The sequence below is a fragment of the Gordonia sp. NB41Y genome, assembly GCF_030718915.1.
GTDB lineage: Bacteria > Actinomycetota > Actinomycetes > Mycobacteriales > Mycobacteriaceae > Gordonia > Gordonia desulfuricans.
This window is the reverse complement of sequence record NZ_CP132196.1, coordinates 115,343-230,685: the sequence shown is the minus strand read 5'-3', so window position 1 is coordinate 230,685 and position 115,343 is coordinate 115,343. Positions and strand designations below refer to the sequence as shown.

Annotated in this window: 96 protein-coding genes and 1 tRNA gene (1 of these 97 cut by a window edge); 58 read left to right on the top strand and 39 right to left on the bottom strand. The window is 68.9% G+C overall.

The window, feature by feature from the left end; genetic code table 11:
- Nucleotides 1-1,227: the 5' portion of a non-ribosomal peptide synthetase gene (locus Q9K23_RS01005; RefSeq protein WP_305950346.1), read on the bottom strand. 6,390 nt of this gene lie to the left of the window's left edge; the window shows 1,227 of its 7,617 coding nt (coding positions 1-1,227); it begins with the start codon at nt 1,225-1,227; its stop codon lies beyond the left edge, outside the window.
- The gene (locus Q9K23_RS01000; RefSeq protein WP_305950345.1) at nt 1,224-4,319 is read right to left on the bottom strand and encodes an amino acid adenylation domain-containing protein; all 3,096 of its coding nucleotides are present in this window, start codon (nt 4,317-4,319) and stop codon (nt 1,224-1,226) included. The genes Q9K23_RS01005 and Q9K23_RS01000 overlap by 4 nt, the downstream gene beginning before the upstream one ends.
- 200 nt (nt 4,320-4,519) lie before the next feature.
- Here Q9K23_RS01000 and Q9K23_RS00995 point away from each other — a divergent pair, with 200 nt between their 5' ends.
- The 3 genes from Q9K23_RS00995 to Q9K23_RS00985 are packed head-to-tail and all read left to right on the top strand — an operon-like array spanning nt 4,520 to nt 7,666.
- Complete coding sequence (locus Q9K23_RS00995) at nt 4,520-4,777, top strand: phosphopantetheine-binding protein (protein ID WP_053776752.1); 258 nt, start codon at nt 4,520-4,522, stop codon at nt 4,775-4,777.
- Entirely contained in the window at nt 4,774-6,321 is a 1,548-nt protein-coding gene (locus Q9K23_RS00990) for a tryptophan 7-halogenase (protein ID WP_053776753.1), read from the top strand. Before Q9K23_RS00995 ends, Q9K23_RS00990 begins: the two co-directional genes overlap by 4 nt.
- Nucleotides 6,322-6,367: 46 nt before the next feature.
- Complete coding sequence (locus Q9K23_RS00985; RefSeq protein WP_082365786.1) at nt 6,368-7,666, top strand: cation:proton antiporter; 1,299 nt, start codon at nt 6,368-6,370, stop codon at nt 7,664-7,666.
- On the opposite strand, the gene Q9K23_RS00980 is transcribed toward Q9K23_RS00985, so the two are convergent.
- Nucleotides 7,653-8,828 carry a chorismate-binding protein gene (locus Q9K23_RS00980; protein WP_053776754.1) on the bottom strand — a complete coding sequence of 392 codons (1,176 nt, stop codon included), beginning with the start codon at nt 8,826-8,828 and terminating at the stop codon, nt 7,653-7,655. The genes Q9K23_RS00985 and Q9K23_RS00980 overlap by 14 nt on opposite strands.
- 268 nt (nt 8,829-9,096) lie before the next feature.
- Here Q9K23_RS00980 and Q9K23_RS00975 point away from each other — a divergent pair, with 268 nt between their 5' ends.
- Nucleotides 9,097-10,407, top strand: coding sequence for a SidA/IucD/PvdA family monooxygenase (locus Q9K23_RS00975; RefSeq protein WP_020791644.1), 1,311 nt, complete (start codon nt 9,097-9,099; stop codon nt 10,405-10,407).
- Nucleotides 10,408-10,437: 30 nt separating this feature from the next.
- On the opposite strand, the gene Q9K23_RS00970 is transcribed toward Q9K23_RS00975, so the two are convergent.
- The 3 genes from Q9K23_RS00970 to Q9K23_RS00960 all read right to left on the bottom strand — a co-directional run bounded on the left by Q9K23_RS00970 (nt 10,438) and on the right by Q9K23_RS00960 (nt 12,734).
- Nucleotides 10,438-11,391 carry an LLM class F420-dependent oxidoreductase gene (locus tag Q9K23_RS00970; protein WP_020791645.1) on the bottom strand — a complete coding sequence of 318 codons (954 nt, stop codon included), beginning with the start codon at nt 11,389-11,391 and terminating at the stop codon, nt 10,438-10,440.
- A 10-nt stretch (nt 11,392-11,401) separates the two neighbouring features.
- Nucleotides 11,402-12,433 (bottom strand): nucleoside hydrolase, encoded by a 1,032-nt coding sequence (locus Q9K23_RS00965; RefSeq protein ID WP_053776823.1) that lies wholly within the window; start codon nt 12,431-12,433, stop codon nt 11,402-11,404.
- Between the two features lie 215 nt (nt 12,434-12,648).
- Nucleotides 12,649-12,734: transfer RNA gene (locus Q9K23_RS00960), tRNA-Leu, on the bottom strand.
- A gap of 108 nt (nt 12,735-12,842) precedes the next feature.
- Between Q9K23_RS00960 and Q9K23_RS00955 the strand changes: the two genes are divergently transcribed.
- Together Q9K23_RS00955 and Q9K23_RS00950 are read left to right on the top strand one after the other, a co-directional pair.
- Nucleotides 12,843-14,189, top strand: a complete 1,347-nt coding sequence (locus tag Q9K23_RS00955; protein ID WP_020792303.1) for a M20/M25/M40 family metallo-hydrolase — start codon at nt 12,843-12,845, stop codon at nt 14,187-14,189.
- Between the two features lie 114 nt (nt 14,190-14,303).
- The gene (locus Q9K23_RS00950) at nt 14,304-14,849 is read left to right on the top strand and encodes a YbhB/YbcL family Raf kinase inhibitor-like protein (protein ID WP_053776755.1); all 546 of its coding nucleotides are present in this window, start codon (nt 14,304-14,306) and stop codon (nt 14,847-14,849) included.
- 143 nt (nt 14,850-14,992) lie between these two features.
- Here the strand turns inward: Q9K23_RS00950 and Q9K23_RS00945 are convergent, their stop codons facing one another.
- The 3 genes from Q9K23_RS00945 to Q9K23_RS00935 are packed head-to-tail and all read right to left on the bottom strand — an operon-like array spanning nt 14,993 to nt 17,522.
- Complete coding sequence (locus Q9K23_RS00945; RefSeq protein ID WP_053776756.1) at nt 14,993-16,096, bottom strand: quinone-dependent dihydroorotate dehydrogenase; 1,104 nt, start codon at nt 16,094-16,096, stop codon at nt 14,993-14,995.
- Nucleotides 16,090-16,401: a DUF5703 family protein gene (locus Q9K23_RS00940; protein ID WP_053776757.1), complete on the bottom strand. Its 312-nt coding sequence runs from the start codon at nt 16,399-16,401 to the stop codon at nt 16,090-16,092. Before Q9K23_RS00940 ends, Q9K23_RS00945 begins: the two co-directional genes overlap by 7 nt.
- A complete protein-coding gene (locus Q9K23_RS00935; RefSeq protein ID WP_261977787.1) occupies nt 16,401-17,522 on the bottom strand; it encodes a hypothetical protein in 1,122 nt (373 codons plus the stop codon). Before Q9K23_RS00935 ends, Q9K23_RS00940 begins: the two co-directional genes overlap by 1 nt.
- Nucleotides 17,523-17,625: 103 nt before the next feature.
- On the opposite strand from Q9K23_RS00935, the gene Q9K23_RS00930 reads away from it, so the two are divergent.
- The 4 genes from Q9K23_RS00930 to Q9K23_RS00915 all read left to right on the top strand — a co-directional run bounded on the left by Q9K23_RS00930 (nt 17,626) and on the right by Q9K23_RS00915 (nt 20,887).
- A complete protein-coding gene (locus tag Q9K23_RS00930) occupies nt 17,626-18,468 on the top strand; it encodes an undecaprenyl-diphosphate phosphatase (RefSeq protein ID WP_020793013.1) in 843 nt (280 codons plus the stop codon).
- Nucleotides 18,469-18,545: 77 nt separating this feature from the next.
- A complete protein-coding gene (locus tag Q9K23_RS00925; protein ID WP_053776759.1) occupies nt 18,546-19,319 on the top strand; it encodes an MSMEG_4193 family putative phosphomutase in 774 nt (257 codons plus the stop codon).
- A 28-nt stretch (nt 19,320-19,347) separates the two neighbouring features.
- Nucleotides 19,348-20,025 (top strand): DUF3090 domain-containing protein, encoded by a 678-nt coding sequence (locus Q9K23_RS00920; RefSeq protein ID WP_053776760.1) that lies wholly within the window; start codon nt 19,348-19,350, stop codon nt 20,023-20,025.
- Between the two features lies 1 nt (nt 20,026).
- The gene (locus Q9K23_RS00915) at nt 20,027-20,887 is read left to right on the top strand and encodes an SCO1664 family protein (RefSeq protein ID WP_020791345.1); all 861 of its coding nucleotides are present in this window, start codon (nt 20,027-20,029) and stop codon (nt 20,885-20,887) included.
- On the opposite strand, the gene Q9K23_RS00910 is transcribed toward Q9K23_RS00915, so the two are convergent.
- Nucleotides 20,857-21,279: a hypothetical protein gene (locus Q9K23_RS00910; RefSeq protein WP_053776761.1), complete on the bottom strand. Its 423-nt coding sequence runs from the start codon at nt 21,277-21,279 to the stop codon at nt 20,857-20,859. The genes Q9K23_RS00915 and Q9K23_RS00910 overlap by 31 nt on opposite strands.
- 163 nt (nt 21,280-21,442) lie before the next feature.
- On the opposite strand from Q9K23_RS00910, the gene mshC reads away from it, so the two are divergent.
- Together mshC and Q9K23_RS00900 are read left to right on the top strand one after the other, a co-directional pair.
- Nucleotides 21,443-22,702, top strand: coding sequence for a cysteine--1-D-myo-inosityl 2-amino-2-deoxy-alpha-D-glucopyranoside ligase (gene mshC, locus Q9K23_RS00905; protein ID WP_305950344.1), 1,260 nt, complete (start codon nt 21,443-21,445; stop codon nt 22,700-22,702).
- 57 nt (nt 22,703-22,759) lie between these two features.
- Nucleotides 22,760-23,068, top strand: a complete 309-nt coding sequence (locus Q9K23_RS00900; protein ID WP_053776762.1) for a hypothetical protein — start codon at nt 22,760-22,762, stop codon at nt 23,066-23,068.
- Between the two features lie 96 nt (nt 23,069-23,164).
- On the opposite strand, the gene Q9K23_RS00895 is transcribed toward Q9K23_RS00900, so the two are convergent.
- On the bottom strand, nt 23,165-24,043 hold the full coding sequence (locus Q9K23_RS00895) for a PAC2 family protein (RefSeq protein WP_020790530.1): 879 nt from the start codon (nt 24,041-24,043) through the stop codon (nt 23,165-23,167).
- Nucleotides 24,044-24,093: 50 nt separating this feature from the next.
- Between Q9K23_RS00895 and metH the strand changes: the two genes are divergently transcribed.
- From metH to hisG, 5 genes are all read left to right on the top strand, one after another.
- A complete protein-coding gene (gene metH / locus Q9K23_RS00890) occupies nt 24,094-27,705 on the top strand; it encodes a methionine synthase (protein WP_053776763.1) in 3,612 nt (1,203 codons plus the stop codon).
- A 597-nt stretch (nt 27,706-28,302) separates the two neighbouring features.
- Nucleotides 28,303-29,763 carry a hypothetical protein gene (locus Q9K23_RS00885; protein ID WP_261977788.1) on the top strand — a complete coding sequence of 487 codons (1,461 nt, stop codon included), beginning with the start codon at nt 28,303-28,305 and terminating at the stop codon, nt 29,761-29,763.
- A gap of 167 nt (nt 29,764-29,930) precedes the next feature.
- The gene (locus tag Q9K23_RS00880) at nt 29,931-30,566 is read left to right on the top strand and encodes an HAD family phosphatase (protein ID WP_238403610.1); all 636 of its coding nucleotides are present in this window, start codon (nt 29,931-29,933) and stop codon (nt 30,564-30,566) included.
- Nucleotides 30,567-30,836 (top strand): phosphoribosyl-ATP diphosphatase, encoded by a 270-nt coding sequence (locus tag Q9K23_RS00875; RefSeq protein WP_244882472.1) that lies wholly within the window; start codon nt 30,567-30,569, stop codon nt 30,834-30,836.
- Nucleotides 30,837-30,915: 79 nt separating this feature from the next.
- Complete coding sequence (gene hisG, locus Q9K23_RS00870) at nt 30,916-31,761, top strand: ATP phosphoribosyltransferase (protein ID WP_053776765.1); 846 nt, start codon at nt 30,916-30,918, stop codon at nt 31,759-31,761.
- Between the two features lie 42 nt (nt 31,762-31,803).
- Here the strand turns inward: hisG and Q9K23_RS00865 are convergent, their stop codons facing one another.
- Nucleotides 31,804-32,640 (bottom strand): thioesterase family protein, encoded by an 837-nt coding sequence (locus tag Q9K23_RS00865; protein ID WP_053776825.1) that lies wholly within the window; start codon nt 32,638-32,640, stop codon nt 31,804-31,806.
- 251 nt (nt 32,641-32,891) lie between these two features.
- Between Q9K23_RS00865 and Q9K23_RS00860 the strand changes: the two genes are divergently transcribed.
- Nucleotides 32,892-34,556 carry a PE-PPE domain-containing protein gene (locus tag Q9K23_RS00860; RefSeq protein WP_305950343.1) on the top strand — a complete coding sequence of 555 codons (1,665 nt, stop codon included), beginning with the start codon at nt 32,892-32,894 and terminating at the stop codon, nt 34,554-34,556.
- Nucleotides 34,557-34,703: 147 nt separating this feature from the next.
- Here Q9K23_RS00860 and Q9K23_RS00855 read toward each other — a convergent pair whose 3' ends face one another.
- Nucleotides 34,704-35,606, bottom strand: coding sequence for a RecB family exonuclease (locus Q9K23_RS00855; protein WP_020789410.1), 903 nt, complete (start codon nt 35,604-35,606; stop codon nt 34,704-34,706).
- Nucleotides 35,607-35,719: 113 nt separating this feature from the next.
- On the opposite strand from Q9K23_RS00855, the gene Q9K23_RS00850 reads away from it, so the two are divergent.
- From Q9K23_RS00850 to Q9K23_RS00840, 3 genes are all read left to right on the top strand, one after another.
- On the top strand, nt 35,720-36,550 hold the full coding sequence (locus tag Q9K23_RS00850; RefSeq protein ID WP_020789412.1) for a tRNA (adenine-N1)-methyltransferase: 831 nt from the start codon (nt 35,720-35,722) through the stop codon (nt 36,548-36,550).
- Between the two features lie 184 nt (nt 36,551-36,734).
- Nucleotides 36,735-38,513, top strand: a complete 1,779-nt coding sequence (gene arc / locus Q9K23_RS00845) for a proteasome ATPase (protein WP_020789411.1) — start codon at nt 36,735-36,737, stop codon at nt 38,511-38,513.
- An 80-nt stretch (nt 38,514-38,593) separates the two neighbouring features.
- Nucleotides 38,594-41,146, top strand: coding sequence for an FHA domain-containing protein (locus Q9K23_RS00840; protein ID WP_053776826.1), 2,553 nt, complete (start codon nt 38,594-38,596; stop codon nt 41,144-41,146).
- A gap of 91 nt (nt 41,147-41,237) precedes the next feature.
- Here Q9K23_RS00840 and glgP read toward each other — a convergent pair whose 3' ends face one another.
- On the bottom strand, nt 41,238-43,790 hold the full coding sequence (gene glgP, locus Q9K23_RS00835) for an alpha-glucan family phosphorylase (RefSeq protein ID WP_053776766.1): 2,553 nt from the start codon (nt 43,788-43,790) through the stop codon (nt 41,238-41,240).
- Between the two features lie 93 nt (nt 43,791-43,883).
- Here glgP and dop point away from each other — a divergent pair, with 93 nt between their 5' ends.
- From dop to Q9K23_RS00780, 11 genes are all read left to right on the top strand, one after another.
- On the top strand, nt 43,884-45,383 hold the full coding sequence (gene dop, locus Q9K23_RS00830; protein WP_053776767.1) for a depupylase/deamidase Dop: 1,500 nt from the start codon (nt 43,884-43,886) through the stop codon (nt 45,381-45,383).
- Between the two features lie 164 nt (nt 45,384-45,547).
- Nucleotides 45,548-45,739, top strand: coding sequence for a ubiquitin-like protein Pup (locus Q9K23_RS00825; RefSeq protein ID WP_020793229.1), 192 nt, complete (start codon nt 45,548-45,550; stop codon nt 45,737-45,739).
- Complete coding sequence (prcB, locus tag Q9K23_RS00820) at nt 45,736-46,611, top strand: proteasome subunit beta (RefSeq protein ID WP_020793228.1); 876 nt, start codon at nt 45,736-45,738, stop codon at nt 46,609-46,611. The genes Q9K23_RS00825 and prcB overlap by 4 nt, the downstream gene beginning before the upstream one ends.
- On the top strand, nt 46,608-47,414 hold the full coding sequence (prcA, locus tag Q9K23_RS00815) for a proteasome subunit alpha (RefSeq protein WP_053776768.1): 807 nt from the start codon (nt 46,608-46,610) through the stop codon (nt 47,412-47,414). Before prcB ends, prcA begins: the two co-directional genes overlap by 4 nt.
- Before the next feature lie 88 nt (nt 47,415-47,502).
- Nucleotides 47,503-48,861, top strand: coding sequence for a Pup--protein ligase (gene pafA / locus Q9K23_RS00810; protein ID WP_020792386.1), 1,359 nt, complete (start codon nt 47,503-47,505; stop codon nt 48,859-48,861).
- Between the two features lie 17 nt (nt 48,862-48,878).
- On the top strand, nt 48,879-49,892 hold the full coding sequence (locus Q9K23_RS00805) for a WYL domain-containing protein (RefSeq protein ID WP_244882461.1): 1,014 nt from the start codon (nt 48,879-48,881) through the stop codon (nt 49,890-49,892).
- Entirely contained in the window at nt 49,892-50,875 is a 984-nt protein-coding gene (locus Q9K23_RS00800) for a WYL domain-containing protein (protein ID WP_053776770.1), read from the top strand. Before Q9K23_RS00805 ends, Q9K23_RS00800 begins: the two co-directional genes overlap by 1 nt.
- A gap of 25 nt (nt 50,876-50,900) precedes the next feature.
- The gene (gene tatA, locus Q9K23_RS00795) at nt 50,901-51,158 is read left to right on the top strand and encodes a Sec-independent protein translocase subunit TatA (RefSeq protein WP_020791825.1); all 258 of its coding nucleotides are present in this window, start codon (nt 50,901-50,903) and stop codon (nt 51,156-51,158) included.
- Nucleotides 51,159-51,168: 10 nt separating this feature from the next.
- Nucleotides 51,169-52,140 carry a twin-arginine translocase subunit TatC gene (gene tatC, locus Q9K23_RS00790; protein ID WP_053776771.1) on the top strand — a complete coding sequence of 324 codons (972 nt, stop codon included), beginning with the start codon at nt 51,169-51,171 and terminating at the stop codon, nt 52,138-52,140.
- A 99-nt stretch (nt 52,141-52,239) separates the two neighbouring features.
- Nucleotides 52,240-55,095 (top strand): DEAD/DEAH box helicase, encoded by a 2,856-nt coding sequence (locus tag Q9K23_RS00785; RefSeq protein WP_305950342.1) that lies wholly within the window; start codon nt 52,240-52,242, stop codon nt 55,093-55,095.
- A 156-nt stretch (nt 55,096-55,251) separates the two neighbouring features.
- Nucleotides 55,252-56,196, top strand: coding sequence for a DUF4333 domain-containing protein (locus tag Q9K23_RS00780; RefSeq protein WP_053776772.1), 945 nt, complete (start codon nt 55,252-55,254; stop codon nt 56,194-56,196).
- Between the two features lie 42 nt (nt 56,197-56,238).
- Here the strand turns inward: Q9K23_RS00780 and Q9K23_RS00775 are convergent, their stop codons facing one another.
- Nucleotides 56,239-57,204, bottom strand: coding sequence for a 5'-3' exonuclease (locus Q9K23_RS00775; protein ID WP_053776828.1), 966 nt, complete (start codon nt 57,202-57,204; stop codon nt 56,239-56,241).
- A gap of 154 nt (nt 57,205-57,358) precedes the next feature.
- Here Q9K23_RS00775 and Q9K23_RS00770 point away from each other — a divergent pair, with 154 nt between their 5' ends.
- The gene (locus Q9K23_RS00770) at nt 57,359-58,477 is read left to right on the top strand and encodes a Xaa-Pro peptidase family protein (protein WP_053776773.1); all 1,119 of its coding nucleotides are present in this window, start codon (nt 57,359-57,361) and stop codon (nt 58,475-58,477) included.
- Nucleotides 58,478-58,513: 36 nt separating this feature from the next.
- Here the strand turns inward: Q9K23_RS00770 and Q9K23_RS00765 are convergent, their stop codons facing one another.
- A complete protein-coding gene (locus Q9K23_RS00765; RefSeq protein ID WP_020794421.1) occupies nt 58,514-58,915 on the bottom strand; it encodes a TIGR03618 family F420-dependent PPOX class oxidoreductase in 402 nt (133 codons plus the stop codon).
- Nucleotides 58,916-58,961: 46 nt separating this feature from the next.
- On the opposite strand from Q9K23_RS00765, the gene Q9K23_RS00760 reads away from it, so the two are divergent.
- Genes Q9K23_RS00760 through Q9K23_RS00745 form a run of 4 tightly spaced genes read left to right on the top strand, consistent with a single transcriptional unit; the run spans nt 58,962 to nt 62,561 of the window.
- Nucleotides 58,962-59,732, top strand: a complete 771-nt coding sequence (locus tag Q9K23_RS00760; RefSeq protein ID WP_053776774.1) for an SDR family NAD(P)-dependent oxidoreductase — start codon at nt 58,962-58,964, stop codon at nt 59,730-59,732.
- Nucleotides 59,729-61,060 carry a bifunctional cobalt-precorrin-7 (C(5))-methyltransferase/cobalt-precorrin-6B (C(15))-methyltransferase gene (locus Q9K23_RS00755; RefSeq protein ID WP_059035392.1) on the top strand — a complete coding sequence of 444 codons (1,332 nt, stop codon included), beginning with the start codon at nt 59,729-59,731 and terminating at the stop codon, nt 61,058-61,060. The genes Q9K23_RS00760 and Q9K23_RS00755 overlap by 4 nt, the downstream gene beginning before the upstream one ends.
- Nucleotides 61,045-61,824, top strand: coding sequence for a cobalt-precorrin-4/precorrin-4 C(11)-methyltransferase (locus tag Q9K23_RS00750; RefSeq protein WP_053776775.1), 780 nt, complete (start codon nt 61,045-61,047; stop codon nt 61,822-61,824). Before Q9K23_RS00755 ends, Q9K23_RS00750 begins: the two co-directional genes overlap by 16 nt.
- On the top strand, nt 61,821-62,561 hold the full coding sequence (locus Q9K23_RS00745) for a cobalt-precorrin-6A reductase (RefSeq protein WP_261977791.1): 741 nt from the start codon (nt 61,821-61,823) through the stop codon (nt 62,559-62,561). Before Q9K23_RS00750 ends, Q9K23_RS00745 begins: the two co-directional genes overlap by 4 nt.
- A gap of 491 nt (nt 62,562-63,052) precedes the next feature.
- On the opposite strand, the gene cobJ is transcribed toward Q9K23_RS00745, so the two are convergent.
- The 3 genes from cobJ to cobG are packed head-to-tail and all read right to left on the bottom strand — an operon-like array spanning nt 63,053 to nt 66,435.
- Nucleotides 63,053-64,588 (bottom strand): precorrin-3B C(17)-methyltransferase, encoded by a 1,536-nt coding sequence (gene cobJ / locus Q9K23_RS00740; protein WP_261977792.1) that lies wholly within the window; start codon nt 64,586-64,588, stop codon nt 63,053-63,055.
- A gap of 2 nt (nt 64,589-64,590) precedes the next feature.
- Nucleotides 64,591-65,214 carry a precorrin-8X methylmutase gene (locus tag Q9K23_RS00735; protein WP_053776777.1) on the bottom strand — a complete coding sequence of 208 codons (624 nt, stop codon included), beginning with the start codon at nt 65,212-65,214 and terminating at the stop codon, nt 64,591-64,593.
- A 54-nt stretch (nt 65,215-65,268) separates the two neighbouring features.
- Nucleotides 65,269-66,435 (bottom strand): precorrin-3B synthase, encoded by a 1,167-nt coding sequence (gene cobG, locus Q9K23_RS00730; protein ID WP_053776778.1) that lies wholly within the window; start codon nt 66,433-66,435, stop codon nt 65,269-65,271.
- Nucleotides 66,436-66,688: 253 nt separating this feature from the next.
- Between cobG and cobN the strand changes: the two genes are divergently transcribed.
- The 5 genes from cobN to Q9K23_RS00705 all read left to right on the top strand — a co-directional run bounded on the left by cobN (nt 66,689) and on the right by Q9K23_RS00705 (nt 75,082).
- Nucleotides 66,689-70,318, top strand: coding sequence for a cobaltochelatase subunit CobN (gene cobN, locus Q9K23_RS00725; RefSeq protein ID WP_305950341.1), 3,630 nt, complete (start codon nt 66,689-66,691; stop codon nt 70,316-70,318).
- A gap of 84 nt (nt 70,319-70,402) precedes the next feature.
- Nucleotides 70,403-70,936, top strand: coding sequence for an FxsA family protein (locus Q9K23_RS00720; protein ID WP_053776779.1), 534 nt, complete (start codon nt 70,403-70,405; stop codon nt 70,934-70,936).
- Between the two features lie 36 nt (nt 70,937-70,972).
- Entirely contained in the window at nt 70,973-72,598 is a 1,626-nt protein-coding gene (locus tag Q9K23_RS00715; RefSeq protein ID WP_053776780.1) for an amidohydrolase family protein, read from the top strand.
- A gap of 104 nt (nt 72,599-72,702) precedes the next feature.
- Entirely contained in the window at nt 72,703-74,292 is a 1,590-nt protein-coding gene (gene lnt, locus Q9K23_RS00710; protein ID WP_082365801.1) for an apolipoprotein N-acyltransferase, read from the top strand.
- Nucleotides 74,279-75,082 (top strand): polyprenol monophosphomannose synthase, encoded by an 804-nt coding sequence (locus Q9K23_RS00705; protein ID WP_020791144.1) that lies wholly within the window; start codon nt 74,279-74,281, stop codon nt 75,080-75,082. Before lnt ends, Q9K23_RS00705 begins: the two co-directional genes overlap by 14 nt.
- A gap of 103 nt (nt 75,083-75,185) precedes the next feature.
- On the opposite strand, the gene Q9K23_RS00700 is transcribed toward Q9K23_RS00705, so the two are convergent.
- Nucleotides 75,186-75,530 carry an RNA polymerase-binding protein RbpA gene (locus tag Q9K23_RS00700; RefSeq protein WP_020791141.1) on the bottom strand — a complete coding sequence of 115 codons (345 nt, stop codon included), beginning with the start codon at nt 75,528-75,530 and terminating at the stop codon, nt 75,186-75,188.
- Between the two features lie 200 nt (nt 75,531-75,730).
- Here Q9K23_RS00700 and Q9K23_RS00695 point away from each other — a divergent pair, with 200 nt between their 5' ends.
- From Q9K23_RS00695 to Q9K23_RS00675, 5 genes are all read left to right on the top strand, one after another.
- Nucleotides 75,731-76,042, top strand: coding sequence for a hypothetical protein (locus tag Q9K23_RS00695; RefSeq protein WP_053776781.1), 312 nt, complete (start codon nt 75,731-75,733; stop codon nt 76,040-76,042).
- A gap of 302 nt (nt 76,043-76,344) precedes the next feature.
- Nucleotides 76,345-76,566 (top strand): DUF3263 domain-containing protein, encoded by a 222-nt coding sequence (locus Q9K23_RS00690; protein ID WP_152972677.1) that lies wholly within the window; start codon nt 76,345-76,347, stop codon nt 76,564-76,566.
- A gap of 73 nt (nt 76,567-76,639) precedes the next feature.
- Nucleotides 76,640-76,948, top strand: coding sequence for a hypothetical protein (locus Q9K23_RS00685; RefSeq protein ID WP_020791145.1), 309 nt, complete (start codon nt 76,640-76,642; stop codon nt 76,946-76,948).
- The gene (locus tag Q9K23_RS00680) at nt 76,945-77,697 is read left to right on the top strand and encodes a glyoxalase/Bleomycin resistance /Dioxygenase superfamily protein (protein ID WP_020791148.1); all 753 of its coding nucleotides are present in this window, start codon (nt 76,945-76,947) and stop codon (nt 77,695-77,697) included. The genes Q9K23_RS00685 and Q9K23_RS00680 overlap by 4 nt, the downstream gene beginning before the upstream one ends.
- 121 nt (nt 77,698-77,818) lie before the next feature.
- The gene (locus Q9K23_RS00675) at nt 77,819-78,205 is read left to right on the top strand and encodes a hypothetical protein (protein WP_053776783.1); all 387 of its coding nucleotides are present in this window, start codon (nt 77,819-77,821) and stop codon (nt 78,203-78,205) included.
- A 6-nt stretch (nt 78,206-78,211) separates the two neighbouring features.
- Here the strand turns inward: Q9K23_RS00675 and Q9K23_RS00670 are convergent, their stop codons facing one another.
- From Q9K23_RS00670 to Q9K23_RS00650, 5 genes are all read right to left on the bottom strand, one after another.
- Nucleotides 78,212-79,552, bottom strand: a complete 1,341-nt coding sequence (locus Q9K23_RS00670; RefSeq protein WP_053776784.1) for a helix-turn-helix domain-containing protein — start codon at nt 79,550-79,552, stop codon at nt 78,212-78,214.
- A gap of 2 nt (nt 79,553-79,554) precedes the next feature.
- Nucleotides 79,555-80,976, bottom strand: coding sequence for an NAD(P)/FAD-dependent oxidoreductase (locus tag Q9K23_RS00665; RefSeq protein WP_053776785.1), 1,422 nt, complete (start codon nt 80,974-80,976; stop codon nt 79,555-79,557).
- Complete coding sequence (locus tag Q9K23_RS00660; protein ID WP_053776786.1) at nt 80,973-82,802, bottom strand: DUF3556 domain-containing protein; 1,830 nt, start codon at nt 82,800-82,802, stop codon at nt 80,973-80,975. The genes Q9K23_RS00665 and Q9K23_RS00660 overlap by 4 nt, the downstream gene beginning before the upstream one ends.
- Before the next feature lie 156 nt (nt 82,803-82,958).
- A complete protein-coding gene (locus Q9K23_RS00655; protein ID WP_020790422.1) occupies nt 82,959-84,434 on the bottom strand; it encodes an AMP-binding protein in 1,476 nt (491 codons plus the stop codon).
- A 176-nt stretch (nt 84,435-84,610) separates the two neighbouring features.
- On the bottom strand, nt 84,611-85,318 hold the full coding sequence (locus tag Q9K23_RS00650) for an acetoacetate decarboxylase family protein (RefSeq protein WP_020790425.1): 708 nt from the start codon (nt 85,316-85,318) through the stop codon (nt 84,611-84,613).
- A 161-nt stretch (nt 85,319-85,479) separates the two neighbouring features.
- On the opposite strand from Q9K23_RS00650, the gene Q9K23_RS00645 reads away from it, so the two are divergent.
- The 4 genes from Q9K23_RS00645 (at nt 85,480) to Q9K23_RS00630 (ending at nt 89,353) form a co-directional block, all read left to right on the top strand.
- Nucleotides 85,480-85,938 (top strand): MaoC/PaaZ C-terminal domain-containing protein, encoded by a 459-nt coding sequence (locus tag Q9K23_RS00645; protein WP_020790423.1) that lies wholly within the window; start codon nt 85,480-85,482, stop codon nt 85,936-85,938.
- Between the two features lie 81 nt (nt 85,939-86,019).
- On the top strand, nt 86,020-86,463 hold the full coding sequence (locus tag Q9K23_RS00640; RefSeq protein WP_053776831.1) for a helix-turn-helix transcriptional regulator: 444 nt from the start codon (nt 86,020-86,022) through the stop codon (nt 86,461-86,463).
- Between the two features lie 10 nt (nt 86,464-86,473).
- Complete coding sequence (locus Q9K23_RS00635; protein WP_053776832.1) at nt 86,474-86,884, top strand: VOC family protein; 411 nt, start codon at nt 86,474-86,476, stop codon at nt 86,882-86,884.
- A 75-nt stretch (nt 86,885-86,959) separates the two neighbouring features.
- A complete protein-coding gene (locus Q9K23_RS00630; protein ID WP_020792077.1) occupies nt 86,960-89,353 on the top strand; it encodes an excinuclease ABC subunit UvrA in 2,394 nt (797 codons plus the stop codon).
- Nucleotides 89,354-89,377: 24 nt separating this feature from the next.
- Here the strand turns inward: Q9K23_RS00630 and Q9K23_RS00625 are convergent, their stop codons facing one another.
- Nucleotides 89,378-89,893 (bottom strand): FKBP-type peptidyl-prolyl cis-trans isomerase, encoded by a 516-nt coding sequence (locus Q9K23_RS00625; RefSeq protein WP_082365791.1) that lies wholly within the window; start codon nt 89,891-89,893, stop codon nt 89,378-89,380.
- A 73-nt stretch (nt 89,894-89,966) separates the two neighbouring features.
- The gene (locus Q9K23_RS00620; protein ID WP_053776787.1) at nt 89,967-91,001 is read right to left on the bottom strand and encodes an LLM class F420-dependent oxidoreductase; all 1,035 of its coding nucleotides are present in this window, start codon (nt 90,999-91,001) and stop codon (nt 89,967-89,969) included.
- A 181-nt stretch (nt 91,002-91,182) separates the two neighbouring features.
- On the opposite strand from Q9K23_RS00620, the gene Q9K23_RS00615 reads away from it, so the two are divergent.
- On the top strand, nt 91,183-91,746 hold the full coding sequence (locus tag Q9K23_RS00615; protein ID WP_020792078.1) for a PadR family transcriptional regulator: 564 nt from the start codon (nt 91,183-91,185) through the stop codon (nt 91,744-91,746).
- Nucleotides 91,747-91,810: 64 nt separating this feature from the next.
- On the opposite strand, the gene Q9K23_RS00610 is transcribed toward Q9K23_RS00615, so the two are convergent.
- Nucleotides 91,811-92,215 (bottom strand): nuclear transport factor 2 family protein, encoded by a 405-nt coding sequence (locus tag Q9K23_RS00610; protein ID WP_053776833.1) that lies wholly within the window; start codon nt 92,213-92,215, stop codon nt 91,811-91,813.
- 41 nt (nt 92,216-92,256) lie between these two features.
- On the bottom strand, nt 92,257-93,183 hold the full coding sequence (locus Q9K23_RS00605; RefSeq protein WP_020792075.1) for a LysR family transcriptional regulator: 927 nt from the start codon (nt 93,181-93,183) through the stop codon (nt 92,257-92,259).
- Between the two features lie 1,154 nt (nt 93,184-94,337).
- Here Q9K23_RS00605 and Q9K23_RS00600 point away from each other — a divergent pair.
- Nucleotides 94,338-96,287, top strand: coding sequence for an acyclic terpene utilization AtuA family protein (locus Q9K23_RS00600; protein WP_261977795.1), 1,950 nt, complete (start codon nt 94,338-94,340; stop codon nt 96,285-96,287).
- Nucleotides 96,284-97,780, top strand: a complete 1,497-nt coding sequence (locus Q9K23_RS00595; protein ID WP_020791479.1) for a CoA transferase — start codon at nt 96,284-96,286, stop codon at nt 97,778-97,780. The genes Q9K23_RS00600 and Q9K23_RS00595 overlap by 4 nt, the downstream gene beginning before the upstream one ends.
- A 99-nt stretch (nt 97,781-97,879) precedes the next feature.
- Here Q9K23_RS00595 and Q9K23_RS00590 read toward each other — a convergent pair whose 3' ends face one another.
- From Q9K23_RS00590 to Q9K23_RS00575, 4 genes are all read right to left on the bottom strand, one after another.
- The gene (locus tag Q9K23_RS00590; RefSeq protein ID WP_020791473.1) at nt 97,880-98,926 is read right to left on the bottom strand and encodes a hypothetical protein; all 1,047 of its coding nucleotides are present in this window, start codon (nt 98,924-98,926) and stop codon (nt 97,880-97,882) included.
- Between the two features lie 70 nt (nt 98,927-98,996).
- A complete protein-coding gene (locus tag Q9K23_RS00585) occupies nt 98,997-100,223 on the bottom strand; it encodes an acyl-CoA dehydrogenase family protein (RefSeq protein WP_261977804.1) in 1,227 nt (408 codons plus the stop codon).
- Between the two features lie 69 nt (nt 100,224-100,292).
- Complete coding sequence (locus tag Q9K23_RS00580; RefSeq protein ID WP_020791474.1) at nt 100,293-101,285, bottom strand: LysR family transcriptional regulator; 993 nt, start codon at nt 101,283-101,285, stop codon at nt 100,293-100,295.
- An 84-nt stretch (nt 101,286-101,369) separates the two neighbouring features.
- Nucleotides 101,370-102,362, bottom strand: coding sequence for a 2-oxoglutarate and iron-dependent oxygenase domain-containing protein (locus tag Q9K23_RS00575; protein WP_053776834.1), 993 nt, complete (start codon nt 102,360-102,362; stop codon nt 101,370-101,372).
- Nucleotides 102,363-102,576: 214 nt separating this feature from the next.
- Here Q9K23_RS00575 and Q9K23_RS00570 point away from each other — a divergent pair, with 214 nt between their 5' ends.
- From Q9K23_RS00570 to Q9K23_RS00560, 3 genes are all read left to right on the top strand, one after another.
- Nucleotides 102,577-104,034 carry a DUF3375 domain-containing protein gene (locus tag Q9K23_RS00570; RefSeq protein ID WP_305950340.1) on the top strand — a complete coding sequence of 486 codons (1,458 nt, stop codon included), beginning with the start codon at nt 102,577-102,579 and terminating at the stop codon, nt 104,032-104,034.
- A gap of 101 nt (nt 104,035-104,135) precedes the next feature.
- A complete protein-coding gene (locus Q9K23_RS00565) occupies nt 104,136-104,981 on the top strand; it encodes a DUF4194 domain-containing protein (RefSeq protein ID WP_053776835.1) in 846 nt (281 codons plus the stop codon).
- Nucleotides 104,978-108,322 carry an ATP-binding protein gene (locus Q9K23_RS00560; protein WP_053776836.1) on the top strand — a complete coding sequence of 1,115 codons (3,345 nt, stop codon included), beginning with the start codon at nt 104,978-104,980 and terminating at the stop codon, nt 108,320-108,322. Before Q9K23_RS00565 ends, Q9K23_RS00560 begins: the two co-directional genes overlap by 4 nt.
- 108 nt (nt 108,323-108,430) lie before the next feature.
- Here Q9K23_RS00560 and Q9K23_RS00555 read toward each other — a convergent pair whose 3' ends face one another.
- From Q9K23_RS00555 to Q9K23_RS00535, 5 genes are all read right to left on the bottom strand, one after another.
- Nucleotides 108,431-108,850 (bottom strand): DUF5313 domain-containing protein, encoded by a 420-nt coding sequence (locus Q9K23_RS00555; protein WP_053776790.1) that lies wholly within the window; start codon nt 108,848-108,850, stop codon nt 108,431-108,433.
- Nucleotides 108,851-109,018: 168 nt separating this feature from the next.
- Complete coding sequence (locus Q9K23_RS00550; protein WP_053776791.1) at nt 109,019-109,372, bottom strand: VOC family protein; 354 nt, start codon at nt 109,370-109,372, stop codon at nt 109,019-109,021.
- A 118-nt stretch (nt 109,373-109,490) separates the two neighbouring features.
- Nucleotides 109,491-110,549 carry an ABC transporter permease gene (locus Q9K23_RS00545; protein WP_053776792.1) on the bottom strand — a complete coding sequence of 353 codons (1,059 nt, stop codon included), beginning with the start codon at nt 110,547-110,549 and terminating at the stop codon, nt 109,491-109,493.
- Between the two features lie 37 nt (nt 110,550-110,586).
- Entirely contained in the window at nt 110,587-111,186 is a 600-nt protein-coding gene (locus Q9K23_RS00540; protein WP_053776793.1) for a TetR/AcrR family transcriptional regulator, read from the bottom strand.
- 295 nt (nt 111,187-111,481) lie between these two features.
- Complete coding sequence (locus Q9K23_RS00535) at nt 111,482-113,719, bottom strand: NADP-dependent isocitrate dehydrogenase (RefSeq protein ID WP_020790353.1); 2,238 nt, start codon at nt 113,717-113,719, stop codon at nt 111,482-111,484.
- Nucleotides 113,720-113,915: 196 nt separating this feature from the next.
- On the opposite strand from Q9K23_RS00535, the gene Q9K23_RS00530 reads away from it, so the two are divergent.
- Nucleotides 113,916-114,305 carry a hypothetical protein gene (locus Q9K23_RS00530; RefSeq protein ID WP_053776794.1) on the top strand — a complete coding sequence of 130 codons (390 nt, stop codon included), beginning with the start codon at nt 113,916-113,918 and terminating at the stop codon, nt 114,303-114,305.
- A 165-nt stretch (nt 114,306-114,470) separates the two neighbouring features.
- Here Q9K23_RS00530 and Q9K23_RS00525 read toward each other — a convergent pair whose 3' ends face one another.
- Entirely contained in the window at nt 114,471-115,322 is an 852-nt protein-coding gene (locus tag Q9K23_RS00525) for a 3-hydroxybutyryl-CoA dehydrogenase (RefSeq protein ID WP_020792571.1), read from the bottom strand.
- Nucleotides 115,323-115,343 lie beyond the last annotated feature (21 nt).

The window sequence follows — 115,343 nt, the reverse complement described above, 5'->3', positions numbered from 1 at the left end:
CAGCAGCTCGGCACAGGCGCGCTCGGCGACACCGTCGGCGGTGGTGGCCTGCGGGCGTTCCAGCAGGATGCGGATCTGCGGATCATCCTCGACGAGAATGGTTGCCGCATAGCTGTTCTCGTCCTCGATATGCGGCCGGACCGGGCCACGCGGGAAGCTCTCGAAGACGACGACGGTGTCGAACAGCTCGCCCATCCCGAGGGCGCTCTGGATGTCGCCGAGTGGGGTCTGGTGGTGACCGATCAGCGACAGCTGCTCGCGCTGTACGCGGGAGACCAGCGCCGGCAACGACTCTCGTGGATCGAGCACGATCCGCACCGGGATGGTGTTGATCAGCATCCCGACCATCTCGTCGACACGGTCGACCGACGGGTCGCGGCCGGAGACCACCGCACCGAAGACCACGTCGTCGGTGTCGGTGAGATCGGCCAGGACCAGCGCCCACGCCACCTGGATGACGGTGTTCAGCGATGCGCCGTGCGCACGTGCCCACTCGCGCAGCCGCTCGGACTCGTCGGCGCCCAGCCGGTGGGAGATCACCCGGCCACCGGAGGTGTCTGCGCGCCGGGACCGGGCGACGAGGGTGGGGGAGTCCAGACCCGAGAGCACCTCACGCCAGATGCCGTGGTCGTCGGGGCGCCCCTCGCGCCACCGCAGGAACTCGCTCACCGGTGCCGGTGCCGGCAGCGTCTCGCCACGCAGGAGCCGGACGACCTCGTCGAACAGCCGGTGGATCGACCAGCCGTCGAGCGCGATGTGATGGGCGACGACGAGCAGGTGGCGCCGCGGCTGCCCATCGGTGTCGTCGGCGGCCAGGACCGCCCGGAACGGCGGGGGTGAGGTCAGTGCGATCCCGCGGATGCGTTCGCGGCGTCGCAGGGAATCCAGGTCCTCGGCCGTACCGAGGTCGCAGGTCTCCAGGGGCACCTCGACATCGGCGTGCACGCGGGCGACCGGTGCGCCGGTGCGCCGACGGGTGTAGGAGGTGCGCAGGGTGGCGTGCCGGGCCATCACCGTGCCGAGCGCGGCCGTGACACGGGTGGTGAGGTCGGTGTCGACCGGCACGTGCAGCGCGAGGTCGACGTCGGCCAGGATCAGGTACGGATCCGGGGTGCCTGCCGGGCGCGGCCGGGTGGAGTGATAGACGATCGCCTCCTGCAGCCCGGTGAGCGGCAGGACGTCGTCGAGGGCGGGGGCCGCCGGGGCGGAGGTGTCGGTGGTCGTCACAGGAGATCTCCATCGGCCAGGTCGTCGAGCTCGTCGGCACCGATACCCGCGGTGGTGAGCGCGAACTCACCGTCGGCGGGGCGGGCGGCGTCCGGATCGGGTCGTGCCGTCGCGACCGTGGTCGCGACGGTCGCCAATCCGGCGACGGTGGGGTTGTCGAACAATTCGATGGGGGTGATGCGCAGGCCGTCGCGGGCCAGGCGGGTGACCACCCGGACCGCGGTCAGGCTGTCACCGCCGAGGAGGAAGAAGTCGTCGTCGGCACCCACGGCAGGCACCCCGAGAACTTCCGAGAATGCCTGGGCGAGCGCACGTTCGGTGTCGGTGGCCGGTGGCCGTGAGTCGCCGGCCGGGGAACCGAAGACCGGTCGCGGCAGTGCACGGCGGTCGACCTTGCCGTTGGGTGTCAGCGGGAACTCGTCGACGGCCATGACCGCGGCCGGGATCATGTAGTCGGGGAGCCGGTCGGTCAGGTGCGCCCGTAGCTCGCGCACGTCGACCTCGTGGCCCGCGGCCGGCTTGATGAAGGCGACCAGACGTCCGTCGAATGCGGTGGTGACCGCTCGATCGACCGAATCATGCTGTGCCAGTGCGGTGTCGACGTCACCCAGCTCGATCCGAAATCCGCGGATCTTGACCTGGTGGTCGGTGCGGCCAAGGCAGTAGAGGACGCCGTCGGCGCCCCGGCGGGCCAGGTCGCCGGTGCGGTACATCCGTGCACCGGGCGGCCCGAAGGGATCGGCAACGAAGCGCGCGAAGGTGAGATCCGGTTTGCCGTGGTAGCCCCGGGCCAGGCCGTCGCCACTGAGATACAGCTCGCCGACGCGGCCGTCGCCGACCGGACGAAGTGCTGAATCGAGAAGTCGCACACCGGTGTTGGCGATGGGCTCACCGATCGGGACATCGTGACCGGTCAGCGGTGCGGTGGTCGACCAGATGGTGGTCTCGGTGGGGCCGTACATGTTGCGGACGGATGCGGCGTGACCGGCGAGTTCGGCGGCGAGCTCGGCCGGCACCGACTCACCGCCGACGAGGACGTCGACGCCGGCGAGTGCGGATCCGTGACCGGACTCGAGCAGTGCCGACCACAGCGACGGCGTCGCCTGCATGACGTCGACACCGTGCGTGGTGACGATCCGGGCCAGCCGGTCGGGATCGTGGACGTCGTCTGCGGTCGCGAGGACCACCGTGGCGCCGGCGGCCAGCGGTACGAGGGTCTCCAGGATCGCGATGTCGAAGGAGATGGTGGTGACGGCGAGGACGGATCGGCCCGGGCGGTAGCCCAGCAGGTCGATCATGTCCTCGGTGAAGTTCAGCAGGGCCCGGTGGTCGAGGACGACACCCTTCGGGGTCCCGGTCGAGCCGGATGTGTAGATCACATATGCCGGCGAGCGCAGATCGTGCGACGGCACGACGTCACGATCGGCGCGCGACGGGTCGGCGCCGTCGGGCCGGCCGATCGCGATGCCGTCCGGGCCGGGTTCGAGCACCGCGACCGGTCCGGCGTCGGCGAGGGTGGCGGCCAGCCGGTCGGCCGGGAACCCCGGGTCGAGCGGCAGGAACGCCGCACCGCTGCGGTGGACGGCGAGTAGCGCGACGATCAGATCGATCCCGCGTGGCAGCGCCACGGCCACGATGTCCTCCGGGCCCAGCACACCGAGTCGCCCGGCGAGGGCGTCGACGCGGCGGCGCAGGTCGGCGACCCGCACCTGCTCGGCACCGAAGACCAGCGCGACCGTGTCGTCGGGGTGGGCGAGGGCACGGTCGACCAGCCGCGTCGTACCGATCGGCCGGCGGGTGCGCTCGTCGTCGGCGGTGATGGCGGTGGCTCGCGCGCGGTCGGCGGCGAGATGCCATGCGCCGATGGGTTTTCCGGTCAGCTCCGGTGTGGTGGCGACCGCGGTGACCGCCTCGGTGAGTTCGGCGCAGATCTCCTCGACGGCCGCCTCGTCGTACAGCTCGGTGTCGGCGTCGACCATGATCTCGAGATCGCCGTCGATGTCGGCACACGTGATGGCCATGTCGACCACCGGTCCCCGGGCCAGCGACCGGATCGTCGCGGCATGACCGCCGATGGTGACGGTCGAGGAGAACGGTTTGATGTTGAGGGTCGGTCCGTTGGCGCCGTCGACCCCGCGATGTCGCAGGTCGCGGACGATCTGCTCGCCGCGGTAGCGGGCGTGCGGACCCACCGCGCGGATCTGCTCGGTCACGTGCGCGCCGATCTCCTCGAGGGTCGACGATCCGGCGGCGGCGATCCGCAACGGGATGACGTTGACCGTGCTGCATGCGCTGGCCGCGGCGGGTGAGCCCAGCCGGTTCATCATCGGGAAACCGAGGACCACGTCGTCGGTGTCGGCGCGACGGGCGCAGAACGCCGCGACCACCGCCGTGAGCGATGCCGGTGTGCGGGCGAGCGCTCCGGCCCCGGCGATCACCGAGCGGCGGGTGTGGACACGTGCGGCGATCCGGTGTCCGCGGGGGGTGCCGGAGAGGGTGAGCGGCCCTGCGACACCGGTCAGTTCGCGCGCCCAGAACTCCTGGTCGTCGGCCCGGGGTGCATCGATGCCGGCGGGCAGCCCGGTGACCGGACGCAGCGCATGGGTGTCGGTGGGGTCGTCGTAGAGCCGCCCGATGCGGCGGACGAGCAGGCCCAGTCCGTAGGCGTCGAGGACGAGGTGATGGGCGACGACGAGCAGCCCGGTCGAGGCTCCGGCGGTGAGGATCGAGATCTCCGCACACGGACCGGCGACCGGATCGATGGGGCGACCGACGGCATCGGCACAGTGCTGTGCGAGTGCGCGGGGGTCGGCGCCGAGATCGATGTGGCGCACCGGGATCGGGTCGCCGAGCCGATAGTGCGGTCCACTGTCGTCGTCGATGAACCGCGCGCTCAACAGGTCGGCCTCGGCGGCGGCAGCCGTCGCCGCCCCTACCAGTCGGGTGGTGTCGGGGGCGGTCGTGAACTCGAGGACCTGACCGATGGTGAAGACCGGCGACGGTCCGATCACCGACTGCGCAACCCACAGGCCCTGGGCCGCCGCGGACGCTGCGAACAGGGGTTCACACGAGGAGACACCGACAACAGACATGGTAAGCGAGCCTACCCTTTGTTTGGCAAGACTCACCAAAGCGGGGGCTACGCAGAACCGGTGGTCCGGGAGCTATATTAGGCAAGGCTAACTTTTGCGTCTAGTCCAGTGAGGCCAATGATACGCCTGGGGCGATCTGCCGAGGCGGTCGAGGGTATGAAGTGCCATCGAGAAGATGGCCGACAAGTGAGGAATACGAGATGGCTGCCGGCAACGCAGTGCTGACCCGCGAACGGATCATCGGCGACATCGCCGAGATCCTGGATCTGCACGACACCGAGATCACCGACGAGACCAATGTTCTCGACATCGGACTGGATTCGGTCCGACTCATGTCCCTCATCGAACGGTGGCGTGCGGCCGGGGCGGTACATGCCGATCTGGTGGTGCTCGCCTCCGACCCGGTGGTCGGATCGTGGATCCGAGAACTCACCGAAGCCGCAGGAAACGCCCGATGAGCGGGGTCGACGGCGGGACCGCCGCGACCGGTACCGGGCCTGCGACCGCCGAAGAGGCCGACGTCGTGGTGATCGGCGGAGGACCCGGTGGATCGACCACCGCGACCCTGCTGGCCAAGAGTGGCCGCCGCGTGATCCAGCTGGAGAAGGAGAGCTTCCCCCGCTACCAGATCGGTGAGTCCCTGCTGCCGTCGACGATCCACGGCGTCTGCAAACTCCTCGGGTGTTACGAGAAGGTTCGCGACGCCGGATTCATGCACAAGCGCGGCGGCAGCTTCCGCTGGGGCACCAATCCGGTGCCGTGGAATTTCCTGTTCGCGATCTCACCGGAATTCGCCGGAGAGGGTAGCTATGCCTACCAAGTCGAGCGTATGAAGTTCGACAAGATCCTCCTCGACAACGCGGCCGAGAACGGTGTCGACGTCCGGCAGGAGTGTCGCGTCAACGGTGTCGACACCGACGACTCGGGCCGGGTGGTCGGCGTCCGCTACGTCGATGCCGACCGCACCGAGCACGACATCCGGGCGTCATATGTCGTGGACGCATCGGGCAACTCGACCCGGCTCACCCGCCATGCGGGTGCCGAGCGGGTCTACTCGGACTTCTTCCAGAACGTGGCGGTGTTCGGGTACTTCGAAGGGGGCAGACGACTTCCGGCCCCCGACAGCGGCAACATCCTGTGCGCGGCCTTCGACGAGGGCTGGATCTGGTACATCCCGCTGTCGGACACCCTGACCAGCGTCGGCGTGGTGATCGCCAAGGACAAGGCCAAGGACGTGATCAACGCGCAGGAGGAGACGCTCCTGCAGTACATCGACCGGTGCACGATCGTCCGCGACATGCTGGTCGACGCCACCCGGGTGACCGAGGGAACCTGCGGCGAGATCCGTCTGCGCAAGGACTACTCGTATGCCAACACCCGGTTCTGGGGCAACGGGATGGTCCTCGTCGGCGACGCCGCCTGCTTCATCGACCCGGTGTTCTCCACCGGCGTCCACCTCGCCACCTACTCCGGTGTCCTGGCCGCCCGGTCGATCAACAGCGTGCTCGACGGCACGATGACCGAGGAGCGGGCGTTCACCGAGTTCGAGGGTCGCTACCGCCGCGAGTACGCGGTGTTCTACGAGTTCCTGTCGGCGTTCTACGACATGGAGCAGTCGGAGGACTCGTCCTTCTGGAAGGCGCGCAAGGTCACCAACTTCGACCGCACCGACATGGCGGCCTTCGTCTCGCTGGTGGCCGGCGGATACTCGGGTGAGGATGTGCTCACCGACGCCGCGCAGGTCATCGAACGGTTCCGGTCGTCCTCGGACGCGCTGACCGCAGCCGCGGCGAAGACCGGTGGGATGGACACCGATTCGGGCCAGCGCATGGGTCACATGTTCTCCGCCCCGGTGGTGCGTGAGGTGATGGAGGAGATGAACGCGCTGCAGGCGCGGGGAGCGGTGACCGAGGGCGCCACCGAACCGCCGCTGCTCGACGGCGGACTCGTGCCGTCCGCCGACGGACTGGCCTGGGCCGAGCCGGCCGATGTGCACGTCTGAGGTCGCGGCGGACGCCGGACCCCACCGGCTGCCGCGGCGGTAGTCGATGCTCGGACATCTCGCCCTGGTCCTGCTGGCGGCGCTCGTCTGCGGCATGATCGCGCGGCGGCTGGGAATGCCGGCGATGACCGGGCAGCTGGCGGCCGGGGTCCTGCTCGGGCCGTCGCTGCTCGGCACCGTGCTCCCGGAGTCGCTCGACTTCGGTGACGGTGACGATCTCCCGCTGGTCTCGGCGGTCGGCACCCTCGGGGTGGTGTTGCTGGTCGGCCTCGCCGCGGTCGACCTCGACGGCCCCTTCCTGCGCCGACGGGTCAAGGTGGTGGCGTCGGTCGGCCTGGGATCCTTCGCGGTCCCGCTGGCCACCGGCGTCGGCGCAGGCCTGCTCATCCCGCAGGCGATGCACGGCGAGTCCACCGGCACCACGGAATTCGCGCTGCTCCTGGGCACCGCGCTGTCGGTGAGCGCGATCCCGGTGATCGCGCGCATCCTGACCGAGCTCGATCTGCTCCGCAAGGAGATCGGACAGCTCACGCTGGCCACCGGAACGCTCACCGACATCGCCGCGTGGGTCATCCTCGCCGTGGTGTCGGCCATGACGACGTCGGGCCTCGGCGGCGGCCGCCTGCCCTTGACCCTCGGCGCCCTGGTCGGGGTGCTGGTGGCCACCGCCGTCCTGCGGCGACCGGTCAGCCGCGCACTCGATCGGCTGGAGTCCTCACGACACGAGGGTCAGACCGGCGGGATCGTCGTGCTGATCCTGATCGCGTGCGCGGCGATCACCGGCGCGCTGAACCTGGAGCCGGTGCTGGGTGCATTCCTCGGTGGCGTGATGATCGGCCGCCGTGGCGACGCGGTACTGGCGCCGCTGCGCGCGGTCACCACCTGGGTGCTCGCCCCGGTCTTCCTCGCGGGTGCCGGTCTGCACCTGGACCTGCATCTGATCGCCGACCCGGTGGTGGCCGGAGTGGCGGCGGCGGTGGTGCTCGCGGCGGTGGTGAGCAAGTTCGTCGGGACCTTTGTCGGTGCCCGCGTCGCCGGGGTTCCCCGATGGGACTCGGCGGCGCTCGGTGCCGGGCTCAACGCGCGCGGGGTCGTCGAGATCGTCATCGCGACCGCCGGTCTGCACATGGGTGTCTTCAGTGCGGAGATCTATATGATCGTCGTGCTGCTCGCCGTGATCACGTCCATCATGGCGGGCCCCTGGGTGGCCTTCTGTGTCGCACGCGGGGCGCACGCCGGACCGAGGACCGACATCGACGATCCCGACGGTGCCGATCTCGACCGTGTCGATCTCGACCGTGCCGACGAGGCCCCGGTTCCGGTGGTGCGGACTACCGAAGGCTGAACGCGGAGAGGATCGCCGCGAACTTGGCCTCGGTCTCGGCGACCTCGGCGGCAGGATCGGACTGCGCGACGATCCCGCCGCCGGCCCAGGTGGTGATCTCACCGTCGGCGGCGACCTCCGCACAGCGGATCGACACCATCCACTCGCCGTCGCCGCCCGCGGACGCGGACTCCGACCAGCCGACCGCGCCGGCATAGAAGCCCCGCGACCCCTCGGTGGCGAGGATGTGGTCACGCGCGGGCACGGTGGGCGTGCCGCAGATCGCCGGTGTCGGGTGCACCGCGATCGCGAGGTCGAGAGCGGTGACCGAGGCGTCGGCCACCGTCGCACGGATGGGGGTGCCGAGATGCCACATCGACGGTGTGGACATGATCACAGGCTCGTCCGGGATGTCGAGTTCGGCACACAGCGGTGCCAGTGAACTCCGCAGCGCATCCACGACATACCGGTGCTCGTCCAGATCCTTCTTCGACACCGCAAGTGCCCGACCGCGTTCGGCGTCGACCACCGGATCCGGATGCCGTGCCGCCGAGCCCGCCAGCGGATGTGCGGTGACCAGTGAGCCGCTCTTGCGGATCAGTACCTCCGGGCTGGCCCCCACCAGATGGGCACCCCCGTGGCCGGGGGCCGGGGACAGGTCGGTGACGAACACCGAGCCCCGGGGATCGAGGGTGCGCAACCGGGCGGCGAGCTCCCACGGCGTCATCGCCGACTCGGTACGTAGCCGCAGGGCGCGGGCGAGGACCACCTTCTGCAGCTCACCGGCCGGGTCGGCCAGCCGTTCGACGGCGGCGGCGACCCGACGTCGGTGATCCTCCGGTTCGGGGTCCCGGCGCTCGATCCGCGCCGCGGGGGAGCCGCCGTCGGTGGTCGGAAGCCACGGTCCCGTGTTCTTGACCCACCGCTGCGGTGCGGTCAGTGCGACGGGGTCGCGGGGATCGAAGGGAAGGGCGCCGACGACGGCGTCGACGGAGCCGTCGCGGAGGGCGGCACAGGCATCGGCGGGGTCGTCGAAGACGGTGTGACGACCAGTGCATAGGACATGATAATCGTTGCGGCAGAAGAGGAATCCGTCCAAGTCATCTGGGGTTGTGTGGCCGGGACGTGCGGCGGGTGAGGCCGTCGCATGGGTATCGGCCGGCGCGACGATCGGAGATTTCATCTCGTGGCAGCTCCTGACGAGGACACCGGGCGCAGACGGGATCGGCGGGCGGTGTCGGGAATCCTGGTGTGGATGCCGGGTTCACTCCCAGCAACTCCTTAGGTTAGACTTACCTAGACGATGACCGGCCATCGGGCCGGGAGTTCCCACGGTGGTGAGTTCATCCCGCGAGGGCGAGCATCGCCGATCGACCCGTCGGACACAGCAGATGAATCCGGCTCCACCAGGCCGACGAACAAGCGCCGGTGTCAACGCAGAGGAGTAGCGCGTGCGCAGTGACAGTTCCACGTTGGACGTGGTGGGAATCGGATTCGGCCCATCGAATCTGGCGTTGGCCATCGCCATCGAGGAACACAACGCCACCACCACCGGTCAGCCCTTGTCGGCCCGTTTCCTGGAGCGCCGCGACCGCTTCGAGTGGCATCCGGGAATGCTGCTGCCGGGGGCGACGATGCAGGTGTCGTTCCTCAAAGACCTCGTCACCCAGCGCAACACCTCGAGCGGTTTCTCGTTCCTGAGCTACCTCGCCGACCGCGGCCGGCTCGCGGACTTCATCAACCTCGCCACCTTCTTCCCGCTGCGCTCGGAGTTCCACGACTACCTGCAGTGGGCCGCCGCCCGCGTGCAGACGCCGGTTCGGTACTCGACCGAGGTCCGTTCGGTCCGATGGAATGACGGCGCCTTCGAGATCGAGACCGGCCAGGGTGTCGAGCGAGCACGAAATGTGGTGCTCGGCGGCGGCATTCGCGGCAAACTGCCGGCCGGGGTGGTGGCCGGTCCGCGTGTCTTCCACAACCACGACCTGCTGCCCCGACTCGCAGCGCTGCCGCCCGCGACCCACCGTCGGTACGCCGTGATCGGGGCCGGACAGAGCTCCGCGGAGGTCGCCGGATACCTGCACGATCAGACCGGCGCCGAGGTCCACGCGATCTTCTCCAAGTACGGATACACCCCCGCCGACGACAGCCCCTACGCCAACCGGGTCTTCGATGCGTCGACGGTCGACGAGTACTTCGCGGCCGCACCCGAATGGCGTGAGCGGTTCCTGACCTACCACCGTAGTACCAACTACTCCGCGGTCGATCCCGATCTGATCGCCGAGCTCTACCGCCGCGAGTACACCGAACGTGTCAGCGGGGAGCGGCGACTGTTCGTCCACGGTGCCACCGAGGTGGTCGACATCGTCGAATCCGACGACACCGTCCACATCCGCGCGGTGAACCGGATGACCGGGGAGGAACTCGAATTCGATTGCGACGCCGTCGTTTTCGGAACAGGTTTCGAGCCGACGCCGGTGGCAAACCTGCTCGGCGACCTCGCCTCGCAGTGTCACGTCGATGTTCACGGCCGTCCGGTTCTCGATCGCAACTACCGGCTCGGCACCGATCCGGAGATCACCGGATCGATCTTCGTGCAGGGCAATTCCGAACACACCCACGGCCTCACCTCGACGCTGCTGTCGAATGTGGCGGTGCGCTCGGGAGAGATCGTCGACACCCTCGTCGCGGCCGGCGACCCGAACAGCGCCCTCCGATCGGTCGGAGCCGAGTTCGAGGCGTCCAAGGTGACCACGCGATAGACGTGGCCACCCCGGACGCCCCGGGGCCGGTCAACGACCGACGACCGCCGACAACGTCTCACCCAGCAGGGTGACCCGCCCGGGCACATGCCCGTTGGCGGGGGCGTTGACGGTCACGCCGTCCACCCCGGCGGCGAGCAGATCCGCGTACCGGGCGGCCACCTCGTCGGGCGATCCGACGATGGTGGACGCGCTACGCACCTGCGCGCGCGGGTTCCGTTGCAGGTACGCCTCGAACTCGCGGACGGCCTCCTCGTGCGTCGGCGCCACACATGCCGTGGTCTGCAGGCTGACGGTGATCTCCGAGCGATCACGTCCGAGTGCCTCACAGTGTCCGGCCAGGGCATCGAGCTTGCGGCCGATCTCGTCGCGGCCACAGATCAGGTTCGACTCGTCGGCATACTGCGCCACCATGCGCAGGGTCTTGCGTTCACCGCCGCCGCCGATCATCACCGGGATCCGGCCCAGCGGCGCAGGCGAATTGATCGCATCGGCGACCCGATAGCGCCTGCCGTCGACGGTGGGTCGCTCACCCCGCAGCATCGGCAGGATGATCTGCAGGGCCTCCTCCAGCTTCTCGAACCGGTCGGTGAACGTCCCGAACTCGAAGCCGAGGGCGTCGTGCTCGAGTTCGAACCACCCGGCCCCGATCCCGAGCTGGGCACGTCCGCCGGAGACCACGTCGAGTGCGGTGACCGTCTTGGCCAGCAGCGTCGGATTGCGATAGGTGTTCCCGGTCACCAACGCCGACAGCCGCACCCGCGAGGTGTGCTGGGCCAGTGCCGACAACAGCGTGTAGCACTCGATCATCGGCTCGTCGGGCTCACCGAGGATGGGCAGCTGATAGAAGTGGTCCATCACCAGGACCGTGTCGAAGCCGGCGTCCTCGGCCTCGACCGCCTGCGCGGTGACGGTGGGGAAGAGGTCGTCGGGTGCGATGTCGGGGTAGGTGAAGTTCGGGATCTGATATCCGAGGAGTGTCACCTCCTCGACGCTAGCGCGCGCCGAGGCGGCGGGCCAGCGAACCGACCGTCTCGATCAGCGCATCGAAGACCGCATCCACGTCGGTCGACGTCGCGATCGCGACATTCGGGGCACCATCCCACATCCCGCGTTCGTCGGCGACCGTCGTACCGCGGGTGAGCGTGCCGCCCAACTCCACCGCCACATGTGCCCCGACGGTCTCCACGAGCGTCGGATCGAGCGCCACCATCGCCGCGAACGGATCGTGCAGGTGCGCGATGTAGCCCTCGTCGTGGGCTTCGTGGAACTCCAGATAGAAGCGCAGCGCGTCGACGAGATGCCGGATGATCTCGTTGCTCGCCACCGATCTCAGCCCCCGCCGGTCGGACGGGTCCGGACACTCCAGCGGTGTGCTGCCGGCCGCCGCGGCCAGCCGCACGATGTGGTCGGGTGTGGTGACGATCTGCTCGGTCAGGTCGAGTGCGCACACGATCGGATTCGGGGTGCCGTCGGCGGCGAACGCGGCGAACACCTCCGCCGCGGCCTCCGGGTCCACCGCCACATTCCATTCCGAGGTCGGCGTGGTGTTGCCGTGGACGTGAAAAGCGCCGCCCATGATCACCAGGCGACGCAGACGGTAGGGCAGGGACCGATCGCGGCGTAGCGCGGTCGCCAGGGACGTCGACGGGCCCGTCACGAGTCCGACGAGTTCCCCTGGATGGGCCAGGCTCGCCTCGATCCACGCGTCGGCCGCATCGGTCTCGGCCGCCGCCATGGTGGGCGTGGGCAGCTCGGCGTAACCCACCCCGAGCGGACCGTGGGTGTCCTCGGTGGTCATCAGGTCGGCGACCAGCGGGGCATCGGCGCCGCGGTACACCGGGATGTCGGTGCGCCCGCACAGCGACAGCCACGACAGGTTGTTGGCGGTCACCACGTCCACCGGCACGTTGCCTGCCGTGGACGCCACGCCCACCAGATCCACGTCGTCGCGGCCGAGGAGATAGAGCAGGGCCACCGAGTCGTCGATACCGGTGTCGCAGTCGTAGAACAGGCGCTGTGTCACCGCACCATTGTTTCCCGGGGCCGGATCGGCCCGCACGCCGGACCGCCGCGGCGGGTGATCTCGCCGACACCGGCGCTCTCGGTGCGTCCGGCAGGGCGATCCGGGCGGAGACGGCGACCGCGGGGCGGGGGCGGTGTTCCCGGGGAGGGGTGGCGCCAACCGCATCACGAGCGAAAAGTGAAGGCCCCCAGCATTTCTGCTGGGGGCCTTCGCTGTGTCCGAGGGGGGACTTGAACCCCCACGCCCGTTAATAGGGCACTAGCACCTCAAGCTAGCGCGTCTGCCATTCCGCCACTCGGACCTGTTCAGTTCTCTTGCTCTTGCCGGCGTCTGCGTCGCTCTCTCATCGGCTGGCTCGGTAACACTAACCGAGGTTGCCCCCGTATCCCAAATCCCGTAGGAGTGAGGGGTGTCTTCTGAGCTCACGACCCCCCGCGCGGTCGACGAAGTCGTCGATCTCGTCAGCACCCTGATCCGCTTCGACACGAGCAACACCGGCGAGTTGGAGACCACCCGCGGCGAGGAGGAGTGCGCCAAATGGGTGGCCGGCCGACTCGAGGAAGTGGGTTACGTCACACAGTATGTCGAGTCCGGTCAACCCGGGCGCGGCAATGTCTTCGCGACCTTGCCCGGCGACCCGGACTCCGGCCGCGGCGCCCTGATGATCCACGGACACCTCGATGTGGTGCCCGCCGAACCCGCCGACTGGAGCGTCCACCCGTTCGCCGGGACGGTCAAGGACGGCTACATCTGGGGGCGCGGCGCCGTCGACATGAAGGACATGGTCGGAATGGCGCTGGCCCTGGCCCGTCAGTTCAGGCGCGAGGGCACCGTCCCACCCCGCGACATCGTGTTCGCCTTCCTGGCCGACGAGGAGGCCGGTGGCACGTGGGGATCGCAGTGGCTCGTGGAGAACCGACCCGATCTGTTCGAGGGCGTCACCGAGGCGGTCGGGGAGGTCGGCGGGTACTCGCTGACCGTCGACCGTCCGGACGGCACGCAACGGCGTCTGTATCTCGTCGAGACGGCCGAGAAGGGCCTCGGGTGGATGCGGCTGACCGCCGACGCCACTGCGGGCCACGGCTCGTTCCTGCACGAGGACAACGCGGTCACCGCGGTCGCCGAGGCGGTCGCCCGGATCGGCCGGCACACCTTCCCGCTCGTGATGACCGAGTCGGTGTCGGAGTTCCTGGCCGCGGTGTCGGCGGAGACCGGTCTCGACTTCGCCCCGGACGCACCGGATCTCGAGACCCGGCTGTTCAAGCTCGGCAGTCTCGCCCGGATCATCGGCGCCACCCTGCGTGACACCGCCAACCCCACCATGCTGCGCGCCGGTTACAAGGCGAATGTGATCCCGCAGAAGGCCGAGGCGGTCATCGACTGCCGCGTGCTGCCCGGCCGCCAGGCCGCGTTCGAGGCCGAGATCGACGAACTGATCGGGCCCAACGTGACCCGGGAGTGGATCACCCACCTCGACTCGTACGAGACCACCTTCGACGGCGACCTCGTCGACGCGATGAACGCGGCGATCCTCGCCAACGACCCCGACGGCAAGACCGTGCCCTACATGCTCTCGGCGGGTACCGATGCGAAGGCCTTCGCCAAGTTGGGGATTCGCTGCTTCGGGTTCGCCCCGCTGCAACTGCCGGCCGACCTCGACTTCGCCGCGCTGTTCCACGGCGTCGACGAGCGGGTGCCGGTGGACTCGGTGATCTTCGGCACCAAGGTCCTCGAGCACTTCCTGCTGCACAGCTGATCCGGCCGATCAGATGTGCGCCTCGCCTAGAGTGGGTGAGGCCGGCATGTGATGTGCGACCCATGACGTGTGCGGTGTGCGAGAAGGACCGGTCTCCGCGAAGAAAGGTGTTCGATGTCGACGTTCGACCCGTATGAGCCACTCCCGACCCTGCCGGGGTTCACGCTGACCTCCGAGAGTGTCACCGACGGCAAGCCCCTGCCGAACAATCAGGTCAGCGGTCTGATGGGGGCCGGTGGCGCCGACCTCTCACCACAGCTGTCGTGGTCCGGATTCCCTTCGGGCACCAAGAGTTTCGCGGTCACCGTCTATGACCCCGACGCCCCGACCGCCGCCGGTTTCTGGCACTGGGCGGTCGCCGACATCCCCGCGTCGGTGACCAGCCTGCCCGAAGGCGCCGGCGACGACACCGGTGGCGGACTGCCCGCCGGTGCGGTGACCCTCGCCAACGACGCGTCGCTGAAGCGGTTCGTCGGCGCCGCCCCGCCGCCCGGACACGGACCCCACCGCTACTTCGTGGTGGTGCACGCCGTCGACGTGGAGAGCCTCGGTCTGCCCGACGGCGCCACCCCGGCCTACCTCGGGTTCAACCTGTTCTCGCATGCGATCGCCCGCGCGACGATCGTCGGCACCTACGAACAGCCGTCGGAAGACATCTGACCCGCACGACACGGACAGTGATACACAGACAGGGCGGTCACCTCCTGGGGTGACCGCCCTGTCTGTGTATCTACCTGCCTGTGTCCCTGCTGGTCTGTGTCCGTCTCGGGTCGGCGGTGGTGTGCGCGGTGGTGTGCGCGGTGTCAGTCCTGTGCGCCGCTGCCGACGGCGTCGGACAGTGATGCGAACCCGGCGGCCCGGGCACGCGCGGCGACACCGGCGTTGATCTCCCGGGTCCAGACCGGGCCACCGTAGATGAACGGGGTGTAGACCTGTAGCAGGTTCGCACCGGCCCGGATGCGTTCCCATGCCTCGTCGACGGTCTCGATGCCGCCGACACTGATCAGCGTGATCTGCCCGCCCACACGGCGATACAGCCGCCGCAGTACCGCGAGGGACCGTTCGGTCAGCGGTGCGCCGGACAGTCCGCCCGCGCCCATGCCGGCGACCTCGGCGGCCGGGGTCGCCAGGCCGGCGCGCTCGATGGTGGTGTTGGTCGCGACGATTCCGGCCAGGCCGATCTCGACCGCGAGGTCGGCCACGGCGTCGACGTCCTCGTCGGCCAGATCGGGTGCGATCTTCACCAGCACCGGAACCGAGACCTCGGCGAGGACCGCGGTCAGCACCGGGCGCAGCGAGTCGACCGCCTGCAGATCACGCAGTCCGGGTGTGTTGGGGGAACTCACGTTGACCACCACGAAGTCGGCGAGCGGGCCCAGCTGCCGGGCCGAGTAGCGATAGTCGTCGACCGCCTCGTCGAGCGGCACCACCTTGGTCTTGCCGATGTTCGCGCCGATCGGGACGCGCACCGGACCCGGGCGGGTGTACCGCAGGTGCTCGGCGGCGACGTCGGCACCGGGGTTGTTGAAGCCCATCCGGTTGATCAGCGCACGGTCGGCGGGCAGCCGGAACAGTCGCGGCTGCGGGTTGCCGGGCTGTGCGCGCCCGGTGATGGTGCCGATCTCGGCGAAGCCGAAACCCAGTTGGCCCCATGCGTTCACCGCCGCCGCGGACTTGTCGAAGCCGGCGGCCAGGCCGAGGGGTGCGGGGAACTCGACACCGAAGACCTGCTGGCGCAGGATCGGGTCGTGGCGGGCGAAGAGCCTCGCCGCGAGACCACGCAGCGGCGGCACCCGCATCGCGGTACGGATCGTCGTCATCACGATCGTGTGGATGCGTTCCGGTGGGACCAGGAACATCAGGCGCAACAGCACCGGGTAGAGCAGACGGTTGAGTGTGGTCAGCACGCGCGGGCATCCTCGTCGGGGTCGTCGGGGCGGGCCGTCTGCCCGCGGGGTGGTTTACGTCGTTTCAGCAGCACCTTGCGGGTGCCGTCGGAGTACAGCCGCACCCGGGACAGTTCCCAGCCGCCGAACTCGGCCTCGAGGGCCAGACGCATCGACGCGGTCACCCGGGTGACATCCGGTGGCAGCCGGATCAGCAGGCATTCCATGTCCTCGGAGGTGACCTCCCAGCCACGCGGATAGTGGGCACCGATCCGGGCGGCGGTCCGTCCGGAACCGGCCGGGAGGCCGCCTGGGCGACGCAGCATCACGAGGTGGGTTCCGCCGCGGTCGTCGGGGTGCCGGTCGGGGTGCTCACCGCACCACCGCCGTAGGGCGGCGCGACCACCTGCAGTCCGCCGTCGCGGTGGGACAGGACATAGACCGTGCCGGAGGCGTCGTCGACGGTGATCGCGTCGGGCTGTGCGACGGCCGCGAAGCGGTGCTTCTCGACGGGTTCTCCACTGGCCAGGTCATAGGCCACCACCTCGTTGTCGCCGGTCGTCGAGACCCACAGCAGCTCGTGGGTGTCGTCGTAGTCTACGGCGTAGGGGCCGTCGGCCACCGGGTAGCGAAACCGCATCACCAGCGGCGAACCGAAGAATCCGATGATCTCGTCGTCGCGGGTGTTGGCCACCAGGATCCGGCCGTACCGGTCGACCGTGGCCGTGGTGGCGCCGTTGCCGGCGCGCAAGGCGGCACCGAATTCGCCGGTGTCGATGTTCACCGGGGTCACCGACGACTGCGCGCGGTCGAGGACGACGACCTGTTCGCCGTCGAGGTCGGCACCGGCGGGAGAGACGGTGATGGCGTCGACGCGGACGAAGCCGCCGATGTCGCGCTGCCGGTTCAGGCCGGTGTCGAAGACGATCACGTGGCCGTCGCCCGTGCCCACGAGGACGCGACCGTCTGCGGTACGGGCCAGTGCGGTGGGGTCGGCGACGTCGGTGGGAGTGGTCTGCACCGTGCCGTCGGCGGCGATGCGGACCAGGGTGTCCGGGCCCACGCCGAGGAACTCGCCGTTCCCGGTGCCGATCAGGGTGGTCAGTGCCGGGGTGGTGACGGTGGTCGGCGGGCTGGTGATAGCCGCGGTGTCGAAGCGGGTGATCTCGGTTCCCGCGGCACCGAGGACGGCCAGCGAACCGCCCGAACGGGCCATCACCGAACTGCCCGGGGATGTGGGGATGATCACACCGGCTGGGTTCGCTGCCGGTCCGGCCGGCGCGGGGACGGCCGACGCGGGGGAGACCGTCGCCACGTTCGGCGTCGACCCCGAATCCGAGCTGGATCCGCACGCGGCCGACAACGCGGCCGTGAGCAGCAGCGCGAGCGCGACACAGGCGCGGCGGGCACGCGGATTTCGGGGGAATCGGGAGCGGCCGGAATGCATAGCACCATCTTGCTTCACCCACGCTGTGGACCATCGCCGGGGTCGAGGGCGTCGCGTCGGCTCGCGCGGGGATCGCGGCCGACCCCGCGTAGCATCGGGCGCCGTGACCGACACCATGACGTGGACCCAGTCGATCGTTCTCGGTGCGATCCAGGGCCTCACCGAGTTCCTCCCGATCTCGTCGTCGGGGCACCTGCGGATCGCCTCGGAACTGATGTTCGGGCAGGACGCCGGGGCCTCGTTCACCGCGGTGACCCAGCTGGGCACCGAGGCGGCGGTGCTGGTCTTCTTCGCCCGCGACATCGTGCGGATCGTGATCGCCTGGTTCCGTGGACTCTTCGACCGGACCGAACGCGGCCTCGACTACCGGATCGGCTGGTACGTCATCCTCGCGACCATCCCGATCGGCCTGCTCGGATATCTGCTCAAGGACGAGATCCGCACCGCGGCCCGCAATCTCTGGCTGGTCGCCACCGTGCTGATCCTGTTCTCCGGGGTGTTCTGGCTGGCCGAGAAGTACGGGACCCGCCGTCGGTCGATGGATCAGCTCACCCTCCGTGACGGACTGGTGATGGGTCTGGCCCAGTGCCTGGCGCTGGTTCCCGGCGTGTCCCGCTCCGGCGCGACCGCCAGTGCGGGTCTGTTCCTCGGGCTCGAGCGTGAGGCCGCGTTCCGGTTCTCCTTCCTGCTCGCCATCCCGGCGGTCACCGCCTCGGGACTGTTCAGCATCCCGGACGCGATCAACCCGACCGGGGACGGCATGGAGTCGACCGGGGCGCAGCTGATCGTGGCGACGGTCGTCGCCTTCATCCTGGGCTATGCGTCGATCGCCTGGCTGCTGAAGTTCGTCGGCAACCACTCGATGAACTGGTTCGGCGCCTACCGCGTGATCCTCGGCCTCACCGTGATGGGACTGCTGGCCGGGGGCGTGATCAGCGCGACGTGATCGGTGTGACCCGCGCCGACACGGCCGGCCCCGTGTGCCGGATGCCGGAGAGCGGCGACGTTGCCTAGAGTTGACCCATGACCGTGATCCTGGTGCGCCACGGCCGCTCCACGGCCAACACGTCGGGGGTGCTCGCCGGGCGCAGCCCGGGCATCGCCCTCGACGACAAGGGACGTGGGCAGGCCGTCGAACTGGTCGAGCGACTCACCGGCTGTCTCCCCGACATCACCGCGGTCGCCCGCTCGCCGCTGCAACGATGCGCCGAGACCGTCGCGCCGCTGCTCGCGGCCCTGGGGGCCGACGGTCGCGAGGTGCCGGAGGTGGTCGTCGACGATCTCGCCGAGGTCGACTACGGCACCTGGACCAACCGCTCCATCCGGGAGCTGCTCGCCGAACCGCTGTGGAAGACCGTCCAGCAGCATCCGTCGGCGGCGGTGTTCCCCGAGGGTGAGGGGCTGGCCGCGGTGCAGGCACGGGCGGTGGCCGCGATCCGTGAGCTCGACGCGGTCCACGGCGGACCCGACGGTGCCGGGGTGTGGGTGGCCTGCTCCCACGGCGACGTGATCAAGTCGGTGATCGCGGATGCGATGGGGATGCATCTGGACGCGTTCCAGCGGATCGTCGTCGAGCCGGCCTCGGTGAGCATCATCCGCTACGGTGCGACCCGGCCGCACGTGCACACAGTCAACTCGACGGCCACGCTGTCGGTGCCGATCCGTCCGCCGAAGACCGACGACGCGGTGGTCGGGGGCGATCCGGGGACCGGTGACGGGCACCGGCCCGATGCGGGAGCCGGCCGATCGGGCGGGGATGCCCCGGTGCAGGCGCGCACGCCGGTCGAGGCCGGATAATGGGATACGACAGACAAGGAGGTGTGTGATGTCACGAGCGATCCATGTGTTCCGCAGTCCGGACCGATTCGTCGCCGGGACGGTGGGCCAGCCCGGCGACCGGACGTTCTACCTCCAGGCCGTGCACGAGGCACGCATCATCAGCGTCATGCTGGAGAAGCAGCAGGTCCAGATCCTCGCCGAACGGATCGGGGCGCTGCTCGAGGAGATTCACCGTCGTTTCGGTACCCCGATCCCGCCCGAGACCGACCAGATCGGTGACCTCAGTCCGCTCGTCATGCCGGTGGACGCGGAGTTCCGGGTGGGGACGATGGGACTCGGATGGGATGCCGAGTCCGAGGCCGTGGTGGTCGAACTGCTCGCGATCACCGAGGGTGAGTTCGACGAGAGTGTGGTCCTCGACGACACCGACGAGGGTCCCGACGCGGTGCGGGTGTTCCTCACCACCAACGCAGCCCGTGAGTTCGCGACCCGCTCCACCCGGGTGATCTCGGCGGGTCGTCCGCCCTGCCCGCTCTGCGGTGACCCGCTCGACGCCGACGGACACCTCTGCGTGCGGACCAACGGTTACAAGCGTGGTGCCGAACTGAGCAAGTCGCTGGACTTCATCGACCCGGACGTCTTCAACGGACTCGCCGGCGGATCCGAGATCTACGACGACCCCGAGGATCCGGACGACCCGGACGACCCCGGTCCGCGCGGCTGACATGACGATCGGAGATCGTGTGCCGCACGACCCGGACGAGAGCAGCCCGGACGCCACCGCCGACGTGGCGACGACCCTGCGTGACGGGGAGCTGGGCATCCTCGGTCGGATTCCCACGGCGAGCAATGCCACGCTGGTCTGCGAGGCCACCCTCGACGACTCGGTGGTGCGGTGCGTCTACAAGCCGGTGCGCGGTGAGGTCCCGCTCTGGGACTTCCCGGACGGCACCCTCGCCGGCCGCGAGGTGGCCTCGTTCCTCATCTCCGACGCACTCGGATGGGGAACGGTACCCACCACGGTGCTGCGAGACGGCCCCCTCGGCATCGGCATGGTGCAGCGCTGGGTCGACACCCCCGACCCGGAAGCCGAGCCGCCGCGGATCGAACTCGTCGACCTGTGCCCGCCCGAGGCCGTTCCCGACGGCTACCGCTCCATCCTGCGGGCCCTGGACGGACGGGGCGATCCGGTGGAGCTCGTCCACGCCGACGATCCACGGTTACAACGGATGGCCGTCCTGGACCTCGTCCTCAACAACGCCGACCGCAAGGGCGGGCATGTACTGGAAGGACTCGACGGCGGCGTGTACGGCGTCGACCACGGCATCTGTCTGCACGGTGACGACAAACTCCGCACGGTGCTGTGGGGCTGGGCGGGAGAACCCATCCCGGCGCACCTGATCGCCGACGTCGAGCGGCTGGCCGACGACCTCGAATCGCCATCGTCGCGGCTGCGGGCGGACCTGGCACACCACATCACCGCCGACGAGATCGACGCATTGACGATGCGCTCGATCATCGTCGCGGAGTCGTCGACGATGCCGACCCCACCGCCTCATCGTCCGATTCCCTGGCCCCCGTTCTGAGCGTGTCCCCGAGTTCTGAGCGTGTCCCCGGGTCCTGAACGGGTATCCGTACGGTTCGTGACCCCTGCCCGGCGGGTCACCTGACGGGTACCGGCCGCCCACACCATCAGCCCGATCCCCAACACGATCCCGTGCATGATCCGGACCGGAGCGGGTGCGAAGAACTGCGGGACGAACAGCAACGGGCAGAGTGCGGTCACCGATCGTCCGATGCGTGCCGTCGCGGTGCCGGCGGGGTCACGCAACAGCCGGACGGCCACCCACGCCAGCGACAGCCACCCCGCGACGAACATGATCAGCGGGACGGGGGCGTAGCGGAAGTCGGCGACCCCGGCGGGGCCGGTCTCGGGTTCGGTGGCCGTGGTGGTGAGAGCGGAACGAAGAGGTGGCATCGAAGGTCCCATCGTGACCGGTGCCCACGCTGTCAGAGGGCGTTGCTCTCGCAATGTCAAGGGTGGGATCGCGCCGTCCTCGCCGTGTGCCGAGGCGGACGTCACGGCCGGCTGCGCGGGGCCTCGTCACGTCGACCGATGCCGCGCGCCATACAGTGGTGACATGCAATCGTGGCCCGATCCCGCCCTGCCCGTCGTTCCCGGCGCGGGGCCCGCTCTCCGCCTCTACGACACCTCCGCACGGCAGGTCCGTCCGGTGGCCCCCGGGACCACCGCGACCATGTACGTGTGCGGGATCACCCCTTATGACGCAACCCATCTCGGGCACGCGGCCACCTATCTGACCTTCGACATGGTCAACCGGGTGCTGCGCGACGCCGGCCACGACGTGCACTACGTGCAGAACATCACCGACGTCGACGATCCGCTGTTCGAGCGCGCCGACCGCGACGGCGTGGACTGGCGCGAACTGGGGTCGTCCCAGATCCAGCTGTTCCGCGACGACATGACCGCGCTGCGGGTACTCCCGCCGCGGGACTACATCGGGGCGATGGAATCGGTCGGCGAGGTCGTGGAGATGGTGGAGAAGCTGCTCTCCTCCGGCTCGGCGTATGTGGTCGACGACCAGGAGTTCCCCGACGTCTACTACCGGATCGACGCCACCGAGCAGTTCGGCTACGAATCCGGCTACGACCGCACGACGATGGAGCGCTTCTTCGCCGAGCGCGGTGGCGACCCCGACCGTGCGGGCAAGCGCGACCGCCTCGACGCCCTGCTGTGGCGGGCCGAACGGCCCGGCGAACCGTCCTGGGAGGCGCCGTTCGGTGCGGGCCGACCCGGCTGGCACGTCGAGTGTTCGGCGATCGCCCTCAACCGGCTCGGCATCGAGTTCGACATCCAGGGCGGCGGCAACGACCTGATCTTCCCGCACCACGAGTTCTCCGCCGCCCACGGCGAGGCCCTCACCGGTGCACGCCGGTTTGCCCGGCACTATGTGCACACCGGCATGGTGGGACTCGACGGCGAGAAGATGTCCAAGAGTCGCGGCAACCTGGTGTTCGTGTCGCGGTTGCGTGCTCAGGGCGTCGATCCCGGGGCCATCCGGCTCGCCCTGCTCGCCGACCACTACCGCGGTGACCGCATGTGGACCGACGCCGTACTCGACGCCGGCCTGGCCCGGCTGGCGCGCTGGCGCACCGCGGTCGCCGCGCCGGCCGGACCCGACGCCGCACCGATCGTCGAGCGCGTCCGTCAGCACCTCGCCGACGACCTCGACACCCCCAAGGCCCTCGACGCCGTGGACGGGTGGTGCCGGGACGTCGAACGCGGCATCGGCGGTGACACCGACGCGCCGTCGGCCATCGCGCAGGCCGTCGACGCCCTGCTCGGTGTCGACCTCCGTGGGACCGGCACGGCCGGCTGAGCCGGTCGTCGACGGTCGACTGGGTGTTCGGTGCGTGGGCTTAGTAGAGTTTCGGCCGTGGCGCGCGTGCAGGAGATCCGCCCGGACACCGATTCCGGGGTGTGGACCGTTCAGACCCGGACATCGACATATCTGCTCGACTTCGAGGAGATGACGTTGTTGCGGGCCCCCGGTGTCGGCAGCACCGACAGCGAGGAGTGGGCGGTCAGTGCGCTCCGCCGCGACTCCGAGGACATCCCGCTGCTCGGGGTGAAGTCGTGCCGGATCGGCGAGTCCGCCCAGTTCTGGGTGCGTGCCGCCGACGACCCGGACGTGCGGACGTGGCGGATCACCACCCCGGTCGTGTCGATCGAACGGATCGGCTGACCCCGCCGGGGTGTGCGGGTCCGGGGGAGAACCCCCGGCGCCCGCCCGGACGGGGCCGTCCGGCCCGGCTTCGGTGAATACCGGGCCCGCGAGCGCTCAGCTCCCGAAGGACCCCGGACCGCGCCGCTTGAGATACCGCTCGAACTCGGCGGCCAGGGCGTCGCCGTCGATCTTGGCCATCACCTCGTCGGTGTTCGCCTCGGCGTCGCCACGTTCCTCGAGGCCGCGGACGTACTCGGCGATCTCCTCGTCGTCCTCGGTCATCTCGGTGACCGCCTGCTCCCACTCCTCGGCCTGCTCGGGCAGGCTGCCCAGCGGCACCTCGATGTCGAGGACCTCCTCGACCCGGTTGAGCAGGGCGACCGTCGCCTTGGGGTTGGGCGGGGTGGACACATAGTGGGGGACCGCGGCCCAGAACGACACCGCGGGCACACCGGCCTGGACGAACAGATCCTGCAGCACGCCGGTGATCCCGGTGGGTCCCTCGTAGCGGCTCTCCGTCAGGTTGTAGCGTTCGGCGGCGTCGCTGCTGTAGGCGCTGCCGGTGACCGGGACCGGGCGCGTGTGCGGGGTGTCGGCGAGCAGTGCGCCGAGCATCACCGTGGTCTCGACCTCGAGGCGGCGGGCCAGCTCGACGATCTCGGTACAGAACGCACGCCAGCGCATGTTGGGTTCGATACCACGCACGAGTACGATATCCCGGTCGGCCCCGACGGGGCTGCAGTAGGAAATGGACGTCGTCGGCCAGTCGATTCGCCGCGTGACACCGTCGATCTGTTTGATCGTCGGACGATTGACCTGGAAGTCGTAGTAGTCATCGGATTCGATCTCGGCGAGCGGGCGGGCGTCCCAGGTGAGTGCAAGATGTTCCACGGCACTGCTCGCGGCATCGCCGGCATCGTTCCAGCCCTCGAAGGCCGCCAGGAGGATCGGCTTGCGCAGGCGGGGAAGGTTCGACATCTGCTCAGCGTTCACCGAACCAGCCTACGACCGAACCGAACCGAGAGCGAACTACTCTGAACATCATGCCCACCACCGCATCGACCACCCGGGACTACGACACGACATTCATCACCGCGATGTCGCGTCGGGTACTGATCGGCGACGGGGCGATGGGCACGATGCTTCAGGCCGCCGATCTCACCCTGGATGATTTCGCCGGCCTCGAGGGATGCAACGAGATCCTCAACGACACCCGACCGGATGTCCTGGAGGCGATCCACCGCGCCTATTTCGAGGCCGGGGCCGACGCCGTCGAGACCAACACCTTCGGGTGCAACCTGTCGAACCTCGGCGACTACGACATCGCCGACCGCATCCGTGAGCTGTCCTACAAGGGCACCGCGATCGCCCGGGGTGTGGCCGACGAGATGGGTCCCTCCGCCGACGGCACCGACCGTTATGTGCTCGGGTCGATCGGTCCCGGCACCAAGCTGCCCAGCCTGGGCCACACCACCTACGCCATCATCCGCGACGCCTACTACGAGTGTGTCGCGGGCATGCTCGACGGCGGTGCCGACGCCGTCCTGGTGGAGACCTCCCAGGACCTGCTGCAGGTGAAGGCCGCGGTCGTCGGGGCCCGGCGCGCCATGGGTGACCTCGGCCGGCAGATCCCGATCATCTCGCACGTCACCGTCGAGACCACCGGCACGATGCTGCTCGGTTCCGAGATCGGTGCCGCCCTCGCCGCGATCGAGCCGCTCGGTGTCGACATGATCGGCCTGAACTGCGCCACCGGCCCCGCCGAGATGAGCGAGCACCTGCGCTACCTGTCGCGGCATGCCCGTATCCCGGTGTCGGTGATGCCGAATGCCGGTCTGCCGGTGCTCGGACCGAAGGGTGCGGAGTACCCGCTGCGCCCCGACGAGCTGGCGCAGGCGCTGTCGCAGTTCGTCGGCGAGTTCGGACTGTCCTTCGTCGGCGGGTGCTGTGGCACCACGCCCGAACACATCCGGCAGGTCGCGGCCGCGGTCGCCGAGACCCCGCAGGCCGTCCGCACGCCCGAACACCAGGCGGAGACGTCGTCGCTGTACACCGCGGTCCCGTTCGACCAGGACGCCAGCTTCCTGGTGATCGGGGAGCGGACCAACTCCAACGGCTCCAAGGCGTTCCGTGAGGCGATGATCGCCGCCGACTACCAGAAGTGCCTGGACACCGCGAAGGACCAGACCCGCGACGGTGCACACATGCTCGACCTCAACGTCGACTACGTCGGCCGTGACGGCGCCGCCGACATGACCGCACTGGCGAGCCGCTTCGCGACGTCGTCGACGCTGCCGATCATGCTCGACTCCACCGAACCGGAGGTCATCCGGGCCGGTCTGGAAGCCCTCGGTGGCCGCTGCGCAGTGAACTCGGTCAACTACGAGGACGGCGACGCCCCTGACTCCCGGTTCGCCCGGATCATGCGGCTCGTCGTCGAGCACGGTGCCGCGGTGGTGGCCCTGACCATCGACGAAGAGGGTCAGGCACGTACCGCCGACGACAAGGTGCGGATCGCCGAGCGGCTGATCACCGACATCGTCGACAACTGGGGGCTGGCCGAGGAGGACATCATCATCGATGCCCTCACCTTCCCGATCTCCACGGGTCAGGAGGAGGTGCGCCGCGACGGCATCGAGACCATCGAGGCGATCCGCCGGATCAAGGAGGCACACCCCGAGGTGCACTTCACCCTCGGTGTCTCCAACATCTCGTTCGGCCTGAACCCGGCGGCGCGGCAGGTGCTCAACTCGGTGTTCCTGCACGAGTGCACGAGTGTCGGACTCGACACCGCGATCGTGCACGCGTCGAAGATCCTGCCGATGAACCGCATCCCCGACGAGCAGCGCGAGGTGGCCCTCGACCTGGTCTACAACCGTCGCCGTCTGAGCGGGACCGACGGTCCCGACGACCCGGGCTACGATCCGCTGCAGCGGCTGATGGAGCTGTTCGAGGGCGTCTCGGCGGCTTCGGCACGCGAGTCGCGGGCGCAGGAGCTGGCCAAGCTGCCGCTGTTCGAACGACTCGAACGGCGGATCGTCGACGGTGAGCGCAACGGACTCGAGGCCGACCTCGACGAGGCGATGACCCAGGTACCGCCGCTGCAGATCATCAACGAGACCCTGCTGTCGGGGATGAAGACGGTCGGTGAGCTGTTCGGGTCGGGCCAGATGCAGCTGCCGTTCGTGCTGCAGTCCGCCGAGGTGATGAAGAACGCCGTGGCGCACCTCGAACCGCATATGGAGTCGACCGGCGAGGACGGCAAGGGCCGTATCGTGCTGGCCACCGTCAAGGGCGACGTCCACGACATCGGCAAGAACCTGGTCGACATCATCCTGAGCAACAACGGCTACGAGGTCGTCAACATCGGGATCAAGCAGCCGATCGCGACGATCATCGACGTGGCCGAGGACAAGCGTGCCGACGTGATCGGGATGTCGGGTCTGCTGGTGAAGTCCACCGTGGTGATGAAGGAGAACCTCGAGGAGCTCACCGCGCGAGGTCTCGGCGAGACCTACCCGGTGCTGCTCGGTGGTGCCGCGCTGACCCGCTCCTATGTGGAGAACGACCTCACCGAGGTCTACAGCGGTGACGTGCACTATGCGCGTGACGCCTTCGAGGGGCTGCGTCTGATGGACGACATCATGGCGATCAAGCGAGGGGAGACCCCGGCCGCCGACAGTCCGGAGGCGATCGCGGCTGCCAAGAAGGTCGCCGAACGCAAGGCGCGGCACGAGCGGTCGCAGCGGATCGCGGCCAAGCGCAAGGCCGCCGAGGCGCCGGTCGAGGTGCCGGAACGTTCCGACGTGGCCGCCGACAACGAGGTGCCGACACCGCCGTTCTGGGGTACCCGGATCATCAAGGGCGTCCCCGTCGCCGACTACCTGCAGTTCCTCGACGAGCGTGCATTGTTCCTGGGCCAGTGGGGACTTCGTGGTGCCCGTGGCGGCGAGGGGCCGAGCTACGAGGATCTCGTGGAATCCGAGGGACGGCCGCGGCTGCGGTCGTGGATCGACCGGCTGTCCACCGAGGGCATCCTGCAGCACGCCGCGGTGGTCTACGGCTACTTCCCGGCGGTCAGCGAGGGTGACGTGGTGCACGTGCTCACCGAGCCGAGACCCGATGCACCGGAGCGGTTCTCGTTCGAGTTCCCACGCCAGCAGCGCACCCGGTTCCTGTGCATCGCCGACTTCGTCCGATCCCGCGAATCGGCGATCGAACGCGGTCAGGTCGACGTACTGCCGTTCCAGCTCGTCACGATGGGCAACCCGATCGCCGACTTCGCCAACGAGCTGTTCGCCGCGGACGCCTACCGCGACTACCTCGAGGTGCACGGCATCGGTGTGCAGCTCACCGAGGCGCTCGCCGAGTACTGGCATCAGCGGGTGCGCTCGGAGCTGAAGTTCGCCGACCGCGCGATGGCCGCCGACGACCCGGATACCGCCCAGGGCTTCTTCGATCTCGAATACCGCGGTGCGCGTTACTCCTTCGGCTACGGCGCATGCCCGAACCTGGAGGACCGCGCCAAGATGATCGAGCTCCTCGAACCCGAACGCATCGGCGTGGTGCTGTCGGAGGAGTTGCAGTTGCACCCCGAACAGTCCACCGACGCATTCGTCCTGCACCATCCGGAGGCGAAGTACTTCAACGTCTGAGCCCGACGCCGGGTTGCGGGGATTTCGACTCGGGTCCTCGCCCTTCGGGCTCGGTCCCGGCTCAATCGTCAACTGGGCGTTGGTGGTTGAGCCGATGAGGAGCGTAGCGACGAGGCGTGTCGAAACCTCCGCCGGCCGCGCCCGTCGACGTGACCACCTCTGACACGGTCACCACCCGACGTAGGCTGCGGGGATTTCGACTCGGGTCCTCGCGATGCTCGGTCCCGGCTCGATCATTCACTGGGCGTTGGTGGTTGAGCCGATGAGGAGCGAAGCGACGAGGCGTGTCGAAACCTCGGACTGCCGACGTCGTCGACGTGACCACTTCGGAGGTGGTTGCCTCCCGGCGTAGGCTGCGGGGATTTCGACTCGGGTCCTCGCCATTCGGGATCGGTCGCGACTCAATCATCAACTGGCCGTTGGTGGTTGAGCCGACGAGGAGCGCAGCGACGAGGCGTGTCGAAACCTCCGCCGGCCGACGTCGACGACGTGGCCACCTCTGAGGTGACCGTGACCCGCGCCACCTGACAGCCGCTCGTGGGGGACTCGCAGGAGGTGTCCACAGGGTTCCCAGGTTCGGCGAGCACTGTGGACACCATGACATCCGTGGACCCCATCACCCCCGTGGAAATCACGGCGCCGCCGGATCCGGCGTCGGCTCCCGAATCAGCGCATCCGGTCCCGACACCCGGATGGCCGCGGTGGGCCCGGTGGGCGGTCCTGGGTGCCGTCGTGGTGGTGGGCCTGGTGGTGCGCTGGCAGTTCCGCGACATCGAGACGATGGACTATCAGGCATTTCTGAGCCGCTGGTATCAGACCCTCGACACCCAGGGGTTCGGCGCGTTTCGCGAACGTTTCGCCGACTACAACTACCCGTACCTGTATCTGATCTGGATTCTCACCGCCCTCAATATCCCGCCGCTGATCGGGATCAAGGCGGTGTCGGTGATCTTCGATCTCGTGCTGGCCTTCTTCGCCTATCGGATCGTGGCCTTGCGCACCCCGCGGTTCTCGGTGCGGGCGTTGGCCTTCGGTGTGATGTTCCTGTTGCCGTCGGTGATCGCCAACTCCGCCTGGTGGGGTCAGGCCGACGCCATCTACTCGGCCTTCGCACTGGGCGGAATCTACTTCCTGCTCCGCGCGCAGCGTGAGGGGATCACGCACCGTGCGTATGTCGTCGACTCCGTGTGGGCATGTGTGTTCTTCGGACTGTCGCTGTCGTTCAAACTGCAGGCCGTCTTCGTGATCCCGGTCCTCGCCTGGCTGCTGCTGCGTCGTCGGCTGCCCTGGTACTCGCTGGTGGCGATCCCGGCGGTGTTCGTGCTGCTCGATCTACCCGCGATCATCGCCGGTGCCCCGTGGCGCGAGGCGCTGTCGGTGTACCTCGACCAGACCGGCTCCTACAAGCAGCTCACGCTGGGCGCGGCCAACCTGTACCAGTTGATCCCGATCGCCGGTGACGCCACCTGGCTCGCGCATCTGGGGATCGGACTGGCGGCGGCGGTGATCGTCACCTTCCTGGTGTGGTCGGTGTGGCGCAAACCCCCGGTGACCCCGGCGACGACCCTGGTGGTGGCGACGGCGTCCTCGGTCCTGGTGCCGTTCCTGCTGCCGGCAATGCACGACCGCTACTTCTTCACCGCAGAGGTGCTCAGCGTGGTGCTGGCGTTCTACCTGCCACTGCGGTTCGTGATCATCCCGGTGCTGATCCAGGCCGCCGCGATCGGCGTCTACCACTCATCGCTGAGCGGCGACCAGGGCCAGGGCTTCGGTGGCGGCGGCGGGGGTGGCCGCCCCGACGGCGCTGGACCTGGTGGGGGTGGACCCGGCGGCGGACCGCGTCCGGAGGCATCGGCGGGCGGCAACCCCGGTGGCGGCGGGAACGGCGGTGGTCCCGGGGGTGGCCGACCCGGCGGTGGTCGGACCGATGGCTACACCTCCGGTCGCGGAGACACCGCGTTGGGCGTCTACGCGACGATGATGGGGCTGGCGCTGCTGGGCCTGGTCTACGCCGTCGCCGACACCGTGCAGCGCGCTCGCAGGGCCGTGCGGGTGTGACGGCACGTCTCGGTGGGCCCGCGGAGATGCAGAACGCTCTCCGCGGGCGTGACCGTGCCCACTCGATTGGCCCGGGACCGGGTTCGCGGGCGATGATCGGCGTCGTGACCTTCTCCGGCGCCAACTCTTCCGACTCTCTCCGGCTACCCGCCGCGGTCCTGTGGGACATGGACGGCACCCTGCTCGACTCCGAACGGCTCTGGGACATCGCCGTCGGCGAGCTGTGCGATCGCAACGGATTCACGATGAGCCCCGAGCTGCGCGAGGCGACGCTGGGCAACTCCATGCACGATGCGCTGACCAAGGTGTTCGACGCCGCCGGGCTCGCCCCCGCCGACCGCGACCATGCGGGTGCCGAGCGATGGCTCCTCGATCGGGTCGCCGAACTGTTCGCCGAGGACCTGCCGTGGCGGCCGGGCGCCCAGGAGGCCCTGGCATTGATCGCCGATGCCGGCGTCCCGATGGCATTGGTCACCAACACGGTTCGGGAACTGACCGACTTCGCCCTCGAGACCCTCGGTCGAGATGTCTTCGCCGCGACGGTCTGCGGCGACGAGGTGAGCACCGCCAAACCGCATCCGGAACCGTATCTGCGGGCCGCTGCACTCCTCGGGGTCGACCCGCGCGACTGCCGTGCCGTCGAGGACTCACCGACCGGCACCATCGCGGCGACCGGCGCCGGATGCGCCACGCTGGTGGTGCCGTCGACCGTCCCGATCCCGCCCGGACCGCTGCGTGAGTTCCGCGAAAGTCTGGTCGGGCTGACCCTCGGGGAGCTCGGTCCGGCGGGCGTGCGAGGATAGATACCCGTGAAAACCTTCGACGCGCTGTTCGCCGAGTTGACCGACAAGGCGGAGAAACGACCGGCCGGCAGCGGTACCGTCGCCGCGCTGGACGCGGGGGTGCATTCCCTCGGCAAGAAGATCATCGAAGAGGCCGGCGAGGTGTGGCTGGCCGCCGAGCACGAGTCGGACGAGTCGCTGGGTGAGGAGATCTCCCAGCTCCTGTACTGGCTCCAGGTGATGATGGTCAAACGGGGACTCTCGCTGGAGGACGTCTACCGCCATCTGTAGGCCGCGCACGCCTGTTCGCGGCGCGTGGCCCTGACCCCGCCCTCCTCATCCCCGCATCTCACATCTCCGGAGAAACCCCATGCTGCGTGTCGCAGTCCCCAACAAGGGCGCGCTGTCGGAATCGGCCGCGTCCATCCTGTCCGAGGCCGGCTACCGTCGCCGGTCCGACTCCAAGGACCTGACCGTCCTGGACAACAACAACGAGGTCGAGTTCTTCTTCCTTCGACCCAAGGACATCGCCATCTACGTCGGATCGGGCACCCTCGATCTGGGTATCACCGGTCGTGACCTGGCCCTCGACTCCGGTGCCCCGGTCGAGGAGGAACTGTCGATGGGCTTCGGTTCGTCGACCTTCCGCTACGCCGCCCCCGCCGATCAGACCTGGACCGTCGACGACCTCGCCGGCAAGCGGATCGCGACGTCGTACCCCAATCTGGTGCGTGCCGATCTCGGTTCCCGGGGTATCACCGCCGACATCATCCGGCTCGACGGGGCGGTGGAGATCTCCATCCAGCTCGGGGTCGCCGACGCGATCGCCGACGTCGTCGGATCCGGGCGCACACTGCGCCAGCATGATCTGGCCGCCTTCGGCCACACCCTGTGCGACTCCGAGGCGGTGCTGATCAGCCGGACCGGGGTGGAGCCCGCCAAGCACGCCCGGCAGTTCATCAAGCGGATCCAGGGTGTGGTCTTCGGTCAGCAGTACGTGATGATCGACTACGACTGCCCCCGCACCATCCTGGAGCAGGCCAGCGCGCTCACCCCCGGCCTGGAGTCGCCCACCGTGGCGCCGATGGCCGACCCGGAGTGGGTCGCGGTCCGGGCGATGGTCCCGCGCAAGAACCACCAGCAGCTCATGGACGACCTGTCCGAGCTCGGTGCCCGCGCCATCCTGGCCTCCGACATCCGTTCCTGCCGCTTCTGAGGCATGTGGCCCGGCCCGCGTCGGCGGACCGGGCCACGCTGCTCAGCGTCGATCCAGCAGGGCCGTCTGGGCCGAGCGGCCGATGAATCCGTCGACGTCGTAGAGGTCGGCGAACGACGCACCGAATCCGTCGCGGCCGGCCGCCATCTCGGCGTCGATCCCCAGCCATCGGCCCCGGGGAACCGCGCTCAGGTGGACGGTGGTGTCGGTGTTCATCCACGACCACTGTGCGGAATCCAGTCGCGTCCCGACGCCGTTGGCGACGTCGACGACGGTCATCAGGGATTCGAGATCGCTGATCTGCTCGCCGTCGACGAGCCCGACCGCCGGGCGCAACCACACCGCCGGGGTCTTCCCGGTGCGGCCCGGCAACACCGCGCAGTGCACTGCGCCGATGAATCCTTCTGTGCCCCAATCGACTCCGAGTGACGGGTCGGCGGTGACGCCGCGCCGGATGTCGAGGTCGTCGGGGAGCGGATGCAGTGGCGGCCGGGGCTGGACGGTGATGTCGGCGGTGTCGTCGGCACGCATCAGCCATGCCGAGGCGCGGGCGGCGACGCGGAATGTCCCGTCCGGCCGGCGGACCTCGAGCTCGGCGGCGAGCATGCTGATGCGGCGTCCGGGACGCGCCACCCAGGCCCGCACCCGGTTGACGTCGAGTCCCACCGCGCCGATCAGGTCGACGGTGACGCGGGTGAAGCGCCGGCCCGGGTCGGCAGCCGCGCGTTCGAGTGCCCGCATGAGCAGGCCGGTCGGGGGACCGCCGTGCTGGATGTCGGTCGACCAGGGACTCACTGTTGCCGCCGTCGGCCGGAAGTACTCGAAATCGGGGTCCGAATCCCCGGTGCCGGACTCGTCGGAAAAGTCCGGAACCGGCAGGTAGAAGGCGTTGTCCACGCGGGTGAGCCTATGTCACCAGGTTTCGGGACACCGCCACGGGTGGCTGTCCGTCGATCGGACTCAAAGTGTTCAGCCGATTGGATGAACTGGTTGATCATGAACTGAATTCATCAAAGTGATCTACGACGATGAATCTCGTTCAGCACCGGGTATGCCCACGTCGAGATCCACAAGACGTCCCGCTGTGGTGAACCCGCGGTGCGCCCGCGGTGAACGATGGGGGACTCCCGATGAACCGGATTCGCAAGACACTCGGCACCACCGCCGTCGGATGCGCACTGTGCCTCGGTGCAGTGGTCCCGATGGCCTTGTCGTCGACACCCGCCCTCGCCGCAGGCCTGTCCACCCAGACCGCCGACGAACTCGGGTCGGCCGGGGTCTTCCGGCCGACCGAGGCGTACGTCGCAACGGCGGGGGCCCGCAGTGACTGGTTGCGCAGTGTGGTGCCCGGCCTGCCCGACGACGCGATCGTGGTGGTCACCCCGGGCACCGACGACGGCACCCTCTATCAGCGAATCCAGGTGTTGCGCACCAACGATCGGCCTGTCTACATCATCGACTACCCCGAGTCCCTCGGCCCGGTGGTGTCGGGGCGCACCGGACTGGTGTTGCCGTTCACCGCACCCACCTACGACGAGTCCCGCGACATCGCCGTCGCCAAGAACCTGCAGGCGATGTCGGCGTTCGGTGCGGACCCCGGTGCACCGTCGGTCGTCTACAGCGGTTACTCGCAGGGTGCCGAAGCGGTGGGCAACGCCGCCGAACAGGCGGTCGCCACCGGGGGGATCGACACGCAGCGCTCGACGATCCTGCTCGTCTCCGATCCCCGGAGCCCCTGGGGGCTCAAGAACTTCGCCGCCGAGAACCCCCTGGTCGGTTCGCTGTTCGAGCTGCTCGGGGCGGAGTCGAACGGCGCCCGCGATCCCGGTGCCACCGGGGACGATCTCGACGTCGTGTCGGTCATCATCGTCGGCGACCCGGCGTCGGACTTCCAGTGGGTCTGGTACCGGCCGGTGAGTTCGCTGGTCGTCGACCTCGCCGGATTCCTCACCATCCACGCCGGCGGTGGCTCGGAGAACTACGCCACCGTCGAACAGCTCGGAGAACCCACCGAACTGCACAGCACCGACGGCAACACCACCTACCTCGTCTACCACACAGCCCACCACCCGTTGACGCTGCTGACCCAGATGATCCTCACCGGCATCGGGATCACCCCGAGCGAGGCCGACCTCGAACGCTGGGACAAGGCCAACAACGCCTTCTACCCGCTGCAGGAGCCGACCCCGGCGAATGCCGGGGTGGCGGTCGACAGCGGTCCCCGCGACGCCGCCTCACCTGCCGTGGCACGCTCGGCATCCGCACCGACCGGTTCCGGCGCCGACGATCCGGGGCTCGGGTCGCCGGCGATCACCGACACGGCGACCACGGCCGCCGGCGTCACCGGGGGTCAGGCGCCCGAGGTCTCCGGGGGTCGCCATCAGGTGACCGTCGGACAGCAGCCGACGGTGTCGGTGCCGGCGTCGGAAACCGCGGGCTCCGACCCCGGTACCGGGCGCCACCACATCACCGGCAGCGGCCGTCATGCCGCCCCGGAGCCGACCGGCCAGACGGCCTCAACGGATTCCGGATCGGACCCGGAGGCATCGGGTCACACTCAGGGCGCGCCCACCGCCCACGGTTCGGGCGGCGGCGGTGCCGCGTCGGACACCGCCACCCCGACCACTGCGACCGAGGGCACCGATGGTGCCGGTGTGGGTGGCGACGGTGTGAGTGGTGACGACACCGACGCCGAGGGGCAGGGCAGCGAAGGACCCGGCGGTGCGGGCACCGGCAGTGCGGACGCAGGTGGTGACGGCACCGGTGGTGACGTGACCGAACAGCCGGCCGCCTGACGCGGGTCGACTGGGCACCCGATCTCGTCGACTGGGCGCCCGATCGTATCGACCGGGCGCTCGATCACATCGAGTGGGCGCCCGATCGCATCGAGTGGGCACTCGATCACATCGACCGGGCACACCGCCGGGTTCGGCGGGAGTGGGTCACAGCGTGAAACCCGGTGGAGGGCCCGGATATTCGGGGATCTCGCCGCCGAACTCCGGACATCGTGACCGGTGTTCGCATGTGCGGCACATCCAGGATTTCTGCGGCCGGAAGTCGCCGGTGGCCACCGCCTGGCGGATCGCCTGCCAGATCGCGGCGAGGGTGCGGCCGAAGCGTTCGAGTTCGTCACGGTCGGGCTCGTAGGTGAGCACCTGACCGTCGGACAGGTACATCAGCTGCAGCCGGTGGGGGACGACGCCCCGCAGTCGCAGGATGGCCAGGGCATAGAACTTCATCTGGAACAGGGCCTTGGCCTCGTAGGCCTCACCGGGTGCGCGGCCGGTCTTGTAGTCGACGACGCGGATCTCGCCGGTGGGTGCAATGTCGATGCGGTCGATGAAGCCGCGCATCCGCACGTTCCCGGTCTCCAGCTCCACATGCTCCTCGACCGCGGCGGCGTCGAAGGCGGTGGGATTCTCCATCCCGTAGTAGTTCTCGATCAGTTTGTGGGCCTCGGTGAGGAAGGCCTCGTGGCCGTCGGCGCCGATGACGTCGGCCAGGGACGGGTCGGCCTCACACATCGCCGCCCAGGCGCCCTCGACGAGGAAGTCCGCCGACTCGCGGGTGCGCAACGCGGCAGGCATGTCGAACAGGTTCTCCAACGCGGCGTGGACCACGGTACCGCGGGTCTGTGCCTTGGTCGGCGTCTCCGGGAAGCGATCGATCGCGCGGTACCGGTAGAGCAGCGGGCACTGTTTGAAATCGGCCGCACGAGACGGCGAGAGGGCGAGTGGACGTCCCACCAGACCGCGGGTGCCGCCGGCCGCCGATGCACCGGATTCGGCAGGGGAGTCGGCGGGACCGGTGGACGGGTCGGACCCGGCGGAAACTGCGAACGTCACATTTGGCAGGGTAGGGCGGGGCCCCGACACACCGGGCGCCCGGCGCGCGAAGACACGGAAAACGCCGTAACTCGTGAACCATACGTCACCTCAGCCCCGAGAGGAACACTCTGATGCCGTCGACCGGTCCGTTCGTGATAGGCGATCGCGTACAGCTCACGGACGCCAAGAACCGGAAGTTCACGGTGGTCCTCGAACCCGGTAAGCAGTTCCACACCCACCGCGGGGCGATCTCCCACGACGACCTGATCGGTGCACCCGAGGGCAGCGTCGTGTCGGCCACGAGTGGCACCGAGTACCTGGCGCTGCGTCCGTTGCTCACCGACTACGTGCTGTCGATGCCGCGCGGTGCCCAGGTCATCTATCCGAAGGACTCTGCCCAGATCGTGACCGAGGGAGACATCTTCCCCGGCGCGCGGGTCCTCGAGGCCGGTGCCGGATCGGGTGCGCTCACCTGCTCACTGCTGCGCGCGGTCGGCACATCGGGCTCGGTGCTGTCCTATGAGATCCGCGACGACCATGCCGAGCACGCGCAGCGCAACGTCGAGACCTTCTTCGGCGGCGCCCCCGACAACTGGCGTCTGGTGGTCGACGATCTCGCCAACATCGGCACCGAGGAACGCTTCGACCGCATCATCCTCGACATGCTCGCGCCGTGGGAGCCGCTCGAGGTGGTCCGGACGATCCTGCAGCCCGGAGGTGTGCTGATCGTCTATGTGGCAACTGTCACGCAGCTGTCGCGGGTCATGGAGGCGATGCGCGACCAGGGCTGCTGGACCGAACCCCGCGCCTGGGAATCGATGGTGCGTGAGTGGAGCGCGGTGGGCCTCGCGGTGCGCCCCGAGCACAGAATGCAAGGCCACACGGCCTTTCTGATCACCGCGCGCCGACTCGCCGACGGCACCGTCACACTGCGCCCGCAGCGGCGTCCCACGAAGGGCTGAGGAGGGGCTGACCAGCCGCTCGACACGACGCCGAAACATCGCGCATACGTTGCGAAGACGCAGATTTAACGCATCCTCAACATCCGTCCTTGCGCGGTACTCGGCCATTCGGCCGTCTGCCCGGTAGCGTGGAGTCACGGCGCAACACTCCGTTGGGAGTGGTTGCCGGGGAGAGGAGTCAGCAATGACCGAATCTGATCGCCACGACGCTTCGACACCGAATTCGGGCGAGGCCCCGAACACGTCCGAGGACGCGTTCACCCCCGCCTACACACCGCCGCTGGCGCGTGCGGAGCAGACGTCGTATGGCCGGCCGGCCGACCCCAAGGATCTCCAGGAGCGGGTCGACAACCTGACGGCACGGAACGCCAAATTGCTCGACACCCTCAAAGAGGCCCGTCAGCAGCTCGTGGCGTTGCGTGAGGAGGTCGATCGACTCGGGCAGCCACCCAGCGGGTACGGCGTACTCCTCGAGGTGTACCCGGACCAGACGGTCGACGTGTTCACCTCCGGACGCAAGATGCGGCTGACCTGCTCACCCAACATCGACGTCGACACCCTGCACCGCGGTCAGACGCTGCGGCTGAACGAGGCCCTGACCGTCGTCGAGGCCTGCGAGTTCGACACCGTCGGTGAGATCAGCACACTGCGCGAGGTGCTCGGCGACGGGCAGCGTGCACTCGTGGTCGGCCACGCCGACGAGGAGCGCGTGGTGTGGCTGGCCGAACCGCTGCTCGGCGACTTCGACACCGAGGACGGACATCGTCGCAAGCTGCGCCCCGGCGACTCGCTGCTGATCGACACCAAGGCCGGATTCGCCTTCGAGCGGGTGCCCAAGGCCGAGGTCGAGGACCTCGTGCTCGAGGACGTGCCGGATGTCGGCTACGAGGACATCGGTGGTCTCGGCCGGCAGATCGAGCAGATCCGCGATGCCGTGGAACTGCCGTTCCTGCACAAGGATCTGTTCCGCGACTATGCGCTGCGCCCGCCGAAAGGTGTCCTGCTCTACGGGCCGCCCGGTTGCGGTAAGACACTCATCGCCAAGGCCGTCGCCAACTCGCTGGCCAAGAAGATCGCCCAGGCCCGCGGCGACGACGCCAAGGAGGCGAAGTCGTACTTCCTGAACATCAAGGGTCCGGAGCTGCTCAACAAGTTCGTCGGTGAGACCGAGCGGCACATCCGCCTGATCTTCCAGCGGGCCCGCGAGAAGGCGTCCGAGGGCACCCCGGTGATCGTGTTCTTCGACGAGATGGACTCGATCTTCCGCACCCGCGGCTCCGGTGTGTCCTCCGACGTGGAGACCACCGTGGTCCCGCAGCTGCTCAGCGAGATCGACGGTGTCGAGGGTCTCGAGAACGTGATCGTGATCGGTGCCTCCAACCGCGAGGACATGATCGATCCCGCGATCCTGCGGCCCGGCCGCCTGGACGTGAAGATCAAGATCGAGCGTCCCGACGCCGAGTCGGCGATCGACATCTTCTCCAAATACCTCACCGTGGAACTGCCGGTGCACGCCGACGATCTCGCCGAGTTCGGCGGCGATCGCACGGCCTGCGTCAACGCGATGATCGAGAAGGTCGTCGAGCGGATGTACGCCGAGAGCGAGGACAACCGGTTCCTCGAGGTGACCTACGCCAACGGCGACAAAGAGATCATGTACTTCAAGGACTTCAACTCCGGTGCGATGATCCAGAACGTCGTCGACCGCGCGAAGAAGTACGCGATCAAGTCGCAGCTGGACACCGGTGCGCCGGGTCTGCGGGTGCAGCACCTGTTCGACTCGATCCTCGACGAGTTCGCCGAGAACGAGGATCTGCCGAACACCACCAATCCCGACGACTGGGCACGGATCTCGGGCAAGAAGGGCGAGCGGATCGTCTACATCCGGACGCTGGTCACCGGCAAGAGCTCGGGTGCGAGCCGTGCGATCGACACCGAGACCAACACCGGTCAGTACCTGTAGTCGGCTGACCGGCTGACGACCACGGGACGTGGTCGCCTGCGACACACTAGAGTCTCTCGGTGATGAACAGCAGCGTCTCGATGGTCCGGGGCCGAGTCACCGTCGGCGGGGTGACTCACTCTTTGGGTGGGTCACCCCGCGTCGCGGTGGGGCGCACGCCGGACAACGATCTCGTCGTCAACCATCCGCTGATCTCACGCAGACATCTGCTGATCGAGTGGCGGGGCTCGGGCTGGTGGGTCGTCGACGCCGGCAGCACCAACGGATTCTTCGTCGGTGGCAATCGGGTCGGCGAGTACCCCCTGAACGGGTCCATGACCTTCCGGATGGGAGATCCCGCCACCGGGCCGATCGTCGAGGTGGTGCTCGACGCTCCCGGCGGGCCCGGACCGGCCGGTCGGCCACCGGCGTCGGGTGCCTTCCCCGGCCAGGGCCCGGCACCGGCCTCCGGGCCCCTGCCCGGCTCCGGCCCGAACCGCCCGCCGGGCCCTGCGCCCGCACCCGGGTCGGGTCCGCTGCGACCGCCCATGCGGGTACCCGCCCCCGGCACCTATCAGCCCGGTTCGGCCCAACCCGGCCAGATCGGAGAGATGCCGCCGGAGCTACAGGACGCGCCACATCTGCAGGCCCTCAAGCAGAACGTGTCGGCGATCTATCAGCTGCCCGGCCGTGGCGCGGCACCCCGTCGGGAGACCATCTCGCTGACCGGCGTTCAGACCATCGGGCGCACCCCCGACAACGACATCGTCGTCAGCGACGTGCTCGCCTCCCGCCGGCACGCCCGGGTGCTCACCCAGGCCGACGGCCTCTACATCGAGGATCTCGGCAGCGTCAACGGCACCTACGTCAACGGACACCGGGTGCAGCGCACCCGCCTGACCGACGGCAACGTCGTCACCATCGGCAACAGCGACTTCGTCGTCTCCGGCGGTTCGCTCATGCGTGGCCAGGCCCAGGACGTGGTGGCCGGCGGCCTGCAGGTGCACGGCGTCAGTCTCGTCGTCGACGGCGGTAAACAACTGCTGCAGAACGTCGAGTTCAACGCCGGTCCGGGCACACTCACCGCGGTGATCGGGCCCTCCGGCGCAGGCAAGTCGACGGTGTCGAAGATCGTCGCCGGGCTCAACTCGCCGACCAGCGGGCAGGTGACCTTCGAGAACCGCAGCGTCCACGACGAGTACGACGCGCTGCGCACCCGCATCGGGATGGTCCCGCAGAAGGACGTCCTGCACCACAAGCTGACCCTGCGGCAGGCCCTGCGTTATGCCGCCGAACTGCGGCTGCCGCCGGATCTGTCGAAGTCCGACCGCGACAACGTGATCAACGGCGTACTCGCCGAACTGCAACTGACCGAGCATGTCGACACCCGGGTCGAGAAGCTCTCCGGCGGCCAGCAGAAGCGCGCGTCGGTGGCGATGGAGTTGCTCACCGGCCCGTCGCTGCTGATCCTCGACGAGCCGACGTCGGGTCTCGACCCGGCGCTCGACCGTCAGGTCATGTCGACCCTGCGGCGCCTGGCCGATGCCGGCCGTGTGGTGCTCGTGGTCACCCACTCGCTCACCTATCTGTCGATGTGCGATCAGGTGCTGCTGCTCGCGCCGGGCGGCAAGACCGCCTACTGCGGCTCCCCGGATCAGGTCGGGGCGGCGATGGGCACCTCCGACTGGGCGGAGATCTTCTCGTTCGTCGCCGACCAGCCCGACACCGCGCACATGCGCTATCTGCATGGCCGGCGCGCGCCGACGCCACCCCCGCCGCCACGACCACCGGGCCCGCCGATCCCGGTGCCCCAGACCAGCTTCGGCAGGCAGTCGAGCACCATCGCCCGACGCCAGGTGCGCCTGATCTTCGCCGACCTCGGCTATCTGGTGTTCCTGGTGCTGCTGCCGGTGGTGCTCGGTCTGCTCACCCTGGTGATCCCCGGCTCGACCGGTTTCGGGAAGGCACTCGCACCGCCCGGTTCACCGCCGGGCACCCCGCCCAAGGACGGCGCCGAGGCCATCCAGGTGCTCGTGGTGCTGGTGGTCGGTGCGGCCTTCATGGGCGCCGCCCTGACCGTGCGCGACCTGGTGGGCGAGCGCGACATCTTCGAGCGCGAGCGTGCCGTCGGGCTACGGCCCGGCGCCTACCTGTGGGCCAAGGTCGTGGTGTTCTTCATCGCCGCGATCGCCCAGAGTGCGGTGATGGTGGCGATCACCTTCGCCGGACGCGGCCTGCCGGAGATGGGCGGGCCCGGGTTGCCGCCGGCCGCCGCGTTGTTCGTCGCGGTCGCCGCGCTGGCCTGTGTGTCGACCCTGGTGGGTCTGGCGATCTCGGCGGCGGTCAAGTCCAACGAACAGGTGATGCCGCCGCTGGTCATCGTCGTGATGGTGCAGCTGGTGTTCTGCGGAGGTCTGTTCAAGCTCGACGGTCCCGGTCTGCAACAGCTGTCCTGGATCTTCCCGTCGTTCTGGGGTTATGTCGGTGCCGCCGGGGCGGTGGATCTCGACCAGATCAACCCGGCCGCACCCCAGCGCATCTCGCTGTGGGAGACGTCGTGGGCCCATTCCGCCCTCGCCTACGGTGTGCTGCTGCTGATGGCGGTGTTGCTGTACGTGTTCACCTACTCGCGGTTGCGCCTGAAGAAGCGCTGACCCGTACCGGGACACCACACGATCGACGATGCCCCGTCACCTTCTCGGTGGCGGGGCATCGTCGGTCTCGGCGGTCGGTGCGGGCGACTGCCTACGGGGCCGCCGGGTAGGCCACCAGGCCCAGCTCGGCGTCGTCGGCGAGGAGGCTGTGGCTCGGCAGCACCCGCGCGGTGTAGCCGACCACCCCCGACTTGTACGGGTGTACCACCGTGGCGTAGCGGGTCCGGCCGGCGGCGTCGGCGCCGCCCACCGGCGACATCGTGGTCAGGATCGGGTGGCTGATCTCACCGGCGTCGTCGACCCGCCCGAGCACCGCCTGCACCGTCACGTCGTCGGGGGAGAGGTCACCGAGGGCGACCTGCGCGGTGAGCTGTAGGGCCTCGGCTCCGGACTCGGAGTCCTCGTCGATACCTGCGATGGCCACCGCGGGCCAGGCCGCGGTCAGCCGGGCACGGTAGGCGGCGAGGTCCCGGGCGCCGGCGAAGTCGTCGGCGACCGCGGCGGTGTAGGAGAGTGCGGCCGGCGCGTACAGCTCGTCGGTGTAGTCGCGCACCATCCGCGATGCGAGCACCTTGGGGCCCAGGACGCTCAGCGTGTGCCGCACCATCGCGACCCAGCGTTCGGGAAGTCCGGTGTCGTCACGACCGTAGAACAGCGGGATCACCGAGTTCTCCAGCAACGAGTACAGCGCCTCGGCCTCGAGGTCGTCACGACGATGCTCGTCGGTGACCCCCTCGGCGGACGGGATCGCCCAACCGTTGTCGCCGTCGGCCATCTCGTCCCACCAGCCGTCGAGGATCGACAGGTTCAGGCCGCCGTTGAGCGCCGACTTCATCCCCGAGGTGCCGCATGCCTCCATCGGACGCACCGGATTGTTCAGCCACACATCACATCCGGCGTAGATGTGACGGGCCATCGAGATGTCGTAGTCGGGCAGGAAGACGATGCGGTTGCGCAACGCCGGGTCCTCGGTGAACCGCACCACCTGCTGGATCAGGGCCTTGCCGCCGTCGTCGGCGGGATGGGCCTTGCCGGCGACGACGAGCTGGATCGGCCGCTCCGGGTCGGTGAGCAGACGACGCAACCGGTCCGGGTCGCGCAGCATCAGGGTCAGACGCTTGTAGGTGGCGGCCCGCCGGGCGAATCCGATGGTCAGCACACCCGGATCGAAAAGGTCTGCGGTCCAGCCCAGTTCGACCTCACTGAAGCCGCGTTCGCGTCCGCTGGCGTGGGCGCGACGCCGCACCTCGTCGACGAGCTGTGCCCGCAGTTGCTGGCGGGTCTTCCACAGATCACCGTCGGGCAGCTCCGCATAGGCCGCCCCGGCGGAGTCCTCGTCGTGGCCGACCAGTTCGCGCCACGGGCGCGCCACCCAGGTGAAGCCGTGCACACCGTTGGTGACCGATCCGATCGGCACCTCGTCGGCGTCGAATCCGGGCCACAGGCCGGCGAACATCTCGCGGCTGACCGCACCGTGCAGCTGCGACACCCCGTTGGAGCGCTGGCCGAGGCGGAAACCCATGTGCGCCATGTTGAACACGCCGGGATCACCCTCCGAGCCGAGCTCGAGGATGGTGCCCGCGGGCAACCCGGGCAGCAGTCGGGACGATCCGGTGTCGTCGGCGTCGAGGTAGTAGGAGACCAGGTCCTTGGGGAAACGGTCGATCCCGGCCGGGACCGGGGTGTGGGTGGTGAAGACGTTCGACGCCCGCACCACCGACTCGGCGGAGTCGAGGTCGAGGCCGGAGACGACGAGCTCACGGACGCGCTCGGCGCCCAGGAAGCCGGCGTGACCCTCGTTCATGTGGAAGACCGTCGGTTCGGCGGCGCCGGTGATCCGCACATACTCACGCAACGCCCGTACGCCACCGATGCCCAGCAGGATCTCCTGCTTGATCCGGTGATCCTGGTCGCCGCCGTAGAGACGGTCGGTCACCAGGCGCAGCTCGTCGTCGTTGGCCGGGATGTCGGAGTCGAGCAGCAACAACGGGATCCGGCCGACGGTCGCCACCCAGATCTGGGCGTGCAGCACGCGGCCGCCGGGGATCGAGATGGTCACCGTCACCGGACGGTCGTCGGCGTCGGTGAGCAGGCTCAGCGGCAGCAGGCCCGGATCGTTGACCGGATAGCGCTCGAGCTGCCAGCCGTCGTGTGACAGGCTCTGCCGGAAGTATCCGGAGCGGTAGAACAAGCCCACACCGATCAGCGGCAGACCGAGGTCCGACGCCGCCTTCAGGTGGTCGCCGGCCAGGATGCCGAGACCGCCGGAGTAGATCGGCAGGACCTCGGTGATCCCGAACTCCATGGAGAAGTAGGCGATGCCCTGCGGCATCGCGCGGCCCGCCGCGGCCTCCTTGCCGAACCACTGCGGCGCCGATCGGTAGGTGTCGAGTTCGGTGCGCAGATCACGCAGCCGGGTGAGGAACTCCTCGTCCTCGGCGAGTTCGTTCAGGCGCGCCGAATCGATCTCGGCGAGCAGTCGGACCGGATCGCCGGACGCGGCCCACAGGGCCGGATCGATCGTCGCGAACAGATCCTGGGTGGCCGTGTGCCACACCCAGCGGAGGTTGTGGGCGAGGACGGCGAGGTCGACCAGCGGCGTGGGCAGGGGAACTCGGACCGTGAACCGGCGGAATGCTTTCACAGCTGCCAACGCTACCCAGGACGACGCCGCCCTGCGACCGATGCGATGGTGGTGCGTGAGCCGTTCACGAGCTGGACATCTAGGCTCGATCACATGCAGCGAATCATCGGTACCGAGGTGGAGTACGGGATCTCCGCACCCGGCGACCCGACCGCGAATCCGATCATGACGTCCACGCAGGCCGTCCTGGCCTATGCCGCGGCCGCGGGGGTGCCCCGGGCCAAGCGCACACGCTGGGACTACGAGGTCGAGTCGCCACTGCGCGACGCCCGCGGATTCGACCTCGGACGCGGTGGCGGCCCCGCCCCGATCATCGACGCCGACGAGATCGGTGCGGCCAACATGATCCTCACCAACGGGGCGCGGCTCTACGTCGACCACGCGCACCCGGAGTACTCCGCACCCGAGGTCACCGACCCGCTCGACGCGGTGCTGTGGGACAAGGCCGGGGAACGGGTGATGGAGGCCGCCGCCCGGCATGTCGCCAGTGTGCCCGGTGCGCCGCGACTCCAGCTGTACAAGAACAACATCGACGGCAAGGGCGCGTCCTACGGCACCCACGAGAACTATCTGATGAGCCGGGACACGCCGTTCACCGCGGTGATCAACGGGCTCACCACCTTCTTCGCCTCCCGGCAGGTGATCTGCGGATCCGGCCGGGTCGGGATCGGTCAGTCCGGCGACGAGGCCGGCTACCAGCTGTCCCAGCGCGCCGACTACATCGAGGTGGAGGTGGGCCTGGAGACCACGCTCAAGCGCGGCATCATCAACACCCGCGACGAGCCGCACGCCGACCCGGAGCGCTACCGCAGGCTGCACGTGATCATCGGCGACGCCAACCTCGCCGAGACCGCCACCTATCTCAAGGTGGGTACCACCGCACTGGTCCTCGACCTGATCGAGGCCGGTGTGGACTTCTCCGATCTCGAGCTGGCCCGCCCGGTGCAGGCCGTGCACACCATCAGCCACGACCCGTCGCTGCAGGCGACGGTCGCGCTGACCAGCGGCCGCGAGCTGACCGGTCTGGCACTGCAGCGCGAGTACCTCGATCGGTGTACCACCTTCCACGAGCGGGAGAACTCCGACGACGAGCGGGTCATCGACGTGCTGCACACGTGGGCCGACGTGCTCGACAAGCTCGAGCGCGACCCGATGGAATGCGCCGACATCCTCGACTGGCCGGCCAAGCTCCGGATCATGGAGGGTTTCCGGCAGCGCGAGGGGCTCGGCTGGTCGGCACCACGGCTGCAGCTGATCGACCTGCAGTACTCCGACGTGCGCCTGGACAAGGGACTCTACAACCGCCTCGTCGCCCGCGGCTCGATGAAGCGGCTCACCCACGAGGCCGACGTGATGCGGGCGATCACCGAGCCCCCGACCAACACCCGCGCGTACTTCCGTGGCGAGTGTCTGCGCCGGTTCGGTGCCGATGTCGCCGCGGCCAGCTGGGACTCGGTGATCTTCGACCTCGGCGGCGACTCGCTGGTCCGCATCCCGACCCTGGAACCGTTGCGCGGCAGCCGCGCCCACGTCGGGAAGCTGCTCGACTCGGTGGATTCGGCCGCCGAGCTCGTCGACCAGCTGACCAACTGATCACCGCCGAAAGGTCATTCGGACTTCTCCTCGTGTTCTGCCCGACCTGAACCCACTCGCGCCGGTAGTGTGGACCTACCGGCGGGAGTCGGGATGCAAGACCGGCAACGTGTTTGCACCGCGCGGCGGCCGCCGGGCCGCCGCCGAGAGAAGGGGCCAGGCAGATGGCGCAGGAACAGACCAAGCGTGGTGGCGGCGACGACGACGGCGACCTCGGCCCCGACGGCGGCGCGGGCCAGGAACGCCGCGAGAAGCTCGCCGAGGACACCGATGATCTGCTCGACGAGATCGACGACGTGCTCGAGGAGAACGCCGAGGACTTCGTCCGCGCCTACGTGCAGAAGGGCGGCCAGTGAGCGACAGGTTCGGTTCACTGCCCGGTAGTCCCACCCATCGACCCGCACCGAGCCTCGGCGCAGACATCTCCTCGTTCACCGACTACATCCGGGCGCATGCGCCCGAGCAGCTCCCGTCTGCCCGGGCCGACCGGATGGCCGCGATGACCGGCGCCGATGCCTCCGAGATCCCGCACGGCACCACGATCGTCGCGATCAGCTTCCCCGGCGGGGTGATCCTCGCCGGGGACCGGCGGGCCACCATGGGCAATCTGATCGCCACCCGCGACGTGCAGAAGGTGTACATCACCGACGAGTTCTCGGCCGCCGGCATCGCCGGCACCGCCGGGATCGCGATCGAGATGGTGCGCCTGTTCACCGTCGAACTCGAGCACTACGAGAAGATCGAGGGCGTCCCGCTCACGCTGGACGGAAAGGTCAGCCGCCTGGCATCGATGGTGCGCGGCAACCTGGCCGCCGCCATGCAGGGCCTCGCGGCGATCCCGCTGCTCGTCGGATACGACATCGACCACGACGACCCGTCCGAACGCGGCCGGATCTTCTCCTTCGACGTCGCCGGTGACCGGCACGAGGAGGTCGGCGGGTACACCGCGATCGGTTCCGGTTCGGTGTTCGCCAAGTCGTCGATGAAGAAGCTCTTCCGCTCCGACCTCGACGAGGCCGGGGCGCTCGCGGTGGCCGTCGAGGCGTTGTACGACGCCGCCGACGACGACACCGCCACCGGTGGACCCGACATCGTCCGCAAGATCTTCCCGACCGCGGTGGTCGTGGGTGCCGACGGTGCCCGGGAGGTCGACCCGTCCGACATCGAGTCCGCGGCCCGCGCGATCGCCGACCGCCGCGCCGCCGAGCACGAAGGAGATGTGCGGTGACGTTCCCGTACTACGCCAGCGCCGAGCAGATCATGCGCGATCGCTCGGAGCTGGCCCGCAAGGGAATCGCGCGGGGCCGCAGCGTCGTGATCCTGACCTACGCCGACGGTGTGCTGTTCGTCGCGGAGAATCCCTCCAACACCCTGCGCAAGACCAGCGAGATCTACGACCGCATCGGGTTCGCCGCGGTCGGCAAGTACAACGAGTTCGAGAGTCTGCGCAAGGCCGGCATCCAGCTCGCCGACCTGCGGGGTTACAGCTACGACCGCAACGACGTGTCGGCGTTGTCGCTGGCCAACACCTACGCCAACGCCCTCGGTTCGGTGTTCACCGAGCAGGCCAAGCCGTACGAGGTCGAGTTGTGTGTGGCCGAGGTGTCACGTCCGGGTAAGCCCCGGCCGTCCCAGCTGTACCGGATCTCCTACGACGGTTCGATCGCCGACGAGACCCGGTTCCTGGTGATGGGTGGTGCCACGGAGTCGATCGCGGCGGCATTGCGGGAGTCCTATCAGCCCGATCTGCCGTTGGCGCAGGCCCTCGGTATCGCCGTCGCGGCGCTGTCCACACCCGCCGACACCGGCAGTTCCGGACAGGCCGCGGCACCGCGCGAGCTGAGTCCGTCCGATCTCGAGGTCGCCGTCCTGGACCGCCACCGGCCCCGACGCGCGTTCAAGCGCCTGGCGCCGGCGCGGGTCGAGGAACTGCTCCCGGCACCGCCGGCCGATGCCGACGCCGGGGCACCCGATGCCGGGACCGCCGGAACCGTGCCGACCGACGGCGAGGGGAGTGGCGGTGAATCCTGAACTGAACCGGGTCAATCCTGAACTGGCCGGGGCGAATCCGCCGCGCGCCCACCGCCTCGACCGGGCCTTTCACGAGTAGGGTTGAACCGTGCAGCGTCGAATCATGGGTATCGAGACCGAGTTCGGTGTCACGTGCACCTTCCACGGTCACCGTCGGCTGAGTCCGGACGAGGTGGCGCGCTACCTGTTCCGGCGGGTGGTGTCGTGGGGCCGGTCGTCCAACGTCTTCCTCCAGAACGGTGCCCGGCTGTATCTCGACGTCGGGTCGCATCCGGAGTACGCGACCGCCGAGTGCGACGGGCTGATCCAGCTGATCAACCACGACCGCGCCGGTGAGCTCGTGCTGGAGGACCTCCTGGTCGACGCCGAACAGCGCCTGGCCGACGAGGGTATCGGCGGCGACATCTACCTGTTCAAGAACAACACCGACTCCGCGGGCAACTCGTACGGCTGCCACGAGAACTATCTCGTCGTGCGGGCCGGCGAGTTCTCCCGGATCTCCGATGTGCTGCTGCCGTTCCTGGTGACCCGGCAGCTGATCTGCGGGGCGGGCAAGGTCCTGGCCACGCCGAAGGCCGCGACCTTCTGCCTGTCACAGCGTGCCGAGCACATCTGGGAGGGCGTGTCGTCGGCCACCACGCGGTCACGGCCGATCATCAACACGCGCGACGAGCCGCACGCCGACGCCGAGAAGTACCGCCGCCTGCACGTGATCGTCGGCGACTCGAACATGGCGGAGATGACCACCATGCTCAAGGTCGGCTCGGCGACACTCGTGCTGGAGATGATCGAGGCCGGTGTCGCATTCCGGGATTTCGCCCTCGACAATCCGATCCGCGCGATCCGCGAGGTCAGCCACGATCCCACCGGGCGTCGTCCGGTGCGGCTGGCCGGGGGTCGGCAGGCGACCGCATTGGAGATCCAGCGCGAATACCACGCGCGCGCCGTCGAGCATCTGGTCAACCGGCAGCCGGATCCGGAGATGGACATGGTGGTCGACCTGTGGGGCCGGGTGCTCGACGCGGTCGAGGCCGACGACTTCTCCAAGGTCGACACCGAGATCGACTGGGTGATCAAGCGCAAACTGTTCCAGCGCTACCAGGACCGGTACTCGATGGAGCTGTCGGATCCGAAGATCGCGCAGCTCGACCTCGCCTTCCACGACATCAAGCGCGGACGCGGCGTGTTCGACCTGCTCACCCGCAAGGGACTGGTCCGGCGGGCCACCACCGACGAGGCGATCGCCACCGCGGTCAACGAGCCGCCCCAGACCACCCGGGCGAAGCTGCGTGGCGACTTCATCTCGGCCGCGCAGAAGGCCGGGCGTGACTTCACCGTCGACTGGGTGCATCTGAAGCTCAACGATCAGGCGCAACGCACCGTCCTGTGCAAGGACCCGTTCCGTAGTGTGGACGAGCGCGTCGATCGCCTGATCGCCTCCATGTGAGCCGTAGGGTCACAGGCGTGGCAACCAAGTCTTCCGCGACGCGGATCTCGAAGGTGGAGCGTCAGCTCAATCTGGTGATCTGTCTGCTGACGACGCGTCAGTACGTGACCGCCGACTACATCCGACGCAACGTGGCCGGCTATCAGGACGACGACCGGTCCGTCGAGGCGTTCAACCGGATGTTCGAGCGCGACAAGACCGAACTGCGGGAGCTCGGCATCCCGCTGGTCACCGGACAGTCGGTGGGTGGGCACGGCAGCGACGGCTACCGGATCAACCGGGACAGCTACGACCTGCCCGACATCACCCTGGATCGTGACGAGGCCGCCGCGATCGCCATGGCCGCGGCGCTGTGGGACACCCCGGAGATCTCGGCGATCTCACAGACCGCGGTGCTCAAGCTCCGCGCCGCCGGATTCGATGTCCGCGCCGAGGACGAGATCGGTGTGTCCGCTGCCGACTCCACCCGGTCGATGGGATCGGAGACGAGTCTGGGGGCCCTGCTCGCCGCGATCGACGCCCAGCAGGCGGTCACCTTCACCTATCGTGCGGGCAGCACCGCGGCCGGCATGACCCGCACCCTCGAACCGTGGGGTGTGGTGACCCATCGCGGACGCTGGTACGTCGTCGGCCACGATCGTGGTCGCGCCGACACCCGAACCTTCCGGTTGAGCCGTATCTCGGAGGTCACCCCGATCGCCGAACCTGATCCGGTGGCGGTGCCCGAGGGGACCGATCTGCAGGCGATCGTCACCGCGGCGGTCGATTCCGCGGTCGGTTCCGACGGCCGCGTCGCCGGTATCTGGGTGGCCGCCGGCCGTGCCGCCGGGCTGCGTCGCCTGGCCCGTGCCGCCCGGCCCCACACCGTCGACGGTGAGCAGGGTTCGCTGCTCGACATCGAGATCAGGTCGCTGTCGGCGCTGACCCGGCTGGTCCTCGGCGCCGGTGCCGACGCGGTGGTGCTGTCGCCGCCGGAACTGCGCACGGCCGTGATCACCGCACTCGACGAGCTGACCGGGGTGCAGGCGTGATGGCCACCGCACAACCGTCCCGCCTGAACCGGCTCCTCGCACTCGTCCCGTACTTCCTGGCCCGCAACGGGATCTCGGTCGAGCAGGCATCCGCCGACCTCGGCGTCACCCCGAAGCAACTCACCAAGGACCTCGAGCAGCTGTTCGTCTGCGGACTGCCCGGGTACTACCCGGACGACCTGATCGAACTCGAGTTCAGCGAAGGCCACGTCCACGTCGGCTTCACCGCCGGGATGGACCGACCCCTGCGGCTCACCCCGAGCGAGGCCAGCATCCTGCTGATCGCGTTGCGCGCATTGCTGGACACCCCCGGCGCCGTCGACCGCGAGGCGGCAGGCCGCGCGATCGCGAAGATCGAACTGGCGGTCGGATCACCGGCGTTCGGGCCGGGACGGCTGTCGGTGGCCGCACCCGCCGCGGGCGTGGGGGAGAGCACCGAGGAACCCCGCTACCGTGCGGTTCGGGAGGCCGTCCGCGAGCACCGCGCGCTGGAGATCGACTACTACTCGGCCTCGCGCGACACCGTGGCACGGCGGATCGTCGACCCGATCTCGCTCGAGGCGGTGGAGAGCCACACATATCTGCAGGCCTGGTGTCGCAGCAGCGAGGGCATCCGGCTGTTCCGGTTCGACCGGATCGATGCGGCCACCGTCCTCGACGAGGCGGCCGCCCCGCCGGCCGCGGCGGGGCCGATGCAGTCGCCGATCCTGTCGGAGAACCCCGGCCTGCCGTCGGTGGTGATCGAGATGGATCCCGAGGCGCAGTGGATTCTCGACTACTACGACCTCGAACCGGTGGAGAACCTCACCGATCGCACGGATCCGTCGGCACCGGTCCGCGCCCGCCTCGTCTACGGTTCGGCGGAGTGGCTGACCCGGTTCCTGCTCGGGTTCGCCGGCCGGGTGCGAGCGGTCGACGAACCGGACATCGGTCGGGCCGTTGCCGAGCACGCCAGGCGGGCCCGAGCGCGCTACGATAGTTGACGAGACGAATCAAAGGGGCTTTCCGATGGGTGCATTGTCGTGGTGGCATTGGGTGATCGTGCTGGTCGTCCTGGTGCTGCTGTTCGGTTCCAAGAAGCTGCCCGACGCGGCACGCGGTCTGGGACAGTCGCTGAGGATCTTCAAGAGCGAGGTCCAGGAGATGCAGAAGGACGGCACCACCGAGGCGCCGTCGTCGCAGGTCGAGGCGCCGCGTGAGCTGCCCGCCTCGGACAAGTCGGTGGACGCCAGTTCGGTGACCGACAACACGAAGAAGTCCGCCTAGGCGAAGCCCGGTGCGGATTCCGTTCGACCCGAGGCGCCGCAAACACAAGATCAACCCCGACGGCACCATGCCGTTGGTGGAGCATCTGCAGGAGTTGCGGTACCGCCTGCTCATCTCACTGGCCGCGATCGTCGTCACGACGATCTTCGGTTTCGTCTGGTACTCCCACGGCATCCCCGGCATCGGGTCCCTCGGTGACCTGCTCCGGGAGCCGTACTGTTCGCTGCCCGCATCGTCGCGTGCCACGCTGACCCCCGACGACAGCTGTCGTCTGCTCGCGACCGGTCCGTTCGACCAGTTCATGCTGCGCCTGCAGGTCGCGCTGACCGCCGGGCTGGTCCTGGCCTGTCCGGTCTGGCTGTATCAGCTGTGGCAGTTCATCACCCCGGGGCTGCACCAGAACGAACGCAAGTACGCGATCAGCTTCGTCAGTGCCGCGGCGATCCTGTTCGTCGCCGGTGCGGTGCTGGCCTACCTGGTGGTCGCGAAGGCCTTCCACTTCCTGCTGACCGTGGGCAACGACGTACAGGTCACCGCGCTCGCCGGCGACCAGTATTTCGGCTTCATGATCCACCTGCTGATCATCTTCGGCGTCAGCTTCGAGCTGCCGTTGCTGATCGTGGCGTTGAACCTGGTCGGTGTGCTGACCTACGCGAGGCTCAAGGCGTGGCGACGCGGCCTGATCTTCACCATGTTCGTCTTCGCCGCGATCGTCACCCCGGGTCAGGATCCGTTCACGATGCTGGCGTTGGCACTCGCGCTGACGATCCTGCTCGAGGTCGCGATCCAGATCGCACGGCTCAACGACCGCCGTCGGGGTCGGGCGAGCTCGGACTGGGCCGGGTTGTCCGACGACGAGGCGAGCCCGCTGCCCGAACCCTCCGCACGCCCCACCGCGTCGACCATCCCCGCCGCGACACCGGCACCGTCGCCGGCACGGACCTCGGTGCGTGACCGCGCCACCTTCGACGACGTGCTCTGAGCCGATCACCCACAACCGGGTGTGCCGCGGAAGCAGGCCGCGAGCGGCGCATCACCTCCGGCACGCGCATCCGGTGCCGGAAGTGACATGCTGGAGGCGATGACTTCCAGCGACCATGTTCTCGAGCAGCCCGCTGTCCCGACCGCGTTCGACGAGTTCGCCGAACGGCTCGACTTCCGTCTCGACGATTTCCAGAGCCGTGCCTGCCGCGCCCTCGAATCCGGGCACGACGTGCTGGTGTGCGCGCCGACCGGTGCCGGCAAGACGATCGTCGGCGAGTTCGCGGTGCACCTGGCCCTCGCGGGCGGCACGAAGTGCTTCTACACCACGCCGATCAAGGCGCTGAGCAACCAGAAGTACCACGACCTCGTCGAGGTGCACGGGGAGGCCGCGATCGGCCTGCTCACCGGCGACACCTCGATCAACTCCGACGCCCCGATCGTGGTGATGACCACCGAGGTGGTCCGCAACATGATCTACGCCCGGTCACCGGCGCTGCGCGGGCTGTCGCATGTCGTGATGGACGAGGTTCACTTCCTCGCCGACCGCTTCCGCGGTGCGGTGTGGGAGGAGGTGATCCTGCATCTGGAACCGTCGGTGCGGGTGGTCAGTCTGTCGGCCACGGTCAGCAATGCCGAGGAGTTCGGTGACTGGATCCAGACCGTCCGCGGCGACACCACCGTCATCGTCGACGAACACCGGCCGGTGCCGCTGTCGCAGCACATGCTCGTCGGCAACCGCCTGTTCGACCTGTTCGATCCGCATCCCGATGGGCACGGGCGCCGTGCCAAGGTGAACCCGGAGCTCAAGCGCCACATCCGGCACAAGATCCTGCTCGCCGAGGAGCACGACGACCGGCGCGGCGGACGGCGGTCGGGACGGGGCCGCGGTGGTGGCCGGGGCGGAGGACTCCCGCGGCCGCAGGTGGTCGCCCGGCTGGAACGGGAGGGACTGCTCCCGGCGATCGGGTTCATCTTCAGTCGCGTCGGCTGCGACGCCGCACTCGCCCAGTGTCTGCGCTCGGGACTGCACCTGCTGACCCCCGAACAGGTCGCCGAGGTCGACGAGGTGGTCGACCGGCACCTGACCGAACTCTCCCCGGCCGACGCCGACATCCTCGGCGTCGAGGAGTGGCGGGCCGGCCTGCGGCGTGGCTTCGCCGCACACCACGCGGGTCTGCTCCCGACCTTCCGGCACACCGTCGAGGAACTGTTCGTCCGCGGTCTGGTGCGGATGGTGTTCGCCACCGAGACGCTGGCGCTCGGGATCAACATGCCGGCCCGGTCGGTGGTCCTCGAGCGGCTCGTCAAGTTCAACGGCGAGGCGCACGTCGATCTCAGTCCCGGCGAGTTCACCCAGCTCACCGGCCGCGCCGGGCGGCGCGGGATCGACGTGGAGGGCCACGCCGTGGTGGTGTGGACCCCCGAGATCGTGCCCGAACAGGTCGCCGGTCTGGCCGGTGCGCGTACCTTCCCGCTGCGCAGTTCGTTCGCCCCCGAGTACAACATGGCGGTCAATCTGCTCGGCCGCCTCGGTCTCGAGGGGTCGCGCGACCTGCTCAACCGTTCGTTCGCACAGTTCCAGGCCGACCGCTCGGTGGTGGGCGATGCCCGCAAACTCGACGAGCAGTCGGTCCGGCTGCGGCGTCTCGACGTACAACTGATCACCGGCGCCGAGATGCGGGGGATCGATCCCGGCGTGGTCACCGGTGGCCCCGACGGCCCCGACGACCCGGACGCCGACCACTCTCATGGCGACGGCCCGGACGGTGACGACCCGTACCGGGGCTTCCTCGGGTACATCACACTGCGCGAGGACATTCGCCGCCGGGAGCGGGAGGTGCGAGTCGAGCGACGCACCAACACCCACGAGAACATCGCCGCCGAACTCGCCGCGCTCAAGCGCGGCGCGGTGATCGGGCTGCAGGGCGGTCGCCATCGCGGTCTCGCGGTGGTCCTCGAGACCGCCGGGCAGCCGGCCGACCCCCGACCGCTGGTGCTCGTCGAGGACGGCTGGTGTGGGCGCGTCGGAGTCCGTGACTTCGTCAACCCGCCCGAGGTGCTCGGCGGGATGCGGTTGCCCAAGAACCCCGACCGCCGCACCGGCCGCGGCCGGCGCGACCTCGCGTCGGCGTTGCGCTCGACCGGGATCGAGGTTCCCAAGGGCCGCAGTCGCAAACGGGCCACCGCCGGTGAGGACGCCGAGCTGGTCCGGCTGCGGCAACGGCTCCGCGCACATCCGGCGCACACGATCGACGGAGCCGACGACCTGTTCCGGCTCGCCGAACAGCGCAACCGGGTGCTGCGCGACATCGTCAACATCGAACGCCGGATCGGCGAGCGTACGTCCACCCTCGGGGTGACCTTCGACCACATCGTCGGGGTGCTCAGCGAACTCGGCTACGTCGAGTACGTGAAGGGCGCCGTCCAGGTGACGCCCACCGGCCGGTTGCTCAGCCGGATCTACAGTGAGAGCGACCTGCTGGTCACCGAGTGCATCCGTGCCGGGGTCTGGGACCGGCTCGGTCCCGCCGACCTCGCCGCCGTGGTCGCGTCGATGGTGTTCGAGTCACGCCGCGAGTCCTACTCCGGTGCCGACGCCATGCCGGGTAACACCGCGCTGCGGACGGCGATCGCCGAGACCGTCGAGATCTGGCGCGACCTCACCACGGTCGAGAACCGCCATCGCGTCACACCCACCCGTGAACCCGACACCGGTTTCTCGATCGCCGTGTCGTTGTGGGTGTCGGGGCGTTCGCTCGCCGAATCGCTCGCCGCGGCCGGTGAACGCGGGCAGTTGCTGTCCCCGGGCGACTTCGTCCGCTGGAACCGGCAGGTGGTCGATCTCCTCGAACAGATTCGTCTCGGTGTGGGCGACGATTCCCCGCTCGCCGCCTCGGCACGATCGGCGGTCGGTTCGATCCGACGAGGCGTGGTGGCCGCAGAACTCAGCTGAGCGAGCGGGACCCGGCCGGAGTATCCCGGTGGGGAAGACACCATCCGACCGACACCACGCCGACGCGTGGTCTCGAGTCGGTGTCTGTGCCCGATTGCTGCGGTACGGTTGCGCACAGCAGTACGCCGGAGTGCTCCGACCAGAGGCGGGAGACAGATGAGCCACCCGAACGACCCGAATGCGCCCAGCACTCCGACACCGGGGGGAGACGGCGAGGAGCGCACGGAGGTCGTGCAGGTCCCGGGCACGCCGCCCGGCGGCAACCCGCCCGCCGCACCCGCCCCGCCGACAACGGTGACCCCGCCCCCGGGATATGCCCCGCCGGGGTACACACCGCCGCCCGGACCGGCAGGCAATCCGTACGGTGCCCCGGCCCAGGGTGCGCCGGGACAGTACAACCCGACCCAGATTTCACCGACCGGTCCACCTTCCCAGCCGGGCTATGGCGCTGATCCCGGGCAGCAGGCGGCCTACGGACAGCCCGGTGGTTATGGACAGCCCGCCGGTTACGGCGCGCAGGCCGGCTACGGTCAGCAGCCCCAGGATCCGTCCGCGTACCCCGGGACCCCGTCGTATCCGGGGGCACCGGCGAACGCCGGCTACGGTCAGTCGAGTCAGCCCGGTACCGCCGGATTCGGGCAGTTCGCCCAGCCCGGCCAACCAGGACAGGGTCAACCGGGTCAGGGACAACCGGGACAGGGACAACCGGGACAGGGACAACCGGGTCAGTTCGGGTACGGCCAACCCGGTGACCAGTTCGCCGGTATGGCCACCCAGCCCCAGAAGAAGGGCCTGTGGCGTGTGCTCATCGGGGTCGGTGCGCTGCTGATCGTCGCCGCGGTGGCGATAGTGGTGACCGGCTGGCTGTGGTGGTGGCCCCGTGAACTCGACCAGAACGCCGCCCAGGACGGCGTGAAGAACGTCCTGGTCGAGCAGTACAAGATCGACAACGTCTCCGATGTCAGTTGCCCGTCCGGACAGCGGGTGAAACAGGGCAGCTCCTTCACCTGCTCACTCACCGTCGGCGGCCAGAAGCAACAGGTCAAGGTGACCTTCCTCGACGACGACGGCAAGTACGAGGTCGCCCGTCCGACCAGCTGATCCGACACCCGCCCCGACGCGAGATGCGCCGGGGCGGTGTGGTCAGCGTGCCGGTGTGAAATCCCAGCCCAGCGCCGTGGAAAGCCGGGTGACCGAGGCGCCGATGCCGAGTTCGGTGACGAGGTCGGCCAGGCGGGCCGGGTCCGCCGGTGCCGACGGCAGGGTGTCGGGACCGCTGGTGACGGTGTCGGCATCGGTGCGGACGAACACCACCGGACGCGCCACCCCGAGGTAGTCACCGGCCGCGATCATCGCCTTGCGAGGACGCGTCGCCAGGCCCGATCCGGGATCGGCGGCGGCCGCCTCCAGGGCGTCGAGGTCGCCGTATTCGCTGATCAGCTTCGCGGCGGTCTTCTCACCGATACCGGCCACCCCGGGCAGCCCGTCGGACGGGTCACCGCGCAGGATCGACATCTCGGCATAGGCGGAGCCGGCGCGGGCCGCCGGTACCGCATACTTCTCGGCCACCTCGACCGGACCCATCAGCTCCGCCTTGGCCAGGCCGCGGCCGACGTAGAGCACGCGCACCGCCACCGGGTCGTCGGTCACCACCTGCAACAGGTCGCGGTCGCCACTGACCACCAGCACCGGATCGGTGGTCTCGGCGAACGCCAGGGTGCCGATCACGTCGTCGGCCTCGCAGCCCTGCGCGCCCGATGTGGCGATCCCGGCGGCGGCGAGCACGTCCATGATCATGTCGACCTGCGGGGTCAGGGTGTCGGGTACCTCCTCGACGTCGGTACCCGCACGATGGCCGTCGGCGGCGACGGGCGCGGCCTGCGCCACCCGATGCGCCTTGTACGACGGGATCAGCTCGGTGCGGAACGCCGGTCGCCAGTCCAGGTCGAGGCACACCACGAGCCGGCTCGGGGACTCGCGGTTCACCAGATTCGCGATGGTGTCGACGAACCCGCGGACCGCGTTCACCGGGCGGCCGTCCGGTGCGGTCATCTTCTCCGGCAGGGCGTAGAACGAGCGGAACCACAGGCTGGCCCCGTCGAGCAACATCAGCGATCCGGTCATGCCCACACTCTCTCATCCCGTGCCGACACCCTCGTCATCCCGGCCCGATCGGCCCGTCCCGGCACCGGGCCCGACACGCGGTCATCGCGGCCCGACATGCGGTCCGAGGATCGGCATGCCGGCGCGTAGGCTGCCCTGCATGACCACCGCCCCCCGTTTCGGTTCGGATGTCTACGGCACGCGCCTGGCCCGCGCCGCCCAGCTCACCGCCGACGCCGGTCTCGACGCGCTGATCGTCTCGCCGGGACCGGATCTGCGGTATCTGGTGGGATCGCGCGCGGACACCTTCGAACGGCTCACCGCCCTGGTGGTTCCCGCCGCCGGTGCACCACGGCTCGTCGTGGCCCGGTTGGAGGTGCCGTCGCTGGCCGAGTCCGCGGTGCTCGACCTCGGTCTCGAGGTGGACGACTGGGTCGACGGCCAGGACGCACACGCCATCGCCCTCGGTGCCCTCGGCGCGGGTTCGGCCGTCGCGGTGTCCGAGGCGATGCCCGCCCTGCATGTGATCCCCTTCGCCGAGAAGGTGGGCGCCACACCGCAATTGGCGACGCCGGTGCTGCGGGAGCTGCGCATGGTCAAGGACGACGCCGAGATCGAGGCACTACGTACCGCCGGAGTTGCGATCGACCGTGTCCACGCGCGGATGGGGGAGTTCCTGCGCCCCGGACGCACCGAGCGTGAGGTGGCCGCCGACATCGCCGCCGCGATCGTCGACGAGGGCCACACCGGCGCCGAGTTCGTGATCGTCGGTTCGGGCCCCAACGGCGCCGACCCGCACCACGAGTTCTCCGATCGGATCATCGAGGCCACCGACATCGTGGTGATCGACATCGGCGGACCGGTGGAACCCGGCTACAACTCGGACTCCACCCGGACCTACTGCTTCGCCGAACCGCCCGCCGAGGTCGCCGACGCCTATGCGGCACTCCAGCATGCCCAGTCCCTGGCCATGGCCGCGGTCCGACCGGGGGTCACCGCCGAGTCGATCGACGCGGCCGCCCGTGATGCGCTGCGGGAACAGGGCCTGGCCGAGGTGTTCATCCACCGCACCGGCCACGGGATCGGGTTGTCGGTGCACGAGGAGCCCTACATCGTCGAGGGCAACGATCTCGTGCTGCGACCCGGGATGGCCTTCAGTGTGGAACCGGGCGTGTACTTCTCGGGCCGCTGGGGCGCCCGGATCGAAGACATCGTGGTGGTCACCGACGACGGTGGCGAGCCGCTCAACACCCGGCCGCACGACCTCGTGGTCCTGTAGGCCACCGGCCCATCCGGGGCCGCGGCCCCGGACGGGTCAGCCGAGCAGGGTGTGCGAGCCCATCACCCGCTCCACCTGCACCTCGATCACCACACGCCGCGGATTGGGTTTGGGCCGGCGGTACCGGGCGGCATAGCGGCGTTCGGCGTCGGCGACCTGATCGGGTTCGCGCCGGATCGTCGCCTTGCCCTCCAGGGTCAGCCAGCGCGGGCCGTCCACATGTGTCAGGGCGGCATAGCCGCCGCGCTCGACGTTGCGCACCTTGTGGCTGCCGTCGAACGTGATCACCCTGGCGACGGCCGCCTCGGCGTCGTAGGTGAAGCCCACCGCCACCACATGCGGAGTCCCGTCGGCGCGCAAGGTGGCCAGGCTGGCCAGGTGGTACTCGGACAGGAACTCGAGTGCGGCCGGGCCCAGATCGGCATGCGAGCGTGACATGGCCCCAACCCTACGGACGGTCTACGGCCGATGGGATACTCACCCCGTGACCTCGCATCGCAGCGCCCCCGGTTCCATCGTCGTGTTCGGTGGACGTAGCGAGATCGGTGTCGCACTGGCCACCCGCCTGTGCGCGGACCGGCCGGTGGTGCTGGCGGCCCGGCGTCCCGACGACCTCGCCGATCAGCAGGCGGCAGTGCTCGGCGCGGGAGCGCGCTCGGTCGCCACGGTGGCCTTCGACGCCGACGACACCGGTTCCCATTCCGCTCTGATCGAGCAGATCGTCGCCGAGCACGGGCCGATCGAGGCGGCCATCATCGCCTTCGGCATCCTCGGTGACCAGGTCCGCGCGGAGACCGATGTCGCCCACGCGCTGCAGATCGCACACACCGACTACCTCGCACAGATCAGCGTCCTCACGCTGCTCGCCACCGCACTGCGCACCCAGGGTTCGGGAACCCTGATCGTGTTCTCGTCGGTCGCCGGTGTTCGCGTGCGGCGCGCCAACTACGTCTACGGGTCCACCAAGGCCGGCCTCGACGGATTCGCCAGCGGTCTCGCAGATGCCCTGCACGGCACCGGGGTTCGGCTGTTGCTCGCACGTCCCGGATTCGTCGTCGGTGCGATGACCGCGGACCTGATGGCCACGGGCGTACGGCCCGCCCCGTTCTCGGTCACCGCCGATCATGTGGCCGACGCGGTGGCACGCGCGTACCGGAAGGGACGCGGCGAGGTGTGGATCCCGGGACTGTTGCGCCCGATGTTCTTCGGCATGCGCCTGTTGCCGCGCGCGATCTGGCGGCGACTGCCCCGATGAGCGAGATCGATTCGACCGGAACGGAATCCGGCACGTCGCAACCGAACTCCCCGAGCATCGTCGTCGTCGGGATCGGCGCCGACGGCTGGGACGGCCTGTCCGGCCGCGCCCGGCGCGCATTGCAGTCGGCGACGACGATCATCGGCTCACGCCGGCAACTCGATCTCCTCGCCGACGTCCCGGCCACACGTGTGGCGTGGCGGTCACCGATGTCGGCACACCTCGCCGAGGTGATCGGCAGTGCCCGCTCCGATGCCGTCCCGGCCGATCCCGCCCAGGGCGCCACCCGATCGGGCTCCGGAGACACGCCGATCCACATCCTGGCCAGTGGCGACCCGATGTTCCACGGTATCGGTACCTCGTTGATCCGTGAGCTGGGTGCCGAGCACGTCACGATCATCCCCGCGGTGTCGAGTGCCGCACTGGCCTGTGCGGCGCTGGGCTGGGATGCCGCACACACGCCGGTGGTCAGCACCGTCACCGCGCCGGTTTCGGTGATCGTCGGGGCCCTGTCGCGGGGAAACCGGTTCCTGATCCTCAGCCGTGACGGCACCACGCCCGCGCAGATCGCCGATCTGATGACCGCCCAGGGGTTCGGTGACTCGTCGATGACGGTGCTCGAACAGCTCGGTGGGCCGGCCGAACGTCGACACTCCGCGCGCGCCGTCGCCTGGGACGAACCGCTGGTCGACCCGCTCAACATCGTCGCGGTGGACTGCGTCGGTCCGCGGCGCACACCGCTGCCGGGCCGCCCCGAGGACGCCTACGCCCACGACGGCCAGATCACCAAGTCCACCGTGCGTGCACTGACCGTCTGCGCGCTCGAACCGGCCGGTGCGCAGGTGTTGTGGGACATCGGTTCCGGGTCCGGCAGTGTCGCCGTCGAGTGGCTGCGTGCCGATGCCGACGGCCGTGCGGTGGCCTTCGAGGTGCGCACCGACCGGGCCGTCCACATCCCCGACAATGCGGACCGGTTCGGCGTCGGCGACCGGATCACGGTGCTCGGCGGTTTCCCGCAGGCCCTCACCGATTCCACGCCGCAACCCGATGCGGTGTTCATCGGTGGTGGTCTCGACACGCCGATGCTGGAGCGGGTGTGGGCCGCACTCGGTGTGGGTGGACGGCTCGTGATCAACGCGGTGACCATCGAGAACCAGACCCTGCTGACCACCTGGGCCGCTCGCCACGGCGGCATACTGCGCCGGATCGGCGTCGAGACGGCCGCCCCGCTCGGCGGTTTCACCACCTGGCGGCCCGCACTACCGATCGTGCAGTGGACCGTCGACAAGTACCCGGATGGGGGAGAGCCCACATGGCCGTCTACATGATCGGTGCGGGACCCGGCACCGCAGACCTCCTGACCGTGCGCGCGGCGCGCATCCTGGCACGCTGCCAGACATGCGTCGTGGCCGGATCGCTGGTGCCCGACGACGTCCTCGACCTGTGTCCGCCGGGGGCGACGATCGTCGACACCGCGCGGATGCCGTTGGCCGACATCGTCGAGCACATCGTCGCCGCCGACCGTGCCGGCCACGACGTCGCACGTCTGCATTCCGGCGACCTCTCCTTGTATTCGGCACTGACCGAACAGGTCCGGGAGTTGAAGTCGCGTGGCCTCGAGGTGCGGTCGGTACCGGGCGTGCCGGCGTTCGCCGCTGCGGCCGCGGCCCTGGAGACCGAGCTGACGGTGCCCGGGATCGGGCAGAGCCTGCTGATCACCCGGGTCTCGACGCTGTCCACCGACATGCCGGCGGGGGAAGACCTCGCCGAACTCGCCGCCACCGGTGTCACCATGGCGCTGCACCTCGCGGCGCACCGCACCGAGCAGATCGTCGAGGCGCTCACACCGCACTACGGTGCCGACTGCCCCACCGCCACCGTCGCCTTCGCCTCCCGGCCGGAGCAGCAGACCGTGCGGTGCACACTCGCCGAGCTCCCGGAAGCGTTGGCGCGTGCCGGAATCCGCAAGACCGCCGTGATCTTCGTCGGCCGGGTCCTCGACGCCGTCGACAACCCGGACCGGCTCGACAGCTACCTGTACTCCCAGTCGCGGATGACCAAGCTGCGCGACGACTGCCAGGCACATCCGTGACGGTCCTGATCCTCGGCGGGACCGGGGAGGCCCGTGCCCTCGCCCGCTCCCTCCACGAGGGCGGCGTCGAGGTGATCAGTTCCCTCGCCGGGCGGGTCGCCGACCCGCGCCTGCCCGTCGGCCAGGTCCGCATCGGCGGCTTCGGGGGAATCGGACCGATGAGGGACTGGTTGCGCGGCAATGGCATCCGAGTGGTCGTGGACGCCACCCATCCGTTCGCCGCCACCATCACCGCCCATGCGGTGACCGCGTGCGCCGCCGCCGACATCCCGCTCCTGCGGCTGCGCCGTCCGGCATGGGCGCCAGGGCCCGAAGACGGCTGGCAACGGGTGCCCACCTTGGCGGAGGCCGCCCGGATTCTCGGTGATGGTGCGCCGCGGCGCGTGCTGCTCACCACCGGACGACAGGACGTGGGGGAGTTCGCCGGGGTCGAATCGGCATGGTTCCTGATCCGCGTCGTCGACCCACCGAACGCAGCTCTCCCGCCGCACCACGAGATCCTGCGCTCCAGAGGGCCCTACCATCTCGAGGCCGAGCGAGAGCTGCTGCGCGAGAATCGGATCGACACCCTGGTCACCAAGGACAGCGGCGGGGAACTGACCCGCCCGAAGCTCGACGCCGCCCGTGAGCTCGGTGTGCAGGTGATCATGGTGGATCGCCCGGCCGAACCGGCGGGCCTGCGCACCGTCGACGCCGTCACCGATGCCCACACCTGGGTGATCCAGCAGCTGAGTTGACCGATCTCGTCAGAACGTCGCGGCCCAATCAGCCACTGGTGGTTGATGGTTGACTGTTCTCGGATCAATCATCAACGGGCGGTGGTTGGTTGGTGGTTGAGCCGTCGAAGCGTAGCGACGAGGCGTGTCGAAACCTCGGTGGGCCGACGTCGACGACGGAACCACTTCGGAGGTGGTCGCCACCCGGCGTGGGTGGCGGAGATTTCGACTCGGGTCCTCGCCTTTCCGGCTCGGTCCCGGCTCAATCATCAACGGGTAGTTGGTGATTGATTGTTCCCAGCTCAATCACAAACGGGTAGTAGTTGGTTGACTGTTCTCGACTCAATCATCAACGGGCGGTGGTTGGTTGGTGGTTGAGCCGTCGAGGAGCGTAGCGACGAGGCGTGTCGAAACCTCCGCCGGCCGATGTCGACGACGCAACCACCGTCGCAAGCGTGGGCAGACAGGCTCATCTCGCCTGATCCGCGACGTGGCCTTGGCCGGTGGAGGAATCAGTCACCCCGGACGTGTCCGGGGTGACTGCGCGGGGTGAAGACGAGATCCCCGGCCGCGCGTTTCGTGACGCGGGTCGCCGACGACCCGATGATCAGCAGTGTGCGCATGTCCACGACCGACGGGTCGAACTCACCCACGGTGGTCACGGTCAGCGACTGCGTCGGACCGCCGACGTCGCGTCCGAGCACCATCACGCGGTCGGCGTCGACGGTCTCGCTGAGGATGTCCTTGAGCGCGGGGACCTGCCACGCGCGGCTCGCCGACCCCGGGTTGTAGATCGCGATCACCAGGTCCGCCGACAACGCATGCCGGATTCGGTCGGCGATCACCTCCCACGGCTTGAGGCGATCCGAGAGCGACACCACCGCGAAGTCGTGCCCCAGTGGTGCGCCGACGGCGGCTGCCACGGCGTTGGCCGCGGTCATTCCCGGGACCACACGCACCGGCACGTCGGCCCATCGCGGTTCGGACGCCACCTCGGCGACGGCGGTCGCCATCGCGAACACGCCGGGGTCACCCGACGACACCACCGCCACCCGAGCGCCGCGCGACGCCAGATCCAGGGCGAATTCGGCACGTTCGGCCTCGACGCGATTGTCGCTGGCGTGCACGCGTTGTCCCGGACGCGGTGTGACCCGCGCTAGATAGGTGGTGTAGCCGATCAGGTCGGTTGCGGCGTCGAGTTCGCGGCTCACCTCGGGGGTGGTCCACTCCGACGATCCCGGTCCCAGACCGACGACGACGACCTCACCCCGCGGGGCCGGGTCCGCCTCGCCGCGTGGATTGTTGGTGCGACCAGGGACGACGATCATCGAGAAGTAGGGCACCGCAGCCGGATCCACGTCCCGCGCGGGGGCCACCTGCTGCACGTCGGTGGACGCGCGTTCGACGTACCATGCTTCGTCCAGCCGGCCCGCCTCGTCGAGGGCGTCACGCACGCGGGTGAACGTGCGGCCGAGCTTCATCACCGCGAAAGCGTCGGCGCGAGAGAACAGTTCGCGCATGCGGGCCTGGGGCAGGGTGCCGGGGACCACGGTCAGGGTCTCCTCGCCCTCGACCAGCGGCACCGCGATCGCCGCCGACGATGCGCTCACCGACGTCACCCCGGGGATGATCTCGGCACGGAACTCGCCGACGAGTCGTTTGTGCATGTGCATGTACGAGCTGAAGAACAGTGGGTCGCCCTCGGCGAGCAGCGCGACGTCGCGTCCGGCCCGCAGGTGCTCGGCCAGCACCGCTGCGCTCTCGGCGTAGAAGTCCTCCAGCGCACCGGTATAGCCACCCGGATGGTCGGTGGTCTCGGTGGTCACCGGATACATCAGGCGTTCTTCGATCTGCCCGTCCCGCAGATACGGCTGCGCCACCGATCGCGCGATGCTCCGGCCGTGGCGGGCACAGTGATAGGCGACGACGTCGGCGGCACCGATCACCCGTGCGGCCTTGACCGTCACCAGTTCACTGTCACCGGGACCGAGGCCGACACCCCAGAGGGTGCCGGGGGTACGAGAGTCGTCGGATAGCGGGTCGGACACGCTCATTCCTCCGGGCTGGCGAGTGCGTTGACGGCGGCCGCGGTGATCGCCGATCCGCCCCGCCGGCCGGTCACGGTGATGAACTCGAGGTCGGTACGGGCGGCGAGTTCGGCACACGACTCGGCGGCCCCGACGAAGCCGACGGGGGCACCGACGATCGCGGCGGGGCGCGGTGCGCCGGCGTCGATCATCTCCAGCAGCGCGAACAACGCGGTCGGGGCGTTGCCGATCGCAACCACCGCGCCTTCCATCTCTGAGCGCCAGAGTTCCAGGGCCGCAGCAGTTCTGGTGGTCTCCAGGCGGGCGGCCAGCACCGGCACCCGCGGATCGTGTAGGTGGCACAGCACGTCGTTGTCGGCGGGCAGGCGCTTACGCGTCACACCGCTGGCGACCATCGTCGCGTCGCACAGGATGGGGGCACCGCCGGCCAACGCGGTTCGCGCCGCCGACACCACACCCGGCGTCGCCACCACGTCGCGGGTCAGATCGGTCTGCCCGCACGAATGGATCATCCGGACGACCACTCCGGCCACATCCGGCGCGAACGCCGACAGATCGGATTCCTCGCGGATGATCGAGAATGATCGGCGATAGATCGCGGCGCCGTCCCGCAGGTACTCGCTCATGGTGACGACCAGCCTAGGCCACCGCCGGGAGCGGTCGTGCCGGTGCCCGATTGGCTACCGCTGTTCGCGCCGGTAGCCGTCGGCGGTGGCCTCCACCCGCAGATGGGGTCCCGGCGGGGTCCCGCACCCGCGTGCACACCCCACCCAGTGCTCACGGGCGGTGATCGGTTCCCCGGACGACACACGTTCGAGGACATCGGCACGTACCGGGGACAGGCCCTTGGCGCAGCCCGGCGATCCGGCACAACAACTGACCTGCGCCCACGGCGACGACGCATCGAAGATCAGGCCCATCGGGGCCAGTACACGGACCACGGTCTCGGCCACCCCCTCGGTGAGATCGCACAGCAGGATCTCGCGATCGGGGGTGATCACGATCGGCGCCTCGACGGCGGCCAGGAACTCACCGAGGCGGGCGGGTAGCCGTCCCAGTTCCACCACCGCCCCGAGCAGCACGCGCTCGTCGTCCTGGGTGAACCATCCGACGATCGGGGAGGTCGGCGCATCCGGCAGGGATTCGTCGACCGGCGCCGACAGCCGGTCGCGTGCCCGCGCGCCCAGTTCGGCCCGTGCCGCGGCATCCAGGTCACGGATCCGCCAGGCACGTCCGCCCCGTCCCACCTCGACCATGTCGGCGGCGACGGCGGTCAGCGCCGCCGGGATGTCGGCCACATCGGTCACCGAGCCGACCACCTCACCGTCGAGCACGATGTCGGCGGCCGATGCCCCGTGACCCGGATCGCCGCGCAACACCGCGGCCGCATCGGGACCGCGGGTGACGATGTCGCCGTGGCCGTCGTCGAGTCCGAACAGGAACCGTCCGGACAGCTCGGACAGGGCGGGGTCGGCGCGGATCGCCGCGTCTTGTGCGGTGGCGGTCGGCCGGAGGTCGCCGAGTCCGCCGATCCGCCCGGTCACGGCACTGACCTCGATGTTGCGGACCTTCTCGTGGCTGCTGCTCGGCACCAGTCCGGCGTCGGTGAGGGCATCGGCGACGGCGTCGACGTCACCGATGCCGCGGATCTGGAGATTGGCACGTCCGGTCAGTTCGACGAAGCCGTCACCGAATTCGGCGGCGACCTGGGCGACGGTCTGCATCTGTTCGGATCCGATGGTGCCGCCGAGCAGGCGGATCCGTGCGAGGGCACCGTCTGCGGCGGGGTGTGGATCGAACACCCCGGGGCACCGGTCGTGGGCTGGTCGTCGGGCCGGGTCGGTCACGGACTCCAGCGTAGGCCCGCCCCGGTCCGGGGTTCACCTCGCGCCGCCCACCGATCGGGTCGGCCGGTGCGCTGGGGCACACCTCGGCTGCACTAGGCTCGAATCCACTCAGCGTGCAGAAGCCGGTGCGAGTCCGGCGCGGTCGCGCCACTGTGTCGGTGTCCGGTGTGTCCGGATCGCCGAAGTCAGACCTGCGGGCTGGGTACACCGACCCCGTGACCGGGCGCGCCACCCCGGATGAGGAGCTCCATTCATGATCCTGCTGCTGTCCACCTCCGACACCGACCTGATCACCGCGCACGCCAGTGGCGCCGAGTTCACCATCGCCAACCCGGCGCGGCTGCTCGTCGACGATGTCGCCGGTCTGGTCTCGGCCGCCGACCTCACCGTCGTCCGCATCCTCGGTGGCCGGCGCGCGTGGGAGGAAGGACTCGACGCGGTGCTCGCGGTGGGCCGCCCGGTGGTGGTGCTCTCCGGTGAGCAGCAGCCCGATCCGGATCTGATGGCACTGTCCACCGTCCCGGCGGGTGTGGCCGCGCAGGCGCACAACTACCTCGCCGCCGGCGGCGTGCCGAATCTGGTGAACCTGCACAACTTCCTGTCCGACACCGTCCTGCTCACCGGGCTCGGTTTCGACGAGCCGGCGCAGACCCCGGCGTGGGGTGTACTCGAGCGCACCGCTACGACCGTCGCCGACGACGCACCGACCATCGCGGTGCTCTACTACCGCGCCCAGCATCTGGCCGGCAACACCCGCTACGTCGACGCGCTGTGCGGGGCGATCGAGGCCGCCGGGGCGCGGGCGCTGCCGGTGTACTGTGCGTCGCTGCGCACCGCTCCGGACGAGCTGATCGCATTGCTGGGCACCGCCGATGCGCTGGTGGTGACGGTGCTCGCCGCGGGCGGAGCCACCCCGGCCACCGCGTCGGCCGGCGGCGACGACGAGTCGTGGAACATCGAACGGCTTGCCGCGCTGGATATCCCGATCCTGCAGGGGCTGTGCCTGACCGGCCCTCGGGTGGACTGGGCGGCCAACGACGACGGGCTGTCGCCGCTGGATGTGGCCACCCAGGTGGCGGTCCCGGAGTTCGACGGTCGGATCATCACGGTCCCGTTCTCGTTCAAGGAGTTCGACGAGAACGGCCTGCCCTGGTACCAGCCCGACACCGAGCGCTGCGCCCGGGTGGCCGGCATCGCCGTCGCCCACGCCCGGCTGCGGCACACCGCCGCCGCCGACCGTCGGATCGCGATCATGCTCTCGGCATATCCCACCAAACATGCCCGCATCGGCAATGCCGTCGGCCTGGACACCCCGCGCAGCCTGCTGCGGTTGCTGTCGGCGTTGCGTGCGGCCGGTTACGATCTCGGTGCCGAGTCCGGCCCGGATGCGATTCCCGGTCTGGCCGAGGATGATTCGGATGCCCTGATCCACACGATCATCGCCACCGGTGGTCAGGATCCGGACTGGCTGACCGAGGAAGCCTTGGCCGCCAACCCGATTCGGGTGTCGGCCGCCGACTACACCGCCTGGTTCGCCACCCTGCCCGAGGGTCTGCGCGCCGGTGTGATCGAGCACTGGGGTCCGCCGCCGGGGGAGATGTTCGTCGACCGTTCGGTCAATCCCGACGGCGACATCGTCGTCGCCGCACTGCAATTCGGCAACATCGCGATCATGGTGCAGCCGCCGCGCGGCTTCGGTGAGAACCCGGTGGCGATCTACCACGACCCCGACCTGCCGCCGTCGCACCACTATCTCGCGTCCTACCGCTGGCTGGCCGGTCGTGGCGGTGCCGCCGACGTCCCGGGCTTCGGGGCCGACGCAGTGGTGCACGTGGGCAAGCACGGCAACCTCGAGTGGCTGCCCGGCAAGACCCTCGGCATGTCCGCCGACTGCGGCACCGACGCCGCCCTGGGTGATCTGCCGCTGGTCTACCCGTTCCTGGTCAACGATCCTGGCGAGGGCACCCAGGCCAAGCGACGGGCGCACGCGGTGCTCGTCGATCACCTGATCCCGCCGATGGCGCGCGCCGAGTCCTACGGCGACATCGCCCGCCTCGAGCAGCTCCTCGACGAGCACGCCAACATCTCCACCCTCGATCCGGCGAAGCTGCCCGCGATCCGCCAGCAGATCTGGACGCTGCTGACCGCGGCCAAGATGGACCACGACCTCGGTCTGGCGGAACGGCCCGACGAAGAGGTCTTCGACGACATGCTGCTGCACGTCGACGGCTGGCTGTGCGAGATCAAGGACGCCCAGATCCGCGACGGACTGCACGTGCTCGGCGAACCGCCGGTCGACGCCGCCGAGGTCGACCTGGTCCTCGCGATGCTGCGGGCGCGTCAGCTGTGGGGCGGCACCAGCGCGCTGCCCGGCCTGCGCGAGGCCCTGGGCCTGACCGAGGGCAGCGGTGCGGCCGCCCGCACCGACGTCGACGACGTGGAGGAGATCGCCCGCGGTCTGGTGCAGGCGTGTGCCGACGGCGACTGGTCGGCGGACGCGGTGACCGCCGCGGCGGCCGGACACCCCGATGCCGTCGCCGACATCCTGCGGTTCGCGGCCACCGAGGTGGTGCCGCGGCTGCGGCAGACCGCGGGCGAGATCCCGCGGGTGCTGCACGCCCTGGAGGGCGGGTTCATCCCGGCCGGCCCGTCGGGCTCACCGCTGCGCGGCCTGATCAACGTGTTGCCCACCGGCCGTAACTTCTACTCGGTCGACCCCAAGGCCGTGCCCTCCCGGCTGGCCTGGGAGACCGGGCGGGCGATGGCCGACTCCCTGCTCGAGCGGTACCTCACCGATCACGGCGAGTACCCGGCGTCGGTGGGTCTGTCGGTGTGGGGGACCTCCGCCATGCGCACCTCCGGTGACGACATCGCCGAGGTGCTCGCCCTGCTCGGCGTCATGCCGATCTGGGACGAGGCCTCGCGCCGGGTGAGCTCGCTGGAACTGATCGAGCTCGCCGAGCTCGGCCGTCCCCGCATCGACGTGACCGTGCGCATCTCCGGGTTCTTCCGTGACGCCTTCCCGCACGTGGTGACGATGCTCGACGACGCGGTCGCCCTCGCGGCGGGTGCCGACGAACCCGACGAACAGAACTTCGTCGCCGCCCACGCCCGCGCCGCGCTCGCCGAGCACGGCGACGAGCGGCGTGCCACCACCCGCATCTTCGGGTCCAAGCCCGGTACCTACGGCGCCGGTCTGCTGCAGCTGATCGACTCCCTCGACTGGCGCACCGACGAGGACCTGGCGCGGGTCTACACCGAGTGGGGCGGCTACGCCTACGGTCGCGACCTCGGCGGGGTGGCCGCGGTCGACGACATGCGTGCGGCCTACCGGCGGATCGCGGTGGCGGCCAAGAACACCGACACCCGTGAGCACGACATCGCCGATTCCGACGACTATTTCCAGTACCACGGCGGCATGGTGGCCACCGTCCGGGCGCTCACCGGCCGCTCGCCGGAGGCCTACATCGGCGACTCCACCCGCCCCGACGCGGTGCGTACCCGCACGCTGAGCGAGGAGACCAGCCGGGTGTTCCGTGCGCGGGTGGTCAATCCGCGGTGGATCTCGGCGATGCAGCGGCACGGCTACAAGGGTGCCTTCGAGATGGCCGCGACCGTCGACTATCTGTTCGGCTACGACGCCACCACCGACGTGGTCGCCGACTGGATGTACGAGAAGCTCACCGAGGCCTATGTGCTCGACGAGGACAACCGCGAGTTCATGACGCAGTCCAATCCGTGGGCGCTGCACGGCATCGCCGAGCGGCTGCTCGAGGCCGTCGAACGCGGGATGTGGCATGAGCCGCCGGCGCAGCTGCTGGAGGATCTGCGGGCGGTGTATCTGCAGACCGAGGGCGACATCGAGGGCCGCAACGAGGACTGAGTGGCGACCGGTACGAGGTGTCGGGAGAAAAACCGGCATCTCGTTCGTTGTACCCACAACGACACCCCTCGGGAAGGCACGATCATGCGTCTGGCAGCTGTACTCCTCTATCTCGCCGTCGAGATCGGCGCGTTCGTGGCGATGACGATGACCCTCGGCTTCGCGTGGGCGGTCCTGATCAGCATCGCCGCGGCGGTCGCCGGGTTCGCGATGCTGCGCTGGCAGGGCGCCAAGGTCTTCGGCAGCCTGCGCCGGGCCGCCCGCAACGAGGTCGATCCCACCGCTCCGCTCGCCGATACCGCACTGGTCGCCGGTGCGTCGTTCCTGCTGATCGTGCCGGGCGTGGTCTCCACCGTGCTGGGCATGATCGCCCTCACCCCGCCGGTCCGTCATCTGCTCCGGCCGGCGGTCGCCGCCTTCGGCGCACGCCGGGTGGTGGTCGCGATGGATCGGGCCGGGGTCTATGCCACCGGGTTCGCCCGGGGCACGGTGATCGACGGCACCGTCGTCGACGCACCCGCCGCACAGGACCCGACCGTGATCGACGGGGACGTGATGAGCACCACCGGACCGGGATCGGGCACGTCGGGAGACCGTGGATTGCCGCGGGGCCGCTGACACGTCACATCCTCGATCAGGGCACACTGGACGATCGTGACTACCGAACTCCTGCTGGGCGGTCTGGTGTATTCGTCGAGCGTCCCCGACGCCACCGCGCTGGCCGTCACCGACGGCATCGTCACCTGGGTGGGCACCGACTCGATCGGCCGTGCGCTGCATCCCGACGCCCGGGTCACCGACCTCGCCGGCCGGTTCGTGGCCCCGGCCTTCGTGGACTCCCACGTCCATCTGACCTCCACCGGTCTGGCCCTGTGCGGGCTCACCCTCAACGAGGCCGACGGCCGCGCCGACGTCCTGGCGCGGCTGGCCGCCGCGGTGGCCGGCACCGCACCGGACGAGCTGATCTGGGGCCTCGGCTGGGATTCGTCGACCTGGGCCGGTCCCGACCCTGACGACCGGCGTGCACCGACCACCGCCGAGATCGACGCCGTCGTCGGCGACCGCCCGGTGTACCTGGCCCGCGTCGACGAGCATTCCGCGCTGGCCTCGACCGGACTGCGTCGCCTGGTTCCCGACCTCACCACCGCGGAGGGACACGAACCGCAACTCCCGCTGATCGCCGCCGCCCACCATCTGGTGCGCGGTGCCGCACAGCGCCTCATCACGCCCGCGATGCGCACCCGGATGCAGCGCACCGCCCTCGACGCCGCCGCCGCGGCCGGCATCGTGATGGTGCACGAGAACGGTGGACCCGACATCACCGGACTCGACGACTTCGTCGCCCTGGCCACCCTCGACCACCCCGTCGGCGTGCGCCGACTGTGGGGTCAGGCCGCCCGCAGCCCCGAGCATGCCGCCGAGCTGATCGCCGCCACCGGCGCCCACGGGCTGGCCGGTGACCTGTTCATCGACGGCGCGATCGGCTCGCACACCGCCTGGCTGACCGAGCCGTACACGGATGCGCCGGGGGAGTGCGGGATCACCCACATCGACCCCGAGACCGTCCGCGCGCACATCCACGCCTGCACCGTCGCCGGGATCCAGGCCGGTTTCCACGTGATCGGTGACGCCGCGGTGAAGACCGCCGTCGCCGCCTTCGACGCCGTCGCCGACGAGCTCGGTACCCCTGCGGTGGCCCGGTGCGCGCACCGCCTCGAACACGCCGAGATGGTCGATGCCGCCGACGCCGCGGTGCTGGCACGCTGCGGTGTGATCGCCGGGCAGCAGCCGTTGTTCGACGCCGAGTGGGGTGGGGCCGACAAGCTCTACGCCCGTCGTCTGGGTGTCGAGCGTGCTGCCACCCTCAACGATTTCGCGATGCTCGCCAAGACCGGCGTGGCGCTGTCGTTCTCCTCCGACTCCCCGGTGACGCCGATGAGCCCGTGGGCCACCGTGCGGGCCGCGGTGCACCATCACCGCCCGGAGAGCGCCCTGTCTGCGCGTGGTGCCTTCTCCGCCTGCACCCGTGGCGGGTGGCGGGCCGGCGGCGTGCACGACGGCCTCACCGGCACCCTGGAGCCGGGTGCCCCGGCACACTTCGCCGTGTGGGAGGTCGACGAGCTCGTCGTCGCCGGATCGCATGCGCGGGTGCAGCGGTGGTCCACCGACCCGCGGTCGCGGGTGCCCGCGCTACCCGATGTGAGCCCGGGCGCACCGCTGCCCCGGTGTGTGCGGACCGTCCGCGACGGACAGGACATCTTCGTGGGTGCCGATTGGTGAGCCACCCTTCGACGCATCCGTGGACCGGCCTGCGCCTGCCCACCCTCGCCCCGCGGGTGGCGTGGCTGGTGCGCACGGTGGTCGCCGCCGCGGCCGGCGTGGCCATGTGGACGTCGTTCCCGCCCCGCGACTGGTGGTACATGGCGGTGCTGTCGCTCGGCGTGCTCTACGCACTGCTGAGCCAGGGCCGCCCGCGTGCGCGCACCGGCGCATGGATCGGATTCGTCTACGGTCTCGGTTTCTTCGTCCCGTTGCTGCCCTGGATCGGCGTGTACGTCGGCCCGCTGCCGTGGCTCGCGCTGGCCGCCGCACTGGCCGGCTACCTCGCGGTGTTCGGGGTCTGTGCCACGGTCACCATGCGGTTGCCGTTCCCGCCGGTGTGGTTCGCCGCGGTCTGGGTGCTGGTCGAGGCCGCGCGGTCGGCGTTCCCGTTCAGCGGCTTCCCCTGGGGCCGCACCGCGTTCAGTCAGGTCGACGGTCCGCTGCTGCCGCTCGCATCGGTCCTGGGCACCGCGGGGGTGAGCGGTGCGGTCGCCCTGTTCGGTGCGTGTCTGGCGTGGGTGGTGCAGTTGCTGCTGTTCCGGCACGCCGCCCCCGGTGCACCGGCACACGGTTCGCTGGTCCGTCCCGGTGTGGTGGCGGTGGTCCTGGCCCTGCTCGGGCCGATCGCGGCGATCGGACTGACCCCCGACACCCTCGACCGCAACGTCTCGGGGACATCGGTCCAGGTCGCCGCCGTGCAGGGCAACGTGCCGCGGCTGGGTCTGGACTTCAACGCGCAGCGTCGGGCGGTGCTCGACAACCACGTGCGCAACACCTTCGGCCTGGCCGATGCGATCGACTCGAACACCGCCGCCCGCCCGGCATTCGTGGCCTGGCCGGAGAACGCCTCCGACATCGACCCGCTCGCCAACCCGGATGCCGCGGCCGAGATCACCGAGGCCTCGGTGGCCGTCGGCGCACCCATCCTGGTGGGCACCCTGGTCCGCGACGCCGACGGCCGCCCCACCAACACCGTCCTGGTGTGGGACGGCGAGAAGGGGCCCGTGGGCCGCTACGACAAGCACATCATCCAGCCGTTCGGTGAGTATCTGCCGTGGCGGCCGTTCTTCCGGATGTTCTCGTCGTATGCCGACATGGCCGGCAACTTCCGGCCGGGCACCGGGTCGTCGGTGCTGCAGGTGCCCACCGACTCGGGCACGATCCCGGTCGGGGTGGCGACCTGCTGGGAGGTCGCCTTCGACCGGGCCGCACAGACCGCCGTCGACCAGGGCGCCCGGATTCTCTACGTCCCCACCAACAACGCCACCTTCGGCCGCACCGACATGACCTATCAGCAGCTGGCGATGTCCCGATTCCGGGCCGTCGAACACGGTCGGGCGGTTATCGTGGCCGCAACGAGCGGGGTCAGTGCGCTGGTCGAACCGGACGGAACGGTCACCGCACAATCGGGGATCTTCACCGCGGCGGTGCTCTCGGCACGGATGCCGCTACGCAGTGAGACCACCGTCGCGACCCTGCTGGGGGCATGGCCGGAGCGTGTGATCGCGGGCGCTGCACTCGTGGCGCTTTTGTTTGCGATGGCGACGCGTACTAGGTTCTCTCAGAGGCTCACGACCGGGCGGCGCCGGAAGTCCAGCCCATCCGGAGCAGTACAACACAAGTCAGAGGAGTTCGCCGGTGACGAACAGTGAGGGATCGCCCGCGACCGGAATCGGTGTCCAGCCGGTGGTCGCGGCCGACGGCGCCGGGGCGCTGGTCGTCATTCCCACCTACAACGAGCGGGACAACCTCCCGCTGATCGTCGGACGTCTTCAGGGCGCACTGCCGGGTATCCACGTCCTCGTGGTGGACGACTCCAGCCCGGACGGCACCGGTGAGGTCGCCGACGAGCTGGCCGGCGCCGACGATCTGGCCCGCATCCACACCATGCACCGCGTCGAGAAGGACGGTCTGGGCAAGGCCTACCTGGCCGGTTTCGCCTGGGGACTCGACCGGGACTACCGGGTGGTCATCGAGATGGACGCCGACGGCAGCCACGCCCCCGAACAGCTGTCCGGGCTGCTCGATGCGATCAACGCCGGTGCCGACCTCGCGATCGGTTCGCGCTATGTGCCCGGCGGCAAGCTGGTCAACTGGCCGCGCCGGCGCGAGATCCTCTCCCGCGGGGCCAACACCTATGCGCGCCTCGCGCTGGGTGCCGGGATCCACGACATCACCGCCGGGTACCGCGCCTACCGCCGTGAGGTGCTCGAGAAGATCGACCTCGGCTCGGTGGAGTCGGCCGGATACTGCTTCCAGATCGACCTGGCGTGGCGCACCGTGCAGGCCGGGTTCACCGTCCGCGAGGTGCCGATCACCTTCACCGAACGTGAGATCGGCGTGTCCAAGATGAGTGGCGGGGTCATGTCCGAGGCATTCCTGAACGTGGCGCGATGGGGGCTGGCGAGCCGACTGGCCCAGCTCGGCATCCGACGCGGCTGAGCCGGTAGCCCGGAGCGATCGCAGCCGGAACACAGACGGCAACGGCCGGAGAGGTTGATCCTCTCCGGCCGTTGCCGTCTGTGGTGCCCCGTGGGGCGATCGTTCAGTTGCCCACGCCACGCCGACGCTGCTTGAGCAGCTCCAGGCGCTCGTTGAGCAGCACCTCGAGCTCTTCCTCGCTGCGACGCTCGAGGAGCATGTCCCAGTGCGTGCGCGGCGGCTTCACCTTCTTCTCCTCGGTCACCGTCCCCTCGAGGATGGTGCCCTCCATGCCGTTCTTGCACGGCCACTTCGACGGCACCTCGGCCTCGTCGGCGAAGGGGACGTCGAAGATCTCCCCGTTGTCGGTGCGGTACTGAACGATTCGCCGGGGCGCGAGATCGTGATCACGATCGGTCTCGTAGCTCACCGCACCGAGGCGGCTACCCCGAAGTACTCGATCTGCCATGCTGCGTTCCTTCCGGGTTCTCGACGCTGAACAGGCCCATTCTACCCGCCTGCCGGGCCGTATCCGTCCGGGTCGACGGGTCGACGATCGCCGGGCGGGTCGGACCCACCGGCACGACCGGCCGCACGGTACCGTCTGTTGTCGTGGAGACGACCCGAACCCGGCAACGCCCCTACGCGTGTGCGTGGTGCGGGTCGACGATGGTCGACTCCGAGACGGGTCGTCGCCGCAAGTACTGCAAACGGTCCTGCCGGCAACGCGCCTATGAACAGAGAGCGCAATTGACCGGGTCATCTATTCCCGGCGCATCCGGACCGGGGCTGACCATCCCGCCCGACGCGGTGATCCTGAGTGCTTCCGACGTCGCGGACTTCGGCGATCGGATGTTCGCCTTACGTTGCGCCGCAGAAGATCTCGCGACCGCCGTCGATGAGGACGCCGACACCGCAACCCTGGCCGGACTCGCCTCGGAACTGCTGGCCCGGGCACGCGAGGCCGAACGGCTCCGATAGCCGGGACGCCACGGTCACCACCGGTGCGGTGACGTGGGTGACCGCACCGCGGGTGGCCGGTCCGACGGGTTTACCTCGACGCTGACCAAATGTCTGTCACCGGTCACCGGTGCGGTGTACAAAGGACGTCACTCGCGCATCGAACCCCGACCGGCCCCGCCAGAGTTTCCCGGAGCACGACGAGGTGATCGCGCACCGGAGTTCACCGACATCCACACACGGCTTTGGGGGCCCATATGAGCGCACACGGCAGCACCACGTTCTCCACGGCGATCACCGACGACTCCGTCGGCGGCGGCGGTATCGGCACCAAGGAGCAGCAGATGCTCGATTTCGAGACCAACTGGTACACGTTGGGCGGGGGATCGTCGTCGGAGATCACCGAGCAGTTCGGATTGTCCGACCGCGACTTCTTCACCGAGGTCGACCGCCTCGTCGACACCTCCCCGCCGGCCTCGCTGAGCAGCACCGAACTGCGTCGTATGCGGCGCGTGATCCGCCATCGTCTCTGGATGGCCGGCTGAGCGCGACCCGGTTCCGGCGGGTAGCGTTCGAGTACCACCGTCCGCATCCGGATCCGAGAGTGCTGCACATCCCATGGCCCCGTTCTCCGACGACGATCTCGAGGAGTTCTATCGTCGGATCGAGATCCTCACCGACCTGACGCCGACGCGGCGCGCACCGCGCCGCCCGGCGCCGATCATCGACTGCCCGACCCCGTACAAGGACGCCTTCGTCTCCGAGGGCGCGGCACGCGAGGGTATCGACCGGATCCGTCAGGCCGGCCGGCGGGCACCCAACCTGCGGTGCTACCACTGCCGGTGCGGTCGGTGGCACATCACGAGCTCGCCACCGCGCGACGATCTCCCGCGTCGCGTCGAACACCGCCGAGGACGTCGCCGATGACATCACACCCACCGCATACGCCTGATCGTCACACCCCGGAGAGACCCGTCGCGGACGCGCATGCGGTCGCCGTGCTCGACCTCGTCACCGCCGACCCGGCCGGATCGGCCAAGGCCTACCAGCAGCTCCTCGGCCACGCCGCCGCCGACACCGACATCCATGTCGGAAATGCGCGAATACGGTTGCACGACAAGACCTCCGACGATCCACATCGGGTCCTGTTCACGAGTTCCGACACCGATGCGCAGGTCCGCTTGCTGCAGCGTCGGGGCCTGGACCTGCACCATCGGCATGCCGACGAATGGCATGCTCCCGACGTGCCCGTCGGCGTGATCACCCACGCGCCCGCGGCGCTGCCTGCGCGGGCCGACGACATCGCCGGCCTCGACCACCTCGTCTTCGAGAGCACCGACCGCGATCACGCGGTGGCCCTGTTCGGGTCCACCCTGGGCCTCGACTTCCGGCTCGACCGTCAGGTGTCGCCGGGATTGCGTCAGCTGTTCTTCCGGGCCGGCGACCTCGTCGTGGAGGTGGTCCTCGCCGACGGCGCACCGGCCACCGAGCCGATCTCGCTGTGGGGGATCGCCTGGCGCAGCCACGACGTGACCGCAACCCATCGCCGTCTGACCGATCTCGGTGTCGGGATCTCGGAGGTGCGGGTCGGCCGCAAGCCGGGCACCGCCATCGCCACCGTGTACGACCCGCTGCTCGCCACCCGGACCGTGGTGATCGGTCCCCTGGACGGCTGAACTGCCGACCCGCTGAACTGCCGACCCACCCGGTCGCCGGACCGGTGGTCGGGCAGGGCGGGATCGGGATCGGGGCCGACTGGGATTCGTCGGGTCTCGAACATATGATCTATTCATGGGTATGGCTCGGATCGGCGGCGACAGCGGACGACCGCACCGGCCGGCCTTCGTCCGGGTCGGGCACCGGGCGGTGCAGATCGACCTCAACGCGCTGTATCCGCAGACCCCGCACCACAGCGGGACCTATCACCCGGACGGACTCCAGGTGCGCAAGATCGTCACCGGGGTGCTCACCGAATGGGCGCTGTCGGAGTGGGGTGAGTGGTACGGGAAGGTGACCTACACCCTCACCGCCCGTGATCGTCAGGAATCGGTGACCCACTGGGTCCCGGGCTGGGCGCTGAAGCCCACCGACGACCCTCGCAGGCCCACCGACGACCCTCGCAGGCCCACCGACGACCGTCGCCGATCCACCGACGGCCGGCCGGGTGGTCCGCCGCGGCGGTGAGCCGGTTCAGGACGGGGTGCCGATGACCGCCGACCCGAGGAGTTCGCAGGCGGTCAGCGCGAGTGCGAGATCGAGGCGGTCACGGTCGGGCGGTACCTCGGCGAGGGCTTTGCCCACCCGGTACTTCACGGTGTTGCGATGCAGGTTGAGTTGGGTGGCGGTGTGCAGATGACTCTCGCGGGTGGCGAAGAACACCGCGAGCGTCTCACGCAGCGTCGCCGCCGTGGGTGTGTCGTCGGCGAGGGGTCCGAGGATCTCGTGTGCCCACGCCCGGGTCGCGTCGAGGTCCTGGGCGAGCATCGAGACCACCGCGATGCCACGGTCGGCGAATCCCACGATCTGCCCGGTGACACTGCCCGGCATGGACGCCAGCAGGTACGCGGCGTGTGCCTGCCGGTGCGAGCGTCGGAACCCGGTGACACCGTCTCCGGCGAGACCGATCGCCACGCGGACCCGGGTGTCCGATCCCGACTCCGACGGGAGCACGTCGGGCGGGATCCGGGGGGCCCGCCCCGCATCCAGACGCCCGCCCCGCACACCGAACGGGATCCACATCCAGGCCGTCGTCCGGTCGATCGCGGTGATGATCGGACGTGACTCGGCCCGGACGGCGAGCGCCAGCTCGCGGGCGACCCGGTCGAGGAATCCGGCCTGACGCGGGTCGGCGGCATCGGTCCAGACGATCACCGCGAGGTGACGCTGATCGAGGCGGTACCCGGTCTCGGACTCGAAGGCGCGGGGGTCGGCGTCGGGGGAGTCGAGCAGCCGGCGGATCGCCGCGGCGGCCACGTTGGCGTCGGCGCCGAGCCAGCGCCGCCGTTCGGTCTCGTATGCCTGGAACACGTATCGGGTGATCCAGTCGATGTAGCCGAACATCACGTCGGAGATGTGTCGGGTCACCGCCATCGCGCGGTCGGCGGGCAGATCCAGTTCCTCGATGATCTCGAAACAGGTCATCATGACGCTGTTCTGGCCGAGGTGGTAGGCCCGGACCAGCGAGTTCGACGGCACGTCGCGCTGGGCGAGCCGCAGCGCGTACTCGACGGCGGCCGTGGTCGGCTGGAGGTGGTCGATCGGGATGTCGTTGGCCAGCACGTGGATGATCGTGGACACGTTGCCCTGCACGCTCGCGTGCAGCATCTCCACGAGGTTGGGGTCGGAGTCGAGCTGATCGATCTCGCGCGCCATCATCCCGGTGAGGTCGGTGACCAGTTCCGGTTCGCGCTCGCGCAGCCGAACGGCGATCGCCGCGACCTGTTCGAGCAGTTCGATACTCGCGGCGGCCGGGACCCGGGCCAGTCGGGCCTGCGCCGCGGCCGCTCCGGGATCGGGGGACACCGAGGTCATGGTCACCTCCGTCGATCGAGTCCGGCCAGCGCCGACCGGGCGGCGTGGTAGCCGCACAGGCCGTGGACACCGGCGCCGGGCGGTGTCGCCTGGGAACAGAGATACACCCCGTCCACCCCGAGTGTGTAGGGGTCGTATGCCGGTCGGGGCCGGAAGATCATCTGCAGTCCGTCGTTGGCGCCGCCGATGATGTCACCGTGGGCGAAGTTGGCGTTGTGCCGGCTCAGGTCGGCGGTGCCGGTGCGGTGCGTGGCCACGATCCGGTCCCGGAAGCCGGGGGCGAACCGTTCGATCTGCGCGGTGATCGCCTCGGTGGCGTCGCCGTCGTAGCCGCGCGGCACGTGGGCATAGGCGTAGACCGGATTGAGCCCGTCGCGGCCGCGGGCGGGATCGGCGACGTACTGCTGGCCGAGGAGCACGAACGGTCGCTCCACCATGGTCCCCGCCGCACGCCGGCGTTCGGTGTCGGCGATCTCGGCGAGACCACCACCGAGGTGCACCGTGCCCGCCCGCGCACACGCCGGGTTGCGCCACGGGATGTCACCGCTGATCGCATAGTCCATCTTGAACGCCGACGACCCGACGCGATACCGCCCCAGACCCCGGGCGATCCGGCCGGGCATCAGGTCGCCGTAGAGCGAGAGTGCTTGTGCGGGAGAGAGGTCGAGCAGGACGAGATCGGCGGGCGGGATGTCGTCACGGCGTCGCACCGGGGTACCGGTCACGATGGTGCCGCCGAGTTCGCGCAGTGCCGCCGCGGCCGCCGCGGTGATCTTCCCGGAGCCGCCCTCGGCCACCGGCCAGCCGAATCGGTGACCGCTGGCGGTGATCATCATGCCCAGTGATGCGGTCAGCGGCCGGTCGAGCCGGGTGAACGCATGTGCGGCGATCCCGCCGAACAGTGCACGTCCCTCGTCGGTGCGGAACCATCGCGCCATCACCGTCGCCGGCAGCACCGCCCGGGGGCCGAACGCACCGAGCCGCACCGGATGTCGGGGAACGTGCAGGATCGGGCGGAGCAGATCGGCGGCCAGCTCGTCGAATCCGTCGGCCAGATCGCCGAATGCGGCACGCCAGCGCCGGCCGTCGGGGCCGAGTCCGGCGGCGGTCTCGGCGATCGACCGGTGCAGCAGTCCGGCCCGGCCGTCGTCGAGCGGATGGGCGCAGTCGACCGGCGGAAGCAGCCAGCGCAGTCCGTGGCGGCCGAGGTCGAACTCCTGCCAGAACGGTGAACCCACACCGAGTGGATGGAAGGCCGAGCAGTGATCGTGGACGAGCCCGGGCAGGGTGAGTTCTCCCGACCGGGCACCGCCGCCCACCTCGTCCTGCGCTTCCAGCACCGTGACCTCGACCCCGTTGCGGGCCAGGTGCAGGGCGGCGGCGAGCCCGTTGGGCCCGCCGCCGACGACGACCGCTGAGGTCATCGGGTTCCCTGCGCCGGTGTCGGGACAGCGGGGGTGGTGTCGGTCTCGGTGTCGGCGACGATCCGATCGGAGGTCGCGATCGACCAGTCGACGTCGACGGGGATCGGGCCGTTGGGCAGCCAGGGCTGCTCGGCCACCGCGTCGGCCACCCGATAGGTGCCGGTCTCGATCACGCCGAGCGCGGCGTCGATCACCTTGTACCGCTGGGTGCCCTTGTGGATCGGCTGCGATTCGATCCACGCGACGGTGAACTCGCCGGGTGCGAAGCCGCAGCGTCGTTGCAGGGCGGCGATGAGCTTCTCGTCGTGGAGATGACCGTCACCGAAGTTGAACGCCACCAACGAGTTACAGGAGAACTCGGCCTCCCGGAGGGTGTAGGTGTCGATGTCCGGGCCGAGTTGACGCAGCATCAGCGAATACAGTGCGCGTCCCTGACTGTGCAGCGAGCGCCACGCGAGCATCTGGTGCATCACGACGTCGGCCACCTCCGGGGGATACGTCGAGAGCAACTGGGTGCGGGTGTTCTTCGACGAACGGACCACATGCTGATCGAGTTTATCCTCGGCACCGGGGGCGAAGGCCCAGGTGGCCGACGCCCAGTTGCCGGCGTACTGCCGCATCGACGGCAGGAACGACACCAGGTCCGGACGCAGATTGCCCAGCACCGGGAAGAAGCACAGGCCGATCGCGATCACGACCATCACCCACGGCATGGAGGTGTCGGTCAGTGCATACCCGTCCCAGGCGGGGTGGCCCCAGAACAGGAAGATCGCCGCGTACCCGAACAGCAGATTCCATTCCAGCGGCACCGCGAGCGGGAAGGTCGAGAAGATGAACAGATGGAAGCCCACCATCAGGATCACCGCCGCCAGGGTCAGCCACTTGTCGGTGGAGAACAGCAGGACCAGCGGGGTGACGATCTCGACGATGGTGCCGAGGACGTGGCCGATCCCCGAGGCCAGACGTGACGGCCGCATGTCGGTGGGGAAGTTGCGGTAGTGGGCCCGCTTGATCGACCGGAACGGCAGCCACGGCGTGTTCGACAGCATGGGCGGGATCACCATCGAGAAGTGGTGGCCCAGTTTGGACACACCGGCACCCACCCACACCACGACGATGAGGAGTTTGAGCGCGAGGATCATGTCGACGAAGGGCAGGAAGGCGAAGAAGATCACCGCGGGCAGGTACTGCTCGGAGCGGGCCGCGATGAAGATGACCTTGTCGCGCAGGCCGATCACCACCAGCAGTGCGATCAGCGGGTACATCAGCGCAGGATTGACCAGGCCGTGATTGTCGGCCACCACCGCATCCAGCGACGACGACGCGACGCCGGGGAGTACGAGTGCGACGACGAGATTCACCAGCAGCGCCGCATACAGCACGACGTCGGCGACGGTACGGGTGTCACCGGCGGTGAGCGGTACCCGGGCGGGCCACGGTGGCAGCCGAATGGTGTTCGGCCGCAACCAGAACAGGAATCCTCCGGTCATCGGCTTGAAGTGACCGGCCAGCGGGCCCCAGGAGCCGCCGAGGCCGAGTACCTCGAGCAGCAGGGTCCACAGCACGGCCTTCTGGTAGACGATGGCCTGATCCCACCAGGTGCCGATGTCGAGGACGTTGAACCCGGAGGTGAACGTCGCCACGCACAGGCCGCCGACGACGAACAGCAGCCCACACTTGATCAGGTAGATGATGTGGATGAGTTTCGGTGTGCCGAAGCCGTATTCGGCCCAATGCAGGCCGAGGATGCGGATGCGTTCGAGGAACGGTCGCTCGAGAAAGGTCGCGGGATCCACCGGTGGTGAATCGGGTGTGGTCAGTCCCATGGGAGATCCTTCGTGTCGTCGGGGGAGGGGCTGGTGATGGGTTTCTGTGAACAGATTGCGTATCTGTGAACGACAGATGGGCGTGCGCCATCGGCACGACATCGGTTGTCGCGCAGATCAGGTGAGGGTTGGCGATGACCCGGTGGCGGTCCTGGGTCAGGAACCGGAGGGCTGGAGACCGCGTCGCAGACCCGGTTTGTCGATCTTGCCGACGGGGTTGCGCGGGAGCGCCGCGACGACGTGAATCCGGCCGGGCCGCTTGCTCTTGGCGAGCAGCGGCTCCAGATGGGCGGTGAGGGCCCCGGCGTCGGCGGCGGTGTCGGGATAGGTCACGACGAATGCCACCGGCACCTCGCCGTAGACGTCGTCGGGCGCACCGACGACGGCACATTCGAGGACCGCCGGATGGGTGGCCAGGGCGTTCTCGATCTCCTTGGGGTACAGGTTCTCTCCGCCGCGGATGATCATGTCCTTGATCCGGTCGACCAGGGTGAGGTAACCGTCGGCGTCGAGATGTCCGACGTCGCCGGTGTGCAGCCACCCGTCGACGACGGTCGCCGCCGTCGCCTCCGGCCGGTCGAGGTAGCCGCGCATCACGTTGGGGCCGGCGATCAGGACCTCACCGATCCCGCCGGGCGACACGTCGCGCCCGTCCGGGTCGACGATGCGGATCCGCTGTCCGGGCAGGGCGGGTCCGACGGTGCCGGGTTTGCGTGGTCCGCGCACGGGGTTGCACGCCGACGCGCAGGTCCCCTCGGTGAGGCCGTAGCCCTCGACGATCGGGATCGCGAAGGTGCGCTCGACGCGGCCGAGCAACTCCTTCGAGATCGGCGCGGCGCCGCAGATGGCGAACCGCAGCGAGGTGAGATCCGGCGTGACGTCGTCACCGTCGGCATTCGCGACGAGCAGGGCGTAGATCGTGGGGACGGCGGAGAAGTAGGTCGGCCGCAGTCGTGCGACGTCACCGAAGAACCGGGAGACCGAGAAGTGTCCGGTCACGGTGATCTGACCGCCCGCCAGGATCGGTGCGAGCACGCTGACGCAGATCGCGTTGACGTGGAACAGCGGCAGGACGAGCAGGGCGTGATCGCCGGCGCCCAGGTCGAGCAGTCGCACCATCGTCGAGCCCATGTAGTGCAGGTTGGCGTGGGTGAGCCGGACGCCTTTGGGGCGCCCGGTGGAGCCCGAGGTGTAGATCAGCAGTGCATCGTCGTCGGCGTCGGGTCCGGTTGCCGGCGCCGCCCACCCGGTGGTGGGCCGTTCGGTGAGGTCGTCCACGTGCAGGTGGATCCGGTCCGGATCGGATCCGCCCGCGCTCGCGCCGATCACCACCCGGGCGCCGGCATCGGACAGCTGGTACTCGGCCTCGTCGACGGTGAAGGTCGGATTGACCGGGGTCGCGATCGCGCGCAGCCGCCAGGCCGCCATGAGGGTGATCAGCAGTTCGACACGGTTGGGCAAGAAGGTGGCCACGACGTCGCCACGACCGATCCCGAGCTGGGCGAGCTGCTCGGCGCAGGCGTCGACGCGGTCGGCGAAGTCCCGGTAGGACAGCTCGATCCGGTCGTCGCGGACGCAGGGTGCCGAGCCTCGGTCGGTGAGGTCCCAGGCGAAGTAGGAGGGGGAGATCACGTGCGTACCTTTCGGTCTGTGTGATCCCAGACACTATGGAGGGCAGGTGTGATCTGATACGGCCCGGCGGGCCAGACTTTCCCGAGGCCGTTGTCCCCGGAGGACAAACGCCGAGGTCACCGGCTTAGGGCCGGCGGTGTAGGCGCGCTGCCGGACTCGGCTCGGCGGCCCGGATCTCAGTCGTGGGAGACCTTGGTGCCGAAGAGGACGGCGGCCTCGGTGGCCGCGAGATCACCGAGTCGGCGGCGACCGGCGAGGTACCCGAGCGGGCCGTCGGGGGCGAACTCCCAGGTGGCGCGCAGGGTACGCAGGTGCCCGACGATCCGGTTGGTGGAGAACGACCGCACGCCGTCGAGGACCTGGGCGGTGGGCAGGGGAACCTGGCGGGTTCCGGGCAGGATGCGTCGTCCGGGCCGGGCGGTCAGGGACGCCACCGGTGCACCGTCGATGCGCATCGCGGTACGCACGGTCCGGCCGTCGACGCTGCGCTCGAACTCGGCGAGGTGCTTCGGGATTCCCCAGAGTTCACGCCCGCCTGTGCGGGAGTGGGGGCTGGTCACCCAGATGTGCGGGATGCTCACCCGCGCCCCGTGGCGTGCCGAGAGCACCGGGAACGACGTGAGCAGTTCCTCGTACTGCAACACTCCGCCTTCGGTGTAGTGCACGAACGCCGCCACCACGACGATGCTCCCGCCGATCGTGAGCGGGCGGGAGCCGGCCGGGACCACATCGAGGGTGCCTGCCGGGAGTTCGGTGACCGGGACGACGAACGCCGAGGCGAGCAGGTCACCACCGAGATACCAGGGTTCGGGAGGATAGGGCACACCGTCGGCACCCTGGTGCCAGTCGCGATCGAGCCGGACAGCACCCTCGGTGCGTGCCATGTCTGTCGTCCTTCCCCCCGGAAAAAGGACTCCGACCGAGATCGCCGGGTCGGGGGTCTGGCAATCTCGATCGGAGCCAACTATGACATCGACGGCGCCGCGGACGGCGTTACATCGAGTCGCCGAAGTCTAGCGCGTGCCACGCGGAACAGGAGCCCACGATGGGAGAGATCATCTATGCGGACGACCTTCGGGTCGGTGAGGTCCACGATCTGGGGCCGCACACCGTCGGCGAGGCCGAGCTCGTGGAGTTCGCCTCCGCCTGGGATCCCCAGTCCTTCCACGTCGACAAGGCCGACGCGGAGGCCGGTGCCTTCCGCGGTCTGATCGCGAGCGGGATCCACACCCTGGCGATTGCCCAGCGACTGTCGGTGACCCAGGTGATCGACTCGTGGAGTGTGATCGCCGGACGACGGCTGCGGGAGATCACCTTCACCGCACCCGTGCGGCCCGACGACACCCTCACCGGCTCGTTGCGGGTCGACGCCGTCGAGCTGGACGAGCGTCGGGGTCGCGCGCTGATCACCTATGCGATCGACCTGCGCAACCAGCGTGGCATCGACGTGATGCACGCCGACGTCGAAGCCTATGTCCGGACTCGACCGGCGGGCACCGACTGACCTGCGCCGGGGCCGAGGCGTGCGCCGGGTGACCGCCGCGGCGGTGTCGGGCTGTCGGCGGCCTGTGCCACGATGGCGGTCATGACGTCACGGGCCGATTCCGAGCAGCGGCTGCGCGACCTGACGCGCCTGCGGCGGGTCCGCGACCGGATCGACCGCGAGTACGCCCACCCCCTCGACGTCGAGGCCCTGGCCCGGGGTGCACACATGTCGGCCGGACATCTCAGCCGAGAGTTCAAGCGGGCCTACGGCGAATCGCCCTACTCGTATCTGATGACACGACGGATCGAGCGCGCGATGACACTGCTGCGCCGCGGCGACCTGAGCGTCACCGACGTGTGTTTCGAGGTGGGCTGTTCATCACTGGGCACCTTCAGCACGCGCTTCACCGAGCTGGTCGGCATGTCCCCGCGCGAGTATCGGGCACGAGCCGCCGACGCCACCGCGGGAATCCCGGCGTGCATCGCCAAACAGGTGACCCGACCGGTCAGGAATCGAGAAGTGAGGGCCCCGCATGGCGGTTAGCGTGGACGCCATGACCATCACGATCCAGTACACCTTCCTACCGCAGACCGATCCCGAGGCCGCGCTCGGCTTCTACCGGGACACCCTCGGATTCGAGGTCCGCAACGACGTCGGGTACGAGGGGATGCGGTGGCTGACCGTCGGCCCCGCCGATCAGCCCCAGACCTCGATCGTCCTGCACCCGCCGGCCGTCGATCCCGGTATCACCGACACCGAACGGGAGACCATCCTCGAACTCATCGCCAAGGGCACCTACGGCGCAGCGCTCACGCTGTCCACCGACGACCTGCAAGGACTGTTCGACCGGCTGCAGGCGGCCGGCGCCGACGTCGTGCAGGAGCCGATGGACCAGCCGTACGGCGTGCGCGACTGCGCCTTCCGCGACCCCACCGGCAATCTGCTCCGCATCAACCAGGCCTGATCGGCGCCCGCCCGGCGAGCACCCCCGAGTACCGCCCACCCACCGCCGCCCGTCCATCCCCGAACCGGAGAACCCTTGAGCCGCACCGCGTCCCCGTCCAGCCCACGCCCTGCCGCCGTTCATCCTGCCGACACCCACGACACCATCCGGGTGCACGGCGCCCGCGAGAACAACCTGCGCAACATCGACGTCGAGATCCCGAAACGTCGTCTCACCGTGTTCACCGGGGTATCCGGTTCCGGTAAGAGCTCACTGGTGTTCGCCACCATCGCCGCCGAGTCGCAGCGGATGATCAACGAGACCTACAGTGCCTTCGTCCAGGGCTTCATGCCCGGTCTCGGCCGCCCCGACGTGGACGTCCTCGAGGGACTGACCACCGCGATCATCGTCGACCAGGAACGGATGGGCGCCAACCCGCGCTCGACCGTCGGCACCGCCACCGACGCCAACGCCATGCTGCGAATCCTGTTCAGCCGACTGGGAACCCCCGCCATCGGCTCGCCACAGGCGTTCTCGTTCAATGTCGCCTCGGTGAGCGGTGCCGGAGCGATCGAGGTGGAGCGCGGCGGCCGAAAGGTCAAGGAACGCCGCGAGTTCACCGTCACCGGCGGCATGTGCCCGCGCTGCGAGGGACGCGGCGACGTCTCCGACTTCGACCTGACCGCCCTCTACGACGCCGAGAAGTCACTCGACGAGGGGGCGCTGCTCATCCCCGGATACAGCATGGACGGCTGGTACGGGCGGATCTTCCGGGGTTGCGGCTTCTTCGACCCGGCCAAGCCGATCAGCAAGTTCACCAGACGTCAGCTCGACGCGCTGCTCTACAAGGAGCCCACCCGCATCCAGGTCGACGGCATCAACGTCACCTATGAGGGGCTGATCCCCAAGATCCAGAAGTCCATGCTGTCGAAGGATCGCGAGGCGATGCAGCCGCACATCCGCGCCTTCGTCGACCGCGCCATCACCTTCACCGTCTGTCCGGACTGCGACGGCACGAGACTGTCGGAGACCGCCCGGTCGTCGAAGATCGCGGGCAAGAGCATCGCCGACGTGTGCGCCATGCAGATCACCGATCTGGCCGACTGGGTCCACGGGCTCGACGACGCCTCGGTGGCGCCGCTGCTGACCTCGCTGGGCGAACTGCTCGACGCATTCGTCGAGATCGGGCTGGGGTATCTGTCGCTGGAGCGACCGGCCGGAACACTGTCGGGCGGGGAGTCGCAGCGCACCAAGCTGATCCGGCACCTCGGATCGTCGCTGACCGATGTCACCTATGTCTTCGACGAACCCACCATCGGGCTGCACCCGCACGACATCGCCCGCATGAACGACCTGCTCCTGCAGTTGCGGGACAAGGGCAACACCGTCCTCGTCGTCGAGCACAAGCCGGAGGCGATCGTGATCGCCGACCACGTCGTCGACCTCGGTCCCGGCGCCGGAGCCGGTGGCGGGCAGATCGTGTTCGAGGGGAGCGTCGACGAACTGCGTGGTGCCGACACGCTCACCGGCCGCCACCTCGACGATCGCGCCGCGCTGAAGGCCGAGGTGCGCACCCCCACCGGGACGCTGGAGGTCCGGGGCGCCGACACCCACAACCTGCGGGATGTCGACGTCGACATCCCGCTCGGGGTGCTCGTGGTCCTCACCGGCGTCGCCGGATCCGGCAAGAGCTCACTGATCTCGGGGTCGGTGGCCGGCCGCGACGGCGTGGTGTCGATCGACCAGGGCGCCATCAAGGGCTCGCGGCGCAGTAATCCGGCGACCTACACCGGGCTGCTCGAACCCATCCGCAAGGCCTTCGCCAAGGCAAACGGGGTGAAACCCGCTCTGTTCAGCGCCAATTCGGCCGGGGCCTGCCCCAACTGCAAGGGTGCCGGGGTGGTGTACTCCGACCTCGCGATGATGGGCGGGGTGTCGTCGGTGTGCGAGGTCTGTGAGGGCAGGCGGTTCCAGGCCGAGGTGCTCGAGTACACCTTCGGCGGCCGCAACATCGACGAGGTGCTGACCATGTCGGTGGCGCAGGCCGAGGAGTTCTTCGCCGACGGCGACGCGAAGGTGCCTGCGGCACACAAGATCCTGCGCCGGCTCGCCGACGTCGGGCTCGGCTATCTGACCATCGGGCAGCCGCTGACCACGCTCTCCGGCGGTGAGCGGCAACGCTTGAAGCTCGCCGTCGAGATGGGCGAGAAGGGCGAGATCTACATCCTCGACGAACCCACCACCGGGCTTCATCTCGCCGATGTCGAACAGCTGCTGGCCCTGCTCGACCATCTCGTCGAGCAGGGCCGGTCGGTGATCGTGATCGAACACCATCAGGCGGTGATGGCCCACGCCGACTGGATCATCGATCTGGGCCCGGGGGCAGGCCACGACGGCGGCCAGGTGGTCTTCGAGGGCACCCCCGCCGAGCTGGTGGCCGACCGGCGGACACTCACCGGTCGGCACCTCGCCGAGTACGTGACCCGCTGATCGGGCCCGGTCGACCGGGGCCGATCAGCTGACGACGTCGAGGATCTCGATGACGAAGACCAGGGTGTCGCCGGCCTGGATGCCCGCGGACGGCTGCCCGGAGGTGTAGCCGTCGGCCGGGGCGATCGAGACCACGACCGTGGACCCGACCTTCTGACCGGCGATCGCCTTGCTGAACCCGGGGATCACGCCGTTCAGCGGGAACTCGGCGGGAGTGCCGCGGCCGTAACTGCTGTCGAACTCCTGACCATCGCGGCCGTTGACACCGAGGTAGTTCACACGCACCTCGGCGGTGTCGGCGACGACGGCACCGCTTCCCTCGGTGAGGACGTGCACCTGGGTCTCGGTGACCGAGTACGGCGTGCTGACCGAGATCTTGGGTGCGGTGTCGCCGCTGGGCGGGGTCACCGAGATGCTGCCGGTCGCGCCCTTCGACTCCCATGTGTCGACGGCCGGGGTGTCGTCGGAACCGCACGCGGCGACCACGGTGACGAGGAACAGGGACACGAAGGCAGCACACAGGCCGCGGTACAGACGCATGCGGTCACGCTAGCCGACGTGCCCCCGGTCCCTCCTCGGTGGTTCTGCGCTCAGGTGGTTCTGCGGTGAGGGGTCACGACACGAGGGCGGCCAGCTGCTCGACCTCGGCGACACTGCCCGGTGACACGAGCATGGTCGACACCCCGGCCCGCTCCCAGACGCCGATCTGCTCGCGGACGTGGTCGAGGTCGCCCACGATCGCCGAGTCGTCGACCACCTCGTCGGGGATGATCGAGGCGGCCTCGTCCTTACGGCCGGACCGGAACAGTTTGGTCACGTCGTCGACCACCTCCGAGTAGCCCATCCGGCGGTAGACCTCGGCGTGGAAGTTGGTGTCCTCGCTGCCCATTCCGCCCATGTACAGCGCGAGGAACGGCTTGATCGCCGCATAGCTGGCGTCGCGGTCGTCGGTGATGACGATCTGGGCGGTCGCGCAGATCTCGAAGTCCTCGCGGCTGCGACGGGCACCGGGCTTGGCGAATCCCTCGTCGAGCCACTCGTTGTAGGTGTCGGCCAGACGCGGGGTGTAGAACAGCGGCAGCCAGCCGTCGGCGATCTCGGCGGCGAGCGCGATGTTCTTGGGGCCCTCGGCACCCAGCATCACCGGGATGTCCGAACGCAGCGGGTGGGTGATGGCCTTGAGCGGTTTGCCCAGGCCGGTGCTGCCGGGTCCCTCATAGGGCAACGGATAGTGCGGGCCCGCACTGGTGACCGGCGCCTCACGTGCCCACACCTGCCGCATGATGTCGATGTATTCACGGGTGCGCGCAAGGGGTTTCGGGAACTTCTGTCCGTACCAGCCCTCGACGACCTGCGGGCCGGAGACGCCGAGCCCGACGATGTGGCGTCCGCCGGACAGATGATCGAGGGTCATCGCCGCCATGGCGCAGGCGGTGGGCGTACGCGCCGACAGCTGCAACACCGACGTGCCGAGCCGGACGCGTTCGGTGGCGGAACCCCACCACGCGAGCGGGGTGTAGGCATCCGAACCCCATGCCTCCGCGGTGAAGACGCTGTCGAATCCGCTCGCCTCCGCGGCCGCCACCAGCTCACGATGTGCCGGATTGGGGCCGGCGCCCCAATATCCCAGTTGCAGACCGAGTTTCACTGAACGTCCCTTCGTCGACGGGGTGGGGTGAGATCGTGGGTGCCGAGATCCCCGGCACGTGTCCTGGTATCCGAACCTATCCGGTGAGTGCATCGGTCACAACCCCAGACATACTCAAATTCATGAGTAGGTGAGCGGCTAGGATGGAATCGACCGTGACCGCTGCACGAAAGGGGACCCGATGGCCTTGCGGCACGCCATCCTGGCCGAGTTGCTCGACGATGCCGGCGCGTCGGGCTACCGGCTCGCCAAGACCTTCGACGTCGCCGTCGCCAGCTACTGGTATGCCACCCCGCAGCAGCTGTACGCCGAGCTCACCCGACTCGAGGCGGAGGGGCTGATCAGCGGACGCGAGGTGGTCCAGGAGCGCCGCCCCAACAAGCGGGTGTACACGCTCACCCCCACCGGTCGTGAGGTGCTCGAGCATTTCGTCGAGAAGACATCGCGGCCGACGTTCATGCGTGACGACCTGCTGGTCAAGGTGCGGGCCTGCGACATCGGTGAGGTCCCCGCACTGATCGACGACCTGCGCGCACGATCCCAACAGGCGCTGGTCAAGGCCGAGTTCATCGAGGCCCTGCTCGCGAAGTTGCGCGGCGACATGTCCGAGGACCGGTTCCTCGCCGAGAACCCCCGCATCGGGCCATACCTGACCGGACTCCGGGGAATCGCCTACGAGCGGGAGAACGCCGCATGGTGCCGACGGGTCGCCGACGTCCTCACCGCCCGGGGTGCGGCGGGCTGACCTGGTTCCCGCCTCCGACGTCACCGTGCGGAGGTGAGTCGGCCGGGGGTGGATCGGCGGCGGGTTACTCGACGCCGAGTTCGGCGGCCACCTCGGCCTTGATCTGCTCGAACTGTGCGCCCATCGCCGTCGCCAGCGCAGTGGCCCCCGACAGCGGTCGCACCATCACCATGAAGTCGTCGATCCGGCCCTCGTCGTCGAGGTGCAGGAAGTCGCAGCCGGTCACAGATCTGTCGCCGACCTTCGCCTCGAACACCAGGGCGTGGTCACGTCCGCCCGGGTCGGCGATCTCGCGGATGTAGTGGAAGTCGGTGAACACCCGCAGCACGCCGCGCAGGATCGCCGCGGTCATGGGCTTGCCCTCGTACGGGCGCATCGCCACCGGGCTGGTGAACACGACGTTGTCGGCGAGCAGGTCGGCCATCGCCGCCGCATCACCCTTCTCGACGGCCTCACGGAATGCACGCATCAGATCCCCTTTGGTCATGGATTTGAGTACTGGCACTCACACTAGGGTTGCCGGGGTCCCGTGTCCAGGGCCGCGACGCCTCCGCAGACCGCGTCGACGAGATCGGCGACGAGGGGATCGGTGTCGGCCCGACGTTCTCGCCAGACCGCCACCGTGCTGATGTGGGCGCGGGTCTTCTCCAAGGGGATCACCTGGACCGGCTCACCCTGGAACATCCGGCCCACCACACCCTCACCGAGTGCGACGAGTGCAAACGCCTGTCCTGTCGCAACCAGGTGGGCGAGTCCGGCGAAGTTGCCGTCGCTCAACGTGATCCGCTTGTGCACGCCGTTACGTTCGAGGAGCGCGTCGAGATTGCGATAGATCTCGGGTGCGGCGTCGTGGTTGATCGAGGCGAACGGGATGTCGGCGAGATCGGCGAGCGAGATCGACTCAGGCGATCCCGCGACGAGACTGGATGCCACCGCGGCGCCGACGGGCTGCCGTTCGAGCATCACGCTGCCGAGGCCTTCGCCGCCCGCAGGTCCGTGGACGAGGGCGAGGTCGATCTCGCCGGCACGGAGGTCACGGAGCAGGGGGGCGGTGCTCGCCGGGACGAGCCGGGGCCGGATGTCTGGATACGACTCGGCCAACGCGTCGAGCAGACGATCCCGCACGGTGGGGGTCACCTCCGGGGCGATACCGATGACGGCTTGGCGTGCCGCCTGTTCGGTTGCTGCCGACACCACCGCGGCCAGCCCGTCCACCCGTTCCAGGATGTCGACCGCGCGCGGCAGCAGGACGCGGCCGGCATCGGTGAGGTCGATCCGGCGGTGGGCTCGGATGAAGAGTTCCGCCCCGAACTCCCGTTCCAGATCCTTGATCCGCTGGCTCAGCGGTGACGCCGCCATGTGCAGGCGCGCCGCGGCCCGGCTGAAACTTCGTTCCTCGGCCACGGCGACGAAGTATCGGAGATGGAGCAGATCCACGGTGTTCAGCGTATGTCACACCCGAGGCCGGTCGATGGCGGGTTGACGATCGAGCCGGGACTCCTTCGGTGATTGAGCCGGGACCGAGCGGAGCGAGGACCCGTGTCGAAATCTCGGCAGCCGAGCTCGGGTGGTGACCACTTCGGAGGTGGTTGCGTTGGCGACGTCGGCCGCCGCAGGTTTCGACACGCTTCGTCGCTACGCTCCTCATCGGCTCAACCACCCACTAGGCGTTCATGATTGAGCGAGGAACTCCGTTGATGATTGAGCCGGGACCGAGCGGAGCGAGGACCCGTGTCGAAATCTCCGCAGCCCGACGTCAGGTGGCGACCACCTCGGAGGTGGTTGCGTTGGCGACGTCGGCCGCCAGAGGTTTCGACACGCCTCGTCGCTACGCTCCTCATCGGCTCAACCACCCACTAGGCGTTGATGATTGAGTGAGGAACTCCGTTGATGATTGAGCCGGGACCGAGCGAAGCGAGGACCCGAGTCGAAATCTCCGCAGCCGAGCTCGGGCGGTGACCACTTCGGAGGTGGTTGCGTTGGCGACGTCGGCCGCCGCAGGTTTCGACACGCTTCGTCGCTACGCTCCTCATCGGCTCAACCACCCACTAGGCGTTGATGATTGAGCGAGGAACTCCTTCGATGATTGAGCCGGGACCGAGCGGAGCGAGGACCCGTGTCGAAATCTCCGCAGCCCGACGTCAGGTGGCGACCACCTCGGAGGTGGTTGCGTTGGAGACTCCGGCCGCCAGAGGTTTCGACACGCCTCGTCGCTACGCTCCTCATCGGCTCAACCACCCACTAGGCGTTCATGATTGAGCGAGGAACTCCTTTGATGATTGAGCCGGGACCGAGCATCGCGAGGACCCGAGTCGAAATCTCCGCAGCCGACGTCAGGTGGCGACCACCTCGGAGGTGGTTGCGTTGGCGACGTCGGCCGCCGGAGGTTTCGACACGCCTCGTCGCTACGCTCCTCATCGGCTCAACCACCAACGCTGAGTTGACGATTGAGCCGGGACCGAGCGTAGCGAGGACCCGAGTCGAAATCTCCGCAGCCGACGTCAGGTGGCGACCACCTCGAAGGCGAAGGGCGAGGCCGAGCCCGACGAACAGCGACTTGGAGACCACTGGCCGCGACATCCTCGACGTCGATGACCGCTGCGGTCATCGACGTCTTCGCCGATCGGTCGTGGTGCAGGTGGTCGTCGGCCGATAGCGTCGGACCCGAACCACTGGCCGGCGACCGAAAGGCAGAACCGATGACCCGCGCACCGATCAGGATCGCCAACTTCTCCGGATATCTGGGGGACCGGCGCACCGCCATCGACGAAGCGCTCGCCGGCGACCCGGTGGACGTCCTGATGGGCGACTACCTCGCCGAGATCACCCTCGCATCGCTGTCGGCGGCCTACCACCGTGACCCGAGCCGCGGCTATGTCGAGTACTTCGTGCACCAGTTGCGCCCCCACCTGGCGACCATCGCCCAACGCGGGATCAAGGTGGTGACCAACGCGGGTGGATTCCATCCGGCACGTCTCGCCGAGGTGCTCCGATCCGAGATCGCCTCCGCCGGGGTCGATCTGCACGTCGCCCATGTCGAGGGCGACAACATTCTTGCCGACCTGGATCGGCTGCATTCGGCGGGCCACGTCTTCGACAACCTGGACAGCGGTGCGCCGCTGAGCAGCTGGAGTGCCACGCCGATCGCGGCGAACGCCTACCTGGGGGGCTGGGGAATCGCCGAGGCCCTGCATGCCGGCGCCGACATCGTCGTGTGCGGACGGGTCACCGACGCATCGCTGACCGTCGGTCCGGCCGCCTGGTGGCATGGCTGGTCCACCGACGACTGGGACGCCCTCGCCGGGGCCGTCGTCGCCGGCCACATCATCGAGTGCGGTCCACACGCGGTGGGCGGCAACTTCTCCGGCTTCCTCGACATCCCGCACCGCACCGTCCCGGGTTTCCCGATCGGCGAGATCGCGGCCGACGGCAGCTGTGTGATCACCAAACATGCCCGCGACGGGGGTGCGGTCACCGCTGACACCGTCACCGCGCAGTTGGTCTACGAGATCCAGGGCCCGGTCTATCTCAATCCCGACGTCACCGTGCGGCTCGACCACGTCCGCGTCGACGAGGTCGGTCCCGACCGGGTGGCGGTGACCGGGGCCGCGGGTGCACCTCCGCCGCCCACCACCAAGGTCGCCTTGTTCGGTCGGGTCGGCTTCAGCGTCGTCAACACGGTGTTCGTGACCGCGCCGCACGTCGAGGAGAAGATCGCCCTGATCCGCGACCAGCTCGTCGGTGCGCTACCCGACGGAGTCGACGTCGACCTCACCCCGATCGGCACCGCGGCCGACGATCCCGAATCCCAGTGGGCGGCCACCGTCGCGCTCCGCGTGATGGCCACCTCCGATGACGCCGAGACATTGGCATCGGCACATGTCGGTGCCGCCCTCGGCAGCCTCTACCTGCAAGGAATCCCGGGATACTTCCACGACGGTGCGGCCGGACTGCACTCGGCGCCACAGCCCCGGATCGACTACTGGCCGGGTCTGCTCGACCAGACCGCACTCGGTCACCGGGCGGTGTTCGCCGACGGCAACTCGCTACCCGCCCCGGTCCCGATCACTGCGCCGGTGGTGCCACAGCCGGATCATCCGGAGCCCCACGAGGCGCCGCTGTCGGATCGGGTGACGCGGGTCCCGCTCGGCACCGTGGTCCACGCCCGCAGCGGTGACAAGGGCGGCAACTCCAATGTCGGTGTATGGACACCGGATCCGCGGGCATGGCTGTGGCTGCGTCGATTCCTGACCACCGACGAGGTGCGCCGGCTGCTCCCGGAGACCAAGGACCTCGACATCGTCCGGCACGAGTTCCCGGATCTGCGCGCCATCCACTTCGTCTTCAAGGGACTTCTCGGGACCGGCGGATCGTCGAATCTGCGGATCGACCAGGTGGGCAAGGCGATCGGAGAGTACCTACGCTCACGCCAGGTACTGATCCCCGACGATCTTCTGGGCACCACCGAATTCGACTCGGCCGGTGCAGAATCCGCAGCTACCGGAGCACCCGATGACACCACCACGGAGGCCGCGCGGTGAGCCCACTGACCGACAGACTGCGGCACGCGGTCGCCAACCCGGCAACCGACGACACCTTCGATCCCGCAACCGAACTCGGCGACGTCCTCGCCGGGATCGGGATGACCGCAGCCGACACCGGCGGCGCCATCGACTTCATCGGTGCCGATCCGGTGGTACCGAGCACCCTGCGGCTCGGTGGCGCATCGGCGATCGCCCTGGCCGCCAAGTCCGCGGCCGTGGCGAAACTGTGGCGGATGCGGGGCGGCGCCGGTCAGGACATCGCCGTCGACCTCCGCAGCGCACCACATCGGTTGTGTCCCTTCTACGATGCCCGCTGGGAACTGCTCAACGGCTATCCGTGCGGTTCACCGGCGAATGCGTCGAATGCCCTGGGGTTCCGGTTCTATCGGACCGGCGACGACCGCTGGGTGATGCCGCTCAACCTGTATCCGAAGATCAAGATCGCCGCGCAACGGCTACTCGGGGTACCCGAGGACACCCGGGCGGTGACCGAGGCGATCGGCACCTGGAAGGGTCGCGAGCTCGAGACCGCCGGTGCCGAGGCGGGTGTCGTGATGCCGATGCTGCGGACAACCGCCGAACTGATCGACGAGGCCCACTACCGTGACGTGCTCGCCGACATGCCGTTGATCGAGATCACCCGCATCGCCGACGGTGACCCGATCCCGCTGTCGCAGGGCGCAGAGCAACCTCTCGACGGCATCCGTGCGCTGGGGATGGGTCATGTGATCGCCGGCGCCGGTGCCGGTCGTGCGCTGGCACTGCACGGCGCCGATGTGCTCAACCTCTGGCGCCCCAACGAACTCGAACACGACGCCACCTATGTCGCCGCGAACGTCGGGGTCCGGTCGTCGACGATCGACCCCTACCGGCCGGAGGGGGCCGAGCGGATCGCCGCACTGCTGCGTGAGGCAGATGTGTTCTACGCCAACCGCCGACCCGGATACCTCACCAAGATCGGACTCGCACCCGACGCCGTCGCCGCCGAGCATCGCGGGATCGTCTACGCCACAGCATCATTGAACGGCGAGAACGGACCCTGGTCTGATCGTGTCGGTTTCGACCAGACCGCGGGCAGTCTCGCCGGGCTCATGCTCCTCGAGGGTGGTGGCGATCAGCCCGCGCTGCCGCCGATCCTCGTCGTCAACGACTACATCGTCTCGTGGCTGATGACGGCCGGGATCGTCGAGGCCCTGGCCCGCCGTGCCGAGGTCGGCGGCAGCTACCGCGTGCATGTCTCGTTGACCCGGGTAGCACTCTGGATCGCCGCACTCGGTGTCTTCGATCGCGACTACGCCCACGAGATCGCCGGCACCGACGCCGGCGGGGGAGCACACCACTATCTCGACCCCGAGACCTTCACCGCCGACACCCCGCTCGGCAGGTACCAGGGCGTGACCGATCAGATCCGGATGTCGGGTACCCCCGGCCGCTACCGCACCGTGCTCGTCCCGCGCGGATCGTCCCGCGCGGAGTGGCTGCCGCACTGATCCGGCGCGTTCGGTGCGCGAGGAATACCGGCACGGCGGAACGCATACCGGCACTGTGCGACACGCCGGCCGGTGAGGTCCGGCCGACACGGTGAGACGTCAGGCGGTCACGGTGGCGAGCTCGGAGTCGCGCAGGTCCTGCCAGGCGCGCACCACCGCAGACAACTGCGCGACGGAGTGACGTCCGAGTCCGCACTCGGTGCCGTACCCGAAGTGGGGCAGGAACTCCGCCGCGATCCGCGCCCGCCGCGTCGCACCGTCGGCGCCGTCTTCGGCGTGGACGAGTCCCAGGTAGAACTCGGTGGTGTCCTCCAGCGCAAGATCCCCCAACGGCTGCCAATGGGCCCGCCGGGTCCAGCTCGCGACGGTGGCGGCGTGGATGGCGTCGATTCGCCGGGTGACATGGCGCGACAGCCCGTTGGCCAGGGTCACGATCGCCGACGCGTCCCGGGGCAGGATGTGGCGTCCCCCTCGGGCGGCGGCCGCCGCATCCGGTGGATCCCCCATGAACGGTGACGCCCCGAACTTCGAATCGCCGTAGCACAGATGAAAGGTCAGTTCGGCCGCCTCGTCGACCCAGTCGGCCACTCGTGCGGTGGCGGTGAAGATCGCCTCCTGCCCCGCATACGGATTGGGGAACCAGCCTTCGATGGTCGCGAGTTCGGTGGGGAGATCCCACTGCACGGCCAGATCACTCGCCGGGATCACATCGTGCAGGGCGGCGATCGACTCGGCGAGCGCGTCCTCGTAGGCTGCTGCGACCTCCACCTGGGAATCGAAGGTCACAAACGAGTTCACCGCGTTGAACGGAGTCGGGATCGAGACCAGGAACCGGGACTCGGCGGCCAGACGACCCGCATCACGTGCGCGGAGGAATGAACGGTACGAGTCGGCGGCGGTCGTGTGATAGTCGACCGGTCGAAAGGCGGCCGGCGTCCCGGGTCGCACCTGTGCGCGACCGTCGACGACGTCGAGCGTCGGATTGGCGAGGAAGTGGTCGGCCTGCGTCAGCACCCAGTTGGCACGGTGGCCGGGTTCACCGTCGGGTATGCGTCTCACACCCGGTTGGAGGTGGGTGCCGACGAGATCGAATGCGGCGTCGACGTCGGGGACGTTGATGCTGCCGGTGAGATAGAAACCGGTCATCGTGTTCTCAGCTTTCTGTCTGTGGGGAAGCGTGACGGTGGTGTTCCGGTTCGGCGTGCACGGCGCGTTGTCAGAGCAACAGCCCATGACGGGGAGGGAGGGTGCCTCGTAGCGTGTGGTTACCGAGGTGGACGTACTTCCAGCGCGCAGGATCGTGCAGCGAGTGGGTCCGGACGTTCCGCCAGTGCCGGTCGAGTCCATACCGACGGTCCGTGGCCGATGCCCCCGCGAGTTCGAGCACGCCGCCGGCGATCTCGACTGCGAACTCCTGCGCCAAGGCTTTGGCCGCGGCGATGGTCAGAGATGCCGACGCGGCGGACTCCCGGGACAGTTGTGGCTCCTCGACGGCGGCGTCGATCAGTGCGGTACCGCTCTGTAGGAGGGCTTCCAGGGCATACAGGCGTGCGGTGAGTTCTCCGATCCGGCGGACGACATGTGGTTCGTCGGCGGCGCTGTCGACCCCCGCCTCGAACCAGGGTCGGCTGCGTGTTGCGATGAATCGGGCGCCGTCCTCCAGCGCGGCCCGGGCGATCCCGATGTCGACCGCGGCGTGCAACGCCTGGTCGAAGGCGCCGAGGACCGTCGGGTCGGCGGTGTACGGATCTGGGTCGGGGCCTTCGTCGATCACCAGCTCGTCGGGTACGACAACCGCCTCGAACTGCACTCGACCACTGGCGGTCCCGCGCTGTCCGAATCCGTTCCACGCCGCCAGATCGAGGGTGACGCCCTCGTCGTCCGGCCGCACGAACACGGTGGCCCCGCGGGCGGGTCCGTCGTCGTCGATCCGTGCGGCGACGGCGATCCACCGGGCCCCGAGCACTCCGGTGGCGTAGAACTTGGTGCCGTTGAGCTCCCATCGGCCACGGTCACCCCGGCGGATGGTGGTCGTGCGTTCGATTGCGGTGCGGGTTCCGCGTTCGGCCGAGGCGTTGCCGAGTTGGGCCCCGGCGAGCACGTCGGAGTAGATCGCCGGGGCGGGCGCGGTGTTCCCGAGTCCACGGATCGCCGCATTGATCACATAGTGCGACAACAGCAACTGACCGACTGCGGAGTCGGCACGTGACAGTTCTCGGAGGATCTCCACGGCGCTCGACAGGGGGAGCTCCGGGCCGCCGTGCTCGGCGGGCACAAGGACTCCCAGTAGCCCGGAGTGGGCAACGTGGGCCAGTTCCACGGTCGGCAGGGTGCCGTCGAGTTCACGTTGCAGCGTGCCGGCACCGATCTCGGTGGCTACCGACTCGGTGACGGCGTGAACTTCACTGGCAGTGAGAAGTGCAGGGACAGTGGGTGTCTCGATGGATGTCACGGGTATCTCCTTTGTGTCGTGGACGACGCTATCGATGCGGACACACCCGGTATCACCGCGTCAAGCAACTCCGGCGGGGTGTTCACGAAGTCTGGAAGCCCGACCCGCGCCGGCGGTCTTCAGTAGTCCGACGAGGATCGCCACGGGGCTGTTCGGGGCGGGGACATCGGTGGTGGCGACGGCGATCCGCCGTGATGGCCGTGGCCCGGCGATCGGGCGGACGGCGACATCGGTGCGCACCGAGTGGATCGCCAGAGCGGGGACCAGTGATACGCCCAGCCCAGCCGCGACCATCGCCTGTACGGTGGCGTAGTCCTGGGATTCGAACGAGACCTCCGGGCTGAACCCGGCTCTCTCGCAGGAGTTTCGGAACACCTGAGCATCCGGACAGCGTCCGGTGGCGGAGCTGACGATCCACTGTTCGTGGGCGAGCGCCAGGAGCGGGACCTCGACGCATGTCGCGAGCCGGTGGGATCGGGGGAGCACCACGAGGAATTCGTCGTCGCACACCGGTGCGGTGACGAGGCCCGGATAGTGGGGTTCGGCACCGGCCACCTCGGTCACCACGCAGGCGTCGGCGTCACCGTCGGCAAGCACTGCGACCCCGTCGTCGGGGTCGGCGACGAGAATCTGTACGTCCACCTCGGGCAGTGCGCGGCGAAGACGGGCGACGGTGGGCGGGACGATGGTCGCCGCGGCACTCGAGAAGGCCACGAGCCGGACCGATCTCGAGTCGGCACCGGCGGCCCGATCCAGGTCGCGCTCGGCTGCTGCGATCCCGTCGAGCAGACCGGGTACATGGTGTAGAAGTCGTTGCCCGACGACGGTCAGCCGCACCCCGTTGGGCGTCCGGACGAACAACTCGTGTCCGAGGTCCCGTTCGAGCGCGGTGATCTGTTGGGAGACTGCCGATGTCGTGTACCTGGTGGCCGTCGCCGCTGCGCTCATGGAACCGCGTCGGGCGACTTCGGCGAACACCGTCAACTTGCGCACGTCGAACATCTGCTCACGGTAAGGAGCGTGCGCGGGCTCGACCAGGCTTGTACGCAGCACGCGGCAAAGGGTCGCGTGGTCCTTGCGCCGGTGACGCCTCGGGGACGTCGGGACCGGGGAGACGTCGGGTGCGGTGGTCTCGGGTCAGTACGTCGACGCCGGTCCCGCCGGCACGATCCCGTGGTGGCGTTCGGCGACGTCGGGGTGGGCCCGCGTTCGCGACTTCCAGGCGTTCTCTCCGTAGGTGTTGAAGATCGGGTTGTCGGGGTCGGTCTCCACACCGCGGGAGAGTGCGGCCAGCTCGGCGGGTAGGTCGATGATCGGGATCCGCGCGTCGAGCGCCGGATTGAAGAAGAACGGGATCGACACCCGGTCGGTGCCCGGTGCCGGGGCCAGCACACGATGCCGTGTCGCGCGCAGGTAGCCGCCGGTCGCGACCTCCAGCAGTTCACCGATGTTGACGATGAACGCACCCTCCAGCGGCGGTGCGTCGATCCAGTCGCCGTCGAGCGTCTCCACCTGCAGACCGGCCGACCTCGGCTCGACGAGGAGCAGGGTGAGCACCCCGGAGTCCTTGTGTGCGCCCACTCCCTGTTCGCTGTCGGCGGTCCCCGGATACCGCACCACCTTGAGCAGGGTGGCCGGCCGGTCGGCGAAGGCGGCGTCGAAGTGGTCGGCGGGTGCACCGAGCGACTGCGCCCACAGCCGCAGCAGTCGCACGCCCACCTCGCCGCATGCGTCGATCCACGACTCGAACGCCTCCCGGAATCCGGCGGGCTCCTGCGGCCACAGGTTCGGTCCCTGCAGGTTCCAATAGCCCTCGGCGTCGTCGATCACAGGTCGATCGGGGCCGATGTCGATCTGCTCGCGCCAGTCGACCCGCCCGTTGGTCAGTTCGCCGCCGAGTCGTGAGTAGCCGCGGAACTGGGGGCTCTCGAGCTGGCTGATCGTGTTCTTCTGCTCGTCGGGCAGGGCGAAGAACTCGCGGGCCGACCTCAGCACGGTGTCGATCCGGTCGGCGGGGATACCGTGCCCGACCAGGTAGAAGAACCCGTGCTGATGGGCCGCCTCGCGCAGCGCGGTGCGAAAGGTGTCCGGATCGGTGGCGGCGTCGGCGAGGTCCAGGATCGGCAGCATGACATCCATGCTGGCACCGCCGCGCCGATGCCGGCCAGTCCGTGCAGACTTTCTTCACGGGTTGAGCGAAATCATCGTGGCCGCGGGTGTGTCTCACCTGACCTGCACAGTTGTCCGGTGATTCACAATCGTGCAGATGCGGCGACGGTGGCGGCGGCCGGTCGTGGGAGACTACTAGCTCGGTCCGATGTCCCGACAACCCTGTGAGGTGGCGATGGAGAGCACTGCGCAGCCCACGCTGACCCAGGCGTGGGATGCCAATCGGTCGATCCAGAAGTCGGCGGCCGTACGGCTGTTCGCGGCGACCAATTCGGCGCTGTATGTCACCTTGATGGAGCGTCACCTCGACTTCGGTGCGCGCCGGACGGAGACCGACCTGGCGATCCGGCTCGAACGCGACATCGCCGAGCTCGGTCTGACCGACCAGCCCAGCGGCCTGGAGCTGCTCAAGCTGTGGGCCAAGCACGGTTGGCTGCACCGCGTACCCGATCCGGTCGTCGCGTCCCAGAACATCTGTCATCTGACGCCCGAGGCCCGATCGGTCCTCGACTACACCCGCCGTCTGCGCCGCGAGGACTCGGTGGCGACGGGCGGGTCGATCAACGGTGTCGCCGCAGGCCTGCGGCGGGTGGCCGGCCAGGTCACCAACGATCCGCACCAGCTCCGCGAGGAGATCGAGCACCAGATCGAGGAGCTCGACGCCGAGCTGGCCGATCTCGATGCCGGTCGGCGTCGCGACCCGGATCTGCGCGCCGCCGAGGACGAGGCCCGCGCCATCGCCTATCAGATGGAGCAGATCCTCTCCGACATCGGCCAGTACGGCAGCATGCTCGACCGCATCACCACCGCACTGCTCGACGACCCGAACGATTCCGACCTGGCCTACCGCGACCGGCAGCGGCAGATGTTCGACGATTACGAAGAGCTGCTCGAATCACCCCAGAGCGCGTCCTATCACGCGTTCACGCACATGGTCCAGGACCCGTCGCAGCGGGCCCGGCTGGTCACCGACATCCAGACCGTCACCGACCAGCTGCCGGGTATCGACCCCGGCCTGCGGTCGGTGATGGACAACTTCTTCGGCCTGGTCACCGAGCAGATGGGCGAGGTGGGCCGGATCCGGCAGCGGTGCGCCCGACGTATCCGTCGTTTCGTCGCCTCCGGCACCCTGGAACAGAGCCGCGGTATCGCCCGGCAGCTCAACGACGCCCTGGCCACCGCCAACGAACTGCTCTCGCAGTCGCTGGCCGACCGCAGGCTCGGCTACGAGATGCCGCTCGCCCCGGCGGCGATCACCTCCAACGGCCGGCTCGCGTTCGAGATCCGCACCCCCGAACCGCCCGCCCCCGCGGTGGTCGCCAGCGGTAAGGCGAATCTCGACTCGTTCGTCTCCCTGGCCGGTCAGGTCGACACCGTCGAGCTGACCGACGCGGTGAACACCGCCGTCGAGGACGGCCCGGTGTCGCTGGCCGACATGATCGATCATCTCGACCAGCCGTTCCTCGCCCACGTCATCGTCTTGTGGTCGTGGGCCCTGCGGCAGCCCTCGGACGCCGCCGGCGAGACCACCGTGGTGCGGTTCGCCTCCCTGGAGGGCGAGGACCGCTACATCGAGGTGCCCGCCCTCACCTTCACCGAACCGATTCCGACCGCGGAGGTCGACGCACTGTGACCAGCACGACCGACTCCACCGACTCGACAGAGACCACCGATTCGACGAATACCGGCGGTACCGATGACGGGACCTCTGCGCTCGGCGATCGGGCACCCGCCGTGCCGCCGGTGCCCGACGAGTTCACCGGCTACGACGACCTACCCGCCGTCGCCCGCGGTGCCGGCGACGACGGCCCCCGCACACCGCGTTTCGACGGCGATGTCAGCGCGATGCCCGACCGTGCGTGCTGGGCGTTGCAGAACCTGCTCGCCCGGCGCTATGTCAGCGGTGACCGCACCCCGCAGCTGTGGGCCTGGGTGATCGAATACCAGGAACTCCTACGGATCCGGCTCTCGGAGCTCGATCTGCGTCTGCGGCTGGCCACCGAACTCGAGGTGGCCTTCGTCGAGCAGGTGGGCTACGACTCCCGATGGGGTCGGCGACTGCTCAAACGCGAGACCATCCAGACCTACGACGCCATCCTCGCGCTGCATCTGGCCAAGCATGTCCGTGCGGCCCGCGAGGAGCGGGTGCTGATCACCACCGAGGAGATCCACGAACTGTTCGCCGGGGTGTCCAACACCATCGACCGCGATCTCGCCCTGTTCGACAAGCGGATCGACAAGGCGATCGACAAGCTGGAGGAGATCGAGATCCTCCGCCGGCATCGGGACGATCCGGACACGTTCACCGTCAGCCCGGCGATCACCGCGATCATGACCGCCTCGGTGATCACCGATCTGCAGCGCCAGTTCGAGCAGTTCATCGGTTCCGGGGAGGAGCCGGCCGATGCCGACCCCGGCGGCGACGGGGGCAGATCCGTCGGCGTCGACGGGGAGGGTCATGTCGGCGACGACGACTACCGCGATCCCGGCAGCTCCGGGACCGATACCGCCGGCACCCATCACGCCGACACCGACGATGACGACGACACCGACGACGCAGACGAAGGAGACGAATGGTGAGCAACCGGGTCGACCAGTTCCACCTGTCCCGGCTCCAGCTGATCAACTGGGGTGTCTTCGACGGCTACCACTCGATTCCGTTCAGCACCAACGGTTCTCTGATCACCGGCTCGTCCGGTAGTGGTAAATCCTCACTGCTGGATGCGATCTCGCTGGCGTTCCTGCCCGACCACCGCCGCAACTTCAACGCCTCAGGTGACGCGACCGCCGCCGGTGCGGCCAGCGGCAAGCGCACCGTCGGCAAGTACGTGCGCGGTGCGTGGGGTGAGCGTCGTGACGGCGTCACCGCGACCCGCGAGATCATGTATCTGCGCGGCACCGGCCCGGCCTGGGCGGCGATCTCGGTCACCTACACCTCCGATTCGGGGACCTCGATCACCGGCCTGGTGCTCAAGTGGCTGGCCGCGGGCAAGATGACCGACGCGCACAGCGCCTACTTCATCGCCGACGGCGACGTCGACATCGTCGACGTGTGCAACGAGTGGGCCCAGGGCAACCACAACTCGGCGCGGCTGCGTGAGCGTGGCTGGCGTGGCGGACCGGGGGAGGGCAAGTACCTGGCCTCGCTGTACTCGCTGATCGGCATCCGCGGTTCCGATGCCGCCCAACAGCTCCTCGGAAAAGCCAAGTCGCTCAAGAGCGTCGGCGGCCTGGCGCAGTTCGTGCGCGAGTTCATGCTCGACGAGCCGACCAGTATCGCCGGGATCAAGGACGCCCTGGACCAGATCGATCCGCTGGTCGAGGCGCGGGAACTGCTCGACGTGGCGCGACGCAAGCGCACCATCCTGGGCAACATCGAGGCCGTCCAGGAGCGTTATGCCACCGAGGCGGCCAAGTTCACCGTCCTCGACACCATCGACACCGCCGCAGTGCGCGCGTACCTGACCAATCTGCGGTTGCGTAACGCCGAGCCGGAGATCGCCGACCTCGACGACCAGATCGCGCGTCTGGACGGCGATCTCGCCGCACTGACCGCCCAACACGATCAGCTGCGCACCGACCACAGTCATCTGTTGTCGCGGATCGCTTCCAGCACAGCCGATCTCGCACCACTGCAGGAACAGCTGGCGTCGGCGCAGAAGTCGGCCAACGAGGTGTCGGTGCGCCGCGCCGCCTATGAGTCCAAGATGTCGGCGCTCGACGTGGAGATCCCCGAGACCGCCGAGGACTTCTGGCAGCTGCGCGAGACGCTGATCGAGGACGCCACCCGTCTCGACGGTCAGCTCGAGGCCGGCAAGCACCACTATGCCGAGGCCCTGGCCGAGGAGGTCACCGCCCGGACCCGCCGTGACGCCGCCTACGAGGAGCTCACCCGCGTCCGGACCGCCGGGTCGGCGCTGCCGCGCGCGGAGCACGAGATGCGTCGTGTGCTGGCCGATGCCCTGCAGATCGACGAGTCCGAGCTGCGGTATGTCGCCGAGATGGTCGAACTCGACCCGGAGCAGGAACGCTGGCGTCCCGCGGTGGAGAAGGTGCTGCGCACCGCGGGCCTGCGCCTGCTGGTACCCGACGACCACTTCCGATCGGCGCTGCGCTTCGTCAACACCCACGACATGCGCGGGCGCATCCAGTTGCACCGCGCCGAGCGCCGGGCCATCCCGGCGGTCGAGCCGGGCACCCTGGGCGCGACACTGCGGGCCGTCGACCCGGACCATCCGAGTTCGGCGGAGGCGCTGGCGATCCTCGGTCGCCTGGGCAACTACGCATGCGTCGACTCCCCGGCGGACTTCGCCGAGCACACCAAGGCGGTCACCGATCAGGGTCTGCGCAAGGACTCGGCGAAGCTCGCGATCAAGGACGACCGGCAGGTCCTGCGCGCCTCGCAGTACATCTTCGTCGGCAACGTCGACGCCAAGATCGCCGCCCTGCAGGAAGAGCTCGACCAGGAGGAGAAGACGCACGAGGCGGCACAGCTCGCCAGTGCATCGCTGGAGGCCGAACGCACCGACAAGGCCCGCCGTCGCGACGCCTACCGGGCGGTGTGCGAGCAGTTCACGCAGTGGACCGAGATCGACGTCGACACCGCCGACGACCGGGCCGAGCGTCTCAACGATCAGTACGAGCTGCTGATGGAGGACAACCCCGACATCGAGGCCCTGCAGCGCAAGGCCGAGGAGATCTGGGAGCAGGTCCGTGCGGCGATCTCGAAGGCCGCGCTGGTCCGCGACCGGATCGCCACCCATGACCACCGCCGTACCGCGCTGCTCGACCTCGTCGACCGGATCAGGCCCGAGGACATCCCGGCAGCCGCCGAGACCGCCCTCGACACCTTCCGCGAGGACTCGCCGGCGACGCTGGACGTGCTCGCGCCCGAACCCTATCGGCAGGAGCTGATGAAGGCCGTGGTCCGGGACCGCGACCGGATGCGCGCCGACGCCCGGCGCTCGCGCGACGAGCTCGCCCGGATCCTCGCCGGCTATGACGAGGAGTTCCCCGACGCCATCCCCAACGACAGCGACGATTTCGACGAACGCATCCACGACTATGTGGCGTTGTGCCGTCGCATCGACGAGCGGGAGCTGCCGTCGGCGTATGAGCGGATGCGCCGCCTGATCACCGAGCAGGCACCCGGTGCGATCCTGAACCTGCACATGGCCGCCGATGCCGAGGAACGACGCATCCTCGACCAGATCGAACGGGTCAACGCCGGTCTGGGATCGGTGGCGTTCAACCGCGGTACCCGGCTGCGGCTGCAGCCGGGTCGCAAGGCGCTGGCCGCGGCCGCCGAACTCACCGAGAAGGCCCGGCTGATCGCGCAGCGCTCCACCGCGGTCGCCTTCGGCGACGAACAGGCGATCCTCGAGCAGTACGCCGACATCCTGATGCTGCGTGAGCGTCTGGCCGGCGGTACCCCGGAAGACCGGCAGTGGACCCGCGACGCGCTCGACGTGCGCAACCGCTTCGACTTCTACTGCGCCGAGCACGATGTGCAGACCGGCGAGACCATCCGCACCTACTCCAATGCCGGGGACAACTCCGGTGGCGAGCAGGAGAAACTGATGGCGTTCTGTCTGGCCGGTGCTCTGAGTTTCAACCTGGCCAGCCCCGACGGGCACGACAACCGGCCGATCTTCGCGCAGTTGATGCTCGACGAGGCGTTCTCGAAGTCGGATCCGCAGTTCGCCCAGCAGGCGTTGTCGGCGTTCCGGAAGTTCGGTTTCCAGCTGATCATCGTGGCGACGGTGCAGAACACCAGCACCATCCAGCCCTACATCGACAACGTGGTGATGGTGTCGAAGACCGAGGACGCGAACGGCCGTCCGGTGGCCACCGCGATGTCGACGTCGATCGGGGCCTTCGCCGATCTGCGGCGGTCGTCGGGAAAGAACCAGCTGATCTGAATCGGCGGCCGGCCCCGGCCGCCGGTCGATCCGAGAGACCAGACGAGCCGGGGTGGGATGTCGCTGACATCCCACCCCGGCTCGTCTCGGTGGACCGGCGGCCGGCGGTCACATGGGCCGGTTGCTGCCCCGGTACTTGCGGTGGTACTCGTCGTAGAGGTCGGAGTTCTTCTCGCGCTCCCGCTTGTTGATCAGGTCGGGATCGAGTCCGTGCTGGGACAGCCGGTAGCGGCGGTAGACACGGTTCAGGGCGATCGAGAAGAAGATGTAGGGGATCAGGATCGGCACGGTCATGTTCGCGCGCACCACCCAGTCGGCGGGGACGAACAGCAACGGGATCAGGATGATCACACAGGGGATCGCCCACCAGGCGACCATGCGGGCGGCCGCTCCCGCGCCCGCGAGGTCGTTGGCCACCCAGGTGCGCATCGAATCGGGGAGCTTGGCCCCGTAGACGTACTTGATGTACTGCAGGCCGTGCGGACGTTCGTCCGTCTCGGGCTCGGCGGCAGGGTTCGTGCGGACCATGCGGATTTCCTCGTTTTCGACCGGTGCTTCGGCTTCCAGTGTCGCAGACCCGGGTGGGGTGCGGTGGCACACCATGACTCAATCGGTAGTGTGCAATTGAATTGTACTCTCGTGATCTGTGGAGATGCACATCGCGCCCCGCACCCGCCCGGGAGGACTACTGGCGGGTCACCGCTTGAGCGGCGAGTAGAACACCAGCCCGTTGCCCTTGTTGTCGTAGACCACCGCACGACGCTCGTGCGCATCGTCGTACGGGCCCTTGACGATCCCGCCGCCGCTGGCCTCGATCGCCTTCGCCGCGGCGTCGACGTCGGAGGTCTTGATCCCGACGACCACCTGCCCGGGGATCGGATGGTCGATCTCGGTCGCCAGGGCCAGGGTCACCGCACCGCCGTCGAGCGCCGCGAAATGTGCGCCGTCGCGGAACTTGAGGGCCATACCCAGGGTGTCGCCGTAGAACTTGATCGACTCGTCCAGGTCGTCGGTCGACAGGACGATCATGCGGACTTCGTGCTCACTCATCGAGACTCCTTCTGTGACAGGACGTCTCCCAGCCTAGGCCGCGCCGGTCCGATACCGACAGGCCTCGGCGCGGAATTGGTCCAGAGGTCCCGGGTGCCGTACCCGGGGTGACGACGCCTCAGAGGCGGTGGTGCTCGTGGGTGATCGGGTAGAGCACGTCGACGTCGACCGCCGACGGGGCGTCGGACCGGTTGCGGCGGATGTTCCAGATCAGGACCACCAGGGTGCCGAGTCCGGCGTACAGCCCCAGGCACACCCACGCGGTGGTGCTGGTGGCCGCCGGGAAGTACAGCGAGTTGCGGATCAGCTGGGCGCCGCCACCGGTGGGCAACCATTCACCGAGCCCCGCCCAGAATCCGGGCAGGAAGGTCCACGGGATCGACGCCCCCGAGATGGTCGCACCGATCAGGAAGTAGAAGCCGCCGGCAAGGGAACCGATGGGGCCGAACAGCGTGACGAAGCCTGCGGTGGATCCGGTGATGGCCAGCGACACCAGGAAGTAGGTCCAGAACAGGGTGAGGGTGTCGGCGGAGCTGCCGATCCCGAAGAACGACGAGAACAACAGCACGATCAGCGCCGACGCCACCGCATAGGCCAGGAGCGCGCCGACGTGCCCGAGGCCACGACGCACCGAACGGGGCACCCGGGGCATCAGGCGGCCGATTCCGAGTGAGGCGATGCTGCCGCCGAGGGAGAGCACCTGGAGGATGTAGCCGAGGGAGGCGCCGTTGATGTCGTCGTCGGACAGGGCGACGACGTCGTCGGGGAGGGTCTGTGGCAGCCCTTGTTGCCGATTGATCTCGGCGGCAAGGGTTTTGATGGTTCCGGCCGGTAGTGCGCCGCCGGCCCCGGCGGTGATCGCCACGACCCCGTCGGCCGTCAGGTCCAGACCGCCGGCCACCTCGCGGGTACGGATGGCCTCGGTGAGTGCCGCGCGATCGGGGTAGGTGGTCGTGGCGAAAGAACCGTCGGCCTGGAGCTGCGTGGTGAGGGTCTCGGTGTGGGCGGCGGGCCCGACGAGCCCCACGGGCAGGTCGCGCGGCGACGGGGAATGCCCGACGCCGAGATAGAACGAACCGAGCCCCAGCTGGATCAGGGCACCGGCGAAGACGACGGCGACGAGCAGTCGTCGATACCGAGCGCCGAACGACAGGGGTTCGGTGGAGGTCAAGGACATGCGGGAGTTCCCTTTCGCGGACGCCGACGGATGTGGTTCAGGCGGCGTCGAGAACGGCGAGGTGGCCGGTGACGGCCACCGAGATCTGGGTCCGGACATCGGCGATGGTGTCGCGGTCGGGGTAGGAATGGGTCGAGCGCCCGGCGATGGCCAGGTGTACGACGCCGAAGATCATCCGCGCGGTCAGCAGCGCACGGTCGGGGTCGGACACCAGGCCGTGGGCGTCGGCGTCGTCGATGAGCCGTTGCGCGATGTGCGCCTCGAGGTCGCCGACCAGGGCCAGACCTTCCTCGCGATAGCGGTCACCGGACACGCCGAACAGCAGTTCCCGCTGGTAGCTGCATCCGTTGGCCGGGTCGGAGTCCACATAGGCGAGCACCGGACCGACCATCGCCAGGATCGCCTCGGCGGTGTCCGGGATGTCTGCCGCGGCTGCCACACCGGCATCGATGGCGGCCCGGAAGTCTCCGTTGAGCACCATCAGCAGCAGCTCGCTCTTCGACGACGCGTACCGGAACACCGTGCCCGCGGCGACGTCGGCGCGGTCGGCCACCTGACTGGTCGAGACCGCCTCGAACCCCTGCTGGGCGAACAGATCGGCGGCAGCACGAAAGATCCGTTCGTGCTTGTCGCGCATGTTCCGCACCCGACGACCGGGTGAGGGTGTGGACGTGGGTGTCACCAGATCTCCCTCCAGCGATGATCGATGATCGTACTCATTGCTGAGTTTAGTCATTATTCGCTGGGGATCCGCAACGCGCACGATCGGTGGACCGGTTCGGGGCGGCGTCGGCGATCACCACAGATACGAGAACCGCCGCGGCCGTGGTGGCCGCGGCGGTTCTCGCGGTGTCGGGGTGCGCGGTCCGGCCCTGCCGGGTCGGACCGCGAGCCGAGATCAGTCGGGCACGGGGATCAGCCCTGTACCGAGATCAGCCCTGTACCGAGCTCAGTGCCTCGTTGAAGATGGCGCTCGGCCGCATCACGGCGGCGAGCTTCTCGGCGTCGGGGGCGTAGTACCCGCCGATGTCGACCTGATCGCCCTGGACCTTGTTCAGCTCCTCGACGATCGCCGACTCCTGAGCGGCCAGGGTGGCGGCCAGCGGGGCGAACTTCGCCGCGAGGTCGGCGTCCTCGGTCTGCTCGGCGAGGGCCTGTGCCCAGTACATCGCCAGGTAGAACTGGCTGCCGCGGTTGTCGAGCTCGCCGGTGTTGCGCGAGGGACCCTTGTTGTTCTCCAGCAGCTTGCCGGTCGCACTGTCGAGGGTCTTGGCCAGGATCAGCGCCTTGGCGTTGTCGGTCTTGCGGCCGAGGTCCTCGAGGCTCACCGCGAGCGCCAGGAACTCGCCGAGGGAGTCCCACCGCAGGTGGTTCTCCTCGATGAGCTGCTTGACGTGCTTGGGCGCCGAGCCACCGGCACCGGTCTCGTACAGGCCACCACCGGCCATCAGCGGCACGATCGAGAGCATCTTGGCGCTGGTGCCCAGCTCCAGGATCGGGAACAGGTCGGTGAGGTAGTCACGCAGGATGTTGCCGGTCGCCGAGATGGTGTCCAGGCCGCGGATCAGGCGCTCCATGGTGTACCGGATGGCACGGACCTGCGACATGATCTGGATGTCCAGACCGTCGGTGTCGTGATCCTTCAGGTAGGTGTGCACCTTGGCGATCAGCTCGTTCTCGTGCGGGCGGTACGGATCGAGCCAGAACACCACCGGCATACCGGATTCGCGCGAGCGGGTGACGGCGAGCTTCACCCAGTCGCGGATGGGGGCGTCCTTGACGATGCACAGACGCCAGATGTCACCCTCTTCGACGTCCTGGGTCAGCAGCACCTCGCCGGTGGCGTTGTCGGTGATGTTGGCGACACCGGCCGCCGGGACCTCGAAGGTCTTGTCGTGGGAGCCGTACTCCTCGGCCTTCTGTGCCATCAGGCCGACGTTGGGGACGGTGCCCATGGTGGTCGGGTCGAAGGCACCGTTGGTCTTACAGAAGTTGACCATCTCCTGGTAGATGCGGGAGAAGGTGGACTCCGGGTTGACCGCCTTGGTGTCCTTCGGGCGTCCGTCGGCGCCGTACATCTTGCCGCCGGCGCGGATCATGGCCGGCATCGAGGCGTCGACGATGACGTCGCTGGGCGAGTGGAAGTTGGAGATGCCGCGGGCCGAGTCGACCATCGCCAGCTCCGGGCGGTGCTCATGACACTTGTGCAGGTCGTCGACGATCTCCTCGCGCTTGGACGCGGGCAGGGTCTCGATCTTGGCGTACAGGTCCGACAGGCCGTTGTTGACGTTGACGCCGAGCTCGTCGAAGAGCTCACCGTGCTTGGCGAAGGCCTCCTTGTAGAAGGTGCGCACCGCGTGGCCGAAGACGATCGGGTGGCTCACCCGCATCATGGTGGCCTTGACGTGCAGGGAGAACATGACGCCGGTCTTGTAGGCGTCTTCCATCTGCTCTTCGTAGAACTCGATGAGCGCCGTCTTGCTCATGAACATGCTGTCGATGACGTCGCCGTCGGTCAGCGACACCTCGGGCTTGAGCACCACGGTCTCGCCGGCGGCGGTGAGCAGCTCCATCCGGACCTTGCGGTCGCCCTTGACCGTCATCGACTTCTCGCCGTGATAGAAGTCGCCCTCACGCATGTGTGCGACGTGCGTACGCGAGGCCATCGACCACTTGCCCATGCTGTGCGGGTGCTTGCGCGCATACTCCTTGACCGCCTTGGGGGCGCGGCGATCGGAGTTGCCTTCGCGCAGAACCGGGTTCACCGCACTGCCGAGGCACTTGGTGTACCGGGTGCGGATCGCCTGCTCTTCCTCGGTCTTCGGATTGTCCGGGAAATCGGGGATGTCGTATCCCTTGCCCTGCAGTTCCTTGATGGCGGCGTGCAGCTGCGGCACCGATGCGCTGATGTTGGGCAGCTTGATGATGTTGGTGTCGGGGTCCTGGGTCAGCCGGCCGAGCTCGGCCAGGTTGTCGGTGACCTTCTGCTCGTCGGTCAGACGCTCGGGGAACTCGGCGAGAATACGTGCGGCCACCGAGATGTCACTGGTCGCGACATTGATGTCGGCGGCATCGGCGAAGGTGCGAATGACCGGCAGGAATGCGTGCGTCGCCAGCATCGGCGCCTCGTCGGTGAGTGTGTAGATGATGGTCGGCTTTTCCTGGGTCATGTTCCGCCTTCGCCTCGTAATCGTCACGCGACGTCGCGGTCCGTGTTGCCCGACGTCGCCTACTTGTCGCCGTGGTCCGTGTTGCCCCGGCGACATCCAGTATCTCGTATCACGTCCGGGGGAGCACAGTGCGCTCCTCGGTCGGATTCCGGCGCAGGTCTTGTCACGCCGGGATGTCAAGCGTAGCTTGACATCCATGGCCGCGCCGTTCACACCGGACCATCTCGGCACCGGGTTGATCGTCGACATCGCCCCGGCGGTGTCGGCGGTGGTCGCCGCCGCCTCGGCCGAGGCCGCGCGTTGCGCCGCCGAGCTCATCGGGGCCGACCCCGCAGATCCCACCGGTACCGACCCGGCCACGCCGGACGTCCACGCCGACGCGAAGGCGCTGGCGACGCAACTGGTGCGGTTGCGCATCGAGCTCGCCGCCGGACTCGACCCGATCGACACGGTCGTCGTCCTGCGTCGCGGGGAGGTCACCTGGGCGGCGATCGCCCAGGCCGCCGGCACGTCGCGGCAGGCCGCCCACGAGCGGTGGGGACGTCGCGTGCGCGAGGAACTCGACGGCCAGGACTCCGACGACTGACCGCCGGTTTCCGGCCACCGCCCGTGCGACCCCCAGACGATCCACCCCGCAGACGAGCCACCCCACACACGACGATGCCCGGCCGGTGCTCGACCGGCCGGGCATCGTCTGTGAGATGACCGTCGTCCGTGGGGAAGGGACGGGGTGTCCCGCGCCTACCCGGACTCAGTTCGAGTAGTCGTAGAAACCCTTGCCGCTCTTCTTGCCGAGGTAGCCGGCCTCCACCATGCGCTGCAGCAGGGGCGGCGGGGCCAGGTGCGGCTCGCGGAACTCCTGGTAGAGCGACTCCGCCACGTCGAGGACGACGTCGAGGCCGACGGTGTCGCTGAGGGTCAGCGGGCCCATCGGGTGGGCGCAGCCGTTGACCATGCCGGCGTCGATGTCCTCCTTGGTGGCATATCCGCTCTCGTACATGCGGATCGCGCTGACCAGGTAGGGGATCAGCAGGGCGTTGACCACGAACCCGCCGCGGTCGCCGGCGGCGATGGTGCGCTTGCCGAGGTGATCGCGGGCGTATTCGGTGACCTTCTCGATCGCGGTCGGCGAGCTGGCCAGGCTGGAGATGATCTCCACCAGGGGCATCACCGGCACCGGGTTGAAGAAGTGCACACCCACCACACGGCTCGGGTCGGCGACGTCCTTGGCGATTCGGATGATCGGGATCGACGAGGTGTTGGTGGCCAGGATCGCCTCGGGCGAGGTCACCTTGTCCAGCTCGGCGAAGAAGCCCACCTTCAGCGACTCGATCTCCGGCAGCGCCTCGATCACGAGTTCACGATCGGCGAAGTCGCCGATCGAGGTGGTCAGAGTGAGACGCGAGAGTGCTTGCTGCGCATCGTCTTCGGAGATCTTGCCCCGGCTGACGCCGCGGCCCAGCGACTTCTCGATGCGGGCGCGCGCACCGTCGGCCGCGGCCTGGTCGCGCTCGAGCACCAGCACGTCGTCGCCCGCACGGATGGCGATCTCGGCGATTCCGGCACCCATGGTGCCACCGCCGACCACTCCGAGCTGTGTCATGAAAAGCCTCCCGATATCGGT

What these genes read in the sequence shown, in the direction of transcription:
- Q9K23_RS01000 (WP_305950345.1), bottom strand. Translation starts at nt 4,319, where the DNA reads ATGTCTGTTGTCGGTGTCTCCTCGTGTGAACCCCTGTTCGCAGCGTCC.
- Q9K23_RS00995 (WP_053776752.1), top strand. Translation starts at nt 4,520, where the DNA reads ATGGCTGCCGGCAACGCAGTGCTGACCCGCGAACGGATCATCGGCGAC.
- Q9K23_RS00990 (WP_053776753.1), top strand. Translation starts at nt 4,774, where the DNA reads ATGAGCGGGGTCGACGGCGGGACCGCCGCGACCGGTACCGGGCCTGCG.
- Q9K23_RS00985 (WP_082365786.1), top strand. Translation starts at nt 6,368, where the DNA reads ATGCTCGGACATCTCGCCCTGGTCCTGCTGGCGGCGCTCGTCTGCGGC.
- Q9K23_RS00980 (WP_053776754.1), bottom strand. Translation starts at nt 8,828, where the DNA reads ATGAAATCTCCGATCGTCGCGCCGGCCGATACCCATGCGACGGCCTCA.
- Q9K23_RS00950 (WP_053776755.1), top strand. Translation starts at nt 14,304, where the DNA reads ATGTCGACGTTCGACCCGTATGAGCCACTCCCGACCCTGCCGGGGTTC.
- Q9K23_RS00940 (WP_053776757.1), bottom strand. Translation starts at nt 16,401, where the DNA reads ATGCTGCGTCGCCCAGGCGGCCTCCCGGCCGGTTCCGGACGGACCGCC.
- Q9K23_RS00935 (WP_261977787.1), bottom strand. Translation starts at nt 17,522, where the DNA reads ATGCATTCCGGCCGCTCCCGATTCCCCCGAAATCCGCGTGCCCGCCGC.
- Q9K23_RS00925 (WP_053776759.1), top strand. Translation starts at nt 18,546, where the DNA reads ATGACCGTGATCCTGGTGCGCCACGGCCGCTCCACGGCCAACACGTCG.
- Q9K23_RS00920 (WP_053776760.1), top strand. Translation starts at nt 19,348, where the DNA reads ATGTCACGAGCGATCCATGTGTTCCGCAGTCCGGACCGATTCGTCGCC.
- Q9K23_RS00915 (WP_020791345.1), top strand. Translation starts at nt 20,027, where the DNA reads ATGACGATCGGAGATCGTGTGCCGCACGACCCGGACGAGAGCAGCCCG.
- Q9K23_RS00910 (WP_053776761.1), bottom strand. Translation starts at nt 21,279, where the DNA reads ATGCCACCTCTTCGTTCCGCTCTCACCACCACGGCCACCGAACCCGAG.
- mshC (WP_305950344.1), top strand. Translation starts at nt 21,443, where the DNA reads ATGCAATCGTGGCCCGATCCCGCCCTGCCCGTCGTTCCCGGCGCGGGG.
- metH (WP_053776763.1), top strand. Translation starts at nt 24,094, where the DNA reads ATGCCCACCACCGCATCGACCACCCGGGACTACGACACGACATTCATC.
- Q9K23_RS00885 (WP_261977788.1), top strand. Translation starts at nt 28,303, where the DNA reads ATGACATCCGTGGACCCCATCACCCCCGTGGAAATCACGGCGCCGCCG.
- Q9K23_RS00880 (WP_238403610.1), top strand. Translation starts at nt 29,931, where the DNA reads ATGGACGGCACCCTGCTCGACTCCGAACGGCTCTGGGACATCGCCGTC.
- hisG (WP_053776765.1), top strand. Translation starts at nt 30,916, where the DNA reads ATGCTGCGTGTCGCAGTCCCCAACAAGGGCGCGCTGTCGGAATCGGCC.
- Q9K23_RS00860 (WP_305950343.1), top strand. Translation starts at nt 32,892, where the DNA reads ATGAACCGGATTCGCAAGACACTCGGCACCACCGCCGTCGGATGCGCA.
- Q9K23_RS00850 (WP_020789412.1), top strand. Translation starts at nt 35,720, where the DNA reads ATGCCGTCGACCGGTCCGTTCGTGATAGGCGATCGCGTACAGCTCACG.
- arc (WP_020789411.1), top strand. Translation starts at nt 36,735, where the DNA reads ATGACCGAATCTGATCGCCACGACGCTTCGACACCGAATTCGGGCGAG.
- Q9K23_RS00840 (WP_053776826.1), top strand. Translation starts at nt 38,594, where the DNA reads ATGGTCCGGGGCCGAGTCACCGTCGGCGGGGTGACTCACTCTTTGGGT.
- dop (WP_053776767.1), top strand. Translation starts at nt 43,884, where the DNA reads ATGCAGCGAATCATCGGTACCGAGGTGGAGTACGGGATCTCCGCACCC.
- Q9K23_RS00825 (WP_020793229.1), top strand. Translation starts at nt 45,548, where the DNA reads ATGGCGCAGGAACAGACCAAGCGTGGTGGCGGCGACGACGACGGCGAC.
- Q9K23_RS00800 (WP_053776770.1), top strand. Translation starts at nt 49,892, where the DNA reads ATGGCCACCGCACAACCGTCCCGCCTGAACCGGCTCCTCGCACTCGTC.
- tatA (WP_020791825.1), top strand. Translation starts at nt 50,901, where the DNA reads ATGGGTGCATTGTCGTGGTGGCATTGGGTGATCGTGCTGGTCGTCCTG.
- Q9K23_RS00785 (WP_305950342.1), top strand. Translation starts at nt 52,240, where the DNA reads ATGACTTCCAGCGACCATGTTCTCGAGCAGCCCGCTGTCCCGACCGCG.
- Q9K23_RS00780 (WP_053776772.1), top strand. Translation starts at nt 55,252, where the DNA reads ATGAGCCACCCGAACGACCCGAATGCGCCCAGCACTCCGACACCGGGG.
- Q9K23_RS00775 (WP_053776828.1), bottom strand. Translation starts at nt 57,204, where the DNA reads ATGTTGCTCGACGGGGCCAGCCTGTGGTTCCGCTCGTTCTACGCCCTG.
- Q9K23_RS00770 (WP_053776773.1), top strand. Translation starts at nt 57,359, where the DNA reads ATGACCACCGCCCCCCGTTTCGGTTCGGATGTCTACGGCACGCGCCTG.
- Q9K23_RS00765 (WP_020794421.1), bottom strand. Translation starts at nt 58,915, where the DNA reads ATGTCACGCTCGCATGCCGATCTGGGCCCGGCCGCACTCGAGTTCCTG.
- Q9K23_RS00755 (WP_059035392.1), top strand. Translation starts at nt 59,729, where the DNA reads ATGAGCGAGATCGATTCGACCGGAACGGAATCCGGCACGTCGCAACCG.
- Q9K23_RS00750 (WP_053776775.1), top strand. Translation starts at nt 61,045, where the DNA reads ATGGCCGTCTACATGATCGGTGCGGGACCCGGCACCGCAGACCTCCTG.
- Q9K23_RS00735 (WP_053776777.1), bottom strand. Translation starts at nt 65,214, where the DNA reads ATGAGCGAGTACCTGCGGGACGGCGCCGCGATCTATCGCCGATCATTC.
- cobN (WP_305950341.1), top strand. Translation starts at nt 66,689, where the DNA reads ATGATCCTGCTGCTGTCCACCTCCGACACCGACCTGATCACCGCGCAC.
- Q9K23_RS00720 (WP_053776779.1), top strand. Translation starts at nt 70,403, where the DNA reads ATGCGTCTGGCAGCTGTACTCCTCTATCTCGCCGTCGAGATCGGCGCG.
- lnt (WP_082365801.1), top strand. Translation starts at nt 72,703, where the DNA reads ATGTGGACGTCGTTCCCGCCCCGCGACTGGTGGTACATGGCGGTGCTG.
- Q9K23_RS00700 (WP_020791141.1), bottom strand. Translation starts at nt 75,530, where the DNA reads ATGGCAGATCGAGTACTTCGGGGTAGCCGCCTCGGTGCGGTGAGCTAC.
- Q9K23_RS00695 (WP_053776781.1), top strand. Translation starts at nt 75,731, where the DNA reads ATGGTCGACTCCGAGACGGGTCGTCGCCGCAAGTACTGCAAACGGTCC.
- Q9K23_RS00685 (WP_020791145.1), top strand. Translation starts at nt 76,640, where the DNA reads ATGGCCCCGTTCTCCGACGACGATCTCGAGGAGTTCTATCGTCGGATC.
- Q9K23_RS00680 (WP_020791148.1), top strand. Translation starts at nt 76,945, where the DNA reads ATGACATCACACCCACCGCATACGCCTGATCGTCACACCCCGGAGAGA.
- Q9K23_RS00675 (WP_053776783.1), top strand. Translation starts at nt 77,819, where the DNA reads ATGGCTCGGATCGGCGGCGACAGCGGACGACCGCACCGGCCGGCCTTC.
- Q9K23_RS00670 (WP_053776784.1), bottom strand. Translation starts at nt 79,552, where the DNA reads ATGACCTCGGTGTCCCCCGATCCCGGAGCGGCCGCGGCGCAGGCCCGA.
- Q9K23_RS00665 (WP_053776785.1), bottom strand. Translation starts at nt 80,976, where the DNA reads ATGACCTCAGCGGTCGTCGTCGGCGGCGGGCCCAACGGGCTCGCCGCC.
- Q9K23_RS00660 (WP_053776786.1), bottom strand. Translation starts at nt 82,802, where the DNA reads ATGGGACTGACCACACCCGATTCACCACCGGTGGATCCCGCGACCTTT.
- Q9K23_RS00650 (WP_020790425.1), bottom strand. Translation starts at nt 85,318, where the DNA reads ATGGCACGCACCGAGGGTGCTGTCCGGCTCGATCGCGACTGGCACCAG.
- Q9K23_RS00645 (WP_020790423.1), top strand. Translation starts at nt 85,480, where the DNA reads ATGGGAGAGATCATCTATGCGGACGACCTTCGGGTCGGTGAGGTCCAC.
- Q9K23_RS00640 (WP_053776831.1), top strand. Translation starts at nt 86,020, where the DNA reads ATGACGTCACGGGCCGATTCCGAGCAGCGGCTGCGCGACCTGACGCGC.
- Q9K23_RS00635 (WP_053776832.1), top strand. Translation starts at nt 86,474, where the DNA reads ATGACCATCACGATCCAGTACACCTTCCTACCGCAGACCGATCCCGAG.
- Q9K23_RS00625 (WP_082365791.1), bottom strand. Translation starts at nt 89,893, where the DNA reads ATGCGTCTGTACCGCGGCCTGTGTGCTGCCTTCGTGTCCCTGTTCCTC.
- Q9K23_RS00615 (WP_020792078.1), top strand. Translation starts at nt 91,183, where the DNA reads ATGGCCTTGCGGCACGCCATCCTGGCCGAGTTGCTCGACGATGCCGGC.
- Q9K23_RS00610 (WP_053776833.1), bottom strand. Translation starts at nt 92,215, where the DNA reads ATGCGTGCATTCCGTGAGGCCGTCGAGAAGGGTGATGCGGCGGCGATG.
- Q9K23_RS00600 (WP_261977795.1), top strand. Translation starts at nt 94,338, where the DNA reads ATGACCGCTGCGGTCATCGACGTCTTCGCCGATCGGTCGTGGTGCAGG.
- Q9K23_RS00590 (WP_020791473.1), bottom strand. Translation starts at nt 98,926, where the DNA reads ATGACCGGTTTCTATCTCACCGGCAGCATCAACGTCCCCGACGTCGAC.
- Q9K23_RS00575 (WP_053776834.1), bottom strand. Translation starts at nt 102,362, where the DNA reads ATGCTGCCGATCCTGGACCTCGCCGACGCCGCCACCGATCCGGACACC.
- Q9K23_RS00570 (WP_305950340.1), top strand. Translation starts at nt 102,577, where the DNA reads ATGGAGAGCACTGCGCAGCCCACGCTGACCCAGGCGTGGGATGCCAAT.
- Q9K23_RS00555 (WP_053776790.1), bottom strand. Translation starts at nt 108,850, where the DNA reads ATGGTCCGCACGAACCCTGCCGCCGAGCCCGAGACGGACGAACGTCCG.
- Q9K23_RS00550 (WP_053776791.1), bottom strand. Translation starts at nt 109,372, where the DNA reads ATGAGTGAGCACGAAGTCCGCATGATCGTCCTGTCGACCGACGACCTG.
- Q9K23_RS00545 (WP_053776792.1), bottom strand. Translation starts at nt 110,549, where the DNA reads ATGTCCTTGACCTCCACCGAACCCCTGTCGTTCGGCGCTCGGTATCGA.
- Q9K23_RS00540 (WP_053776793.1), bottom strand. Translation starts at nt 111,186, where the DNA reads ATGCGCGACAAGCACGAACGGATCTTTCGTGCTGCCGCCGATCTGTTC.
- Q9K23_RS00535 (WP_020790353.1), bottom strand. Translation starts at nt 113,719, where the DNA reads ATGACCCAGGAAAAGCCGACCATCATCTACACACTCACCGACGAGGCG.
- Q9K23_RS00530 (WP_053776794.1), top strand. Translation starts at nt 113,916, where the DNA reads ATGGCCGCGCCGTTCACACCGGACCATCTCGGCACCGGGTTGATCGTC.
- Q9K23_RS00525 (WP_020792571.1), bottom strand. Translation starts at nt 115,322, where the DNA reads ATGACACAGCTCGGAGTGGTCGGCGGTGGCACCATGGGTGCCGGAATC.